This window comes from uncultured Photobacterium sp. (genome assembly GCF_947502415.1).
Taxonomy (GTDB): domain Bacteria; phylum Pseudomonadota; class Gammaproteobacteria; order Enterobacterales; family Vibrionaceae; genus Photobacterium.
In genome coordinates this window covers 1-115,343 of sequence record NZ_CANMZV010000005.1, presented here as the reverse complement: position 1 = coordinate 115,343, position 115,343 = coordinate 1, and the positions used below count along the sequence as shown (strand labels likewise).

Annotated in this window: 95 protein-coding genes, 2 tRNA genes and 2 rRNA genes (1 of these 99 running past the window's edge); 28 read left to right on the top strand and 71 right to left on the bottom strand. The window is 48.2% G+C overall.

Annotated features, from left to right (window positions below; translation table 11 throughout):
- From thiI to pomA, 3 genes are all read right to left on the bottom strand, one after another.
- Positions 1–441 carry the 5' portion of a tRNA uracil 4-sulfurtransferase ThiI gene (gene thiI / locus Q0852_RS07095; RefSeq protein WP_299015885.1) on the bottom strand. Its footprint begins 1,008 nt before the window's first position, so the window shows 441 of its 1,449 coding nt (coding positions 1–441); it begins with the start codon at positions 439–441; the stop codon falls past the left edge of the window.
- Between the two features lie 145 nt (positions 442–586).
- A complete protein-coding gene (locus Q0852_RS07090; protein ID WP_299015882.1) occupies positions 587–1,504 on the bottom strand; it encodes a flagellar motor protein MotB in 918 nt (305 codons plus the stop codon).
- An 11-nt stretch (positions 1,505–1,515) separates the two neighbouring features.
- The gene (gene pomA, locus Q0852_RS07085; protein ID WP_299015880.1) at positions 1,516–2,277 is read right to left on the bottom strand and encodes a flagellar motor protein PomA; all 762 of its coding nucleotides are present in this window, start codon (positions 2,275–2,277) and stop codon (positions 1,516–1,518) included.
- A 268-nt stretch (positions 2,278–2,545) separates the two neighbouring features.
- Here pomA and xseB point away from each other — a divergent pair, with 268 nt between their 5' ends.
- The 3 genes from xseB to dxs are packed head-to-tail and all read left to right on the top strand — an operon-like array spanning position 2,546 to position 5,567.
- Positions 2,546–2,788 (top strand): exodeoxyribonuclease VII small subunit, encoded by a 243-nt coding sequence (xseB, locus tag Q0852_RS07080; protein ID WP_299015877.1) that lies wholly within the window; start codon positions 2,546–2,548, stop codon positions 2,786–2,788.
- A 10-nt stretch (positions 2,789–2,798) separates the two neighbouring features.
- Positions 2,799–3,683: a (2E,6E)-farnesyl diphosphate synthase gene (gene ispA, locus Q0852_RS07075; RefSeq protein WP_299016361.1), complete on the top strand. Its 885-nt coding sequence runs from the start codon at positions 2,799–2,801 to the stop codon at positions 3,681–3,683.
- Between the two features lie 24 nt (positions 3,684–3,707).
- Positions 3,708–5,567, top strand: a complete 1,860-nt coding sequence (gene dxs, locus Q0852_RS07070; RefSeq protein ID WP_299015874.1) for a 1-deoxy-D-xylulose-5-phosphate synthase — start codon at positions 3,708–3,710, stop codon at positions 5,565–5,567.
- A 61-nt stretch (positions 5,568–5,628) separates the two neighbouring features.
- Here the strand turns inward: dxs and Q0852_RS07065 are convergent, their stop codons facing one another.
- From Q0852_RS07065 to glyA, 10 genes are all read right to left on the bottom strand, one after another.
- Positions 5,629–7,683 (bottom strand): hypothetical protein, encoded by a 2,055-nt coding sequence (locus tag Q0852_RS07065; protein ID WP_299015871.1) that lies wholly within the window; start codon positions 7,681–7,683, stop codon positions 5,629–5,631.
- Positions 7,684–7,865: 182 nt separating this feature from the next.
- Positions 7,866–8,351 carry a phosphatidylglycerophosphatase A gene (pgpA, locus tag Q0852_RS07060; RefSeq protein WP_299015868.1) on the bottom strand — a complete coding sequence of 162 codons (486 nt, stop codon included), beginning with the start codon at positions 8,349–8,351 and terminating at the stop codon, positions 7,866–7,868.
- Positions 8,352–8,354: 3 nt separating this feature from the next.
- Positions 8,355–9,329, bottom strand: coding sequence for a thiamine-phosphate kinase (thiL, locus tag Q0852_RS07055; protein WP_299015865.1), 975 nt, complete (start codon positions 9,327–9,329; stop codon positions 8,355–8,357).
- A 57-nt stretch (positions 9,330–9,386) separates the two neighbouring features.
- The gene (gene nusB / locus Q0852_RS07050; protein WP_299015861.1) at positions 9,387–9,854 is read right to left on the bottom strand and encodes a transcription antitermination factor NusB; all 468 of its coding nucleotides are present in this window, start codon (positions 9,852–9,854) and stop codon (positions 9,387–9,389) included.
- Entirely contained in the window at positions 9,854–10,324 is a 471-nt protein-coding gene (gene ribE / locus Q0852_RS07045) for a 6,7-dimethyl-8-ribityllumazine synthase (RefSeq protein WP_075763709.1), read from the bottom strand. The genes nusB and ribE overlap by 1 nt, the downstream gene beginning before the upstream one ends.
- Positions 10,325–10,527: 203 nt before the next feature.
- Positions 10,528–11,631, bottom strand: coding sequence for a bifunctional 3,4-dihydroxy-2-butanone-4-phosphate synthase/GTP cyclohydrolase II (gene ribBA, locus Q0852_RS07040; protein WP_299015854.1), 1,104 nt, complete (start codon positions 11,629–11,631; stop codon positions 10,528–10,530).
- Positions 11,632–11,666: 35 nt separating this feature from the next.
- The gene (locus tag Q0852_RS07035; RefSeq protein WP_299015851.1) at positions 11,667–12,323 is read right to left on the bottom strand and encodes a riboflavin synthase; all 657 of its coding nucleotides are present in this window, start codon (positions 12,321–12,323) and stop codon (positions 11,667–11,669) included.
- 20 nt (positions 12,324–12,343) lie between these two features.
- Complete coding sequence (gene ribD, locus Q0852_RS07030) at positions 12,344–13,471, bottom strand: bifunctional diaminohydroxyphosphoribosylaminopyrimidine deaminase/5-amino-6-(5-phosphoribosylamino)uracil reductase RibD (protein WP_299015848.1); 1,128 nt, start codon at positions 13,469–13,471, stop codon at positions 12,344–12,346.
- 55 nt (positions 13,472–13,526) lie between these two features.
- Complete coding sequence (nrdR, locus tag Q0852_RS07025) at positions 13,527–13,976, bottom strand: transcriptional regulator NrdR (RefSeq protein WP_299016359.1); 450 nt, start codon at positions 13,974–13,976, stop codon at positions 13,527–13,529.
- 214 nt (positions 13,977–14,190) lie between these two features.
- Positions 14,191–15,441 (bottom strand): serine hydroxymethyltransferase, encoded by a 1,251-nt coding sequence (gene glyA / locus Q0852_RS07020; protein WP_299015845.1) that lies wholly within the window; start codon positions 15,439–15,441, stop codon positions 14,191–14,193.
- A gap of 454 nt (positions 15,442–15,895) precedes the next feature.
- Here glyA and Q0852_RS07015 point away from each other — a divergent pair, with 454 nt between their 5' ends.
- Positions 15,896–16,507, top strand: coding sequence for a YitT family protein (locus Q0852_RS07015; RefSeq protein ID WP_299015843.1), 612 nt, complete (start codon positions 15,896–15,898; stop codon positions 16,505–16,507).
- A gap of 162 nt (positions 16,508–16,669) precedes the next feature.
- Here the strand turns inward: Q0852_RS07015 and glnB are convergent, their stop codons facing one another.
- The 5 genes from glnB to purL all read right to left on the bottom strand — a co-directional run bounded on the left by glnB (position 16,670) and on the right by purL (position 26,980).
- On the bottom strand, positions 16,670–17,008 hold the full coding sequence (gene glnB / locus Q0852_RS07010; protein WP_128785788.1) for a nitrogen regulatory protein P-II: 339 nt from the start codon (positions 17,006–17,008) through the stop codon (positions 16,670–16,672).
- A 142-nt stretch (positions 17,009–17,150) separates the two neighbouring features.
- The gene (locus tag Q0852_RS07005) at positions 17,151–17,579 is read right to left on the bottom strand and encodes a hypothetical protein (protein WP_299015832.1); all 429 of its coding nucleotides are present in this window, start codon (positions 17,577–17,579) and stop codon (positions 17,151–17,153) included.
- Between the two features lie 164 nt (positions 17,580–17,743).
- On the bottom strand, positions 17,744–18,433 hold the full coding sequence (locus Q0852_RS07000; RefSeq protein ID WP_299015829.1) for an HAD family hydrolase: 690 nt from the start codon (positions 18,431–18,433) through the stop codon (positions 17,744–17,746).
- 164 nt (positions 18,434–18,597) lie between these two features.
- Complete coding sequence (locus tag Q0852_RS06995; protein WP_299015826.1) at positions 18,598–22,632, bottom strand: hypothetical protein; 4,035 nt, start codon at positions 22,630–22,632, stop codon at positions 18,598–18,600.
- Between the two features lie 442 nt (positions 22,633–23,074).
- A complete protein-coding gene (purL, locus tag Q0852_RS06990) occupies positions 23,075–26,980 on the bottom strand; it encodes a phosphoribosylformylglycinamidine synthase (RefSeq protein WP_299015823.1) in 3,906 nt (1,301 codons plus the stop codon).
- Positions 26,981–27,442: 462 nt separating this feature from the next.
- On the opposite strand from purL, the gene mltF reads away from it, so the two are divergent.
- Together mltF and Q0852_RS06980 are read left to right on the top strand one after the other, a co-directional pair.
- A complete protein-coding gene (mltF, locus tag Q0852_RS06985; protein ID WP_299016356.1) occupies positions 27,443–28,906 on the top strand; it encodes a membrane-bound lytic murein transglycosylase MltF in 1,464 nt (487 codons plus the stop codon).
- 288 nt (positions 28,907–29,194) lie between these two features.
- Entirely contained in the window at positions 29,195–29,320 is a 126-nt protein-coding gene (locus Q0852_RS06980; RefSeq protein ID WP_299015820.1) for a hypothetical protein, read from the top strand.
- Positions 29,321–29,391: 71 nt separating this feature from the next.
- On the opposite strand, the gene tadA is transcribed toward Q0852_RS06980, so the two are convergent.
- Positions 29,392–29,898: a tRNA adenosine(34) deaminase TadA gene (tadA, locus tag Q0852_RS06975; RefSeq protein WP_299015817.1), complete on the bottom strand. Its 507-nt coding sequence runs from the start codon at positions 29,896–29,898 to the stop codon at positions 29,392–29,394.
- 363 nt (positions 29,899–30,261) lie between these two features.
- On the opposite strand from tadA, the gene Q0852_RS06970 reads away from it, so the two are divergent.
- Entirely contained in the window at positions 30,262–31,392 is a 1,131-nt protein-coding gene (locus tag Q0852_RS06970) for an S-(hydroxymethyl)glutathione dehydrogenase/class III alcohol dehydrogenase (protein ID WP_299015814.1), read from the top strand.
- Between the two features lie 63 nt (positions 31,393–31,455).
- Positions 31,456–32,298, top strand: coding sequence for an S-formylglutathione hydrolase (gene fghA / locus Q0852_RS06965; protein WP_299015810.1), 843 nt, complete (start codon positions 31,456–31,458; stop codon positions 32,296–32,298).
- Positions 32,299–32,389: 91 nt separating this feature from the next.
- Here the strand turns inward: fghA and Q0852_RS06960 are convergent, their stop codons facing one another.
- The 3 genes from Q0852_RS06960 to guaB form a co-directional block, all read right to left on the bottom strand.
- Positions 32,390–33,949 carry an AbgT family transporter gene (locus Q0852_RS06960; RefSeq protein ID WP_299015807.1) on the bottom strand — a complete coding sequence of 520 codons (1,560 nt, stop codon included), beginning with the start codon at positions 33,947–33,949 and terminating at the stop codon, positions 32,390–32,392.
- 349 nt (positions 33,950–34,298) lie between these two features.
- A complete protein-coding gene (guaA, locus tag Q0852_RS06955) occupies positions 34,299–35,882 on the bottom strand; it encodes a glutamine-hydrolyzing GMP synthase (protein WP_299015805.1) in 1,584 nt (527 codons plus the stop codon).
- A 113-nt stretch (positions 35,883–35,995) separates the two neighbouring features.
- Entirely contained in the window at positions 35,996–37,459 is a 1,464-nt protein-coding gene (gene guaB, locus Q0852_RS06950) for an IMP dehydrogenase (RefSeq protein WP_299015802.1), read from the bottom strand.
- 265 nt (positions 37,460–37,724) lie between these two features.
- On the opposite strand from guaB, the gene xseA reads away from it, so the two are divergent.
- Positions 37,725–39,068: an exodeoxyribonuclease VII large subunit gene (xseA, locus tag Q0852_RS06945; protein ID WP_299016353.1), complete on the top strand. Its 1,344-nt coding sequence runs from the start codon at positions 37,725–37,727 to the stop codon at positions 39,066–39,068.
- A 132-nt stretch (positions 39,069–39,200) separates the two neighbouring features.
- Here the strand turns inward: xseA and Q0852_RS06940 are convergent, their stop codons facing one another.
- The 23 genes from Q0852_RS06940 to trmJ all read right to left on the bottom strand — a co-directional run bounded on the left by Q0852_RS06940 (position 39,201) and on the right by trmJ (position 61,122).
- Positions 39,201–39,743: a hypothetical protein gene (locus Q0852_RS06940; protein WP_299015799.1), complete on the bottom strand. Its 543-nt coding sequence runs from the start codon at positions 39,741–39,743 to the stop codon at positions 39,201–39,203.
- A 472-nt stretch (positions 39,744–40,215) separates the two neighbouring features.
- Positions 40,216–40,443 (bottom strand): zinc ribbon domain-containing protein, encoded by a 228-nt coding sequence (locus Q0852_RS06935; RefSeq protein ID WP_299015796.1) that lies wholly within the window; start codon positions 40,441–40,443, stop codon positions 40,216–40,218.
- Positions 40,444–40,957: 514 nt separating this feature from the next.
- Positions 40,958–41,833, bottom strand: coding sequence for an alanyl-tRNA editing protein (locus Q0852_RS06930; RefSeq protein ID WP_299015793.1), 876 nt, complete (start codon positions 41,831–41,833; stop codon positions 40,958–40,960).
- A 123-nt stretch (positions 41,834–41,956) separates the two neighbouring features.
- Positions 41,957–43,447 (bottom strand): ribosome biogenesis GTPase Der, encoded by a 1,491-nt coding sequence (gene der, locus Q0852_RS06925; RefSeq protein WP_299015790.1) that lies wholly within the window; start codon positions 43,445–43,447, stop codon positions 41,957–41,959.
- 182 nt (positions 43,448–43,629) lie between these two features.
- Positions 43,630–44,787, bottom strand: coding sequence for an outer membrane protein assembly factor BamB (bamB, locus tag Q0852_RS06920; protein WP_299015787.1), 1,158 nt, complete (start codon positions 44,785–44,787; stop codon positions 43,630–43,632).
- Positions 44,788–44,799: 12 nt separating this feature from the next.
- Positions 44,800–45,411: a YfgM family protein gene (locus Q0852_RS06915; protein ID WP_299015784.1), complete on the bottom strand. Its 612-nt coding sequence runs from the start codon at positions 45,409–45,411 to the stop codon at positions 44,800–44,802.
- Between the two features lie 13 nt (positions 45,412–45,424).
- Positions 45,425–46,693: a histidine--tRNA ligase gene (gene hisS, locus Q0852_RS06910; RefSeq protein WP_299015782.1), complete on the bottom strand. Its 1,269-nt coding sequence runs from the start codon at positions 46,691–46,693 to the stop codon at positions 45,425–45,427.
- A 103-nt stretch (positions 46,694–46,796) separates the two neighbouring features.
- Complete coding sequence (ispG, locus tag Q0852_RS06905) at positions 46,797–47,912, bottom strand: flavodoxin-dependent (E)-4-hydroxy-3-methylbut-2-enyl-diphosphate synthase (RefSeq protein ID WP_299015780.1); 1,116 nt, start codon at positions 47,910–47,912, stop codon at positions 46,797–46,799.
- A gap of 14 nt (positions 47,913–47,926) precedes the next feature.
- Positions 47,927–48,904 (bottom strand): cytoskeleton protein RodZ, encoded by a 978-nt coding sequence (gene rodZ, locus Q0852_RS06900; protein ID WP_299015777.1) that lies wholly within the window; start codon positions 48,902–48,904, stop codon positions 47,927–47,929.
- The gene (gene pilW / locus Q0852_RS06895) at positions 48,894–49,649 is read right to left on the bottom strand and encodes a type IV pilus biogenesis/stability protein PilW (protein ID WP_299015774.1); all 756 of its coding nucleotides are present in this window, start codon (positions 49,647–49,649) and stop codon (positions 48,894–48,896) included. The genes rodZ and pilW overlap by 11 nt, the downstream gene beginning before the upstream one ends.
- Before the next feature lie 67 nt (positions 49,650–49,716).
- Entirely contained in the window at positions 49,717–50,841 is a 1,125-nt protein-coding gene (locus Q0852_RS06890; protein WP_299015772.1) for a bifunctional tRNA (adenosine(37)-C2)-methyltransferase TrmG/ribosomal RNA large subunit methyltransferase RlmN, read from the bottom strand.
- Between the two features lie 234 nt (positions 50,842–51,075).
- Positions 51,076–51,504: a nucleoside-diphosphate kinase gene (gene ndk, locus Q0852_RS06885; RefSeq protein ID WP_299015770.1), complete on the bottom strand. Its 429-nt coding sequence runs from the start codon at positions 51,502–51,504 to the stop codon at positions 51,076–51,078.
- A 66-nt stretch (positions 51,505–51,570) separates the two neighbouring features.
- Complete coding sequence (gene pepB, locus Q0852_RS06880) at positions 51,571–52,848, bottom strand: aminopeptidase PepB (RefSeq protein ID WP_299015767.1); 1,278 nt, start codon at positions 52,846–52,848, stop codon at positions 51,571–51,573.
- Positions 52,849–52,938: 90 nt separating this feature from the next.
- Positions 52,939–54,228 (bottom strand): aminopeptidase PepB, encoded by a 1,290-nt coding sequence (pepB, locus tag Q0852_RS06875; protein WP_299015765.1) that lies wholly within the window; start codon positions 54,226–54,228, stop codon positions 52,939–52,941.
- A gap of 409 nt (positions 54,229–54,637) precedes the next feature.
- Positions 54,638–54,832 carry a Fe-S cluster assembly protein IscX gene (iscX, locus tag Q0852_RS06870; protein WP_299016350.1) on the bottom strand — a complete coding sequence of 65 codons (195 nt, stop codon included), beginning with the start codon at positions 54,830–54,832 and terminating at the stop codon, positions 54,638–54,640.
- A gap of 112 nt (positions 54,833–54,944) precedes the next feature.
- Positions 54,945–55,283: an ISC system 2Fe-2S type ferredoxin gene (gene fdx, locus Q0852_RS06865; protein ID WP_299015763.1), complete on the bottom strand. Its 339-nt coding sequence runs from the start codon at positions 55,281–55,283 to the stop codon at positions 54,945–54,947.
- A gap of 2 nt (positions 55,284–55,285) precedes the next feature.
- Positions 55,286–57,139, bottom strand: coding sequence for a Fe-S protein assembly chaperone HscA (gene hscA / locus Q0852_RS06860; RefSeq protein ID WP_299015761.1), 1,854 nt, complete (start codon positions 57,137–57,139; stop codon positions 55,286–55,288).
- Between the two features lie 31 nt (positions 57,140–57,170).
- Positions 57,171–57,686: a co-chaperone HscB gene (gene hscB / locus Q0852_RS06855; RefSeq protein ID WP_299015758.1), complete on the bottom strand. Its 516-nt coding sequence runs from the start codon at positions 57,684–57,686 to the stop codon at positions 57,171–57,173.
- A gap of 77 nt (positions 57,687–57,763) precedes the next feature.
- Positions 57,764–58,087, bottom strand: coding sequence for an iron-sulfur cluster assembly protein IscA (gene iscA / locus Q0852_RS06850; RefSeq protein WP_299015756.1), 324 nt, complete (start codon positions 58,085–58,087; stop codon positions 57,764–57,766).
- Positions 58,088–58,104: 17 nt separating this feature from the next.
- Positions 58,105–58,491 (bottom strand): Fe-S cluster assembly scaffold IscU, encoded by a 387-nt coding sequence (gene iscU, locus Q0852_RS06845; protein WP_299015753.1) that lies wholly within the window; start codon positions 58,489–58,491, stop codon positions 58,105–58,107.
- 33 nt (positions 58,492–58,524) lie between these two features.
- Positions 58,525–59,739 carry an IscS subfamily cysteine desulfurase gene (locus tag Q0852_RS06840; protein ID WP_299015749.1) on the bottom strand — a complete coding sequence of 405 codons (1,215 nt, stop codon included), beginning with the start codon at positions 59,737–59,739 and terminating at the stop codon, positions 58,525–58,527.
- A 31-nt stretch (positions 59,740–59,770) separates the two neighbouring features.
- A complete protein-coding gene (iscR, locus tag Q0852_RS06835) occupies positions 59,771–60,277 on the bottom strand; it encodes a Fe-S cluster assembly transcriptional regulator IscR (RefSeq protein ID WP_299015743.1) in 507 nt (168 codons plus the stop codon).
- Between the two features lie 113 nt (positions 60,278–60,390).
- Positions 60,391–61,122, bottom strand: a complete 732-nt coding sequence (gene trmJ, locus Q0852_RS06830) for a tRNA (cytosine(32)/uridine(32)-2'-O)-methyltransferase TrmJ (protein ID WP_299015740.1) — start codon at positions 61,120–61,122, stop codon at positions 60,391–60,393.
- A 199-nt stretch (positions 61,123–61,321) separates the two neighbouring features.
- On the opposite strand from trmJ, the gene suhB reads away from it, so the two are divergent.
- On the top strand, positions 61,322–62,122 hold the full coding sequence (gene suhB / locus Q0852_RS06825; RefSeq protein ID WP_299015738.1) for an inositol-1-monophosphatase: 801 nt from the start codon (positions 61,322–61,324) through the stop codon (positions 62,120–62,122).
- 187 nt (positions 62,123–62,309) lie between these two features.
- A complete protein-coding gene (locus tag Q0852_RS06820; RefSeq protein WP_299015735.1) occupies positions 62,310–62,999 on the top strand; it encodes a hypothetical protein in 690 nt (229 codons plus the stop codon).
- Positions 63,000–63,067: 68 nt separating this feature from the next.
- Here Q0852_RS06820 and secF read toward each other — a convergent pair whose 3' ends face one another.
- The 6 genes from secF to Q0852_RS06790 form a co-directional block, all read right to left on the bottom strand.
- Positions 63,068–64,015 carry a protein translocase subunit SecF gene (gene secF, locus Q0852_RS06815; RefSeq protein ID WP_299015732.1) on the bottom strand — a complete coding sequence of 316 codons (948 nt, stop codon included), beginning with the start codon at positions 64,013–64,015 and terminating at the stop codon, positions 63,068–63,070.
- 12 nt (positions 64,016–64,027) lie between these two features.
- Entirely contained in the window at positions 64,028–65,881 is a 1,854-nt protein-coding gene (gene secD / locus Q0852_RS06810) for a protein translocase subunit SecD (protein WP_299015724.1), read from the bottom strand.
- Between the two features lie 25 nt (positions 65,882–65,906).
- Entirely contained in the window at positions 65,907–66,242 is a 336-nt protein-coding gene (yajC, locus tag Q0852_RS06805) for a preprotein translocase subunit YajC (RefSeq protein WP_299015722.1), read from the bottom strand.
- A gap of 22 nt (positions 66,243–66,264) precedes the next feature.
- The gene (tgt, locus tag Q0852_RS06800) at positions 66,265–67,392 is read right to left on the bottom strand and encodes a tRNA guanosine(34) transglycosylase Tgt (RefSeq protein WP_299015720.1); all 1,128 of its coding nucleotides are present in this window, start codon (positions 67,390–67,392) and stop codon (positions 66,265–66,267) included.
- Between the two features lie 229 nt (positions 67,393–67,621).
- On the bottom strand, positions 67,622–68,674 hold the full coding sequence (queA, locus tag Q0852_RS06795; RefSeq protein ID WP_299016347.1) for a tRNA preQ1(34) S-adenosylmethionine ribosyltransferase-isomerase QueA: 1,053 nt from the start codon (positions 68,672–68,674) through the stop codon (positions 67,622–67,624).
- A 96-nt stretch (positions 68,675–68,770) separates the two neighbouring features.
- On the bottom strand, positions 68,771–69,862 hold the full coding sequence (locus Q0852_RS06790) for a serine protease (protein ID WP_299015717.1): 1,092 nt from the start codon (positions 69,860–69,862) through the stop codon (positions 68,771–68,773).
- A gap of 233 nt (positions 69,863–70,095) precedes the next feature.
- Here Q0852_RS06790 and Q0852_RS06785 point away from each other — a divergent pair, with 233 nt between their 5' ends.
- Complete coding sequence (locus Q0852_RS06785) at positions 70,096–70,554, top strand: CBS domain-containing protein (RefSeq protein ID WP_299015714.1); 459 nt, start codon at positions 70,096–70,098, stop codon at positions 70,552–70,554.
- A 63-nt stretch (positions 70,555–70,617) separates the two neighbouring features.
- Positions 70,618–71,202, top strand: coding sequence for an ACP phosphodiesterase (locus Q0852_RS06780; RefSeq protein ID WP_299015711.1), 585 nt, complete (start codon positions 70,618–70,620; stop codon positions 71,200–71,202).
- 135 nt (positions 71,203–71,337) lie between these two features.
- Here the strand turns inward: Q0852_RS06780 and aceA are convergent, their stop codons facing one another.
- The 3 genes from aceA to Q0852_RS06765 all read right to left on the bottom strand — a co-directional run bounded on the left by aceA (position 71,338) and on the right by Q0852_RS06765 (position 75,880).
- The gene (gene aceA, locus Q0852_RS06775; protein WP_299015705.1) at positions 71,338–72,642 is read right to left on the bottom strand and encodes an isocitrate lyase; all 1,305 of its coding nucleotides are present in this window, start codon (positions 72,640–72,642) and stop codon (positions 71,338–71,340) included.
- Positions 72,643–72,769: 127 nt separating this feature from the next.
- Complete coding sequence (aceB, locus tag Q0852_RS06770; protein ID WP_299015702.1) at positions 72,770–74,383, bottom strand: malate synthase A; 1,614 nt, start codon at positions 74,381–74,383, stop codon at positions 72,770–72,772.
- 600 nt (positions 74,384–74,983) lie between these two features.
- A complete protein-coding gene (locus tag Q0852_RS06765) occupies positions 74,984–75,880 on the bottom strand; it encodes a hydrogen peroxide-inducible genes activator (protein ID WP_299015699.1) in 897 nt (298 codons plus the stop codon).
- 132 nt (positions 75,881–76,012) lie between these two features.
- On the opposite strand from Q0852_RS06765, the gene Q0852_RS06760 reads away from it, so the two are divergent.
- Positions 76,013–76,615, top strand: coding sequence for a peroxiredoxin C (locus Q0852_RS06760; protein WP_299015697.1), 603 nt, complete (start codon positions 76,013–76,015; stop codon positions 76,613–76,615).
- 218 nt (positions 76,616–76,833) lie between these two features.
- Positions 76,834–77,571, top strand: coding sequence for a copper homeostasis protein CutC (locus Q0852_RS06755; protein WP_299015694.1), 738 nt, complete (start codon positions 76,834–76,836; stop codon positions 77,569–77,571).
- Positions 77,572–77,629: 58 nt separating this feature from the next.
- Here Q0852_RS06755 and Q0852_RS06750 read toward each other — a convergent pair whose 3' ends face one another.
- Positions 77,630–79,129: an alpha/beta hydrolase gene (locus Q0852_RS06750; RefSeq protein WP_299015692.1), complete on the bottom strand. Its 1,500-nt coding sequence runs from the start codon at positions 79,127–79,129 to the stop codon at positions 77,630–77,632.
- Between the two features lie 218 nt (positions 79,130–79,347).
- Between Q0852_RS06750 and ppk2 the strand changes: the two genes are divergently transcribed.
- The gene (gene ppk2, locus Q0852_RS06745) at positions 79,348–80,142 is read left to right on the top strand and encodes a polyphosphate kinase 2 (RefSeq protein WP_299015690.1); all 795 of its coding nucleotides are present in this window, start codon (positions 79,348–79,350) and stop codon (positions 80,140–80,142) included.
- A gap of 68 nt (positions 80,143–80,210) precedes the next feature.
- On the opposite strand, the gene phoU is transcribed toward ppk2, so the two are convergent.
- The 4 genes from phoU to Q0852_RS06725 are packed head-to-tail and all read right to left on the bottom strand — an operon-like array spanning position 80,211 to position 85,646.
- On the bottom strand, positions 80,211–80,921 hold the full coding sequence (gene phoU / locus Q0852_RS06740; RefSeq protein ID WP_299015687.1) for a phosphate signaling complex protein PhoU: 711 nt from the start codon (positions 80,919–80,921) through the stop codon (positions 80,211–80,213).
- A gap of 12 nt (positions 80,922–80,933) precedes the next feature.
- A complete protein-coding gene (pstB, locus tag Q0852_RS06735) occupies positions 80,934–81,752 on the bottom strand; it encodes a phosphate ABC transporter ATP-binding protein PstB (RefSeq protein WP_299016343.1) in 819 nt (272 codons plus the stop codon).
- Positions 81,753–81,769: 17 nt separating this feature from the next.
- Positions 81,770–83,383, bottom strand: a complete 1,614-nt coding sequence (gene pstA, locus Q0852_RS06730) for a phosphate ABC transporter permease PstA (RefSeq protein WP_299015684.1) — start codon at positions 83,381–83,383, stop codon at positions 81,770–81,772.
- 34 nt (positions 83,384–83,417) lie between these two features.
- Positions 83,418–85,646, bottom strand: coding sequence for an ABC transporter permease subunit (locus Q0852_RS06725; RefSeq protein WP_299015681.1), 2,229 nt, complete (start codon positions 85,644–85,646; stop codon positions 83,418–83,420).
- Between the two features lie 282 nt (positions 85,647–85,928).
- Between Q0852_RS06725 and Q0852_RS06720 the strand changes: the two genes are divergently transcribed.
- Genes Q0852_RS06720 through ppx form a run of 3 tightly spaced genes read left to right on the top strand, consistent with a single transcriptional unit; the run spans position 85,929 to position 90,059 of the window.
- A complete protein-coding gene (locus Q0852_RS06720; RefSeq protein ID WP_299015678.1) occupies positions 85,929–86,432 on the top strand; it encodes an ACT domain-containing protein in 504 nt (167 codons plus the stop codon).
- Between the two features lie 41 nt (positions 86,433–86,473).
- Positions 86,474–88,570 carry a polyphosphate kinase 1 gene (ppk1, locus tag Q0852_RS06715; RefSeq protein WP_299015675.1) on the top strand — a complete coding sequence of 699 codons (2,097 nt, stop codon included), beginning with the start codon at positions 86,474–86,476 and terminating at the stop codon, positions 88,568–88,570.
- Positions 88,563–90,059, top strand: a complete 1,497-nt coding sequence (ppx, locus tag Q0852_RS06710; protein ID WP_299015672.1) for an exopolyphosphatase — start codon at positions 88,563–88,565, stop codon at positions 90,057–90,059. Before ppk1 ends, ppx begins: the two co-directional genes overlap by 8 nt.
- 97 nt (positions 90,060–90,156) lie before the next feature.
- Here ppx and Q0852_RS06705 read toward each other — a convergent pair whose 3' ends face one another.
- The 5 genes from Q0852_RS06705 to Q0852_RS06685 all read right to left on the bottom strand — a co-directional run bounded on the left by Q0852_RS06705 (position 90,157) and on the right by Q0852_RS06685 (position 98,642).
- Entirely contained in the window at positions 90,157–91,116 is a 960-nt protein-coding gene (locus tag Q0852_RS06705; protein ID WP_299015669.1) for a PstS family phosphate ABC transporter substrate-binding protein, read from the bottom strand.
- 109 nt (positions 91,117–91,225) lie between these two features.
- Positions 91,226–92,530 carry a phosphate regulon sensor histidine kinase PhoR gene (gene phoR / locus Q0852_RS06700; protein ID WP_299015666.1) on the bottom strand — a complete coding sequence of 435 codons (1,305 nt, stop codon included), beginning with the start codon at positions 92,528–92,530 and terminating at the stop codon, positions 91,226–91,228.
- 77 nt (positions 92,531–92,607) lie between these two features.
- Positions 92,608–93,297: a phosphate regulon transcriptional regulator PhoB gene (phoB, locus tag Q0852_RS06695; protein ID WP_299015663.1), complete on the bottom strand. Its 690-nt coding sequence runs from the start codon at positions 93,295–93,297 to the stop codon at positions 92,608–92,610.
- A gap of 234 nt (positions 93,298–93,531) precedes the next feature.
- Positions 93,532–97,377, bottom strand: a complete 3,846-nt coding sequence (locus Q0852_RS06690; RefSeq protein WP_299015662.1) for an AAA family ATPase — start codon at positions 97,375–97,377, stop codon at positions 93,532–93,534.
- A 20-nt stretch (positions 97,378–97,397) separates the two neighbouring features.
- Entirely contained in the window at positions 97,398–98,642 is a 1,245-nt protein-coding gene (locus Q0852_RS06685) for an exonuclease SbcCD subunit D C-terminal domain-containing protein (protein ID WP_367278114.1), read from the bottom strand.
- A gap of 155 nt (positions 98,643–98,797) precedes the next feature.
- On the opposite strand from Q0852_RS06685, the gene rdgC reads away from it, so the two are divergent.
- The 3 genes from rdgC (at position 98,798) to Q0852_RS06670 (ending at position 101,591) form a co-directional block, all read left to right on the top strand.
- Positions 98,798–99,709, top strand: a complete 912-nt coding sequence (rdgC, locus tag Q0852_RS06680; protein ID WP_299016340.1) for a recombination-associated protein RdgC — start codon at positions 98,798–98,800, stop codon at positions 99,707–99,709.
- Between the two features lie 230 nt (positions 99,710–99,939).
- The gene (gene yegQ / locus Q0852_RS06675; protein ID WP_299015656.1) at positions 99,940–101,331 is read left to right on the top strand and encodes a tRNA 5-hydroxyuridine modification protein YegQ; all 1,392 of its coding nucleotides are present in this window, start codon (positions 99,940–99,942) and stop codon (positions 101,329–101,331) included.
- A gap of 5 nt (positions 101,332–101,336) precedes the next feature.
- Complete coding sequence (locus Q0852_RS06670) at positions 101,337–101,591, top strand: YfhL family 4Fe-4S dicluster ferredoxin (protein WP_299015653.1); 255 nt, start codon at positions 101,337–101,339, stop codon at positions 101,589–101,591.
- 49 nt (positions 101,592–101,640) lie between these two features.
- Here the strand turns inward: Q0852_RS06670 and mepA are convergent, their stop codons facing one another.
- From mepA to fdhD, 3 genes are all read right to left on the bottom strand, one after another.
- Positions 101,641–102,477 carry a penicillin-insensitive murein endopeptidase gene (gene mepA / locus Q0852_RS06665; protein WP_299015650.1) on the bottom strand — a complete coding sequence of 279 codons (837 nt, stop codon included), beginning with the start codon at positions 102,475–102,477 and terminating at the stop codon, positions 101,641–101,643.
- A 121-nt stretch (positions 102,478–102,598) separates the two neighbouring features.
- Complete coding sequence (locus tag Q0852_RS06660) at positions 102,599–103,579, bottom strand: sugar-binding transcriptional regulator (protein WP_299015646.1); 981 nt, start codon at positions 103,577–103,579, stop codon at positions 102,599–102,601.
- 335 nt (positions 103,580–103,914) lie between these two features.
- Positions 103,915–104,688 carry a formate dehydrogenase accessory sulfurtransferase FdhD gene (fdhD, locus tag Q0852_RS06655; protein WP_299015644.1) on the bottom strand — a complete coding sequence of 258 codons (774 nt, stop codon included), beginning with the start codon at positions 104,686–104,688 and terminating at the stop codon, positions 103,915–103,917.
- A gap of 154 nt (positions 104,689–104,842) precedes the next feature.
- Between fdhD and fdnG the strand changes: the two genes are divergently transcribed.
- From fdnG to selB, 6 genes are all read left to right on the top strand, one after another.
- A complete protein-coding gene (gene fdnG, locus Q0852_RS06650) occupies positions 104,843–107,857 on the top strand; it encodes a formate dehydrogenase-N subunit alpha (protein WP_299015641.1) in 3,015 nt (1,004 codons plus the stop codon).
- 3 nt (positions 107,858–107,860) lie between these two features.
- Complete coding sequence (gene fdxH, locus Q0852_RS06645; RefSeq protein ID WP_299015639.1) at positions 107,861–108,769, top strand: formate dehydrogenase subunit beta; 909 nt, start codon at positions 107,861–107,863, stop codon at positions 108,767–108,769.
- Entirely contained in the window at positions 108,766–109,416 is a 651-nt protein-coding gene (locus Q0852_RS06640; protein ID WP_299015637.1) for a formate dehydrogenase subunit gamma, read from the top strand. The genes fdxH and Q0852_RS06640 overlap by 4 nt, the downstream gene beginning before the upstream one ends.
- Positions 109,417–109,488: 72 nt before the next feature.
- Positions 109,489–110,382, top strand: a complete 894-nt coding sequence (fdhE, locus tag Q0852_RS06635; RefSeq protein ID WP_299015634.1) for a formate dehydrogenase accessory protein FdhE — start codon at positions 109,489–109,491, stop codon at positions 110,380–110,382.
- Between the two features lie 12 nt (positions 110,383–110,394).
- The gene (selA, locus tag Q0852_RS06630) at positions 110,395–111,834 is read left to right on the top strand and encodes an L-seryl-tRNA(Sec) selenium transferase (protein WP_299015631.1); all 1,440 of its coding nucleotides are present in this window, start codon (positions 110,395–110,397) and stop codon (positions 111,832–111,834) included.
- Entirely contained in the window at positions 111,831–113,744 is a 1,914-nt protein-coding gene (selB, locus tag Q0852_RS06625) for a selenocysteine-specific translation elongation factor (protein WP_299015628.1), read from the top strand. The genes selA and selB overlap by 4 nt, the downstream gene beginning before the upstream one ends.
- Before the next feature lie 47 nt (positions 113,745–113,791).
- On the opposite strand, the gene Q0852_RS06620 is transcribed toward selB, so the two are convergent.
- The 4 genes from Q0852_RS06620 to Q0852_RS06605 all read right to left on the bottom strand — a co-directional run.
- Positions 113,792–113,886 (bottom strand) — tRNA-Sec (locus tag Q0852_RS06620).
- Between the two features lie 813 nt (positions 113,887–114,699).
- Positions 114,700–114,776: transfer RNA gene (locus Q0852_RS06615), tRNA-Asp, on the bottom strand.
- A gap of 162 nt (positions 114,777–114,938) precedes the next feature.
- A 5S ribosomal RNA gene (rrf, locus tag Q0852_RS06610) occupies positions 114,939–115,054 on the bottom strand.
- Positions 115,055–115,169: 115 nt separating this feature from the next.
- Positions 115,170–115,343 (bottom strand): 23S ribosomal RNA (locus Q0852_RS06605); the annotation flags it as partial.

The following is a 115,343-nucleotide window of genomic DNA, read 5'->3' as shown; positions in this document are numbered from 1 at the left end:
ATCCGGATTTTTCAGCTTCACTGAAGCCGACTCTATCGCCTGGTTCAGGCCACCGCCGACATAACGCTCCAACTCAATCGAAGTAAAGTCATGCTTACCTACGCGCTTAGCACGTACGCAAAAAGTTTTGCCTTCAAGCTGATCGCGAACACGTTCCAGCGTCTGCTCATAAATATCATGCAGATCTGTAAATTCTGTTTGTTGAACTTCCAGAACATGGTGAATACCTGGCGTTTGTGTTAAAACCGCCAAAACCTCATCACGAATACTCTCATCTTTTGATGACACTTCGATATGACTACGACGGTTTTGCACCGCGATGGAATCAGACAAACGCTGAAGAATAATGCGAATATTACATTCCAGGATTTTGGTAAAGCGTTTTCGAACAGACTCACTCTTTACAAAAATCTCTGGATGGGGTTTAACGATAAATTTCATAACACGCTTCGCTAGACAGGGCCAAACAATACCATAAGGAATTAAAGGCGCGGATTATACAGCAAGCAAGCTGTTGCTGAAACAAAGATATACAAGGTGAGTTGCCTCACCTTGTATATAGTTCACTGTTAGGTTTAGTGTAGGCTTAATTTTGACTGCTAGACATTTCCTCAGAGTAATGCGGTTTACCCTGCATTATCGAGATTTCAACACGACGGTTTTCTTTGCGCTGCGCTTCAGTCTTATTGTCGTTCAGCGGTGCTATATCAGCCAGGCCGACAACCCGCAGTCGTTTATGGTTAAACCCTTCGACTTTTTCCATCTCCTGGGCAACCGATACTGCCCGCTGGGCTGAAAGATCCCAGTTCGAACGATAAAGCTCCGAATCCAGTTTATGATTATCTGTATGGCCGGATACCCTGATCACACCCGGAACATCTTTCACCAAATTCGCGACCTGTCTTACCAACGGGCGGAATTTCGGTTGCAGAAATGCAGAACCGGCAGGGAACGAACCTTTCTCCTTGATCCTTATCACTACTTGCTGACCAAAACTCTCAACTTCAATCATCCCTTCCTTGATTTCACGGTCAAGGGCCTTTTGCAGCACTTCCAGCAACTGCTTTTGCGACTCAGACATTTCTGATTCGCTGCTTTCATTTTGCTCGGTAGATACTTCTGGGCTCTGACCGCCAGTCAGCTGACCAGCTTCGCGCTTGGTCCCCCCAGCCCGCTCGGACTCCCCTTCATGAAAATCCAGTGTCCGCTGGGTCATATCAATCGTCTGCTGCATGATCACTTCAATCGGCGTCGGCTCTGGTCGGCCTGGCCGGAATTCCTGGGCAATCACGCTTGTCCCCTTCGGAATGTCCTTAACTTCAAGCATGTTCTGGACACCAAAAGCAAATTTCATCGAACCTGCGATCTGTTTAAATTTCAGTACATCCATTTCCGAGAACGAAAGTAGCAGTACGAAAAAACACATCAACAAAGACATCAGATCGGCGAAAGTACCCATCCACGCAGGCAGCCCCGGGGGGGGACATTTGCATTCATCTTCCATTGTCCCTCCCGTTATTCGTCGCCGTCGAAGCTACGTTTCTTCTCGTTAAGGTAGTTTTTCAGATAACCGTCAATCACCCTCGGGTTCTGACCATCCTGAATAGCCAGAACACCATCCATAATCAGACGACGGTTCAGCTTCTCTTCGTCTTTACGCAACTTCAGCTTGGCCGCAATCGGCAACATAACCATGTTGGCAAGAACCGCTCCATACAGTGTCGTCAAAAGGGCAACCGCCATCGCCGGGCCAATCGATTTAGGGTCATCCATGTTTGACAGCATGGCTACCAGACCAATCAATGTACCGATCATCCCCATAGCAGGGGCAACATCTCCCAAAGCTTTAAAGATACCGGCACCTTGCTCATGCCGTTCATTAGTCAAAGCTATATCTTTCTGCATTGTTGCACGAACAACATCAGCATCATGACCATCAACCAGAAGATCAATCCCCTTACGAAGGAAAGTGTTTTCTACTTCCATCTCTTCCAGTGCAAGAAAACCGCCCTTACGAGCAGCATCAGCCATCTCAACAACTTTGGCAATCAAATCTACCGGATTATCGGCTTTGAACATGAACGCCTTTACTGCAATTTTTGCTGCGCCGAAGAATTGCCCGATACTGAACTGCATCAAAACGACAAACATCGAACCACAAAACACAATCAGGCTCGACTGAGTATCAACAAACATACTGATACTACCGCCAAGCACCATCGCCATGATGACAAAGACAAAAGACCCAATTAAACCTATAAGGGTAGCCAAATCCACCAGCAACTCTCCAATTTACGACACAACGCCAACTAATTTATCAACGTATATTCTATCGAACTCTATCTCAAATTGAACAACCATCTTCCCATTCAGAGATAATCAATCGTTCAATCTTGCTTTATATCGGCATCAATTAAATTTGGTTTAGTGTTCTCACAGTAAAAAGCGAAAATAATTGTCTGTTACACAGAATCCTGTGACATAATTTGACCCAGATATAGTCTCTACGTTATTTTTCCTGCACTTAACTCATAGTGAACCCTTTATGGCAGCTAAAAAACCAGAAAATATGGCGTTTGAAGCCGCACTGGACGAACTAGACAGCATCGTCAACGAGCTGGAATCCGGTGATATTGCGTTGGAAGATGCGCTGAAAAAATTTGAACGTGGTATTGCACTTGCCCGTTGCAGCCAGCAAAAGCTGACCCAAGCCGAGCAACGTGTAGAAATTCTGCTTCAGGCAGATGATGAATCCCCCCTGACTGAATTTGATGCAAATAATGAATAACACCTCGATTCTGTCACAGTCTTTGCAGTATTACGCAGATCGTAATAACCAGCAGCTTGCCCAGTGGATCGCCGACCAGCCTTTCTCCAATCAGTTCCTGATCAAGGCGATGAAACACGGTACACTGCTCGGAGGCAAGCGCGCCCGTCCTTTTTTGACTTACATTACGGGCCAAATGTTAGGTGCCAGCTGTGATGAGCTTGATACCCCGGCGGCTGCCGTGGAGTGCATTCATGCATATTCCTTAATCCATGATGACCTACCGGCCATGGATGACGACAACCTTCGCCGAGGCCAGCCAACTTGCCATATTGCTTTTGATGAAGCGACAGCCATTCTGGCCGGTGATGCCTTGCAGACGCTGGCATTTGAAATCCTGGCCTCCGGTTCGCTGAGCAAGCTCGGCGAAAAATACCGGGTCAAGATGATCTCGGAACTAGCACAAGCTTCCGGTGCTGGCGGCATGTGTATGGGCCAGGCCCTGGACTTAGAAGCTGAAGGCCAACAGGTTTCGCTGGAACAACTGGAAACCATCCATAAACACAAAACCGGGGCGCTGATCCGCTGTGCCATCCGCCTCGGCGCCCTGGCCGCAGGTGATAAAGGGGTCACAGTTTTACCGCAGCTCAACCAGTATGCTGATGCTATTGGCCTGGCCTTCCAGGTTCAGGATGATATTCTTGATGTTACCAGTGATACTGAAACCCTAGGAAAACCGCAGGGTTCTGATCTTGAACTGGAAAAAAGCACCTATCCGGCACTACTGGGATTAGAGGGAGCGAAAGAAAAAGCGCAACAACTTTATCAAGAAGCGCTACAAGCATTGGATGCAATACCCTACAATACAGACCAATTAGAAGTTTTTGCCCGATACGTCATCGAGCGCAATAACTAAAATCAGTAAAAGCGCCGAACTGTTATGACACTGGATATTTCAAAATACCCTCATCTGGCTCTGGCGAACACCCCAGATGAACTTCGCTTATTGCCGGCCGAAAGCTTACCGGCAGTTTGCGATGAACTACGCACCTACTTACTGAAGTCAGTAAGCCAAAGCAGTGGTCACTTTGCCTCCGGCTTAGGTGCCGTCGAGCTGACTGTTGCCCTGCATTATGTCTACAACACGCCTTTCGATCACTTGATCTGGGATGTAGGCCATCAGGCATACCCGCACAAAATCCTGACAGGCCGACGCGAGGCAATGTCTACTATCCGCCAGAAAGACGGTCTCCACCCATTCCCGTGGCGTGAAGAAAGTGAATATGATGTTCTTTCTGTCGGTCACTCATCGACTTCGATCAGTGCCGGGCTAGGTATGGCCATTGCTGCCGAAAAAGAAGGCTTAGGCCGCAAAGTCGTCAGTGTTATTGGTGATGGAGCAATCACGGCCGGAATGGCATTTGAAGCCATGAACCACGCTGGTGATGTCCATTCAGATATGCTGGTGATCCTGAATGACAATGAGATGTCAATTTCAGAAAACGTCGGCGCATTGAACAACCACTTAGCCCGTTTGCTCTCTGGCAACCTCTATACCACCATCCGTGAAGGTGGAAAGAAAGTGCTATCTGGTGCGCCACCGATTAAAGAGCTGGTCAAGCGAGCAGAAGAACACCTGAAAGGTATGGTTGTTCCGGGCACTATGTTCGAAGAACTAGGGTTCAACTACATCGGCCCGGTTGACGGTCATGATGTCGACGAACTGGTCAAAACACTGAAGAATATGCGTAACCTGAAAGGACCGCAATTCCTTCATATTATGACCAAAAAAGGCAAAGGCTATGCGCCGGCCGAAGCCGATCCGATCAACTACCATGCTGTACCTAAGTTCGATCTGACACAGAATCCGATCCCGAAAGCCCCGAGCAAACCGACATTCTCCAATGTCTTCGGCAACTGGTTATGTGATATGGCCGAGCAAGACAAGAAGCTGATGGCTATCACACCGGCGATGCGCGAAGGCTCAGGTATGGTTCGGTTCTCCAAGGAATACCCGGATCAGTATTTCGATGTCGCCATTGCAGAACAGCATGCAGTGACGCTTGCAACCGGCATGGCTATCGGTGGTTACAACCCGGTAGTTGCGATCTACTCCACCTTCCTGCAACGCGGCTATGACCAGCTGATCCACGATATCGCTATTATGGATCTACCTGTTATGTTTGCCATCGACCGTGGCGGACTGGTTGGATCTGACGGCCAGACTCACCAAGGCTCATTTGACCTGAGCTTTATGCGTTGTATTCCGAACATGGTGATCATGGCGCCAAGCGATGAAAACGAATGCCGCCAGATGCTGTATACCGGCCACAAGCATCAAGGACCAAGCGCAGTTCGTTACCCTCGAGGCAGCGGAACCGGTATAACGCCTGAGCGTGAGATGACAGCACTTGAAATCGGTAAGGGTATCGTACGTCGTAAAGGTGAGCGCATTGCGATCCTGAACTTTGGTACAACCCTGAGCTACGCTTTGGCAGCGGCTGAAAACCTCAACGCAACAGTTGCCGACATGCGCTTTGTCAAACCATTGGATGAAGCCTTGATCCTGGAATTGGCTGCCAACCACGATGTACTGGTGACAGTGGAAGAAAATGCGATTGCCGGCGGTGCAGGTAGTGGTGTTAATGAGTTCCTGATGAAACAGAAAGTACTGAAACCGGTACTAAATATCGGCCTACCAGATCGTTTCATTGAACAAGGTACCCAGGCTGAGCTACACGCTATGCTGGAAATCGATGGTCCGGGGATCGAAAAGCAGATCCGCGAATATATCGCCTAAGCAACAATTAATAAGGTGCAGGAAATTAATAAGGTGCCGGAGTTTTCCGGCACTATTTCCATCACGGCTGTTTGGCCTTCTTCAATACGATCCCTTCATAACCGCCAACTTCGATATAGCGCGCCGGTTCTCCCAGTGAACCATCGTAACTGACCCGCTGATATTCTCCTGGCAGGGAGACCCTGAGTGGTTTAGCCAACAGAAAACCTTTATCATTCCTTTCCCTGACAGCGCGATACAACACCAAACCATCACTATAATTTCTAGCAATCACCCCTTCTTGAGGCTCACCAAACCAGCCGGTACGATACAACCAGAACCAGTTAGCAGGCTTGATCGGAATGTCCGATATCGATGAAGCTGTTGATTTCACCTTATCTCCTTTATTATCCAAGGAGACAACTTTATAACCTTTGGGTATCACTGTTGGCTGCCCGATATCAACTTCAAGCATTGCCGTAGGCTGGTAAACCCAATTTTTCGGCACCCCCTGCCGATACCAGTTTTTCCGTGATGTATTGCCACTGCCATAGGTAAAAGTCTGATTCCAGCTATGGTAGTAGGTATAACCTGGCAAATTGAAGAGGTAATACAGTGCCAGACCTGTTTCGATATCCCGGTGCCAGGTTTCAGCCACAGATGAGTCGAGTTCACTAAGACCGCCTTTAACCGAGGTCATAACAAGGCTTTTATCCCCGGCCTTAGCCAAAGCAAAACTATCCCAGGAACGCTGCAAACGCTGTAATCCCATCGCTGGTGTCAGGTAATGCTCCCTTAACCAAACATCCACCACATCCTGCAATTCCGGAGGCCACGCCGAGTAATGCCAGAGGTTAAGCTCAGAAATGTTGGCGGCCAGCCACTGGGTCTGGGTTTTCTTTTTCACTAACTGCAAAAAAGCCGCTAGCTGAAGTGCATACTCACTTTCAGCAGCTTCACTCCCGGCCAGATCTGCCATCTCACTGATCTTTCCACCCGATACCACCACAAACTGGTTCGAACCCAGTAACTTGGCCATATCGTCGTTATATGCACCACTCAGCCCCTGTTGCAGCCAGTCTTCCCGGTACCAATTAGCGTGCAAGTCATTAAACTCTTTATTAGTAAAATTTACCCGGTACCAGCACGTTCCCGGCCACATATGTCCGGCAGGGATCAAACGAGACTGATGACGAAAACGAGCGCTCGCCCCTGTATTTCTGCGTGTGGCAAATTCTTTATCATTGATATATCCATCACCATCAACATCATTGGCTCCATCCCAACCGGGAATTGCTAACTGTTGTGCACTGAGTGAAAGCCAGGGCTTAATTGCCAACGAAGCCAAGGTTGTTTCCTGCGCCCAGCTCAGTTTCAGCATCCAGGTTTTCAAGCCATTATCCAACCCGGCCTTGCCGCTGTTCAACTTACGATGGCGGTAATACGGCCAAGCACTCTGCCATGGTTTAGTGAGAGTCAATTCACTGGTAAGATTTTGATTTATACCCTCCTTATCAGCACCGATATTCAGCTCCCACTCCACTTTTAACTTTTTCCACCCGGCAATGTTGCCTTCATCATCGGTTATATTTCGCTTCACTAATGGCGTAGCTGTGGCCTGAACGTCAAAAGCATCAAAAGGATAGGAGGAGAAAACAACCAACTCATCTCCGGGTTGTAAGGTAAGCGGCAATCGGGCAGTCGAAAATTGGTTATCACGGATAAGTAAAAGGTGGTAAGGCTTGCCCTTTAGCAAATAATCCAGCCCGGAGCTGGCTTTTACAACAACCAGACGGGTATCTTCAGAAAAGTGCAGGAATCCATCTTCCATATCGATTCCTTCTTCTGCAGCGTGCTTGCTGAGCCAGGCTGACTGCCTGCCCGGACGACAATTCAGCTTTTGGGTATATATGTAACCCATCGCTATCATCTCATTATTAATGTCCACATCCTGCATACTGCCAAATACGACATCGGCATGCGCCGCTTCCCATTCTTTAACCTCGTGGGATGTATCAAAATATGAAGTTGCTAATGGATCTGTCCAACCTCCGGGCAAAACCCAGGCTGTTCCTGTCGACGGATAAACATCTGCATATGCTGGTAACACTGCCAGCAAACCAATTAACCCATTCATCCAATGCCTCGGCATAGCACCCCACTCAATCATCAAATAACACATAGCGGCAACTGCTCCCGCCGGGATAATGATTCTGTAGGTATAAGCCTAGACGAATTATAGTTAGCGTGTTGATTTTAGGAACAAATAAAAAAGCCGCGCATATAGCGCGGCTTGGAGCATCTGAAGCAAGATGTAGGTTACCAACCCATCCAGTAACCAACACCCCACAGAGATATCATGGCCATGAATCCAGCCAGGATATCGTCTACCATGATCCCAAAGCCACCATGAACATGCTTGTCGAGCCAGCTGATTGGCCATGGCTTCACCATGTCAAAGAATCGGAATAGAACAAAACCTGCCAACACCCACTGCCAGGTCACCACTGGAGCAATGGCCATAGTGATCCAAAATCCGACAAACTCGTCCCAAACGATACTACCGTGATCATGAACCCCCATATCATCAGAGGTTTTCTGACAAATCGTAATCCCAATCAAGGCCGAAACTAAGGTAATCACTAAATAAGCCGCAAATGGCAGCTGAGCAAGCAACAAATAAAATGGAATTGCAGCCAGAGTTCCCATAGTGCCCGGCACAACCGGAGACAAACCACTACCGAACCCTGTCGCTAATAAATGCCAGGGATTTTTTAAACTAATTTTATCTTTTGGATTTCCCACAAATTACTCCGCAAAGTGGTCATAGCCATGCAAATGCCAGTCAAGCTCCTGCCCATCCCGGACAAGTTTGATCCCCGATCCTGATCGCAGCTGACCAATACAAGTCGCCTTAACACCGGAATGCGCCAACGTTGTATCTAAAGCGCCTCGATTTTGCTCTGGTACCGTAAAGCACAGCTCATATTCCTCACCGCTACTCAGTGCCATCTGGCGTGCTTGGGTATCGTTAGGTTCAAACTGACATAGCTCTGGCGAAAGCGGTATTCTATCAACCTCAATGTCTGCGCCAAGCCCGGAGCGCTTCAAAATATGGCCGAGATCAGAAATCAGGCCATCAGAAATATCCAACGCGGCTGATGCGACCCCACGCAGGGCCTGGCCTGCCAAGATCCGAGGCTGCGCCCTGTAATGACGTTCAAGCAAAGTAGCTTTTAACTTTTCATCATCAAGGCATTTATCACCCAACAGCAAAGCTAATCCGGCAGCACTATCACCCAGGTTTCCTGTGACATAAACCCAGTCACCGGCCTCTGCGCCACCACGAGTCAGAGCCTTCCCTTGCGGGACAAACCCATGCACGGTGATCGTAATACTCAATGGCCCCTTGGTCGTATCCCCACCAACCAGTTGGACATTATAGTAATCAGCCAAGGCAAAGAACCCCTGGCAAAACGGCTTCAGCCACTGCTCATCCGGACTCGGCATTGTCAGGGCCAGCGAAACCCAGGCCGGCGTTGCTCCCATCGCAGCCAAGTCACTCAAATTAGAAGCCAGTGCTTTATGAGCGACCAGAGCTGGATCAGCATTAGCCAAAAAGTGTGTACCGGCAACCAGTGAATCAGTACTGACAGCCAGCTGACTGCCGGCCGGTACCTCTAACAAGGCACAATCATCACCGATGGACAGCGCGACATCACGACGGTTTACATTCTGGTGCTCAAAATACCGAGCAATGAGGTCAAATTCGTTACGGGCCATATGAATTCTTTAGATATAAAAAAGGCCAGCTTAGCTGGCCTCTGGAATCGTATTTTATTACTTCTTGCGAAGACTTGGTGCGGCTTTATCAAGTACACCATTCACAAACTTGTGACTATCTTCTGCACCGAATATTTTAGCAAGTTCGATAGCTTCGTTGATAACCACTTTGTAAGGAACATCATCACGCTTCACCATCTCGTACATAGCAAGACGAAGTAGCGCAAGTTCCATCTGATCCAGATCCTGAAGAGGACGCGACAGGTACGGACGCATTTTGCTGTCCAGTTCCTGATGGTTCAGTACTACACCAGTGAACAGATCACGGAAGTATGCAACATCTGTTTGTGGTACTGCTAGCACTGGCGCATCAGCCTGGTGCTCTTCTTCTTCAAAGTTATCGCCTGAAAGGAAGTGCTGCTCGATATCGGCAACATTACCTTTTGTGATTTGCCAAGAGTAAATTGCTTGGATTGCAAACTGACGTGCATTTCGACGTGCGGCTGGTTTCACAGTAACCCCCATTAGGATTCGATTTGGGACAGGACATTAACCATTTCAAGCGCGCTTAGTGCAGCCTCTGCCCCTTTATTACCAGCCTTGGTACCGGCACGCTCAATGGCTTGTTCGATAGAATCTACAGTCAGAACACCAAAAGCAACTGGAGTATTAAACTCAAGAGCGATTTGCGCCAGACCTTTATTACACTCACCGGCAACATAATCAAAGTGTGGAGTACCACCACGGATCACAGAGCCTAGCGCAACAATCGCATCATAACGGTCGCTTTTAGCAACCTGCTGAGCAACCAGCGGAAGCTCGTATGCACCTGGGCAACGAACAACAGTGATATTGTCATCGCTTACCTGACCTTGACGTTTCAGTGCGTCCAACGCACCTGAAAGCAGGCTTTCATTGATAAAGCTGTTGAAGCGTGCGATTACGATAGCAACTTTTGCGTTTGGTGCCGCGATGGCGCCTTCAATTACCTTCATGGGCCTTCCTGTGACTATGTCTTTTCCGGTTTGAGAAACCGCGGGAGTCTACCACACTTTAAAAGTTATACCAATTGGCTTCTCGCCCTGCGGAGTATAAACCTCAAAGCCTGTGGCTACCCGTTGTTCGAACCGTTTATTTGTTATCACCCGTACGTAACGGGAATCTGAATTAACAGGCCAGCTCCCCTGGCCTGAATGAATTACTCGCAAATATACTCAACAATTTCGAGGCCAAAACCTGACAACGAGTGGTAACGCTGGGTGCTTGATGAAAGCAGACGCATTTGGGAAACACCAAGATCAGCCAGAATTTGTGAACCAACACCAACCTGGCGTGACTGATCTTTCGGGTTAAGCTTCACCATCGGCTGGCCGCTCGATTTTGCTGCCATATTTTTCACCTTGGTGATCACTGCATCATGACTTTCATGCTTACTCAGTACGACCAACACACCGCCCTCGTCGGCAATACGTTTCATCGCAACCGGCAGTGTCCACTGAGTCGCGCCGGAGTGAAGAATATCTTTGAACGTATCCTGCAAGTGAACACGAACCAACGTTGATTTATCCGCAGACACATCACCTTTACGCAGCGCGTAATGGATTTGGTTATCGATCGTGTCGCAATAGGTGATCATGTCAAACTCACCAAACTCTGTCGGCAAGCTGCACTCGACAATACGCTCGATAGTAGTTTCGTTGCTATTACGGTACTCGATCAAATCAGCAATCGTACCTAACTTCAGGCCATGCTTCTCGGCAAAGACTTCCAAATCCGGGCGGCGAGCCATCGTGCCATCTTCGTTGAGGATTTCAACAATCACACTCGACGGCTCCAGACCTGCCAGGCGAGCAACGTCACAACCAGCTTCGGTATGACCTGCGCGGGCCAACACCCCACCTTCCTGAGCCATTAACGGGAAAATATGCCCCGGCATCACAATATCAGCAGCACCAGCATTCACAGCCACAGCAGCCTGGACTGTACGGGCACGATCTGCAGCAGAAATCCCGGTAGTGACACCTTCCGCAGCTTCGATTGAAATAGTAAAGTTAGTGCTGAACTGTTCAGTATTATCCTGCACCATCAATGGTAGGTTTAGCTGGCGGCAACGCGCCTCTGTCAGGGTCAGGCAGATCAGGCCTCGACCGTTAGTGGCCATAAAGTTAACCGCTTCAGGGGTAATCTTTTCAGAAGCAATGATCAGATCACCTTCATTTTCGCGATCTTCATCATCCATCAAGATAACCATTTTTCCCTGACGAATATCTTCAATGATTTCTTTTGCGCTGCTTAATGCCATAACAATCCCCTTTCTATAACCTTATATCCTGAGTCTTAACCTAAGAAACCGGTTTTAGCCAACAGGTCCATCGTTACTTCTGATTTTTTCTCTGCCGCCTTCTCACCCAGCATCAAGCGCTCCAGGTAACGGGCAATAACATCGACTTCCAAATTGACCTTACGACCAACCTTAAACGACTCCATGGTCGTTTCTGCTGCGGTATGCGGTACGATGGTCAGTTTAAACTCGTCACCGCGAATAGCGTTAACCGTCAGACTAATACCATCAATAGAAACCGAGCCTTTCTCGGAAATATACTTCGCCAGGTGAGCCGGAGCCTTAACCCAGAACTCAATGGCACGACCGGTATGGGTACGCTCGATAATTTCTGCGACATCATCAACATGACCGGAAACCATGTGACCACCAAAACGAGTCGTCGGCAACATGGCTTTTTCCAGATTTACTTTCTGACCCGCTTTATAATCAACAAAAGCCGTACGCTTAAGTGTTTCAAGTGACAAATCAGCAACGTAACCTTTCCCGGTCAACGCAACCACAGTCAGGCATACGCCGTTAGTCGCGATACTGTCACCCAATTTTACATCGGACAAATCGAGCTTGCCTGAATCAACAGTCACGGAAATGTCAGCACCTTTCGGTGTCAGTGCCGAAATCGTGCCAACCGCTTCGATAATGCCTGTAAACATGAATTTAAATTCCTTGATCATTAAACTTGTTTGATTCGGGCGGTGATCCGGATATCCGGACCAACCATACGGACATCAGTGATATCCAACTCGGGAACTTGCGTCATCGCCGTCAGTCCCTGCAAATCGACTAATCCGCGACTATCGCTCCCCATCAGTTTAGGTGCCTGATAGAGGATCAGCTCATCAACAAGTCCAGCCGATAATAATGCTCCGCCTAAACCAGCGCCGGCCTCGACCCAGATATGGTTAATATCTTGCCGTGCCAACTCCTGAAGCATAGCCTGCAGTTCAACTTGCTTACCGTTCTCGTCTGCACATGGCAGCAACAACTGCTCAACCGCTTCCGGCCAATCCTCATTGCCACGCTCAATACGAGCCAGAATAGTTTTGCCTGGTAAGTTAATCAGCTTATGTACTGGTGTTACGCGATTTTGGCTGTCAATAATAACCCGGAGGGGATGGCGAAGTGACTGCTCTGGATAGATTCCCTGGACGGCTTCACCCAGCTCATTCCAACGAATGTTCAGTGAAGGGTCATCAGCCAGCACTGTTGCACTGGTGGAAAGAATAGCGCCGGCCTCAGCACGAAAACGCTGCACATCAGCACGAGCGGCAGGGCCAGTGATCCATTTACTCTCACCGTTAGCCAGTGCCGTCCGGCCATCAAGACTGGCTGCGAGCTTGAGCTGAACAAATGGCATACCGGTTTTCATGCGCTTGATAAAACCGATATTTAACTTCTGAGCCTCAGCCTCAAGCAAACCGGTTTGCACCTCAATACCTGCCACCTGGAGCATTTCGATACCCCGTCCAGCTACGCGCGGATTCGGATCGACCATGGCACAGACAACGCGCGCAACTTTCGCTTTTATTAATGCTTCAGCACAAGGCGGGGTTCGCCCGTAATGGGAACAGGGTTCTAAAGTCACATAAGCGGTTGCCCCACAGGCTTTATCACCTGCGGCGCGCAAGGCAAACACTTCAGCATGCGGCTGCCCGGCCTGATAATGGAAACCTTCGCCCACAATGTCATCACCATGGGCAATGACACAGCCAACATTTGGATTCGGGGCTGTTGTAAATCGGCCACGCTTTGCCAGTTCAATGGCACGTAGCATCATGGCATGATCAATGGGTGAGAACATCTGGCTTTGTATTCACTTCACGGAGTTAATCTGCACAACAGCGGCGCTAACTCACTTACTTTTCCAACTTGGCGATTTCTTCACCAAATTCACGAATATCTTCAAAACTGCGATAAACCGATGCGAAGCGGATATAAGCAACTTTATCCAGCTCTTTCAGTGCTTCCATGACCAGGTTACCGACCATTTCCGACGGAATTTCACGTTCACCCGTAGCACGAAGACGAGACTTGATTGTATTTATCGCACGCTCAATATCGTCGGTACTGACCGGACGTTTTTCCAATGCGCGCTGAATACCGCCACGCAATTTATCTTCATTGAACGGTTCACGGTTGCCGTTGGTTTTAATCATCCTTGGCATCACAAGTTCTGCAGTTTCAAACGTTGTATAACGTTCATTACAAGCCAAACACTGGCGACGACGACGGACTTGATGGCCGTCTGCAACCAGACGGGAATCGATTACTTTGGTGTCATTTGCACCACAAAAAGGACAATGCATCATGCCTCCTAATTTTCGTCGATCCAGTGTAACCCATTTCAGTCATATATTGAGAGTTTTAGCGCGTTTTTTCTGGCTCTTTATGCTGCAAAAAGAAAAAACGAAAGGAAATAGCACGATCAAAAAGGGCCTGCATAGCAGCAAGCCCTTTTAATCAATATGCCAGTACCATTAATCAAGCACTAAGCAACAACTTGGAACAGCACCAAGAAAGTTAGGCATACACAGGCAGACGCTTACAGATTTCCAGTACTTTCGCCTTTGTAGCTTCAATCACTTCAGGATTATCGATGTTATCCAGAACATCACACATCCAGCCAGCTAACTGCTTGGTATCTTCGATAGTAAAGCCACGACGGGTAATAGCCGGCGTACCAATGCGAATGCCAGATGTAACAAACGGGCTACGAGGATCGTTTGGTACGCTGTTCTTATTTACAGTGATATTTGCTGCCCCCAACGCGGCATCAGCTTCTTTGCCTGTAATCCCCTTGTCGATCAGATCAATCAGGAATAGGTGGTTCTCAGTACCGCCAGAGACAATCTTATAGCCACGCCCGATAAACTCACTGACCATAGCTTTAGCATTTTCAACCACGTGAGCCTGATACTCTTTGAATTCAGGCTCCATCGCTTCTTTGAATGCTACCGCTTTTGCTGCGATTACATGCATCAGCGGGCCACCTTGACCGCCAGGGAATACAGCTGAATTCAACTTCTTATAGAACTCTTCGCCGGCACTGGACAAGATCAAACCGCCACGAGGGCCAGCCAAGGTCTTATGAGTTGTCGTGGTTACCACATGGGCATGAGGTACAGGATTTGGGTAAACACCAGCGGCAATCAGGCCCGCTACGTGCGCCATATCCACAAAGAAGTACGCGCCAACTTTGTCTGCGATTTCACGCATGCGTTCCCAGTCAACAATTTGAGAATAAGCAGAAAAACCACCGATAATCATTTTTGGCTTGTGCTCAAGTGCAAGAGCTTCTACTTCTGCGTAGTCAATCTGGCCGTGTTCATCAATACCATAAGGGATCACGTTATACAGCTTACCGGAAAAGTTAACTGGTGAACCGTGAGTCAAGTGACCACCGTGTGCCAGGCTCATACCCAAAACCGTATCACCGGCGTTTAGCAATGCCATGTACACAGCATTGTTTGCCTGTGAACCAGAGTGAGGCTGAACGTTCGCGTATTCAGCACCAAACAACTGGCAAGCACGGTCAATTGCTAACTGCTCTGCCTTGTCAACATACTCACAACCACCATAGTAGCGCTTGCCAGGATACCCTTCGGCATATTTATTTGTTAGCTGAGAACCTTGTGCTTCCATTACACGCGGGCTGGTGTAGTTTTCAGAAGCAATTAACTCGATGTGCTCTTCCTGACGCGCAGTTTCTTCCTGAATGGCTGCAAAAAGCTCTGCGTCATAATCGGCAATATTCATGTCGCGTTTTAGCATCTGTATCTCCTGACTCAGATTGTTCTCATACAATTCACATAATCACCCGATAAACTCGGTTCCGGGAGTGAACTGGTGGTAAACACTATTTTTCAGTAAAAAAGGCAAAACCACAAAGCTAGGCGCCGCCTGGACGCAAACGTTTTCGTTCCACCGATATCTAACGCTGTATATTACAGAATTTGATCTAAATCAGATAGTCCCAAGTTATCTTTTTATTGTTATTTCTATATGTTAATTCTCAACAGCCGCATGATTTGTTTTCATGTTGATGAAACCGTCACCAATAGGAATAGATACTCTTGCACCGAGAATACAAGTAAGCACACAAATTAATTATTTACATCTACGTAAATAATAGCTTACACATCCGTTCGGACTCTTTCTCTCAATGCCTTCATTTTTCAAACCGTTCACAATTATTATTGCACCTCCAAATATAAGGAGAGTTCATTTGAGCGGTTATCACCATTCTCTAAAAGAAAATATTATTGCGATTTTGACCGGCACATTCATCGTCTCCCAAGGCGTTTTCTTTCTGCAACAAGCCGATTTGCTCACTGGCGGAACAACCGGCTTAGCCTTGCTACTTAGCCAGTTTGTCGACCTGACTTTCGGCCAGCTATACTTTCTACTCAATACGCCTTTCTACCTGATGGCATGGTTTAGGATGGGAAAACGCTTTGCCGTCACCAGCATTATCTCCGGCGGTATGGTCTCAATAATTACTGATAACCTTTATCGAGTACTCGAAATCAGCCGACTCGAACCGCTCTATTGTGCAGTAATTGGTGGCCTGTTGATGGGGCTGGGAATGCTTATCCTGTTTCGCCATCAGACCAGCCTCGGCGGCTTTAATGTACTGGTACTGTTCCTTCAGGATAAATTTGGCCTGTCAGCAGGTAAACTCCAAATGGGCATCGATATCAGCATTCTGATCGCTTCTTTCTTCCTGGTCAGCCCTGAGACCCTCGGCCTGTCGATTATCGGCGCTATCATGCTAAACCTGGTACTGGCCATGAACCACAAGCCGGGCCGCTACAGCGGCCAAGCAATCACGAGCTAAACCTAAACAACATAAAAAAGGCTTGCCAAATGGCAAGCCTTTTTTATTTCTAGTTCTGTAATACCAAACTGAGCAGCAGCAACGAAGGGGCGCGGAGTTTATACGCATAAATATGCCCCCTGATGCAGTTATTGAGCGAAATAACGAAGCAATAACGCAATTTTAGATGGCGTCTTCGTCTTCCTCGCCCGTCCGGATGCGAACTACACGCTCAACATCAAACATGAAGATCTTACCGTCACCGATCTTACCCGTTTGTGCCGTTTCGATAATGGTATCGATACATTGTTCAGCCACTTCATCTGCAACCACAATTTCAAGTTTCACTTTCGGCAAGAAGTCCACCATGTATTCTGCACCGCGATATAACTCGGTGTGACCTTTCTGACGGCCGAAACCTTTTACTTCTGAAACAGTCATGCCTGTAATACCGACTTCTGCCAGAGCTTCCCGAACATCATCAAGCTTAAAAGGCTTAATAACAGCTTCAATTTTTTTCATCTTTCATCGTCCTTTACTGAGCAGAGATCCAGTGGTGCGCCAGGCGTCACCAACTACCTGATTAATATTGGCTGTATTATCACAGATCTGAGGCTGTAAGCTCAATCCATTGTCATCGTTGATTTTTATTGAATAAATGATGTCACCAACTTTTTGCCTGAGGTTTTTCGGTATATATAATCACATTGGAATCCATCATTCGAAGCAGCAATAACACAGCATAGACCAAGACACCGCTATTAAGTGCAACAATCGTTATCCGACGATATTCAGGATCAACCAGCGAGGGCAAATACGGAATGAGACTGAATTTAAAAAACATTGTGACGGCGGGAATAAAGAAATAGAGTGGAATAAAGCCCCATTTTCGGCCACGCATCAAACCAGAAATAGCTAACAGGCCTGACAGTAAAACCAACATAGCGATGATACTGGGTACAATCCCAACTTGGTTGAAACCAAAGAGGATCGCAAATGTATCAAAATAGCGGAGCAAGCAAATAATCACCAATGCTGCCAATGCTTTGGCCGCATTTACCATTCCATTGCTATTGGGATATTCCATACCCATCTCTCTTCCATGATAGCGATTAACTGACAAGCCATCTGCTCAAAAAACAAGCCGTGAATTTTATGCGTGATTAGCAAATGACTCAACTGAAATAATTGACAAATACCTCTCTCACATCACAGTCTTTGACCAATCTCTTAATAAGCATTCCTTGTCTAACAAGTTCAACTCAATATTCCCATCGAAGTTTTCACCAAATCGACAAAGCCCGTCAATGAGCGTACGACCCGAGTCCCGACTTTAGCAACACTATCACGACGGTTCAGCCATACCGCTTTCATCCCAAATTGCTGAGCAGCCAGCACATCATTTTCTGGGTGATTACCGATATACCAGCACTCTTCAGCCCTCTCTTTGGCCGAATAAATCGCAGCCTGGAATATTCGCGGGTCCGGTTTAGCCGCCCCTGCCTGCTCTGAGGTCATCACAAAACCAAAGTAATCCAGTATTCCTGTTTCCCGCAGTTTCGCTGTCTGCTTAGAGCTAAACCCATTACTGATCACAGCTAGCGGTGATACAGCCTTGAGCTGCTTCAGTGCCGGTATAACATCCGGAAACAAACGCCAATGCGTTCGATAAATAGCATAATACTCAGCAAATAACTGGTCCGCTTCAGATACGGTTAGAGGTCGTTCAAACAACTCGCTGATCCGGGCCCGGCGCTGCTCCTCAAAATTCAGCTCCCCTGCACGCCAGCGTGCGCGGTATCTATTAGTAATATCACGCCAGATCTGTTCAGGACGATCTGGACTGGAAATAATGCTATCCGGATAACGAAAAACAAAGCTTCGAATGGCATCTTGCTCGGCACCATCATGGTCAAGCAAGGTATTATCCAGATCAAAAAAAATCATAGCCCCTACCCCACAAAGGCGAGAAGATTAAGTGAAAATAGTTAGCTGTTACGAATTTTGCCAATAATTGTGTTTGATTTGTAATCAACATTTTCCCTGCAACAAAAAAACCGCCCCGAGGGGCGGTTTTTTTGAGTCGTCAAAATTGCTTATTCAGGCCATTATTATGGCTGGTAAGTCACTTTGATCGCATCGGCAACCAAGCCACAGTCATAGCTACTAAACCAACCTGAGTGATGATATGCACCACTCACCCGCACCTTGTATTGCACACCTTCAAATAAGTAAACGATGTCAGTCATAGATTCAAATTCATGTGTTTTACCGTAAGTATCAACCGTTTTCTCAACCAACGTTTGCTCACCTTTCAGAACCTGATACAAGGTTTTATCTGAACCATAACCATGCTTACCGTCAAAGTTGCCCGGGCTATTAAACGCTATCTGATAACGGCCACTTTTAGCAACACTGAACGTCCATTCTGCAACGGCATCCTCATCTGTCGAGTAATAATAGTCATCACCATATTGACCGTTATTAGCCGTTTTCAATGTACCTGCCACCGTAACACTGAAGTTCGAAGCCGTGTTATCCATAACCTTGCCTTGAGATTCAGTACTGACACAATCCGGAGTCATACATTTGAAAGCAGTCAGAGACGCTTCAAACTCACGTTTCAAGGTCTGCATCTGAGGCGCCGACATCGTATTATCAACCGCTGCCTGTTTTAGCGCATCCAGCTCATGCTGCAGGTTATTTATCGCAGCTTGCGAATGCTGCCCTTGCTGGCCACCAATTTGAACTGAAGCAAGGAAACTTTCTGTCTGCCCAATCAATTGCTGCAATTCAGCGGCAGCCGACATGTTAGTATTAGGCGATACATATTCGATCTTGATAGCATCGGCAATCAACGGTCCTGTGTACTTATATTCGGTACTGCGGTTATGCAACGTTACTTTATAGTCACGATTTACATCTGCAAAAACAAACTCACCCAACTCGACATATTTTCCGTTTGGTGCCAGCGTATAATCAAACGGTGCCGCAAGATTCGTGCCCCCCACAAGATTAAAGAGTTTATTACCCGATTCACCAGACGAAGAGAACACGTTATACAACGCACCAGTCGTCGCACCATGGGTTACCAGCCCAGTAGAAAAATCAGATGGTGTACGCATTGACACACGGTATGTACCCGGCCTCGCTACACGGAACCACCATGCGGCATGGTCAGCGTAATTAGACGCATAGGCATAGGTCTCTCCCTGAGTATCACCAGCACGATCACGATAGACAGTCCAACTACTACCGATCTTTTCAAACGCAGGCTCATCGTTATCAATGATACATTCCTTGCCAATCTCACAATGTTTCGGCTGCTTATTCGCTAACTTAATCGGCGGTAGTGGGATATCTCCTGCATGCGGATCAATCCGGCTCAGGAAATCTGCATCGTTCACCGCAACTTTAGTACCGTTGTGGGTAAAGAAGTCACTGACATGGCCAGTCATTTCCAGGAACAAGCCCCCAGAGCGTTTGATCGAGTCCGCAATTAAATGAACAATTGGTTGATTGGAGATCAATCCACTAAATGACATTGATACTTTAGACAAATCTTTATTATCAACCATTAATCGCTGGATGTTTTCCAGAGCCATCACCGGCGTGACATGCGTACCGCGGTTAAAGCGTGCAACCACCTTCAACGGTTCACCATGTTCAGAAGTAACAGAAAAACTCTGATTAACTGCCGCAGCATTAGGTTTAAGCGACTGAAGCCCCATCAATTTAATCATCGGCTCAGTACCGGCCAGTGGGGCTGCAATGCTACCTTTATACGGCTCAACCGGCTTACCATCAGCACTATTAGGAATCGTTTGATCCGGCAATGTGAACATTGGTTCACCTTCCGCCGTATATTGCTGGTAACCATAACCGTCAAGAACCGGCGCACCACCAACCACTTCGGCCATATAAATACCGGTATCGCTCGCTTTTAGCTTAGCGGCATAGTTCAGCGGATCTATACCGTCAATCATGCTCTGCAGAGTATAGAAATAGTGCTCAAACGCTTTTGTACCCAACTCAAGCGACTGCTCAGAACCAAGATGCTTCAGAGCACCCAGGATTTCAGGCCTGAAACCCGGTGAATGCTCAAGCAGTTTCGGCACACCGCCGCCGGTTGTCAGTAGCGCTGTCGCCTGAATTTTCGGTAAACCAGGGTTATTTTTTTGTACCGTTGGATCATTGTTCACCGCTACAAACGGCATACCCAATACACCACCTAGTGAGTGGCCGACAAAGTAAACGCGGCTAATATCAAAATCACCGATGTTACCGTCACCATCAACATCAAGTTCATTCAAACTGGCCAGGCTGGCATTCAGGTTCAGCAAGTCAGAAATCGCCTGACGCATACGATCACGCTGGCTCAGCACATTACTGAAATTCATAAAGGTAGAACCTGAGCTGCCCTTAAGCGACGTCGGATCCCAACTCATCGTCTCCATCTGGCCTGTTGGGGTACGAGTCGCGCTGAAGTGGCGCTCGACGATACCCTGCATTTCTTGCTGGCGTAGATTAAGTTTGGCCTTTTCTTCTTGTTCAGAGTCAGACAGAGTTACCTTACTTTCCAGCTCATCTAACTTTTTAGCTGTTTCGGAACGTAATGAATCCATACCAAAGCCGATAAATGGCGAAGGTACCGCAGCATTACCCACCAGCAACTGTGGCGAAATACCATGTAGCGGCAGATCCATTGCAATCGTCGCAAAGCAGTCATTTTCCGGGCGCTCTTTATCACACATTGACGCCAGTGCCATACCCGCCGGGAAGCTATTACTGCGGTCCCCCAAAATGCCGTGCTGGAAAATCACTACCGGCCAGCCCTGCGCAGGCTTATGCTGAGCCTCGGGCAATGTCACCAAAAACGGCACCTTATAATCAGCCGTCTTTTTAGGCGACATCACAGCGGCTGGTGAATCATCGCCTGAAGCATCAGTTATCCATTCATCCTTAGCAAACTGAGATAGAGAAGCTGGCTTGATATGGCCGGATTCTTCGTCAAGATCAGGTTTGGCCAGATAATATGGCAACGTAATGTGACCCTGTACGAACTTTATACTTGGGTAATCAAGTCCCATTGACCCTAACAGCAGATCAACATTAGATCCGGTCAGGCTGGACAAATCAGTCTGCTTAAGCTGCTCGATATTTTCGACTGTTGTGCTAAACTGAGCAGCCAGAGCCTCGCTATCCAACGAGGTGAATATCACACCTAGCTTTTTCAGGAAAGGATCCAGCAACTTACCAACGGTCAAATCACGGCGAATAATACCGACCGGACGCGCTTTCGCCATCTCTGGACTTGCCAGCACTTCCAGCATCTCAGTGCCAGTTGTAGTAGTAAAAGTAAAGGCATGAGCAACCTGCTCGCCTGCTTTCTGGCGGTCAGCAGACAGGTAACTCGATTTACCGTTCTCGGCAAAACCACCGGCAATCGCAACAAGGGCATCACTTGCCATGCTGTGCCAGCGGGAGACCACCTCCGCCAATGGCGAATCAGCTTCTGGCTGCGCCGAATTGCTGAAGTGGGAATAATCATCGGCAGCAACAACTGGCTGGCCGTTGGTATCGCGCAGGGTATTGGTCAGGATCACCAGATACTTGGTTTTCGATGCAAGCGGTGCCAGCGGGCTGATACGAAGTACACTGTTTTTTCCGTCCAACGTCACAACATTAGCACGGAACTGCTGTTGATCTAATTTCAACTGATCAATCAGTGCACTGCCGTTACCCGGATAGCTCGCCAAAGAGACATACTCATCGCTGTTAGATTTCAGCGGTAACAGAAATACATTCTGAGTCGGCCCCGTAAATGACACGCTGTCAGGATCCAGCGGCTGACTGAATGTCACATCAAACTGCGCACTGGTCGAGAAGCCATCGCTATCCGCCAGCGTCAGACCGCGACGGCCATTGATGCTTACCACACCATCATCAGCAGTATAGTAGTCCACACCCGCGGCAAAGCGAGCACCAAAGCGTAAGTCATTCACCAAATCCATTTGCTGACTGTGCGGCGAAAAGATCACATGCGGCCGGTCTCCGGCACTATAAGACGTCATATCTGTCGTCTTAGTCTTAGATGATGAGCCGTCCAAACAGCCTGTAACAGACGCACTCAAAGCCAGAATCACTAAACTGCCTTTCAACGAAAGGCGGTGAGGTCGGTTTATAGATTGAGATGAATTACCAAACACTAGACACCAATTAATCAATAACAGTGCCACAGCCAAATTCATAACATACCCAATTAAAGCCAGAAGGGTGCTCGGCTACAAAGATCAGAATTTGGTTGTGAAACTGTGTAATGGACTTACAGAAGCAAAAATAAAGACTGACTAAATTAAGGACTCTAAGATTCAATCAGTTAATATGACTAAAATTGAATAGTCATACAAATATACTTCCCGTGAAAGAGGCGGGATTATACAGAGCCTGCCCCCCAGAGAGGTCGGATGTGCTTATTGAATTGGTGAATAAAAAAGCGGTTGAGCATACATAAAAAGGCGCTGAGCAAAAAATGAGCTCAACGCCTTTTCTTATTGTTCTTTTTGGGTCAAAAGCAACCCAAAATGGTTATCCTATATTTACACGTGCATTTCGGAACATTCGTATCCACGGGCTGTTCTCATTCCAATCATCCGGATGCCAGGAATTCGCCACAGTTCGGAAAACTCGCTCAGGATGAGGCATCATGATCGTTACTCGGCCATCTTTTGTGGTCAGGCCGGTAATACCATTTGGTGAGCCATTCGGGTTAGCAGGGTAATTCTGCGTTACGTTGCCGTAGTTATCCAGGTAGCGCAGTGCGACCGTACCGGACTGCTCAATTGCAGCCAGATGTTCACTACTACGCACTTCCACACGTCCTTCACCATGGGACACTGCAATTGGCATACGCGATCCATCCATACCATTAAGGAACAGCGAATCACTCTGCTGCACTTCGACTAAGCTAAAGCGTGCTTCAAAACGCTCTGACTCGTTACGGACAAAGCGCGGCCACAAATCAGCACCCGGAATCAGATCACGCAAGTTGGACATCATCTGGCAACCATTACAAACCCCTAAGGCAAAAGTATCATTACGATTGAAGAAGGCCTCAAACTGATCCCGTGCCATATTGTTGAACAGAACCGACTTAGCCCAGCCTTCACCAGCCCCCAAAACGTCACCATACGAGAAACCACCACAGGCAACCAGGCCGTTAAATCCATCCAGCGCCACCTTACCCGACAGGATATCGCTCATGTGAACATCCTTGGCATCAAAACCGGCACGGTCAAATGCAGCCGCCATCTCGACATGCGAGTTAACACCCTGTTCACGCAGGATAGCCATCTGGGGTTTTACGCCGGTAGCAATAAATGGTGCAGCTACATCTTCGTTAACATCAAAACTCAGCTTTACATTCAGGCCTGGATCCTGGCTATCTTTCTTAGCTTCAAATTCCTGAAGGGCCCCTGCTGGGTTATCACGCATCGCCTGCATCTGGTATGTGGTTTCCGCCCAGGTAGAACGCAGCTCGGTACGGCTCTGCTCCAGCACGCGATCATTCCCGTTCCAGAACCGCACGACATCTTCATCAACCACTGTACCAATGACATGGCTGCACGCTTCCAGGTTATGAGCGGCCAGAACCGATTGCACCCCATCCAGCTCGTCAGTACGTACCTGAATCACCGCCCCCAGCTCTTCGTTAAACAGAGCAGCCAGCACATCATCACATTCATCAGCCTCGGTAGTATTGAGATCCACCTCAACCCCGGTATGCCCGGCAAAAGCCATTTCCGCCAGAGTGACATACAGCCCTCCATCACCACGGTCATGGTAAGCCTGCAATTTTTCATCGCGGATCAGCGCCTGAATAGCATTAAAGAAACCTTTCACCAATTCAGGATTATCCACATCAGCCGGCTTGTCACCCAGTTGCTTGTAAACCTGAGCCAGTGCTGTCGCACCAAGACGGTTCTGGCCACAGCCCAAATCAATCAACAGCAGGCTCGAAGCCCCCTTGTCGGTTCGCAGCTGAGGTGTCACCGTCTTGCGGATATCTTCAACACGGCCAAACGCGGTAATGACCAATGACAGCGGTGATATCACTTCTTTCTCTTCACCGTTCTCTTCCCACTTGGTTTTCATCGACATTGAGTCTTTACCGACAGGGATAGTCAAGCCAAGCGCCGGACACAGCTCTTCGCCTACCGCTTTTACCGCTTCATACAAACCGGCATCTTCGCCCGGATGGCCAGCCGGCGACATCCAGTTAGCAGAGAGGTTAATACGCTTCAAATCGCCAATATCAGCACTGGCTATGTTAGTAATAGCTTCACCTACCGCCAAACGGGCAGAAGCAGCAAAGTCGAGCAATGCAACCGGAGTTCGCTCCCCCATCGACATCGCTTCACCATGGTAGGTATCGTAACTGGCCGCTGTTACGGCACAGTTCGCCACGGGCACCTGCCATGGGCCAACCATCTGATCACGGGCAACCAGGCCGGTTACTGTACGGTCACCAATAGTGATAAGGAAAGTCTTCTCAGCGACAGCCGGAAGGCGAAGCACACGGTGAGTGGCTTCTTCCAATTCAATATCAGCACGCTCAATCGCCTTACCCTCTGCCTTCTGTGATTTCACATCACGATGCATCTTAGGCGGCTTACCAAGCAGGATATCCATCGGCATATCAATTGGTGAGTTGTCGAAATGGCTGTCTTCCAGCGTCAGATGACGCTCTTCGATCGCTTCACCTACCACCGCATACGGTGCACGCTCACGTTGGCAAATAGCATCAAAAATATCCATGTTCTCTGATGCAACGGCCATCACATAACGCTCCTGCGACTCATTACACCAGATTTCCAGCGGGCTCATTCCCGGTTCATCATTCGGAACATCACGCAGCTGGAACCTACCGCCACGTTCACCGTCATCCACCAGCTCAGGCAACGCGTTAGAGATACCACCCGCCCCGACATCATGGATAAAGGCGATAGGGTTTGCCTCACCCATCTGCCAGCAGCGATCTATCACTTCCTGGCAGCGACGTTCCATTTCCGGGTTTTCTCGCTGAACCGATGCAAAATCAAGATCCTCGGCTGACTGACCGGATGCCATAGATGAAGCGGCGCCACCGCCAAGGCCAATATTCATTGCCGGGCCTCCCAGCACAATCAGCTTCGCGCCAACCGGAATTTCTTTCTTCTGAACATGCTCGGCACGAATGTTACCCATACCACCGGCAATCATGATCGGCTTGTGGTAACCACGGACTTCTTCGCCGTTATGGGAACTGACTTTTTCTTCATAAGTACGGAAGTAACCCAACAGGTTCGGGCGACCAAACTCGTTGTTAAATGCAGCGCCACCCAGCGGGCCTTCCAGCATAATCTCCAGCGCGTTGACAATACGTCCCGGCTTACCGAAGTCGGTTTCCCATGGCTGTTCGAAGTCCGGGATTCGCAGGTTAGAAACGGTAAAACCAACCAAACCGGCTTTAGGTTTACCACCGATCCCCGTTGCGCCTTCATCGCGGATTTCACCACCGGAACCAGTCGATGCACCCGGCCATGGTGAAATTGCTGTCGGGTGGTTATGAGTTTCCACCTTCATCAGTATATGGGCATCTTCCTGGTGGTAGTTATACTGGCGGGAGTCTGGATTAGGAAAGAAGCGACCAACATTTGAGCCTTCCATCACGGCCGCGTTATCTTTGTAAGCCGATAGTACATAATCATGATTCTGCTCAAAGGTGTTCTTGATCATCTTGAACAAGGATTTTTCCTGATCAACACCATCGATAGTCCAGTCAGCATTAAAAATCTTGTGACGACAGTGCTCTGAGTTTGCCTGGGCAAACATCATCAGCTCAATATCATTCGGATTACGACCCAGCTTAGTGAAGTTTTCAACCAGATAATCAATCTCATCCTCTGCCAGAGCCAGACCAAGGGTAACGTTTGCGACCTCAAGCGCTTTACGGCCACCGGCAAGGATATCAACACTTTTCACCGGCGCAGGCTCTGCATGGCTGAACAGCGCAGCTGGTGCTTCCATGTCGGTGAACACCACTTCCATCATGCGGTCATGAAGCAATCCCTTCAGGGATTCAAACTGGGATTCACTCAGCTCAGCGGTGATTTCTATGTAATATGCCGTACCTCGCTCAAGGCGTTTAATTTGGCTCAGAGAACAATTGTGGGCTATATCGGTTGATTTGGATGACCATGGGGAGATAGTACCCGGACGAGGGGTAACCAGCAGCAGCAAACCGGTTGGCTCATGCTCTGCAATCGTCGGACCGTAGGTTAGCAGGCTGGTAAGCTTGCTTTGCTCATCAGCATTCAGCGGCGCTGATAGCTCAGCAAAGTGCATGAACTCAGCGTAAATGCCTGACACAGGCAGCTCTAATTCGCGGCAACGCTCCAGTAGCTTATTAACACGAAACTCAGACAGTGCGGGTGAACCACGCAAAATTTCCATGTGCGTACGTCTCTCGATTGGCAGTTGATTGAAGGTGATATTGACCTAATCCCCAGCATAAAGTGGATGAATTACGTCAATGCCACCTCGTTTCGGCATGTCATAACGACAACAATCAGAGGCGAATCACTTATTATGGGGCGTAGTATAAGGGAAATTTTTTTGTGACGTAACACCTGACGCAACCGTTTGCGTATTTTTTTTCATTCCTGTTCAAAACAGTAAGAAAAAAGGGAATCCACCTCACCGATTGTAATTTTGAACTAGTATTTAGATGCCGAGTTTCTCACGCTCAGCGTTCATCTTATTGTTCATATTGTGTATTCAGCCGGGAGATCCATCACTTGGAAGGGCTGTACGACTTTGCTGAGATGTCGAGCTTTGGTATAAAGAACACCAAATTATAATGATGAGCATACCTTGTTGAGCAATCTTCGATTAACTTCTAACCTCCGGTATACCATAGCAATATTACTAAGCCTGTTACTGCTTAGTGGTTGCAACTGGCAACAGGACACCCGCAGCGATCTGGAAAAGATCCGTGAAAGTGGCGTCCTGCGAGTCGGCACGCTGAATAATCAGTTGTCATATTATATCGGCAGCGATGGTCCAACTGGCCTCGACTATGAACTTGCCCAGCGCTTTGCCGCCAAACTGGGTGTCAAACTGGAAATGCAGCCAATGTTTACGCTGGCAGGGCTTTTCCCTACCCTAAAGCGCAAAGATGTCGATATCATTGCCGCCGGACTAACCATGACCGATGACCGTCTGGCTGAATTCCGGGCTGCTCCGGCCTACTACTATGCCAGCCAGATCGTCGTCTACAAAAAAGGCCAATGGCGTCCCCGCAATACTGAGGACCTTGCCAAGAACAAAGGCTCTCTAACTGTCGTCAAAGGCTCCAGCCACGAAAAGAGCCTGGACACACTGCAAATCCTTTATCCGCATCTGAAATGGCAGGCGATTGAAGAAACCGACAGCGACGAGCTACTACGAATGGTGGCCAAAGGCGATCTGGACTATACCATCGCCGACTCTGTCGATGTTGCCCTGAGCCAACGGATCCATCCCGATATTGCCATTGCCCTGGAGCTGACAGAAGACGAGCCGATCGCCTGGTTCCTGAACCAAACCACCAATGATAGCCTCTATGCCCTGCTGATCGAATTTTTCGGTGAAATGAAGCAGAGCGGCGAGCTGGGCAAGCTGGAAGAGAAGTATTTTGGCCATGTCGATAGCTTCGACTACGTCGATACCCGCGCCTTCCTACGTGCGATTGAGAAAAAGCTGCCTCGCTGGGAACCCCTCTTCAAGAAGTATTCAAAAGAGTTTGACTGGCGTCTGCTTGCCGCCCTGTCCTACCAGGAGTCCCACTGGAACCCCCGCGCTGTTTCACCAACCGGGGTTCGCGGCATGATGATGCTTACCCTACCGACGGCCAAATCTGTCGGGGTCAAGAACCGTCTTGATCCGGAAGAAAGTATCCGGGGCGGAACCCAGTACTTACGCAAGATGATCGCCAGGATCCCCGACAGTATCGAAGAACATGAAAAAGTCTGGTTTGCACTGGCTTCCTATAACGTCGGCTTCGGTCATATGATGGACGCCCGTCGCCTGACCAAAAAACAAGGGGGCAACCCGGATGCATGGAGCGACGTCAAACAACGCCTTCCGCTGCTTCGCCAACGCAAATATTACAAACAAACCCGTTATGGCTATGCTCGAGGTGATGAAGCGCTAAATTATGTCGAAAACATTCGTCGCTACTATCAAAGCATCATCGGTTATGAACAAGCCCACAATACCCAACCTCAGCAAGCTGATGATGAAAATATCACGGTGATTGACAACCTGCTGACGATCACGCCGCCAGTACAATCTGAAGGCGACAATCAAGCTCAAGCCAACGCCAAAAATACGATATGAGCAAACCAGCCAAACTTGCAACCAAGTAAGCCCCCTGCTCTTCAGTATCAAGCAGCCCTACTCGCCTAGGGCTGCTTTTTTATTGGATATATACTCACAAGAGTTACTAACCTTTTTGCAATGAAAGCTGCAATTCTGGGATCAGGTTCATTCTCAACCAGTGAAAATTAGGTAACAATCGGTTCCATTACCTTGGCTGGTCCAAGACAAGTTATTACAGTTTACCGGCACTCCGATGCCATTGCTTTACGGGAAAAACCTATTCGATTTTCAAAACAGAAAAAAGCGATGAAAAACTTGAAAAAGCGCATGACATCAATCGCAACACGACGTAAGCGCTTGCATAACAATATCCGAAAGAAAATCCTGTGGCGCCAACGCAGCTACATAGTAGCCGCCAGTATCGCCAATTAACGGCTTCGCTTGTCCAATAAAAAACCCGACTCATCTGGTCGGGTTTTTGGTCACTCAATATAGCGATTCTTTCATTCAGCCTGTGCGGCCTGACGGGCTTTTTTCGCCGCCTTTTTCTCGGCGCGACGACGCTTGAAAAAGGCTTGCAACTGGGCTCGGCATTCCTCCGCCAGCATCCCGGATTCATAAGCCACATGGTGATTCACCTGCTCGTAACTCAGCAAGTTCATGATGCTCCCGGCCGCTCCCGTTTTCAAATCATGGGCACCAAATACGACCTTACCGATCCGGCTATGCACCATAGCACCAGCACACATAGGACAAGGTTCAAGAGTGACATACATTGTCGCATCCAGCAGACGGTAGTTCTGAATCACTGTACCAGCCTGGCGCAGCGCCATAATCTCGGCATGTGCCGTCGCATCATGCTGGCCTATAGAACGGTTCCAACCTTCGCCAATCACTTGCCCCTCATAAACCACAACTGCACCGACCGGCACCTCACCCTCTTCTTCGGCTTTGGCTGCCAACTCAATAGCTCGGCGCATAAATAGTTCATCTTGGCTCAGATCAGTCACAGGCTTTCTCAAATCTTACTTTCAATCACGGGAAGCGCATTATAATGCCAACCAAGGCCAGTACCAACCACTTCCCTGGCCAAACTATTGCGGAGCCAGCCAACCGGCCATCTCTATTCTAGTGGTACGATTATTACCAGCAGGTAAAAGTGATTTGCGCACCAAGGCAATTATCAACCCAACAGAAATAAATATAATACTCGCCATCACAACGAATTATGTAACAAACACATACCGTCATCGATTTAACGATTTATCTTCTACAGTGTAGTCATACCGATGCGCAAATTATCCGGCGCAGCGGGCAACACCGAAATAAACCGTACTTAGTCGAGACAAAATCACAGAATAAGCGAGAACAGAATGTCTGAACAATTTATCAAATCCAAAGCAGCTATTGCCTGGGGACCAAATCAGCCACTGTCAGTTGAAGAAGTGGATGTCATGCTACCGAAAGCCGGTGAAGTACTGGTGCGTATCGTTGCTACGGGTGTTTGTCACACAGACGCATTCACTCTGTCCGGTGACGATCCAGAAGGGATTTTCCCTGCAATCCTAGGTCATGAAGGCGGTGGTATTGTCGAGCAGGTCGGCGAAGGCGTTACCAGCGTTCAGGTTGGCGACCACGTCATCCCGCTATACACCCCGGAGTGCGGCGAGTGTAAATTCTGCAAATCAGGCAAAACTAACCTGTGCCAGAAAATCAGGGAAACTCAGGGCAAAGGCCTGATGCCGGACGGGACGACCCGCTTCTACAAAGATGGGCAGCCAATCTATCACTACATGGGTTGCTCAACTTTCTCTGAATACACAGTATTACCAGAAATTTCACTGGCGAAAGTTAACAAGGATGCACCTCTGGAAGAGGTCTGCCTGCTTGGCTGCGGTGTAACCACTGGTATGGGCGCCGTTCTGAAAACCGCCAAGGTACAAAAAGGTGATACCGTTGCGATCTTTGGCTTAGGTGGTATCGGCCTGTCTGCAATCATCGGTGCAACAATGGCTGGCGCCAGCCGTATCATCGGTGTTGATATCAACGAGAGTAAATTCCAGCTAGCTAAAGAGCTAGGTGCAACCGAGTGTATCAACCCGAATGACTACGAAAAACCAATCCAGGAAGTGATTGTCGATATGACGGATGGCGGTGTCGACTTTTCTTTCGAATGTATTGGTAACGTCAATGTCATGCGCTCAGCCCTGGAATGCTGCCACAAAGGCTGGGGGGAATCTGTCATTATCGGTGTTGCCGGAGCCGGACAGGAAATATCAACCCGTCCGTTCCAGTTGGTAACAGGTCGAGTATGGCGCGGCTCTGCATTCGGTGGCGTGAAAGGCCGCTCTGAGCTGCCTGAAATTGTCGAGCGTTACATGGCAGGCGAATTCAAACTGGATGATTTCATTACCCATACAATGGGCCTAGATAGCATCAACGAAGCCTTTGACCTGATGCACGAAGGCAAGAGTATCCGTAGTGTGATCCACTACAACAAATAACCTAAGCCTCCCAAATAAGCGCTGCTCCGGCAGCGCTTTCTGACCATTGAGACGATCCAAGCAATGACTTTAGAGAACATCAGCACCAACAAAAGCTTTGGCGGCTGGCACAAACAATATCGCCACCGTTCGGCCGTACTCAATTGCGAGATGCGCTTTGCCGTTTACCTACCGCCACAAATTGCCAGCGGCACTAAGGTTCCTGTACTTTACTGGCTGTCAGGCCTGACCTGCACCGACGAAAACTTTATGCAAAAAGCCGGCGCACAACGTATTGCCGCTGAGCTAGGTATTGCCATTGTCGCACCGGATACCAGCCCGCGCGGTGAAGGTGTTGCCGACGACCCGGAAGGCAGCTATGACTTCGGGCTGGGAGCCGGTTTCTACGTCAACGCTACCAACGAGCCATGGAACCGTCATTACCAAATGTATGATTACGTGGTCAACGAACTACCGACTCTGATCGAAAGCCACTTTCCGGTAACCGAGCAGCGTGCGATCAGCGGCCACTCTATGGGTGGGCATGGTGCGCTAATGATTGCCCTTCGCAATCCACAGCGCTTCAGTTCGGTATCGGCCTTCAGCCCGATAGTCCACCCGATGAACTGTCCGTGGGGTAAGAAAGCGTTATCCGGCTACCTGGGAACTGATACCGAAAGCTGGAAACAATACGACAGCTGCGAACTGATGAAGCAAGCGACCGAAAAGCTTCCGGCTCTGGTCGACCAAGGAACCGAAGATGAATTCCTTGCCGAGCAGCTCAAACCAGAACTAATCCGGGCCGCAGCACAGCAAAGTAACTACCCGCTAGAATTACGGATGCAGGAAGGCTATGACCATAGTTATTACTTCATCGCCAGCTTTATTGAAGATCACCTGCGTTTTCATGCTGGCTACCTAAAGTAAAACCAGTTAAATAAGCAAAAAAATAAAATCAGCCTTCATAAAAAAGCCCCGCAATGCGGGGCTTCAGTCTGAAAACAATTATCAGGCAAAATTACATACTGTATGAATACGGAGCCTGAATACCCAGAGGAATTCCAAACGCCCAGTAAGCCAGCAGGAACAGGGTCCAGCCAATCAGCATCGCAATCGAGTATGGCATCATTAGTGACGCCAGCGTGCCGATACCGGAACTCTTCATATAACGCTGGGTATAAACAACAACCAGCGGGAAGAACACCATCAGCGGCGAAATGATATTAGATACAGAGTCACCCACACGGTAAGCAGCCTGAGTCAGCTCAGGAGAGATACCGACTGCCATCAGCATTGGTACCAGAATAGGACCAATCAGTGCCCATTTCGCAGACGCCGAACCCACTAATAGATTCACAAACGCCGTCAGCAAGATCATACCAACAATGGTGATCTGACCCGGTAGGTTCATCGCTTTCAGCAAATCCGCACCAGACAGCGCCAACAGCGTCCCAAGATTAGACTGACTGAATGCAGCAAGGAACTGAGCACAGAAGAATGCCATCACAATATAGCCACCCATGGTGCCCATCGTGGCTGACATTGCCTTAATAATGTCATCGCTTGACTTGAAAGTGCCCGCAACACGGCCATAAACCACACCCGGAATAATGAACAGGATGAAGATCAACGGAACAATCGACTGCATTATCGGAGCAGAAAAGGCTGTGATTTGCCCTTCAGGAGAGCGCAACGGAGACGTTTCCGGATATACCGCAGCAACCAGAGCCGCAATACCCAATACCATCGCCCAGCCAGCACGGTTAAATGCCTTAGACTCAATTTCACTAAACGAGCCCAGATCCGGTGCTTCTTCAGCATCGTCATCAATCGGTGTATTGCTCAAGCGAGGTTCAATAATCTTCTCAGTAACATACCAGCCAATAGCTACAACGATAATAGAAGAAAGCCCTGTAAACATCAGGTTAGATAGCGGGTTAACCACATAATCCGGGTCCAGGATCTGCGCAGCAGACTGGGTGAAGCCAGCCAATAGCGGATCGATACCGGATGGAATGAAGTTAGCTGAGAAGCCACCAGATACACCGGCAAAGGCTGCCGCAATACCAGCAAGCGGGTGACGGCCAGCTGCATGGAAAATAATGCCGCCAAGCGGAATAACCAGTACATAACCGGCATCGGCTGCAGTGTGAGATACAATCGCCACCAGGATAAGCATCGGAGTCAATAGCTTCGCTGGTGTGAAGTTCAGCATCTTTTTCAGGCCAGTATTGATAAAGCCTGATGCTTCAGCAACACCAACACCCAGCATCGCAACCAATACGATACCCAGCGGTGCAAAGCCAGTGAAAGTTTTCACCATCCCGGATAAAAATCCAGCCAGAGACTGGCCGGTCAGAAGGTTATTAATTTCGATGGCCTGCCCTGTAACAGGGTGGATCAATCCGAACTCGAACTGAGAAAGTAGTGCAGACAGGGTCCAAACGATGACAAGCCCCCAGAAAAAAAGAAGGGCCGGATCTGGGATCTTATTACCAGCCCGTTCGATGAAGTTTAAAAACTTATCCATTGCTCCCGACGAAGCAACAGGTGCTTTATTCACTGCTTGATTGCTCATGGGTACTCCATGCTCGTTAATGATGTTGTTTATTTGCGGCGGTGTGTTTAATGATTCTATCGCCAGTCAATCCATACTTCCCGCAAAGGGATATACAGAAGATTGTAATAAATCACTCAATACAAAGCGTATATCGAACCACTCATTAACAAAAAAGCATCAGGATATATTGTAAGAAGATATTAACCAGAAACAAGAACCCAACAACACCAGATCATATATGCAACACAGATATAAACAACGCGAATAAAAGCACAGTATTTATTCAGAGAAAAACACCCATAACAAAAAAGGCACCCGAAGGTGCCTTTTTCATAATCATGGCCCAAGCCAGATATCTAACGGGATATTATTCCCACTCGATAGTTGCCGGCGGCTTACCAGATACGTCATAAACCACGCGGGAAATACCGTCAACTTCGTTAATGATACGGTTAGAAACCTTACCCAGGAAGTCGTATGGCAGGTGCGCCCAGTGCGCAGTCATAAAGTCGATAGTTTCAACGGCACGCAGAGAAACCACCCAGTCGTATTTACGACCGTCGCCCATTACGCCTACAGAGCGTACTGGCAAGAACACGGTAAATGCCTGAGACACTTTATGGTACAGATCAGCGTTGTGCAGCTCTTCAATGAAAATAGCATCAGCACGACGCAGCAGATCACAGTACTCTTTCTTCACTTCGCCCAGAACACGTACACCTAAACCTGGACCCGGGAACGGGTGACGGTAAAGCATGTTATAAGGCAGGCCAAGCTCGAGGCCAATCTTACGAACCTCATCTTTGAACAGCTCTTTCAGCGGTTCAACAAGGCCCATTTCCATATCATCCGGCAGACCACCTACGTTGTGGTGTGACTTGATAACGTGTGCTTTACCTGTTTTTGAAGCAGCAGATTCAATCACATCCGGGTAAATCGTACCCTGTGCCAGCCACTTCGCATTATCTAGCTTCTTCGATTCTTCATCGAAAACGTCAACGAATACGTGGCCAATAATCTTACGCTTCGCTTCCGGCTCAGACTCACCTTCCAACGCACTCAGGAAGCGCTGCTCTGCTTTCACGTGAACAATGTTCAGGCCAAAGTGGTCGCCGAACATTTCCATTACCTGCTCACCTTCGTTCAGACGAAGCAGACCGTTATCAACAAACACACAAGTCAGCTTGTCACCAATCGCACGGTGGATCAGCATCGCCACAACGGATGAATCCACACCACCAGACAGGCCAAGAATTACTTCGTCATCACCCACCTGCTCTTTGATGCGCTCAACAGCGTCTTCAATGATGTTGGCAGATGTCCATAGCTTCTCACAGCCACAAATATTCATAACGAAGTTCTCGATAATACGCATACCCTGGCGAGTGTGCGTCACTTCCGGGTGGAACTGAACACCATAGAAGTGCTTCTCTTCGTTAGCCATTGCTGCATACGGGCAAGTCTCCGTTTCTGCAACTTTGACGAAATCAGACGGGATCTCAACCACTTTATCACCGTGGCTCATCCATACATCCAGCAATGCCGTGCCATCTTCAGACACAGCATCTTCAATGTTCTTAAAGAAATCAGTTGGCTCAACCACTTTCACCTGAGCATAGCCAAATTCACGTTCAGTCGAACCGGCTACCTTACCGCCCAGCTGCTCAGCCATCGTCTGCATGCCATAACACACACCAAATACAGGAACACCGGCTTCAAACACATACTGTGGAGCTCGAGGTGAACCCTCTTCCGTTACGCTCTCCGGACCACCAGAAAGAATGATACCGTTTGGATTAAAATCGCGGATGTCGGCTTCATCAACATCCCAGCTCCATAGCTCACAGTAAACACCAATTTCACGAATACGGCGTGCGATTAGCTGCGTGTACTGAGATCCAAAGTCCAGGATCAGGATACGTTGGTCATGAATATTTGTGGTCGTGGTCATTATCGAGCTGTCTCAAAATTATTGAAGTGAGGGGGCTAAAATCGCCCCCGATCTTATACAGTTTTTTTCTTTAGGCAAACGTTTTCGCCGTTCGCTTATCCGGCTGCTGAAATTTAGCCCAGACGGTAGTTTGGCGCTTCTTTTGTGATAGTTACATCGTGAACGTGTGACTCTTGCATACCAGCACCAGAGATACGAACAAATTCAGCTTTAGTACGCAGCTCTTCAATCGTCGCCGAGCCAGTCAGCCCCATGCTTGAACGCAAGCCGCCCATTTGCTGGTGAACAATTTCTTTCATGTGGCCTTTATAAGCAACACGGCCTTCGATACCTTCAGGTACCAGCTTGTCAGCAGCGTTATCAGACTGGAAGTAACGGTCAGAAGAGCCTTTTGACATCGCGCCCAGTGAGCCCATACCACGGTAAGATTTATAAGCACGACCCTGGTAAAGCTCAACTTCACCCGGTGCTTCTTCGGTACCGGCAAACATAGAGCCAACCATTACACACGAAGCACCAGCCGCAATTGCTTTACACATATCGCCAGAGAAACGGATACCACCATCAGCAATAACAGGAATGTCGTATTCGTTAGCAACCGCAGCAGCTTCTGCGATAGCGGTGATCTGAGGAACACCAACACCAGTTACGATACGGGTTGTACAGATAGAACCTGGGCCGATACCCACTTTAACAGCGCTTACACCGGCTTCAATCAGGGCACGAGCACCTTCAGCTGTGGCCACGTTACCACCAACGATTGGCAGTTCAGGGTGTGCCTCACGGGTTTCACGGATGCGCTGTAGCACACCTTCAGAGTGGCCGTGAGAAGAGTCGATAAGCAGAACGTCAACACCAGCTTCAACCAGCGCCTTCACACGCTCTTCATTACCGGCACCGGCACCAACCGCAGCACCAACACGCAAGCGACCAAATTCATCTTTACATGCATTTGGCTTACGCTCTGCTTTCTGGAAATCTTTGGCTGTAATCATGCCACGTAGCTGGAAGTCACCATTCACAAGCAGCACTTTTTCAACACGGTGCTGTTGCATGATCGCTTCCACTTCTTCGCGTGAGGCACCCTCTTTCGCTGAAGCCAGCTTGTCTTTAGGTGTCATCACTTCTTCTACTTTCAAAGAAAGGTCAGTAACAAAGCGGACGTCACGACCAGTAATGATACCCACTAGCTCGTTGTTATCAGAAACAACCGGGTAGCCAGCGAAACCATTTTCAGCAGTCAGACGTTTCACATCTTCGATGGTGTTGTACGGTTTAACCGTAACAGGTTCAGAAACCACGCCGGCTTCGAACTTTTTCACCATACGAACTTCATTGGCCTGCTTCTCAATCGACATATTCTTGTGAATAAAGCCGATACCGCCTTCTTGAGCAAGGGCGATAGCCAGGCGACCTTCTGTGACGGTATCCATTGACGCTGAAACCATTGGGATATTCAGCGAAATATCTTTCGTCAGGCGGGTGCGCAGATCGGCAGTGTTAGGCAGTACAGTTGAGTGGGCTGGAACCAGCAGGACATCATCGAAAGTCAAAGCTTCTTGTTTGATTCGTAACATTGCAATATCTCACACCAAGTAGAGGTTTAAAGAAGGATAAAATATTGCGGACAAATTATACGTAGGGTGCAATCGTTTGGCTAGTAATTTTTAAAATTTTTTTATTGACATTTTTTTGTTGATCTGTAATATATTTCGGTTAAGTTTCCGGTGTTGCGGTCTTTCAATTACGGTCAAGATCTGTCCATAGATCTGCCTGGTGATTTTTCGTTACATTTCCGTACACTACTTAACCTCTCTACAGCAGGTGTCCAGCCTCGTGACCATGTTTGCCCAACAAACTCAATCTAACGATCGCATCTATACAGTTTCCAGCCTTAATGCCCAAGTTCGCCTTATCCTTGAAAACGAAATGGGTGTCGTCTGGCTGGTCGGTGAACTGTCTAATCTATCGATGCCGGTGTCCGGCCACTGGTACTTCACCCTTAAAGATTCTCGGGCTCAGGTTAAGTGTGCCATGTTCCGCGGTAACAATCGTCGGGTAACATTCAAGCCGAGTAACGGTACTCAGGTTCTGGTCAAAGCCCGCCTATCGCTGTATGAACCGCGCGGTGACTACCAGCTGATCATCGAGAGCATGCAGCCGGAAGGCGACGGCCGACTCCAGCAACAATTTGAACAGCTAAAAATGTCGCTGGCAGCCGAAGGGCTGTTTGCTCAGTCGCTGAAAAAACCGTTGCCGGAACAGCCTAACTGTGTCGGTATCATTACCTCAAAAACCGGTGCTGCCCTGCACGATATTCTGAACGTACTTCAACGCCGAGACCCCGGCCTGCCTGTCGTTATCTATCCGACTATGGTGCAGGGAGAAGGCGCTGCGATCTCGATTGCTCAGGCTATCGGCCGGGCTAATGCCCGCCAGGAATGTGATGTCCTGATTGTCGGCCGTGGCGGTGGCTCGCTGGAAGATTTGTGGGCCTTCAACGAAGAAATTGTGGCCCGCACTATTACTGCCAGCCAGATCCCAATTGTCAGTGCCGTCGGCCATGAGGTTGATGTCACCATTGCCGATTTTGTTGCTGATGTTCGGGCCCCGACACCGTCTGCAGCTGCGGAGCTGATCAGCCGGGACATGACGCACCAGACCCAGAAAATCAACCAGAAGACCCAGCAGCTTCGCCATGCGATACGCCACTATCTCTCCGGACAGCAGGCAAGAATCATCAACCTCCAGCACAGGTTGGATCGTCAGCATCCGCAGGTTCGGCTTAATCAGCAACAACAGCTGCTGGATGAGCTTTCGAGCCGGATGGAACGGGCAATGCGCCAACTGATAAGTGGCCACCAGCAACATATCAGCCATGCCGAATACAAACTGGCTTTGCACTCTCCGGTACACCTGCTCCAGCAACAAAGTAGCTGTCTGGAACAAACCAAACACCGCCTGCTGGATGCCATGGATCGCCGCCTGCTTAATGCAAACCATAAACTGGCATTGGCTGCAGAAAAGCTGGAGACTGTCAGCCCGTTGGCTACCTTGGGACGCGGCTACTCCATCACCCAAGATGCCAAAGGCAAGGTCATCCGCAAAGCCGCGCAGGTAAAGTCTGGCGACACCCTGCACACCACGGTTGCAGACGGAGAAATTCGTTCAGTAGTCCAAGAATAAACGCAGGAATAAGATTCAGGGACAGGCACAAAATATCCTTGGAGACATTAAAAACGCCACATCGAAATGTGGCGTTTTTTATTGTCTTTTTTTGTCCTTAACACGCAACAATATCTATAATCATGATTGCTATCACGCTACCTCATCTACCAGCATACAGGCGTCAATCAAACGCCGAGTATAAGCTTGCTGTGGCGCTTCGAAAATCTGATCTGCGGTGCCCCGCTCCACCACTTCCCCTTTTTGCATCACGATAACTTCATCTGAAATAGCCCGGATAACCGAGAGATCATGGCTGATAAAGAGGTAAGCAATATTGTGCCACTGCTGAATATCTTTCAGAAGCTCAAGCACAGTCTGCTGCACTGAACGGCCGAGCGCTGATGTCTCGTCCATTACCGCTTTACGAGTAACCTTACGGTGACACATTACGGCTTCGGCAACCTGCTCCCCCACCGGAATATACGGATTAAACGATGTCATCGGCTCTTGAAGGATCATCGCTATCCAATCACCGCGAACACTTCGGAGCGCTTTTTCCGCCATACTGAGCAATTCCTGCTGTTGGGACTGAATGGAGCTTGACGGATCGACAATCGCATTCGAGGGCAGCAGCCCCATAATGCTACTAGATGATACCGACTTACCAGAACCGGATTCCCCGACCAAAGCCAATGTCTTTCTTTTTCAAGATAAAAAGAAATCCCTTTCACCGCATAAACGGTTTCATCTTCCATCCGGAAAGAAACGGAGAGGTTATCTACTTGCAACAATAGTGATCTTGATGTCATGCCAATATCCCTATTAGTCATCGAACAATATTATGATAATCATTATCAATGAAATACCGTGATTACTTTCGATTTACCACTTTTAATACCAAACTGAACAATAATCTGATCCAATCAGAACGTTTTCAGACGCTTGAGAACAACCTAAATTGATGAAGATATAGTGGCCTCTACATCAAAGCAATTTTGGGCCATTATCGAGCGACTGAAACGCTCCCGAAGGGGGAGTTTAAAAGCAGGAATAAAGGCTGGTGTGGGAACAAAACAGAGAACAAAAAAGAAATGAGTTAATAGAAAAGGAATTTGCTAATTGAAAGCGGAAAGCTGAGCTTTCCGCAAAATGAGATAAAAGACAGTTACTTCACCGCTTCAAAAGTAATTTTGACCCGAGACTTGGATTTCAGCTCATTACAGCTATTACAAAAATAGCTCGCCGCTCCACAGGCCTGCAGCTTTTCCAGTTCACTGTCGCACTCCGGACAAAACGCCCGTTTCTTCACCGGGTGCTGGCAAGTCTCACAATAATACTGACCATCTTTCCAATCCAGGTCATTCTGACAATCCGGGCAAATATTATCGCTCATGTTTATCCCTTAAAACTTATTTAATACCTACAGGGAACAGTATAAACCCGATACTCTTTCCTATAACCATTACGGATGATCATCGATCATTCACAGTACTAAAGCAACAAAATACACAGATCGCAAAAAGATCAATTCTATCCATTAATTCTTAGGACGCTTGATCGTTCGTAAATCTGTTGATCAACTTTAAAAGCCATCGTGATCAGCGATCAGGTACCAAAAGAATATTTATCAATACACATCCCGAAAGCATAAGTTACATATTCTGCATTTGGATTTTAAATAGAGTTTTATTCTTACACTTCCCTTGGAAACCCAAAGATCAAGTACAAAACAAATCAAATCAAATCAAATCAAATCAAACAGAATAGCATTCCAAAGTGATATTTTTTATAATTGTTACTGATAACAAAGCTTATAACACCGAACTGACAGAGATAAATTACAGAAACCAGCTTTTTGAAAGATATAAAAAAATCGCCATATCGGGCGATTTTTTCTCAAAAGCGAATTAAGCACTGGTCTTCGTCAGCATAATGAGTTCCTGATCACTCACTAACTGAAATTCCACTTCGAGCTTACCGTATTCTGCTAAAGAATTGATATGTGTGCCACCACAAGGGATCTCCACCAGGCAATCCTCCAATTCACATTGCCAGTAACGGCTGTCAGTCAGCGCCTTGCCTTCGCGATGCATGGTCACAACAGTCCCCTGTTGTCGCCAGATTTCCAACTGCTGATTCACCCTATGTGCCACCACTGCATCAAGCTGTTCAATAAGATCGGCGCTGTTCAGCCCACGTTTGCGCAGCGTCTTACCCAGACGATACGTATCGGTGCTGCAATCTTCACTCACCCGGCTTTCTGTCTGGGCATAACTGTGGAAATCATAATGCCCCATTTCATCTTTACGCGAGGCATCCTTACGCCAAAAGTCATGGTGCAAGACCTTATTCAGCGCCAGAGAAGACAAATGACCGCCACTATGTGCACGGCTCAATGCCTGCTGATAAGCTTGATCCACCTTAAGCTCTACTTCAGTACCAGCCGATAATGCCAATTCATGCTCAATATGATGAACAACAACAAACACCCAGCCCGGTTCATTGCGTTTAACCGGAATATAAGCATCAACATACAATGCTTTCGTTTCCAGCTCTACAGCACCGGTATAACAACCGACTACCTTATAGCTGGTTCCGTCAACCATAACCTCGCCACGATCCGCTGGATGATCCGGCCAGATATGGCTGACCGGATGAAACGGCGTCTGAGTGGTGACTAACCAGCTTCCGCCAGAGGCTGCCGGAACGCACAACTGGATCTCGGCTACTGTCTGCCATTGTGGCTCGGTAAATAATACGTCGGTTGGAGTTACTGCAGACATGGACTTTCCTTTGACTATAGATAATTACGACATTTTATACTGTCTGTAAGAGATAAAAAAACCCAGCCTTTTAGGCTGGGTTTTTTCGATAAAAGCCAGTGACATCATCACCTGATGCTTATCTTATTTATCTCGGTTCTTCAGTGCACTTGTCAGACGCTTGCGTTGACGCTCCTGAGAGATAGTCAGCTTCTGCTTCTTACTTTCAAATGGGTTCTCGCTGCTCTGGAACTGAATACGGATCGGTGTCCCCATCATTTCCAGTGACTTGCGGTAATAATTCATCAAGTAACGCTTGTACGAACCAGGTAGCTCATTAACCAAGTTACCGTGAACCACGATAATCGGCGGGTTATAACCACCGGCGTGCGCATACTTCAGTTTCACACGGCGACCACGAACCATTGGCGGCTGGTGGTCATCTTGTGCCATCTGCATAATACGAGTCAGCATTGAAGTACTGATACGCTTGGTCGCCGATTGGTAAGCTTCCTGTACAGACTCATAAAGGTGACCAACACCGGTACCGTGCAGTGCCGAAATAAAGTGGATACGGGCAAAATCAACAAAACCAAGACGACGGTCAAGTTCAGACTTAACACGCTCTTTCACTTCGTTATCCAGACCATCCCACTTGTTAACCGCAATAACCAGTGAACGACCGGCATTCAAGGCAAAGCCCAGCAGACTCAAATCCTGATCCGAAATATTTTCACGAGCATCGATAACCAGCAGAACTACGTTAGCATCTTCAACAGCTTTCAGCGTCTGGATCACCGAGAACTTCTCGACAGCTTCGTGCATGTTCTTACGACGACGGATACCCGCGGTGTCAATCAGAACATACTCCTGGCCATCACGCTCCATCGGAATATAGATAGAGTCACGAGTTGTACCCGGCATATCGTAAACCACAACCCGTTCTTCACCGAGGATACGGTTAGTCAGAGTCGATTTACCCACATTCGGGCGGCCAATGATCGCCAACTTGATCGGCTGCTCTTGCAAGCGCTTATACGCAGCTTCAGCATCCGCCTCAGACAAGTTCGCATTTTCAATATCTTCAACCGAAGTCAGATCTTCAATGCTTGGCTCTTCACCTTCTTCCGTGCCTTTCAAAGACTCAGCAAAAGGAGCCAGCGCACGTTCCATCAGGGCCGTCACACCACGGTTCTGCGCCGCTGCAATTTGGTACATCGCATCAACACCTAACTGCCAGAACTCGGCACAGGCACTGTCGGCATCAATACCATCGATCTTGTTCACAACCAGGAATGTCGGCTTTTCACGGCTTCGAAGATGCTTAGCAATCGCTTCATCTGCTACAGTCAGGCCTGCACGGCCATCAACCAGGAACAGTACAACATCAGCTTCTTCAATAGCAGCCAATGACTGTTCGGCCATCTTGGTTTCAACACCATCTTCGGTACCGTCGATACCACCGGTATCGATAACAATAAATTCGTGCTCTTCAAGCTCAGCTTTACCGTACTTACGATCCCTTGTTAGGCCAGGAAAATCAGCAACCAGCGCATCCCTTGTACGGGTAAGACGGTTGAATAACGTCGATTTACCCACGTTCGGGCGCCCGACAAGGGCAACAACAGGAATCATAACTACCTCTTACTTTTCATAGTCTTAATGACATACTCTTCCATTCATTCTTGCCTCCAGCAGCCATTTTGCTCCCTTCATCCGACAATAATATAAGGAATGGATATAACAATAACGGCTCCTGACTGTATAACACAGCAGGAGCCGACAAAATTTTATACGGCGGGCATTATACCGACAATTTACGGCATTTGCATTTTGTTAATACGTCCATCACGTGTCACGACCAGATAACCGTCGTTTAGCGGCAGCGGAGAAATAGAAATGCCACTATCATCTATTGCCTGCTGGGCTACAAAATCACCGGTAGCCGAATCAAGCCAGTGAAGGTAACCTTCACTGTCACCAACCACCACATAACCGTTCAGCACAGAAGGTGCGCTTAGCAGACGGTATTCCAGACTCCGATTCTGCCAGAGCTCAGTACCGCTACGGATATCAACCGCAACCACATGGTCTTTATCTGTGATCAAATATAGCTGACTGCCGTCAATCACAAAGTCTGACGCCGACGAATAACTGCGTTTCCAGGCTGCTTGACCAGTACGTAGCTCGATTGATACCAGGTTACCGTTATAACTAATAGCATACAAACGCTCGCCGGCAATCACCGGTGTAGCATCAACATCAACCAGCCGATCAATTTCTGTTGCCCCTTTCGGCGTACCGATAGGCTGCTGCCATAGCATCTGACCATTATTCATCAGAGCGCCGGCGAGACGGCCGTTGGCCTGTCCCCAGAAAATACCACCGGAAATCGAGACCGGAGAGCTGTCTCCACGTAGAGTCAACGTCGGCACTTCACTGCTCAGCTGCCACTTAGGCTCACCACTGTCAGCATCTAGCGCCTGCAAGATTCCACGGCTGGTATTAACTACTACCAGCCCTTCATCAACTAACGGCTTGGAAAGAACTTCACCTTCCACTTTCGTCCGCCAGGCAACCTCACCGGTTTCTTCATCCAAAGCAATTACTTCAGCATTTTCTGAACCAATAAACACCTTGCCGTAAGACAGTGAAATCCCACCAGCCAGCTTAGCGCTAACCTCGCCTTCCAGATCCTGCTCCCAGATCGCCTTACCGTTTTCCGGATCCAGCGCCTTAACAAGACCATTTCGATCAGCAGCAAAAATCTTTCCATAGCCCACAGCCGGAGAAAGCTTGGAGAAATAGTGCCCGACGCCGTCACCAATACTTTGGGACCAACTCTTTGCCGGAACAAAAGAACTCTCAACCTTCGGCAGCGGTGCCATCTGGATGGTATCTTCTTCGCCTGCACAGCCGGCTAAAATGCCGACTGCCAGTGCTACGGATACGGCCTGCTTTAACACCTTCTGCATACGTATCAACCTTTACTGCGCCAGATCATCAAGTTTGATCTGCAGTGCAGGCGATGCGCCCAACTGCTGAGCTTTCACGTAAGATTCACGTGCCGCAATACTATCGCCTTTTTGCAACAATACATCACCACGCAGCTCAGCAACCTTGGCCTGCCAACTCTCAGCTGCCACCTTATCCAGTTCAGCCAGAGCTTCATCAAACTTCTGCTGCTCAGCATAGATACGCGCCAGGCGTGTCTGCGCAATAGGTAGAATTGCAACGTCCTGGGTATTACCGATTGCCCAGCTCAGCTGCTCAACAGCTGCATCCAGATCACCGGCCTGCACCTGTACTTTTGCCAGCTGAAGGGCTGCCAGTACTGAATATTGGCTGCTTTCATGAGCAGTAATGAAAGCCTGAACATCAGCCACTGCATCAACGTTGCCACTTTCCAGGCTGTTAATTACCTGAGTGTAGGCATCAGATGCCTGCTCCTTGGCTGCCTGTACTTCCGACTGGTAATAACGCCAGCCATACAGACTGCCCAGACCAATCACAGCGCCCAGAACAACGGCCTTACCGTTTTCTTTCCACCAAGCTTTAATCTGTTCAACCTGTTGCTCTTCTGTGATGTTGCCGTCCACGTCCTGTCCTCTCTTAAATCAATTCTGCAAGCTTCGCTGCTACGTCTTCCTGTGCCATGGTAGTTTGCTCACCACCACGTAGATCTTTTACAACCACAGTGTTTTCAGCGATTTCATTTTCACCAAGAACTAGCGCAATTGCAGCGCCAACGTTGTCGGCACGTTTAAACTGTTTCTTGAAGTTACCACCACCGAAGTGGCTCATTACGCGCAAGCCAGCAACTTCTTCACGAAGTTTTTCTGCCAACTTCATACCGGCCATCATGGTACCTTCACCGGCTGTAACCATGTAAACATCAACCGGACGACGTACTTCTGTCAGCTCCAGGGTTTCCATCATCAGAACTAAACGTTCAAGACCCATTGCGAAACCAACTGCAGGTGTCGCCTTGCCACCTAGCTGCTCAACCAGACCGTCATAACGGCCACCGCCACACACGGTACCCTGGGCACCCAGGCTTTCAGTAATCCACTCAAAAACAGTACGGTTATAATAATCTAAACCACGCACAAGACGTTCATTTACCTGGTATTCGATACCAGCAGCGTCTAATAGTTCACATAAACCGGCAAAATGTTGCTTGGATTCTTCGTCCAGGTACTCAGACAACTTAGGTGCATCAACCAAAATTTCTTGCACTGCCGCATTTTTAGTATCCAGAACGCGAAGCGGGTTGGTGTGCATACGGCGCTTGCAATCTTCATCAAGAATATCGATATGCTGCTCTAAGAAGGCAATCAGCGCTTCACGGTAGTTTGCGCGTGCTTCCAGTGAACCGATAGAGTTCAGCTCCAAGCGTACATGCTTATCGATTCCCAACTTACGCCACATACGAGCAGTCATCATGATCAACTCAGCATCAACATCCGGACCATTCAGACCAAAAACTTCAACACCAAACTGGTGAAACTGACGGTAACGGCCTTTCTGAGGGCGTTCGTGACGGAACATAGGGCCGGTATACCACAGGCGCTGCTCCTGGTTGTAAAGAAGACCGTTCTGGATACCAGCACGCACACAGCCAGCCGTACCTTCCGGACGCAAAGTCAGGCTGTCACCGTTACGGTCATCAAATGTATACATTTCCTTTTCAACGACATCCGTCACTTCACCGATCGCACGACTAAACAAATGCGTCGACTCGACGATCGGCATACGGACTTCACTGTAGCCGTAAGCGCTAACTACTTGTTTAATGGTACCTTCCACTTTTTGCCAAAGAGGAGATTGCGATGGTAGGCAGTCGTTCATGCCTCGAATTGCTTGAATTTGTTTCGCCACGTTTGTTCTCGTTAACCGATGGGGGAATTGAGTCGAATATATAGGTTATAAAGGAAATAGTGAACCGCGCCCCAATTTTCAGGGCGTGATTCAGAATATTTCGCTATTTTTCCGTTACATCAATGCGGTTATTGGCATCCAGCATTGATGCTTTTGCACGGATTTTGGTTTCTAGCTGCTCGATCACGTTATCGTTGTCGAAGCGCTCTTTCTGACGAACACCGTCTTCATAAAAAGCACTTTTACGATTACCGCCAGCTATACCAAGATGAGATACTTCTGCTTCACCCGGGCCGTTAACCACACAACCAATCACAGAAACATCCATAGGGATCGTAATATCTTCCAGACGCTGCTCCAGCTCATTGACTGTACCAATCACATCAAACTCCTGACGTGAACAAGTTGGGCAAGCAATGAAGTTGATACCACGGGAGCGGATACGCAGAGATTTCAGGATATCAAAACCCACTTTGATCTCTTCAATCGGATCTGCCGCCAATGAAACACGCAAAGTATCACCGATACCTTCAGCCAGTAGCATACCAAGGCCAACGGCTGATTTCACCGCACCGGCACGGGCTCCGCCCGCTTCAGTAATACCCAAATGTAGCGGCTGTTTGATCTGTTGAGCCAGCTTACGATAAGAATCTACCGCCAGGAACACATCAGAAGCCTTCACGCTCACCTTGAACTGGTCAAAATTCATACGATCCAGAATATCGACATGACGCATAGCCGATTCAACCAGAGCGTCCGGCGTTGGCTCACCATATTTCTGCTGGATATCTTTCTCCAGCGATCCGCCGTTCACACCAATACGAATTGGAATGTTTTTGTCGCGGGCACAATCAACAACGGCACGAATACGATCTTCACGCCCAATATTGCCCGGGTTGATACGCAGACAGTCAACACCGTACTCGGCCACTTTCAGTGCGATACGGTAGTCAAAGTGAATATCCGCCACCAGCGGTACACTCACCTGCTGCTTGATTTGCTTGAATGCTTCGGCAGCATCCATTGTCGGTACCGATACACGAACGATATCAGCTCCAACATTTTCCAATGATTTAATCTGCGCAACAGTCGCTTCGACATCAGTCGTACGCGTATTGGTCATCGACTGAACAGCAATCGGCGCGCCATCACCAATCGGTACATTACCGACATAGATACGTGTAGACTGGCGACGTTTAATTGGAGACTCGTTATGCATTACACTTTCTCTGTTTACTGCGGCAGCTTCAACCGTGCTACTTTACCAACCGGATACCCGCTGAGATCAACCGGTTCACCTTTATAGCTAATTTTAACAACACCAGGTGCACCTAGCACGACTTTAAACGGTGCCGCTCCATCTAAATTCAGCACATCACCAGGCTTTTTGATCCCGGACTCCAATCGCTTACCATTGGCATCGCGGATATCCACCCAGCAATCTCCGCTGAAAGTCAGCTGTAGGGCTGTCTCAACCGTTGCTGGTACCACCGGCTCACTCACCGCTGGTTGGTCTAAAGTTTCAGTATTGTCTGTCACCTCTAGCGCGGGTTGCTCTGCTTCAGGTGAACGGCTAAAACTATTATCAAAGTTGATAGTCGATTCAGCTGACTCCGGTACAGGTAGTTTCGGCTCTACAGAGCCTTCTGTCGACTCTTCAGCAATCGAAACCGATCCCTCCGCAGCTGCGCTAATATCAGCCGCAGTTAACTCGCTGTCGTCAGTACCTGCCAGCGACTCATCCAATGGTTGAATCTGCTGCTCACCGGTTGTAAGTGAATCAGTCTCCGGCTCCATTTGCAGGCTTTGCCACCACCAGACACCAGTCAGGCCTACAAAGATTATCGCCAGAACCCAAGTCAGGCTCATAATCCGGCTATCATGAGCCTCACGCTTAGTGCGGCGCGAAAAGCTCTGCATCTCTTGTGCCTGGGGCTGGGCCTGACCCAGCAGATCCAGCTTCGCCAGTACAACGGCTGCATCCAGGCCGACAAATTTGGCATATGAACGCACATAGCCACGTGTAAACGTGGCCAGTTGTGCTTCTTCGAATTTATTTTCTTCGATGTCATTTATCACCGTGAGGCGGAGCCTCAAACGGCTGGCAATATCCTTTTGTGAATAACCAAGCTCTTCACGTGCCTGGCGAAGCATATCCCCCGGACGAATGACTTCTTCTGTTGATCGCTCTTCGTTCTGTTCAGTATTCATTGGCTAGATATTTTTTATATAGCTGCGATTCCGGAAACTGCTCCTTTAACAGGGCTGCATACTTCTCAACCTGTGTAGGACGTCCGGCTTGATTTTCAAGTCGGATAAGCAGCCAAAGGCTATCAGCCTTATATCCGTAACGCTTATTAAACTTAGATAGCATGACGCGCGCATCTTTCAAGTTCTGAGAATCGATTTCCAGCTGCGCCAACTGTAACATTGATTTCGGCCGGTAAGGGTCATAGGCCAAGGCTTTCTCAAAATATCCCAGTGCTTTCTCCGTATCACCACTTTTCAGGCTACAAAGCCCGGCATTTTCATAACTGGCCGAAGTCAGGTAATAATAGGGTTGCTTTATGGCTTTCTCGAAGGAGGCGATGGCTTCATTGTAGCGCTCCTGCCTACACAAGAATACACCATAGTTATTCCGAACATCGCCATTTTTTGGCGAATCACGCAAAGCCTGCTTGTACATGGCTTCAGCCTGTTTTGGTTCATCAACCCGTTGATAATAATACGCCATCGCGTTCTGTGCACGATAATAATCCGGCGCGTACTTGAGCGCTAGCTCTAGGTTATCACGGGCTCGCTGCCATTGCCCGGATTCTAGGTAATTAAGGCCAAGAGAAATCCTGGCCTCAGAAGCTTCAATATTATCAAATTCTTTTTTATTGCCCGCTTCATCAACAGTTACACAACCAATCAATAAGCTACACAATAATGGGTACACCGTCCACCGCACCATACTTACCCCACATCCATGCACGATTAAATAACTGGTGACAAGTTACCCTAGTTAGGTTATCCCACTGTTATGAGACAGCTTTTACTGGAATTTGTTCTGCATTTTCACGCTTAGCTTGTGTTCGTTTCGTGCGGTCAATCACATCACCGACCAACTGACCACAGGCCGCATCGATATCGTCGCCACGGGTCTTACGTAGCGTTACAGTAAAATCATACTCCATCAGCGTCTTCATGAAGCGATCAACACGCGAGTTACTTGGCTTTTTGTACGGCGAACCCGGGTATGGATTGAACGGGATCAAGTTAACCTTCGCTGGAGTATCTTTCAGCGTCTCAGCCAGCTGGCGTGCATGATCCATATCGTCATTGACATGATCCAGCAGTACATACTCAACCGTCACTCGACCACGATTTGCATTTGACGAAGCGATATAACGACGAACCGACTCAAGGAATGTATCGATGTTCCAGCGATCATTGATTGGCATGATCTCAGAACGAAGCTCATCAGTTGGCGCATGCAGTGAAATAGCCAGTGCAACGTCAATATTATCAGTCATCTGATCCAAACCAGAAACAACACCAGAAGTTGAAACAGTTACACGGCGCTTAGACAGGCCAAAACCCAGATCATCCAGCATAATTTCCAGTGCAGGGATCAGGTTTTTCATGTTCAGCAACGGCTCACCCATGCCCATCATCACCACGTTGGTGATCGGGCGGCGACCCGTCTCTTTCTCGACACCAATCTCTTTGGCTGCACGCCAAACCTGACCAATAATTTCCGATACACGCAAGTTACGGTTAAAGCCCTGCTGTGCCGTCGAGCAGAACTTACACTCCAAGGCACAACCAACCTGGGAAGACACACACAAAGTTGCGCGATCTTCATCCGGGATATAAACCGTTTCTACATCCTGATCACCAACACGCATCGCCCACTTAATCGTACCATCACTGGAATGCTGGGCTTCAGACACGTAAGGCGCACGAATTTCAGCAACTTGCTTAAGTTTTTCGCGCAACTTCTTGTTGATGTTGGTCATTTGATCGAAATCATCACAACCGAAATGATAAATCCACTTCATTATTTGATCGGCACGGAATGCTTTTTCACCAAGCTCTTCAGCGAAATACTTACGCAGACCTTTGCGATCGAAATCCAGCAGATTAGTTTTGACTGTTGTCATCGGTTGTTGCCTCACTAAAAAATGACTGATTCTGCGCCTTGGCAACCTTAAGTAGGGGGGTTGCTTGTAACAGGACAATTCAAGGCGCGAAATTGTACAGCCTTTACCACTGAGTTTCCACTTGTAACCCATAAGGATATATTAGCAGTTAGGTATTTAAGGCAATGAAAAACAAAACGGGAAGCCAAAGGCTTCCCGTCAATCATCTGTTTTGTTTAAACTTTAGCCAACCACTTAATCACGCGGACAAATCTCATCATCGGCAAAGAAATAAGCAATTTCACGTGCCGCTGATTCCGAGCTGTCTGAACCATGTACCGAATTATGACGCAGGCTCAAGGCAAAATCTGCGCGTATGGTACCGCAAGCTGCATCTTCCGGATTAGTTTTACCCATCAGCTCGCGGTAACGGCTGATTGCACTTTCCCCTTCCAGCACCTGCACCATAACCGGGCCTGACGTCATAAATGCCACTAAATCTCCAAAAAACGGCTTTCCCTCATGCTCGGCATAAAATCCCTGTGCCTTTTCGGTATTCATGTTCACCATCTTCGCCGCAACAATCTTCAGGCCGGCATTTTCGAAACGCTGGTAAATAGCACCAATCAGATTACGATTTACTGCATCAGGCTTAACGATTGAGAAAGTTCTTTCAATTGTCATTATTATTCTTCCTTTTGAATTCGCTTATCTAATTTAAACCGGCCGATAACGGCCGGATATCACAAACTACAACAGCAAGGCTGCGATATTGGCCACCCCCTGGCCTGTCGCTCCTGCTGCCCAGCGGCTATCAGCACTATCCTGAAAACAAGCCGCCAAATCAAAATGAATCCAGCTGCTCACTTCAACATCAACGAAACGGGACAAAAATGCCGCAGCATTCGAGGCTCCCCCCATTCCACCGCCCTTCTGCGCCCGGCTATTAGCCGTATCTGCGTAATAGGAAGGACAGTTTCCCTGATGCCATTTTTCCAGTGGTAACGGCCAGGCTGGCTCATGGACCAACTCGGACAACTCCTGCGCTTTCAGCAACAGTGACTTATCAAGACTGAACAATGCATTGTATTCCGTTCCTAGGGCCATCATCGCCGCTCCAGTCAGAGTCGCTGCATCGATAATCAGCGGAGCCTTGGTCTCACTGGCAGCAATCAAGCCATCGGCCAGCACCAGACGCCCCTCTGCGTCCGTATTGACCACTTCGACTGTCGCTCCATTCTTGTACGTTAGCACATCACCTAGCTTATAGGCGTTACCAGCCACCATATTTTCTGCGCAACATAAGATCAACGTCACACGTTGGCGTAAACCTTGCTCAATCGCATAGCCCAGCGCCGCCGTCACTGTAGCAGCTCCGCCCATGTCACACTTCATGGTTACCATACCGGCACTGGATTTGAGGCTATAACCACCTGAATCAAAAGTTATCCCCTTACCAACCAGACAAGCAGCAACGGGCGCATCAGCATCACCTGTCGGATTATAATCCAATGTCAGCATCACCGGCTTACGGCTGCTGGCACGACCGACACTGTGCGTGCCTACCCAACCATGCTCTAAAAGTTGATCGCCGACTAGCAGCTCATGACTAATATGATCGCCGGCAATAACGGCTAAAAACTCTATTGCCTCATTGGCTAATTTTTCCGGATACATTTCTTCCGGAGTCGCATTAACCACGCGTCGTACCCAGTCAGTACTGCGACGACGAGCACTGAGCAATTCCACTTCATCTTCATCAATCGGCGCCCATTCAAGCTCCACCGGGTTCATAGAGGCCGCAAAACCGCAATAGAACGCCCATTGACGCTCATAATTCCAGTCATTTCCTTCTAGGCTAACCTGCTCAGCGCCCTGCGATTGCAAGCGACGAGCCGCCTGCTGAATTCGACGCAGCGGATACTCTCCCTGAAAGTGGATCGCTGCGCCATCTTCCCGATAGGACAGCAATGCATTTTCACCCCATGCCCCTGCACAAGGCTCCGCTGATAATGTAATCCTTAACATGAACACCCTTTTTCATTTTCCAGTAACAAATCACCGCCGCTGGCTCTGCGACGGTGATCCGGTATTAATCAAGCATGCAATGGTTGTCGTTTATTCTTCATCACATAAAATATTGGCTAGGGTTCGTACCCCCATACCCGTTGCGCCGGCGCCCCATTTATCATTGGCCGACTTACGGTATGTCCCGCTGGCATCAATGTGCATCCACCCGGCCTTGTAATCATCAACAAAGTAAGACAAGAAGGCCGCAGCCGTACTCGCGCCAGGTAAGAACTCACCCTGGGAAATATTTGATAAATCAGCAAAGTTAGAAGGCATCATCGCGCGGTGATGTTCAGCCAACGGTAGCGGCCACAGGCCCTCATGCTCTTCGCTTGCCGCCATCAGTGCTTTCTGCGCCAGATCATGATCAAAACTAAACAGGGCATGGTAGTCATTACCCAACGCATTCTTAGCCGAGCCGGTCAACGTTGCACAGTCAATGATCATTTCTGGCTGCTGGGAGCTGGCGTAGATCAAGCCATCAGCCAGTACCAGACGCCCTTCAGCATCAGTGTTGAGCACTTCAACAGTTTTACCATTCTTATAAGTGATAATATCACCTACCTTAATGGCACGGCCCGACACCATATTTTCGGCACAGCAAAGTACCAGCTTGATCCGCTTGTTCGTTCCACGGGCAATAGCCAATGCCAGAGCTCCGGTTACCATGGCCGAGCCGCCCATATCGGCCTTCATCGCTGCCATACCTGCAGATGGTTTTAGGCTGTAACCACCAGAATCAAAAGTGATCCCCTTACCAACCAGACAAGTGTGCACTGGTGCATCAGCATCTCCTGTCGGGTTATAGTCCAGGCGTAACATTGCAGCAGAGCGCTCTGAACCACGGCCTACCGTATGAGTACCGGTCCAGCCTTCATCCAGCAGGTCGTTACCTTTAACAATTTTATAGGTGACATGATCCGGTGCCAGTGACTTAATAAATTCACCAGCACGGGCAGCCAGCTGAGATGGCCGTACAATATCTGCTGGCTGATTGATAATTTCACGTACCCAATTTGTCGCCATCAGGCGTGCCTGAAGCTCAGCCTCATCGCCTTCATTCAACCCAGTCCAAAGCACTTCATTGCCAGTCTTAGCATTTCGATGGCCTTGAATGAAAGCCCAAATCCCTTCCAGATCCCAGCCTTCACCAGTCAGCTCAACCTGCTTGATACCTTGTCCATCCAGCTTTCGTCCTGCTCGCTGGATAGCCGCGAGTGGATTTTCATCCGTCAGGTGGATCACGGCACCTTCTGCCTCAAAGGTCACCAGCGCATTATTACCCCATTTCTCATCGGCTGCTTGCTGGGATAGAAAAACAAACATATTGGCAGACATGAATTACTCCTTGGGTTCTGCGATCCATACCAACGCTTAACTCACAGCCGTATGGATACAAATAAATAGGTTCAGCCACTACAGAAAGCCAGCTCCCAGAAAAAACATATTCGGGTAACAAAGACATGACACCACAGTTACCACACATACCTGACGTTATGGGGGCATTGTTAGGCATTACAAGAGAAAAGCAGCTTTATCAACAACAAAGCTAACTGCAAGGGCTACAATTGGTGAGTTAATCCTGTTGGTAATAACTCAATATTTAGCAATATTCACTACTTTGCACTGAGACCTACAAACAAACAAGCTGTTTACATCAAGACTAAGAGCAAGATCGAATTGAAGGCAATATAAAGGGCACACTAGTCCCATAGAAAAAAGAAAAGAAGAAGGGGGAAGGCAGTAACTATTCTGTTTCTTCGATCCAATACATTTGCACGGCCTCAAGGATACGCTCGTTGCAATGGTTAGGATCATCATCAAAGTCATCCAGATCCAGAATCCATTCCCGGAGATCAGTAAATAGAATGGTCTTAGGGTCAATGTCAGGAAACTGCTCAGACAGCACAATTGCTAATTCGCGTGAGTCAATCCATTTCAAGCTCATATTAACTCTGCTCCGTTCATTACGATGACAGGAAAGTAATGGGATAGGTATTAGTGTAGCCGACCTACTGCCAGCCTCCAGGCTAACAGCAGATCGACTGATCCCATTAGTGGTTTTCTGAAGCCAGGTTGATGGTATATTTCGGAATTTCTACCACCAAATCTTCATCAGCCACTTTCGCCTGGCAACCCAGACGTGATTCAGGCTCAAGGCCCCATGCCTTATCCAGCATGTCGTCTTCAAGCTCACTGCTCTCATCCAGCGAGTCAAACCCTTCACGAATAATCACATGACATGTTGTGCAAGCACACGACTTCTCACAAGCATGTTCAATACCGATGCCATTTTTCAGGGCAACATCCAGGACACTTTCGCCACTCTCAGCTTCCAGGACTGCACCCTCTGGACATAGTTCTTCGTGGGGTAATACAACAATTTTAGGCATGCCTAAACCTCATCAATAGACTGACCAGCCAATGCCTGACGAATGGATTGATCCATCCGGCGTGAAGCAAATTCCTGACTGGCTTTATCTGTTTTCTTAATACCTTCTTCAATCGCACGCGGGTCATTACCCTGCCGTAACTGAACAAGTTCCATCATGACTGCTTCCAGCTCGTCACGCTCTTCTTTTGTCAGCAGCGTATCACCGTCTGCTGCCAGCGCTGTTATCAAGCCTTCCAAGACGCGATCCGCTTCTACCTGTTGCTCAGCCAGGGTACGGGCATCTTTGTCTTCCTGCGCATGGGTCATCGACTCTCGGATCATCGTCGCGATTTCATCATCGGTCAAACCATAAGACGGTTTCACCTGAATCGAAGACTGGACACCGCTACTCTTCTCCATCGCGGTTACCGACAGTAAACCATCAGCATCAACCTGATAGGTCACGCGAATATGAGCAGCACCGGCAGCCATCGCCGGAATACCGCGCAGGGTAAAGCGAGCCAATGAACGACAGTCGCTCACCATTTCACGTTCACCTTGCACAATATGGACAGACATCGCCGTCTGACCATCTTTAAACGTGGTAAATTCCTGAGCTCTGGCAACCGGAATCGTAGTATTACGCGGAATGATTTTCTCGATCATGCCACCCATAGTTTCAATACCCAGCGACAACGGGATTACATCCAGCAGCAGCATGTCAGAGTCCGGCTTATTGCCAGCCAGGATGTCAGCCTGAATTGCCGCACCAATAGCAACTACCTGATCCGGATCAATCGAAGTCAGCGGCTCTTTGCCGAAATAGTTACCAACCAATTCACGTACCAGCGGCACACGGGTAGAACCACCCACCATGACAGTCTCAATGACTTCGTCGATCTCAATGCCGGCATCCTTGATCGCACGACGGCATGCCATCAGGGTTTTCTTCACCAATGGCTGAATTAAACTGTCAAACTGCTCACGGCTAATCGCGCCCTGCCAACCCAGCACGTCAAGCTGAGCTTCATCAGCATCACTTAAGGCTATCTTCGCTGCAGTTGCGACATCTTGCAGCACACGTCGCTGCTGTGCAGACAGCTCACCGTCAACATCGGCCTGCTCGGCAATCCATTCAGCCAACAGGTGGTCAAAATCATCGCCACCCAGCGCAGAATCACCACCAGTCGCCAGTACCTCAAAAACACCTTTCGACAAACGCAGGATAGAAATATCAAACGTACCACCACCCAGATCATAAACGGCAATCACGCCTTCCTGTCCGGAATCCAGCCCATAAGCAATTGCTGCAGCCGTTGGTTCGTTAAGCAAACGTAGTACGTTCAGGTTAGCCAGCTTCGCCGCATCTTTGGTTCCGGCACGCTGAGCATCATCAAAATAGGCCGGAACAGTAATAACCACGCCTTCCAGCTCACCACCCAAGGTATCAATCGCACGTTCATTTAGCGATTTAAGGATTTCCGCCGAAACCTGAACCGGGTTAACCAAACCACCATGAGTTACCAACTGCGGCAAGCCATTGTCAGTTGCCTGATACTGGTAAGGTAGCTTGGGATAACGTTGCTGGATATCAGCTAGCGAGCGACCCATCATACGCTTCACGGAAAAAATCGTATTTTCCGGATCCTGCTGGGCAAGATCCCTGGCATTGTGACCAGTTAGCACGGCTTCTTCGCCAAAATGCACAACCGACGGCAAAATCGCCCGGCCCTGCGCATCTTTTAACGTTTCCGGAACGCCGCTGCGAACCGCAGCCACGAGAGAGTTGGTAGTACCCAGATCAATGCCCACCGCCAGTTTATGTTGGTGCGGTGCAGCACTTAGACCTGGTTCAGCAATCTGTAACAGTGCCATTATCGTTCCTGTGGAGTTAGTGCTGGAGTGATTAGTCGAGTAAGGTCTCTTCTAGACGCTCAACCTCGTAGCGCAGCTTATCAATAAACTTTAGCTTACGCACGGCATCTGCCGCTTGCTCCCAGCTTTCTTGGTTTAACAATTGCTCGAGGTCCGCGAGCTGTGCCTTGTAAAGCGCTGATGCCTGCTGTTCAAAGTCAAACAACGCACTTTCAGGATCACTGGCACTAGGAATATCTTCTAGCGCTTCCCGCAGTTCCATCTGCTGCATTAAAAACTCAGGGTCCTGTAACGTCTTATGCTCACCACGGATATCTATCCCTTTCTCGGACAGCATATACTCGGATCGAGAAATCGGTTTTTTTAGTGTTTGGAAGGCATCGTTAATCTGCGCGGCTTTCTGGACAGCCATCAGGCGATCTCGCTCAGAAGCTGTCGCAAAATTATCAGGGTGGAAACGACGTTGCAGTTCCCGGAACTGAGTTGAAAGAAGGCTACCATCCAGTTTGAATTGGAAAGGTAGCCCAAATAATTCGAAATGATTCATAGCGCGTCTGGTATCTATAAAGATCAAACCTGACTACTCCAGAGTAGTGAAGTAACCAGGCTCGATTGAAACAGCGATTAGACGTTGAAGCTCTCACCACAACCGCATTCGCTTGATACGTTCGGGTTGTTGAACTTAAAGCCTTCATTCAACCCTTCTTTGGCGAAATCCAGCTCGGTACCGTCAAGATACACCAGGCTTTTCGGATCAATAATGATCTTCACACCCTTCTCTTCGAATACCTGATCCCCTTCATCGAGCTCATCGACAAACTCAAGGACATAAGCCATACCTGAACATCCTGAAGTGCGGACACCTAAACGCAGGCCAATGCCTTTGCCGCGGTTCTCAAGGAAAGTAGCTACGCGACTTGCCGCCGCTTCAGTAATAGTAATGGCCATACAACAACCCTCAGGAATTAATTATTTTCGTGTTTCTTTTTGTAATCGCTAACTGCAGCTTTAATTGCATCTTCTGCAAGAATCGAGCAGTGAACTTTTACAGGTGGAAGCTCAAGTTCTTCGGCAATAGCCGAGTTCTTGATAGCTGCCGCTTCATCCAGGCTCTTACCTTTCACCCATTCGGTGATCAGTGAGCTTGATGCGATAGCAGAACCACAACCATACGTTTTGAACTTAGCATCTTCGATAATGCCTTCTTCAGTTACTTTGATCTGAAGTTTCATAACGTCACCACATGCTGGAGCACCCACCATGCCGCTACCTACACTCTTGTCGTTTTTATCAAATGAGCCCACATTACGCGGGTTCTCATAATGATCGATGACTTTTTCACTATATGCCATGATAATTTCCTCGAATACTTTAAGACCGCTAGATTAGTGGTGTGCCCACTCGACTGTGTTCAGGTCTACACCTTCTTTGAACATATCCCACAGTGGAGACATTTCTCGCAATTTCTCTACCGCTGTGCTGATTTGAGCAATTGCGTAGTCTACTTCTTCTTCCGTCGTGAAGCGACCGAAAGAGAAACGAATTGAGCTATGTGCCAGTTCATCATCCAGACCCAGCGCACGCAGTACGTACGAAGGCTCCAGACTTGCAGAAGTACAAGCAGAACCAGAAGACACCGCAAGATCTTTCAGTGCCATCAGCAATGATTCACCTTCTACAAAAGCGAAGCTGATGTTTAGGTTGTTCGGTAGGCGCTGCTCCAAGTCACCATTGATGGTCATCTCTTCGATACCCTCAAGGCCTTTAAGCAGGCGGTTACGTAGTGCAAGGGCGTGCTGATAATCTTTTTCCATATCTTCTTTGGCAATACGGAAAGCTTCACCCATACCTACGATTTGATGTGTTGCCAGAGTGCCCGAGCGGAAACCGCGCTCATGGCCGCCACCGTGCATCTGTGCTTCCAGGCGAATACGTGGTTTACGACGAACATAAAGGGCACCAATACCCTTAGGGCCGTATATTTTGTGCGCCGACAGGGAAATCAGGTCAACTTTCATTTCCTGTACGTCAATTGGCAATTTACCTGCCGACTGAGCAGCATCAACATGGAAGATGACTTTCTTCTCACGGCACATTTCGCCAATTGCCGCGATGTCCTGAATCACACCAATCTCGTTATTCACGTGCATGATTGAAACAAGAACAGTATCTTCACGAATAGCATCGCGCAGCTTAGCCAGATCGATCAGGCCGTTTGATTCCGGCTCCATGTAGGTCACTTCGTAACCTTCACGCTCTAGCTGACGGCATGGGTCCAGAACCGCTTTATGTTCTGTTTTACAGGTAATAACGTGTTTACCTTTCTTGCCGTAGAAGTGCGCAGCACCTTTGATCGCCAGGTTATCAGATTCCGTTGCGCCTGACGTAAAGACGATTTCACGCGGATCGGCATTAAGCAGATCTGCAATATTTTCACGTGCCGTATCGACTGCTTCCTCTGCCTGCCAACCATAACGGTGAGAACGCGAAGCCGGGTTACCGAAATTACCATCCATTGTCAGGCATTGCATCATCTTCTCGGCAACACGGGGATCTACTGGGCAAGTAGCGGAATAATCAAAATATATTGGCAGTTTCATCTTCATCTCCGAAAACACGGACGTCTAGTCTCTAGGAGCGAACATCGACACCTATAGTGGCGTTGTCGTGTGTTGTTTTATTTCCAAATGACGTTTTATGTAGTACCTGATCCTGACGATCAGAAATTTCTTGCACGTCATTATCATGCATCAACTCACCAAGAGTGATGTTGTTTAAAAAGCCGCTAATACGGGAGCTAAGATCGCGCCACAGGGTATGTGTCAGGCAGCGCACACCGCCCTGACAATCACCTTTTCCATGACACTTGGTAGCATCGACCGACTCATCAACAGCCGCAATAACCATCCCTACAGCAATATTGTTCGCATCGTCACCCAAGCGGTAACCACCACCCGGACCACGAACACTAGCCACCAGGCCAGCCTTGCGCAAGCGAGAGAAAAGCTGTTCCAAATAAGACAGTGAAATCCCCTGTCGCTCTGAAATATCAGCCAGAGGAACAGGACCATCTTGAGAATGCAGTGCCACGTCCAGCATGGCTGTCACTGCGTATCTTCCTTTTGATGTCAATCTCATAACACACCGCTACCCACTTACAATGTATGGGGGGAGTGTCGCATACCCGACTAAAACGGTCAAGTATTTACCTGACTGTTTCAGTCAGGTTTTTAACCATATGGGTTATGTGTCTATTTATCGTGGTTTTCTAACGATTTTTCGACAGAGGATAAGATACCACGCAGGATATTCAACTCTTGCTGCTCTGGGCGTGCACGAGTAAATAGTCGGCGAAGCTTCGCCATCACCATTCCCGGGTGGTTCTTATTTATAAATCGGGTCTGCCTGGCCACTTTTTCAAGGTGCTCGTAGAACATTTCCAGCTCTTTAGCGCGTGGGTATTCTTCCACCTTGTTGTTACCGGCATGCTTTTGCTGCTCCAGGAAAGCCATGCGGATCTCATAGCTGACGGTCTGAACAGCCATTGCCAGATTCAATGAGCTGTAATCCGGGTTGGCAGGAATATACACATGGCAGTGACACTTCTGTAGCTCTTCGTTGGTGAGGCCTGTACGCTCACGACCAAACAAAATCGCGACGTTATGCGTACTTGCTTCAGCAATCGCCTTAATCCCGCACTCGCGCGGGTCAAGCTGCGGCCACTCCAAGGTACGGGAGCGTGCACTGGATCCTACGACCAGACCACAATCAGCAATCGCTTCGTCCAGTGTTGCGACAATTTTAGCGTTTTCAACTATGTCAGCAGCACCTGCTGCTAAGGCATAGGACTTCTCATCAATTTCACAGGCAGGCTCGACCAATACCAGATTGGTTAAGCCCATTACCTTCATTGCACGGGCCGCCGAGCCGATATTACCCGGGTGAGACGTTCCTACTAGGACAACACTGATTTTATCTAACATGGAGTAGCAATTTTCCGATGAATTCTTAAAGCGCTAGGATTTTATCACAGTCATCTCAAAAAGGTAGAAAACATGTAAAAACATTATAACTATGACCATAAAACCAGCCTCGCCGAAAAAATAACCACTTCCTTTTTGCCCAAGCTCTGATATACTCGCCGCCGCTTTTTAGTTCTTTAACATCCGTTGGGAAGATCCTATGCATCCGATGCTAAATATCGCCATTCGTGCTGTACGAAAGGCTGGTGACCATGTCATTAAATCTCTAGAAAAACCTCAATCAATTGAAGTTGCTAACAAAGGTAATGATGTTGTTACCAACATCGATAAAGAAGCTGAAGCTATCATTATCGATACTATCCTTAAGTCTTACCCTGATCACTGCATCATTGCAGCTGAAAGCGGTAACAAAGAAGGTAAAGACAAAGAGTGTCAATGGATCATCGACCCACTGGATGGCACCAAAAACTTCGTTCGAGGTCTACCTCACTTTGCTATTTCTGTTGCTCTACGCATGCGTGGCCGCACTGAAATCGCAGCAGTTTACGACCCAGCTCGCAACGAACTGTTCACAGCAACACGCGGCTCAGGCGCTCAGCTAAACAGCCAGCGTGTCCGTGCATCTCAGCCTCGTGACCTAACAGGTACGACTCTGGCAACAGCACTACCATTTGCTGCTAAGCAACACTCTGAAAGCTACATGAAGATCCAGAGCGCTCTATTTGTTGAGTGTGACGACATGCGTCAGTCTGGTTCTACTGCCCTTGATCTTTGCTACCTAGCAGCTGGCCGCGTAGACGGTGTATTCAAACTAGGGCAGAAGCCATGGGAAATTGCTGCAGGTGAGCTAATTGCACGTGAAGCAGGTGCTATCTGTGCTGACTTTACTGGTAACACTAACTACCTAGCATCTGGCAACATCGTTGCTGGTAACGCTCGCGTAGTGAAGCCAATGCTAGCTAAAATCCGTGAAAACGGTAGCGACGCACTGACTAAGTAATCACTGATTACCCTTTGATATAAAAAGCCCCGCCGGCAATGCCTGCGGGGCTTTTTGTTACCGCAGCCCCAATCAATTCACCGTCAGTATGATTTAAGCAAAACCGCAAGGCTGACGCCCTATGACACTGTATGTCTATTCAATAGAACCGCTTCTATTTTTCCAACCTCATTAATAGGTAACAACAATGCTTTCAATCAAAAGGTACGTCTTCCATTACTATGCCCTTATTGCCCTCTCCGCCGTTCTGATAGGCGGATGCAGCAAGCACTATGAAACGATCAAAGAAATCCCGTTTGCCGATGAAAACTTCCGCGCCTGTGTTCTGAAAACCGGCGAAGTCTACCCAGAAGATATCGTCGAACTGGACTGCTCTGACAGCAATATCCATTCAGCCAATGAAATTGCGTATTTCGAAAACCTTCGCAAACTAACACTAAGTGGTAATAACTTGGAGGAATTGGATCTGTCTGACAACCCGGAACTTAGGGTGCTGAACCTAAACAATAATGAATTACACACTCTGAATTTATCGGAAAACGAAATCATTCGAGAAGTACAGTTAAACAACAACGAGCTGAACAACATTGTATTGGGCGAGCTGCCTAAACTGGAAATGCTGGATCTGAACTCCAACAACCTTGAAGAAGTGAATGTAACTGAATTGGCAAACCTGAAAGGTTTGTTTGTCTCATTTAATAATCTATCTCAACTAGATACCTCTAAAAACCCTAAATTAAAAGGGCTCGGTGCAATAAACAACAAGCTGGAAAGCCTGGATCTATCGCACAACAAAAAACTAACCTTGCTTCAGGAACAAGGCAATAAAATGAACGATGGTAAACAGCGCCTTGCCAGTGAGTGGTCATATCGCTAAATCACATTGTACAGAACAAAAAAACGGAGCCATGCGGCTCCGTTTTTTATTAAAGTTCTGATGCCGACTTAAGGCATTGCATCGAACTCTTCACCTTCTTTGTCTACCTGCGGCGGCATCAGGTGCTCACGGGTAATACCCAATTTCAGCGCCAGTGCAGAAGCCACATAAATCGATGAGTAAGTACCCACAGTAATACCGATCAGCAAGGCTGCCGCAAAACCGTGGATCATGCTACCGCCCTTCAGGAACAAGGCAATAACCACAAACAAGGTGGTTGCAGAAGTGATCAGGGTACGGCTCAGTGTCTGGGTGATAGAGCTGTTCATCACCTCGATTGGCTCACCCTTGCGCATCTTGCGGAAGTTTTCACGAATACGGTCAAATACAACGATGGTATCGTTAAGCGAGTAACCAACAACGGTCAGCAACGCCGCCACAATCGTCAGGTCAATCTCAATCTGGGTAAACGAAAAAATACCGATAGTAATGATAACATCGTGTGTCAGTGCCAATACCGCACCGGCAGCCAGACGCCACTCAAATCGCAGTGATACGTACAGCAGGATACAGATCAGCGATACCAAGATCGCCAAACCACCCGCTTCCGCCAGTTCATCACCCACGTTCGGGCCAACAAACTCAATACGACGCATTTCTACGTTCTGGCCTGTACCCACTTTCAGTGCATCGATGATCTGGTTACCCAGTTTCTCACCCTTCACATTTTCACGTGGCTGCAGACGAACCATTACATCTCGTGCTGTACCGAAGTTCTGGACAATGGCATCGCCAAAGCCAGCTGCTTCCAATGATTCACGGATCTGGCCAAGGTCAGCAGGCTGCTCGAAGCCAACTTCGATCAGCGTACCGCCGGTAAAGTCCAGTCCCCAGTTCAGTTTCTGGGTTGATACTGTAGCAATCGCCGCAACAATCATAAGTGCCGAAAGCAGGAATGCCCCTTTCGACCAACGCATAAAGTCGATCACTTTATTCGCTTTCAGTATTTGAAACATGCCAGCGTCTCCTTAGATCGACAGTTTATCTACGCGCTTACCGCCGTAGATAAAGTTAACAACAGCGCGGGTACCGACAATTGCCGTAAACATTGATGTCAGAATACCGATAGACAGCGTAACCGCGAAGCCTTTGATTGCACCTGTACCCACTGCAAACAGGATGATAGCAGTGATCAACGTTGTGATGTTGGCATCGGCAATAGTACTGAATGCGTTCGCATAACCTTGCTGAATCGCATGCTGAGGACTACGGCCTTCACGCAGCTCTTCACGGATGCGTTCAAAAATCAGTACGTTGGCATCCACCGCCATACCAACGGTCAAAACGATACCGGCGATACCAGGCAGGGTCATGGTTGCACCCGGGATCATCGACATCACACCGATAATCAGAACCAGGTTCATAGCCAGGGCCATATTGGCAATCAGACCGAACTTGCGGTAGTAAACCAGTGTGAACAGCATTACCGCGATCATGCCCCAGATACAGGCCTGAATACCCATGTCGATATTCTGCTGACCCATAGATGGACCAATGGTACGTTCTTCTACAATCGAAATCGGCGCAATCAACGCACCAGCACGCAGTAGCAATGCCAGGTTATGAGCTTCAGACTGCGAATCAATACCGGTAATACGGAAGTTACGACCAAGTGCAGTTTGAATTGTTGCCTGGTTAATCACTTCTTCGTGTTTTTCCAGGATCACTTTACCGTTCGGATCGCGTTCGCCGCTGTCCTTATACTCGGTAAAGATTGTCGCCATCAGCTTACCCACGTTGTTACGTGAGAAGGCAGTCATCTTGCTGCCACCTTCGCTGTCCAGCGAGATGTTTACCTGTGGGCGACCGTATTCATCGGCACTCGAACTTGCATCGGTAATGTGTGCGCCAGATAGGATCACACGTTTTTTCAGAACAACCGGACGTTGGTCACGGGTGTATTTCACCTCGCTACCCGGTGGTACACGGCCAGAAGCCGCTGCCGCCAAGTCCGCTGTGCTGTCCACTTCACGGAATTCCAGCGTTGCTGTCGCACCCAGAATTTCTTTCGCACGCGCAGTGTCCTGAACACCCGGCAGCTCAACCACAATACGGTTAGCGCCCTGGCGCTGAACCAGTGGCTCGGCAACACCCAGCTCATTCACACGGTTACGTAGAATGGTGATGTTCTGGTCAACCGCGTAGTTGCGAATTTCTTTCAGACGAGCATCGGTAAACTGTGCAGATAGAACAAAACGGCCGTTGCTGTCGTTGTCGGTAAACAACATATCCGGGTGAAGCTTAGCGAGCTCAGCCTTGGCCTGGTCCAGCTGTTCAGCATTACGCAGACGCACATCAACCGTTGTATCTGTTTTGCTGATTGCACGGTAACGGATCTTCGCTTCACGCAGCTCTGTACGGAAGGTTTCTTCCTGCTGGCCCAACAACTTGTCCATTGCCGCATCCATATCAACTTCCATCAGGAAGTGCACACCGCCACGCAGGTCAAGACCCAGCTTCATTGGGGTTGCGCCGATGGATTCAAGCCAATCAGGAGTCGATGCAGCCAGGTTTAGTGCAACAACATAATCGTTGCCAAGCTGTTCGTTAAGAATATCGCGAGCACTGATTTGAGTATCAGTATCGTTAAAGCGGACCAGTACAGTACCGTTTTCGAAAGCGACAGATTTGTATGAGATGTGATTTTGTTTTAAATCTTCGGTGACTGCATCCAGCGCAGACATATCTACCGAGGCGCCACGCGCCCCGGAGATTTGTATTGCCGGATCTTCACCGTAAACATTGGGAAGTGCATAAAGCAAACCGATGATCAGTGTAAACACCACCATCAGGTTCTTCCACAAGGGATAACGGTTTAACACTGCTGTGATCCTTCAGAGCAAAAAATTACAGAGATTTCATTGTGCCTTTAGGCAGAACGGCAGAAACGAAATCTTTCTTGATAGTAACTTCAGTCGTGTCGTTCAGAGCGATCACGATGTAGTCATTCTCATCAGAAACCTTAGTGATTTTGCCTACCAGACCACCGTTGGTTAGCACTTCATCACCTTTGCCCATGGAAGACATCAGGCTCTTGTGATCCTTGACGCGCTTCGCCTGTGGACGGTAGATCATGAAATAAAAGATAACTGCGAACAAACCCAGCATGATGAAAAGCTGCATACCGCCGCCCTGTGGTGCACCTTCTGCTGCAGCATGTGCCTGAGAAATGAAAAGACTCATTTAATAACGTCCTCGTTTATTGTTAAGCGTTTTTTAACGGTGGAACTTCACGGTCTCGACGCGCGTAGAATTCTTCTACAAAGGCATCGAAACGATCTTCTTCAATCGCCTTACGGATACTTGCCATCAAGCGCTGGTAGTAACGTAAGTTGTGGATTGTATTAAGGCGCGCACCCAGAATTTCATTACATTTATCCAGGTGATACAGATACGCCTTACTGTAGTTGCGACAAGTGTAACAGTCACAGTGCGGATCAAGAGGGGTTGTATCTGTTTTATGTTTCGCATTACGGATCTTGATCACACCACCAGTCACAAATAGGTGACCATTGCGGGCATTTCGGGTCGGCATTACGCAGTCGAACATATCGATACCGCGACGAACACCTTCCACCAAGTCCTCAGGTTTACCAACGCCCATCAGGTAACGTGGCTTATCTTCCGGTAACTGTGGGCAAGTATGCTCAAGGATACGATGCATATCTTCCTTTGGCTCACCAACAGCAAGGCCACCAACGGCGTAGCCGTCGAAACCAATGTTAGTCAAACCTTCAACAGACACATCACGAAGATCTTCATAAACACCGCCCTGAACGATACCGAACAGTGCATTTGGGTTTTCTTGCTTGTCAAAATGGTTGCGGCTACGCTGAGCCCAGCGCAGTGACATTTCCATCGACTTCTTCGCTTCGTCGTGCGTTGCCGGGTATGGCGTACACTCATCAAAGATCATCACGATATCTGAACCCAGGTCTTTCTGGATTTCCATCGACTTCTCTGCGTCCATGAAAATCTTGTCACCATTCACTGGGTTACGGAAATGTACACCTTCTTCGGTGATCTTACGAATATCACCCAAGCTAAATACCTGGAAGCCACCTGAATCAGTCAGGATAGGGCCCTGCCACTGCATAAAGTCATGCAGGTCGCCGTGCATTTTCATTACTTCCTGACCCGGGCGCAACCACAAGTGGAAAGTATTGCCTAGCAGGATTTGGGCACCGGTATCTTTCACTTCTTCCGGTGTCATACCCTTAACAGTACCGTAGGTACCTACAGGCATGAATGCTGGCGTTTCAACAGTACCACGTTCAAACTGCAGGCGACCGCGACGAGCACGCCCCTGAGTTTTATCTAATTCAAATTTCACAAAGCCTCCAAAAGCCAGAGAAACAATCTGACATCAAAATCAGTACAAAAGGCCATTTGCCTGATGTACGTTTTTCTCGCCACGCATAAAGCCTAGCGGAAGAAACTCAATAATCTTGGCAAATCCGCAATCGAATTTGCCGTCATTCTTTTGCCAATAAAGCCGACAAAGGCTGCAATTTTAACAAAAGCAGCCTTTAGAGACACTGACTTAGCAACCTAAGTTCAGTTTATTTATTCTTACGAGTCACAAACATCGAGTCACCGTAGCTGAAGAAACGGTATTTGTTCTCCACTGCCTGACGATAAGCATTCATGGTGTGCTCGTAACCGGCAAACGCACTAACCAACATAATCAGAGTTGATTCTGGCAGGTGAAAGTTCGTTACCAGTACGTCCACCAGCTGGAATTCGTAACCTGGGAAAATAAAGATATCAGTATCACCAAAGAAAGGTTTCAGCTCAGTATCCTTCTTCACGGCATCCTGAGCAGCACTTTCCAGTGAACGAACCGAAGTCGTACCCACAGCAATCACACGACCGCCATCAGCTTTCGTTTCGTTGATAGCCGCAACCACTTCTTCCGGCACTTCAACGTATTCGGCATGCATATGGTGATCATCAATATTATCAACACGCACAGGCTGGAACGTACCGGCACCAACATGCAAGGTCACAAATGCAAACTTGGCACCTTTAGCTTTAATCGCTTCAAGGATTTCATCATCGAAGTGCAAGCCTGCTGTCGGTGCGGCAACTGCACCAGGCTTAGCGTTATAAACAGTCTGATAACGCTCTTTATCAGCATCTTCATCCGGACGGTCAATGTATGGCGGCAATGGCATATGACCGACGTCTTCCAGGATCTCCAGTACCGTCTTGTCACTGTTAAAACGAATTTCAAACAATGCATCATGACGCGCAACCATTTCAGCCTGGTACTCGTCATTTTCACCCAGCAGCAACTCATTGCCCGGTTTAGGTGATTTAGAACACCGAACATGCGCAAGGATACTCTTGTCATCCAGCATGCGTTCAACAAGTACTTCTAATTTTCCGCCTGACGCCTTACGGCCAAAAATTCGCGCAGGAATAACTCGGGTATTGTTAAACACCAGCAGGTCGCCTGGCTGAACCAAATCAAGAATATCCTTGAAACCTTTGTGCTGCACCTCACCGGTATCACCGGTCAACTGAAGCAAACGGCTAGCAGTACGCTCTGGTTGTGGATAACGAGCAATCAGCTCATCAGGAAGGTCAAAGTGGAAATCAGAAACTTGCATCATTCGGGCCCTAAATTACAGCAGGCAGCTAGTATAGGCTGCCTTACTGCAATATCAAGCAAAGATGGCTTATGATTCACGAAGAAGCGATAAGCGTCAGGCTACTGATATAATTCGCCGACGCCAATAGCCGACAACAAGCAGCCCGAGCATACCACCGCCACCGATATACCCCCCGCCACCACCAGTAGAAGATAAATCAACCGCAATACCGGCATTACTGTAATCTCGGATAAAAGGGTTCGTAGCAAAAACCGATGTCGGCTGAGTACTGACCGCCGAACCAACTTCCTGTTCAATCCAAGCCTGATAGCTTGCCACTTCGGTATACACCCCCGGCAAGCCGCCGGCGCATCCCTGACCAAAACTGACCAGACCAACCAAACGTAAGCCAAAATCGCTATCACTTACATTCAATGGATCCTGCCAGACCAACGGGCCTCCGGAGTCGCCAAAACAACTATCTCGGCCCAACGAGGGAGAGACAGAACCGGCACAAAGAAAAATCGGATAATCTGATGGGCTAATATTACTTCCCCACTGAGCATCGCAAATTGTGTCAGGCACCCCTGATAATACAGTTTGTCTCAAAGTGGTACTGCCAGAACTTGAATCATTAGGATCGGTAGCCCCCCACCCGGAAACCAACAAATTAGGGTCACGTTCGGAATTAGCTACCCAACCATTGGCAAAAGCGTTATTCGCCCGATCCTGAGTAACGCTATCGGCCATCTTGATAGGAATAGCCGCACTTGGCAAAGAGGTTGCCAATTTTAGAATTGCGATGTCATTGGAAAAACGGGAAGAATTGTAAGATGGATGGATCACAAACTCACTGACAGCAACATCATTGAAGCTATTAGCATTGAATAGGCTGACTATTCCGCCCCAGACTTTGATATTTTGGGCAGCAACAGTATTCGATCCTTTGCGCAGACAATGCGCCGCAGTCAACACAACATCTGGGCTGATCACCACACCGCCGCACACAAAAGTGCTTCGATTTCCATTACCATCAATAAACGTCATATTCAGATAGGCTTGCCAGGGTATTTCACTTGCCGATGACTCAATTCCACCAACAATTTTGGCAGTCACTCCATTCTGAACACTAACCAGGCCAGATCCGGAGCCTTCCTCGACATCAGCTTGAGCTACAGCCTGATAAGGAAGCCATATTGACAACAATAACAACAACCTAAACAATAACTTACACATCAAGTCATACCCATATGGAATGTTGTACATTGATTATATGACACATTCTCAAAATTAACTAAAAATAAACAAACCCGAAACATGAGTACAACTAGTGAAATATTTGACGCGGGTCATAGGTACTCAGCACAGGATTGGCTACATTCAAAAGGCAAGCAAAATGAAACTAATAAATGGATTTAGCAGTCGTTACGGAGGTTTATATGTTTACTGTCGCCGATATGATGACACCACACCCACACGCTTTAACCTCGACACATACTTTGGCTGACGCAAAAAAGCTCATGGAAGACAAGGCAGTCCACCATGTTCCCGTCACAGATAAAGACAACCACCTAGTCGGGCTGGTCAGCCAGCGAGATATCCTGTCAGCCCAGGAATCAAGCCTTGAACAGATACACAAAAGCAGCTTTATCTCTGCACTCGATATCCCGCTTGATAAATGCATGCACCGCAGCCTGTTCAGCGTAGAACCGCAAGCAGGCCTGAAAGAAGCCGCACTTTACATGCAAAAACATAAAATCGGCTGTTTACCCGTACTCCACAACGCTAAGCTGGTAGGGATCATCACCGATTCTGACTTTGTGTCTATTGCCATTAATTTGCTTGAAATTCAGGAAGAAGTGGAACCAACGGAAGACAGTGATACAAATTTCTATTAGTACGCCGTCTATTAGGAAGTTATGTGTTAAAAAGCTATATATTTGGGAGCTAGGTATGAAGCTATGAATTTTCTTGCTCACCTGCATTTAGCCGATCGCTGCCATAGCCATCTGGCGGGAAACCTGCTGGCCGATTTTGTCCGCGGTGATCCATACACCCAATATGCCCGTTCAGTTGCTGACGGGATAAAACTTCACCGCTTTATCGATAGTTATATTGATGCTATGCCTGAAGTACTGCACTGCCGACAACTATTCAGCGCTGATACAAGACGGGTTAGTGGGATTGCCCTGGATATCACCTGGGATCACTATCTCGCCAAACACTGGCAGCACTACCACCACCAGCCGTTAACTGAATTTGTAGAACAAGCACAAAAGCAAGTAGAGCTATATCAGGAAAACCTGCCCGAGAGCTATCGACAAACCATGGCAAGAATGTGGCAGCAACAATGGCTATTGCAATACCGGAAACGAGGCACCATTTCCACTGCACTCGAACGGATGGCGCTACGCCGCCCCAAACTCCATCAACTCGCGAACTGCCCGGCTCTGATAGAGCAGCATTACGATTTATTCGAACAACAGTTTGCGGCGATTTACCCGCAAATCATTCAAGTAGCAAAAATCTATCGGTCACAGCAATAAAAATGGGAGCGCTAAGCGCTCCCAAAGACATAACATAGGAAATAATCTCTCTTGTGTTATGCATCACATCATACCCTGTAGAAAACCCACAGATAACCCAAGATATAACAACAAATTGCTAGGAATAAACTCCTATTAGAACTGGTCTTCTTCTGTTGAACCGGTCAGCGCCGTGACAGAAGACTGACCACCCTGAATCGTATTGGTCATCTTATCGAAGTATCCGGTACCCACTTCCTGTTGATGGGCAACAAAGGTATAACCTTTCTCGGCGGACTCGAACTCTGGACGCTGCACTTTTTCAACATAGTGGCGCATGCCTTCGCCCTGTGCATAAGCATGAGCCAATTCGAACATGTTGAACCACATATTGTGAATACCCGCCAAGGTAATAAACTGATACTTATAACCCATATCAGACAGTTCCTGCTGGAACTTGGCGATTGTCTCGGCATCCAGGTTCTTCTCCCAGTTGAATGATGGCGAGCAGTTATAAGCCAGCAACTGATCCGGATACTGAGCATGGATAGCTTCGGCAAACTTACGAGCCTCTTCCAAACAAGGCGTTGCCGTTTCACACCAAATCAAATCAGCGTAAGGTGCATAGGCTAAACCGCGGGCAATAGCCTGGTCGATACCAGCACGCACGCGATAGAAACCTTCAGCAGTACGCTCACCGACGATAAAATCTTTATCGTACGGATCACAATCAGATGTCAGCAAGTCTGCGGCGTTAGCATCCGTACGGGCAATCACTAATGTCGTTGTATCGGCCACATCAGCAGCCAAACGGGCTGCAACCAACTTCTGAACCGCTTCCTGAGTCGGTACCAGCACCTTGCCGCCCATGTGACCGCATTTTTTCACCGATGCCAGCTGGTCTTCAAAATGCACCCCGCCTGCGCCGGCATCAATCATATTGCGCATCAGCTCATAAGCATTCAAAACGCCACCGAAACCCGCTTCGGCATCAGCAACAATCGGCAAGAAGTAATCAATCCCCTCTTCAGGGCTGACACCGTTAGACCACTGGATCTGATCAGCACGGCGGAAGGAGTTATTAATTCGTTTAACGACAGCTGGCACTGAATCCACCGGATAAAGAGACTGATCCGGATACATGCTCGATGCCGTGTTGTTATCAGCGGCTACCTGCCAGCCTGATAGATAAATCGCCTCAATTCCGGCCTTAGCCTGCTGGACTGCCTGACCACCGGTCAACGCACCTAAGCAATTAACGTATCCTTTTTTCGCCGAACCATTGACCAAATCCCACAGCTTCTCGGCACCGCGCTGGGCGATTGTGTTTGCCGGTGCAAACGAGCCACGCAGGTTAATCACTTCTTCTGCGGTATAAGTACGCTTTACATTTTTCCAACGTGGGTTTTCAGCCCAATCCTTTTCAAGCGCTTCAATTTGTTGCTGGCGAGTCAATGTCATAATGATGTCCCTCGTTTCATTTGGCGATAATCCGCTTAACGTACCGTTACCACGGTAGACTTTCTCTTCAGGCTTCCCCTTGCACTGCCAACAACCAAGCAGCAGCCCGCCTCTCTATCATCTTCTGTTATTGCAAGTACTCATATCCCGGCAGCGTCAGGAAATTAACCAGCTCATCACTGGTTGTAAGCCGCGACATCAGCACAGCCGCTTCCTTATAACGTCCCCGACTAAACACATCGCTTCCAAGTTCTTGCTCAAGCACGGCCATTTCTTCTTCCAGCATTTGTTCAAACAGTGCCTTGGTTACAACCTTGCCATTGCTCAGTGCCTTCCCATGCTTGATCCACTGCCAGATTGATGCCCGGGATATTTCCGCCGTGGCCGCATCTTCCATCAAACCGTAAATCGGTACACAGCCATTGCCGGAAACCCAAGCCTCTATATACTGAACCGCCACACGAATGTTATGGCGCATCCCCTCTTCTGTTCGCTCACCCTCACAAGGCTGAAGCAACTCAGCAGCCGTGATCGGCGTATCCTCTTGGCGACTGATATCAAGCTGATTTTTCCGCTCTCCCAGCGCTTCATCAAACACCGTCTTTGCCGTATCAGCTAACCCTGGATGAGCCACCCAAGTTCCATCATGCCCGTTGTTTGCTTCCAGCGACTTATCCGTTTGTATCTTATTGAGCACCCAAGCATTACGCTCCGGATCTTTGGACGGAATGAAAGCAGCCATTCCCCCCATCGCAAAGGCACCACGGCTATGGCAAGTCTTCACCAACAACCGAGAATAAGCATTCAGAAACGGCTTTTCCATGGTGACAACCTGACGATCCGGCAAAATCCGATCCGGATGATTTCTCAACGTCTTGATATAGCTAAAGATATAATCCCAACGTCCACAATTGAGGCCGACAATATGATCTTTCAGGTGATAAAGGATCTCATCCATCTCAAACACTGCCGGCAACGTCTCTATCAGTACCGTCGCCTTAATTGTGCCTCGCGGAAGTCCAAACTCATCTTCAGTAAAACTAAACACATCGTTCCACCAAGCGGCTTCCTGGTAAGCCTGTAATTTAGGAATGTAAAAATAAGGGCCACTACCTTTTGCAAGTAACTGCTTGTAGTTATGGTAAAAGTACAATGCAAAATCAAATAAAGATCCGGGAATCGGCTCCCCTTGCCACAAAACGTGTTTTTCAGGCAGGTGCAGGCCGCGAACACGGCAGATAAGTACCGCCGGATCATCCTTGAGTTGATACTGCTTGCCAGTATCCGAATTGGTGTAGGAAATTGTGCCATTGACGGCATCACGCAGATTACGTTGCCCGTCCAGCACGGCATCCCAGGCAGGAGCGAAGGAATCTTCAAAATCAGCCATAAAAACTTTAACGTTGGCGTTAAGGGCGTTGATCACCATTTTGCGTTCCACCGGACCGGTTATTTCTACCCGACGATCCTGCAGATCCTCAGGAATATTACGAATAGTCCAGTTACCTTCACGGATATCTGCCGTTTCAACGAGAAAATCCGGCAATGCCCCAGCATCAATTGCTAATTGGCGACGTTCTCTGGCAGCCAGAAGTTCAGGAACTCGTGAAGCAAAACGCTGTACTAGTTGCTCAACAAACTGAAGTGCATCATCGTTAACAATCTCTTTTTGCAGATCCGTTAATGGTGCTTGCAGAGCCAGTCTCGCTTCTTGAGTTGGTGGAGAATTTTTATCCGTCATCTTACGCTCCCTTCGGCTTGTAACTTAATCACCACTTTTATCAGTAGCCATCGTATTGGCACATCGCCCACTAATAACCTTAACGTCTTATTCACATTGCCGAAACAAATAAAGAAATGCAACTTACCCTGCTCAGGCACACCGATAACACCCCTCCTCAAACAACTAAAAATCAAACACTTAAATAATATAGAGCAATAACTCAAAACACTGAATTAAAACAATTTTCAGGAAAAAGCTCGGTTTTTGCCGATCCAGAATATTCAAGAGAAAAATGTAACTAGTTACGTAATTAAATTACACAAAAAGGGAATGCAAACACACGGCATGAAAGACGTTTGAAACACTTGAAAGGTTTTCAACTGAGCTTGGCTGAATAAAAAACAATAAGTTACAAGGTGAGTATAAACAACACTCATACAAACCAGATGCAAACATCTACTCAATTGATTTCATTTATTCGCTATGCGAAACAAAATAAACCTACAAATAGGTACGGTTTTTACCGTCGCTGTGGAGTTAAAATATATCGGAAAGATATTAAAGAATGGAATAAAGTGCTGGCAGCATAAGATTACTGCCAACACCATATCGAAGAGACTATAAAAGTCCCTGAACAATCTCGGCAAGACGATTGAAAGTACGAATGCGACTGGACGTCGGACGCCAAACTAAGCCAATTTCTCGGTAAGCTTCCTGGCCAGGTGGCTCAACCACAACCAAATTCTGGTTATCCAGCAGCCCATGGTCAATCGCCATCTGCGGGATAAAAGTAGTTCCTAACCCATTAGCCACCATCTGAACAAGGGTATGTAAGCTGGTTGCAGTAAATGGGTTAATCTTCTCTTTAGTCGTCAGCTTACAGGCCGAAACCGCGTGATCAGTTAGACAGTGCTCTTTCTCCAATAAGAAAACAGACTCATCCGGCAAATCAGCATAACGCAATGGCACGCTGACATATTCTGCCTGGTGTTTGCTAATCACCATTTTAAATGCATCACGACCAACTACCTGGCTATGCATTCCATTGACTTCCATTGGCAGCGCAAGAATAAGCACATCCATCTCACCATTACGCAACGCCGCCAGCAAATTACTGGTGGTATCTTCTCGTAACAGTAAATTCAGGCTCGGATGCAGGCGGTTAACCTCCTGGACCAAATCACACAAAAGGAAAGGTGCAATAGTCGGGATACAACCAACCCTTAACTGGCCATCCATACCGTCTCCGGTACAATTAGATAGCTCCATCAGGTCCTGGCTGCGGGCCAAAAGCTCGCGGCTGCGAACCACCACGTCCTCACCGGTAGAAGTAAAGACCAGTGATTTGTTATCTCTTTCAATAAGCTGGCAACCGATCAGCTCTTCCAGATTCTGGACACCAGAACTCAGTGTCGACTGACTGACAAAGCACTTTTTGGCGGCTTCACCAAAATGCCGAGTCTCAAATAAAGTTACCAAATAATGTAGTTGTTTAAGGGATGGAAATTTGTTCATCGTATTTTTCGATTACATCAATCTATTTATTCCGCTTTTTCCAATCTAACAGTTTAGCTATAGTTTGTCTCGTCCAAACACGGAGGCTAACCAAAGGGTTAGCAATAAACCGAATTTTTCAGGAGCACCAACATGGTACTAGTAGGTCGTCAAGCACCAGACTTTACTGCTGCAGCTGTTCTGAGTAACGGCGAAATCGTTGAGAACTTCAACTTTGCAGAATTTACTAAAGGTAAAAAAGCGGTAGTTTTCTTCTACCCACTAGACTTCACTTTCGTATGCCCATCTGAGCTAATCGCTTTTGACAAGCGTTTCGAAGATTTCCAGGCGAAAGGTGTTGAAGTAATCGGTGTTTCTATCGACTCTCAGTTCTCTCACAACGCATGGCGTAACACTGCTGTTGAAGACGGCGGTATCGGTCAGGTTAAGTACCCACTAATTGCTGATGTTAAGCACGAAATCTGCAAAGCTTACGATGTTGAGCACCCAGAAGCAGGCGTTGCTTTCCGTGGTTCTTTCCTAATCGACGAAGATGGTGTTGTTCGTCACCAGGTAGTTAACGACCTACCTCTAGGCCGTAACATCGACGAAATGCTGCGTATGGTTGACGCTCTAAACTTCCACCAGAAGAACGGTGAAGTTTGCCCAGCACAGTGGGAAGAAGGCAAAGCAGGTATGGACGCCTCACCAAAAGGTGTTGCAGCTTACCTATCTGAGCACACTGAAGACCTATAATTCTTCATCTGAAGAATTAACAACACCCAGCTCACGGTGTTGAGGTAAAAGAACGCAATAGCGTAAAGCCAAAGTCAGCCAATTGGCAAAAAATAATGAGGCCCGGACACACCGGGCCCTTTTTATATCTATAGAAAAACATCCCCTTACCGACGCTATCGCCACTCTCTGCTCAATTGTTTACACTACCGTTACGTTTCCGGCAATGACCCGTTCCCATGCTTGATCATCTCGAAGTTTGTATCGACAACATTGAATCACTCCACTTCGCCCAACAAAGCGGGGCAACCCGTATTGAGCTATGCTCATCCCTCGCCCTTGGTGGCCTGACCCCGAGCTTTGGCTTTATGAAACAGGCAGCCCGTCGCGCCAACGTTCCTGTCTATGCCATGATACGTCCCCGTCAGGGTGATTTTCTGTTTAGCGACGAAGACATTGAAATCATGCTGGCCGATATTCACGCAGCCCGAAATGCAGGCTTACAGGGCGTCGTCATTGGTGTATTGAATGCTCAAGGGGAAGTTGATAACGATATCTTGCGCAGCCTGATGAAAGAGGCCCAAAGGTTAGGAGTCACTTTTCACCGTGCCATAGATCAATGTGTAAACCCGTTTGCAGCACTAGATAATATTATTAGCGCAGGCTGTGAGCGCGTACTTACTTCAGGCCTTGAGGCCAATGCGCTAGCTGGTATCGATACTATTGCCGAAATGGTTAAATTCAGCGGCGAGCGCCTGAGTATCATGGCTGGGGCCGGCGTCACATCAGACAATGTCGCAAAAATTATCCGTAAAACCGGAGTGAAAGAAGTCCACCTTTCAGGCAAAACTACCCGCCCAAGCAAGATGGTTAACTATTCGAAACAGGCTTATATGGGCAATGCCGATGTTGATGACTTCAGTGTTCCTGTTACTTCGGTAGAGAAAGTGTCGGCAGTCTTACGAGCTTTGAAGTAATAGTATTCAGTAATACGAAAAGAGCCGGCATCGCAGGCTCTTTTCTCTCTGTCTATTATTACCAGCCAATCACATTATCTGTAGGATGTGGAAGCCTTTGCGGTTTAGTAAAATCGTTCCCCAAACGGTAGGCTGCTTTATCACAAGTTTTCTCTGCAACTTTTTTATCCGGGTTCAATAAATATGCGGTGGTACTCTGATCAATACAATCAAGGCCAGTATAACTAAATGTATGATCGACATAATTATTAATTGTAACCAACGAACCAACATCACCAAAATTTTCCTTCATTTCTTCAGCCCAGGCGTAAGGTGTTGCCGGATCATACTGACCACCGATAATTAAAATTTGCTTACCCCTAAGTGAAACATCCATGTCTACTACAGGAGCAATAGGATCGCGTTGAGCAGTCCAACCTTTACACAAATCAGCGTTTTGGTGGTAAGCCAATGTACCGTATAGTGATGAAGCATTAACGAAGCGATCGAGTGATGCTTCAATATCTGCATCACTTAACGGCGTTCTTTCATCAGTGCACACAACAGCTTTAAATAATGCATTGCCCCTTAGCATATCCTCGTAATTTGAGTATGAGTTATAACTGTAACCATTAGACAAAACACTCAAAAGCCACTTCAAGCTATTTACGCGATCATAATCCAATAAATTAGTCACACCTGATTCCACATAAGACCAATCACCTGAAGACTCTCTTGCAACAGTCAAGTTCATAGCCCGTGCACCTTCTTTTAAAGTCAAAACTCCATCAGATGCTTGATAATTATATTCAGGAGCCGTAAACAGCTGATCAACTATATTTTGATAACGATTATTCCGTGTTTCATTATGCCCTAGTCGATACTTGGCGATTTTTTCGTAACCAGCCGCATTACCGGTACGTATTTCAATATTATTTGCTGCTATAGGTGACATTGGAGCATCAAGAACTATAGCACGCACTCTGTCAGGGAACGTATGCGCATATAATGAACCAAGACGGGTGCCGTATGAATAGCCGAGGAAGGTCAGTTTCTCATCACCAAGATGTTCTCGAAGCCTATCAATGTCCTTAACTACACTATTACTCCCCAAATAAGGCGCGACTTGCTGATACGTTGCATCACAATTTCCCCGGCCTTCATATTCAGCAACCGCACACTCCGTTAGCTCTTTTGCAAAAGCACTTTGACCAGCTCCCCTAGGGTCAATACCAACAATATCAAAATGGTTCAGTATTTCTGGTGGTAGATTATTAGCAGCCATACCTGCGGCTCCATTAACCGCTGCTGCGCTTGGTCCACCAAAATTAAAAATCAAAGCACCAATCCGGTTGGCTGAATCCTGAGCTTTATGTACACCATAGAAAATATCAACCATTTCCCCATTAGGCTCTTCGTAATCCTTTGGTGCAGCCATAAAACCGCACGACATATTCGGCGGACAGGATTTAGCGATAATTTCAGCTCGATTAGCTGCAAATTGATTATTGCTACTGTCGCCACCATTACAGCCAGCTAAGAAAACACATGCGATTAGCCCTGACATTAATTTATACATTATTTGTCCTTAAATATTTTTGATAATTACTCTCAAAACCAAACAATAAAAACACCATATGAAACAATAATTAATGCAGCCATAACCATATGGTTATCAACTTAACAGTATTCATGCTGATGCATTAGATAATGTCCGATTATTCGTCATTCCTCCGATAACGCATTATTATTAAAAGGTTATGAACGTACGTAGCAGCCAAGGAAATGGAGTGAAGTATGGGCAGTAAAAAACTTAAGAAGAAAGACTACGAAAATGAACTGCAACGGTTGCAGGTAGAACTGGTCAAACTCCAGGAATGGATCAAATCTTCAGGAATGAAGGTGTTAGTCATCTTTGAAGGGCGGGACGCCGCAGGAAAGGGCGGTGTCATCAAACGGATCATCGAAAAACTGAATCCTCGAGTCTGCCGAATTGCCGCCTTACCCAAACCAACCGAAAAAGAAAAGACACAATGGTACTTCCAGCGTTATGTCGCCCACCTGCCTTCTGCCGGCGAAATGGTGCTGTTTGACCGTAGTTGGTATAACCGGGCCGGAGTGGAAAAAGTCATGGGTTTTTGTACTGATAAAGAATACGATGAGTTTCTCCGCTCTTGCCCTGAATTCGAGCGCATGTTGCAACGTTCCGGCATTATCATCTTAAAGTACTGGTTCTCAGTATCCGATGAAGTGCAAGAGCAACGCTTTCTTGAACGTATCCACACCCCGATCAAACGCTGGAAATTCAGCCCGATGGATCTAGAATCCCGGGATCGCTGGGCAGAATACTCGGCCGCTAAAGATAAAATGTTTGCCTATACCGATACTAAACAATGTCCATGGTGGGTCGTAAATGCCGATGAAAAGAAAAAAGCCCGGATCAACTGCATCGCCCATTTGCTGTCCCATATTCCTTATGAAGAAATTCACTATCCGCATCTCGAGCTGCCTGAAATCAATAAAAGTGGCTATATGCGCCCCCCATTAGACAGCCAAACCTTCGTCCCGGATCTGTTTGCCAAGGAAGAATAAGCTACCGCAATAAAAAATCCCGGCGCACTCACTGCTGCCGGGATTTTTAAAATAATTGGTATAAAAGATTACTTAAGAAACTTCGCGAGTTCTTCATGACTGGTGTGGCGAATATCTTTGCCTTTCACGAAATAGATAATGTATTCGCAAATATTCTGACAACGATCACCAACCCGCTCGATAGATCGGGCTGACCACATCACTTGCAGCACATTAGGGATCGAACGTGGATCTTCCATCATATAAGTCATCAACTGACGGATAATCGCTTCATATTCACGATCAATACGATCATCTTCCTGATACACCTCAATCGCTGCTTTTACATCCATCCGGGCAAAGGCATCAAGAACCTCATGCAGCATCCTGACGGCATGCTGACCCAACGCCTCCAGAGATACCAGCAGGTTGTACTGCTTGTTGGTAAAATTCTCCAGCGCTACCTTAGCGATACTCTCAGCAACATCACCAATCCGCTCCAAGTCAGTAATGGTTTTAATAATCGCTATTACCAACCGCAAATCACTCGCTGTTGGCTGGCGTTTGGCAATGATCCGGGTGCAAGCCTCATCAATCGCCACTTCCATTGCATTGACCTTGTGATCATCTTTAATCACTCGTTTAGCGAGCTCTGCATCTTGCTTATGCATCGCTTTAAGCGAATCCGCCAGCTGTTGCTCCACCAATCCGCCCATTGCCAAAACATGGGTACGAATACTCTCAAGTTCGGCATGAAACTGGCCGGAAATATGGCGGCCCAGACTTAAATTATCCAACATGCTCTCTGTTCCTTAACCGTATCGACCAGTAATGTAATCTTCCGTACGCTTTTCTTTTGGAGTGGTGAAAATATCATTGGTATTGGCATATTCCACCAGCTCTCCCATATGCATAAATGCCGTGTTATCCGACACCCTTGCTGCCTGCTGCATATTATGGGTAACGATAATAACAGTATATTTGGTTTTTAAATCGTTGATCAGCTCTTCAATAGTCAGAGTTGATATCGGGTCCAATGCCGATGTCGGCTCATCGAGCAACAGTACTTCGGGCTCAATTGCAATCGCACGGGCAATCACCAGGCGCTGTTGCTGCCCTCCCGACAAACCAAAAGCATTTTCATGCAGGCGGTCTTTCACCTCATCCCACAGTGCCGCCCCTCGCAACGAATTTTCTACCGCATCATCCAAAACCCGGAGATCTTTTATCCCTTGCAAGCGCAAGCCATAAATTACATTTTCATAAATAGACTTCGGAAACGGGTTTGGACGCTGGAAAACCATACCCACCCGGCGACGCAAGGAAGCCACATCAACCTTACTGTCATAGATATTCTGCTCATGCAGCATGATCTTGCCTTCAACTTGGCATCCTTCGATCAAATCGTTCATCCTGTTGATGCATCGCAACAGTGTCGATTTACCACACCCCGACGGACCGATAAACGATGTCACCTGGCCTTTGGCAATCCGCATATTGATATTAAACAGGGCCTGGTGATTACCATAACGCAAATCCAGCCCCTCTATCGACATCGCGGTTTTTTCTTCGGGTAACGAGGTCAAATCTTCCGGCTGCAATAAGCCCATTGTCGAATTAATTGAAAACATATCAGTCATGAATCTCGCTAGTGTTCCAAAGAGCGGTATTTTTCGCGCAGATGGTTTCGAATACCGATTGCGGTCAGGTTCAACCCCACAATCACCGTGACCAGCAAAAACGAAATGGCATAAACCAAGGGCCTTGCTGCCTCAACATTCGGGCTCTGAAAGCCGACATCATAAATATGATAGCCAAGGTGCATGAACTTACGATCCAAATGCAAATAAGGGAAATGACTATCTACTGGTAAGGTCGGTGCCATTTTTACCACCCCTACTAACATCAGCGGTGCCACTTCTCCAGCTGCCCGGGCCACCGCCAAAATTAAACCGGTCATAATTGCCGGGCTGGCCATCGGCAACACAATCCGCCAAAGCGTCTCAGCCTGCGTAGCTCCTAGCGCCAGCGAGCCGTGGCGAATCGAATTCGGGATCCGGGCAAGCCCCTCCTCGGTCGAAACAATCACCACCGGAAGTGTCAGAATCGCCAGTGTCAGTGCCGACCATAAAATCCCCGGGGTACCAAAGGTAGGGGCAGGAAGCTGGTCGGAGAAAAAGATCTCATCAACGCTTCCCCCCACCATATAAACAAAAAAGCCAAGGCCAAAAACGCCGTAAACAATCGATGGCACACCCGCCAAGTTGATTACCGCCACCCGGATCAACTTAGTAAACGTATTCTTCCCGGCATATTCATGAAGGTAAACAGCAGCCATAACCCCCAACGGAGTAACCATCACACTCATCAACAGCACCATAAAAACTGTGCCGAAAATAGCAGGGAAAACGCCGCCTTCAGTATTGGCTTCCCGAGGGTCCTCGATAACAAATTTTCCTAATTGCCGCCCCCAATGAACCAATTTATCGGCAAAGCCCATATTGTTCGGGTACCAGATATCTAAAATCTGCTCAAGCGGCAATCTGACAGTCGTCCCAGCCATATCGCGAACCAGTAACGCATCTTTTTCCAGCACCAGTCTCAGATCGAACAGGCGTTGTTCCAACACGCTATATGTCTGCTCTAACTGACGGCGCTTCTGCTCCAGTTCCGACTGTTTACCGAATTTACGCTCTTGACGCCGAAGTTGTTCAAGCTGAAGGTTAATTGCTGCGATATCTTTCTGCTGCAGTTGCCTGATCTCATCACGAACCTGGGCAGCCGCCAAAAGCCCATGGGAAAGCTCTGTCAGTCCTTTGCTGGCTCCATCATCAATATAGCTAATCGGGTAACCGTAAAACTTCCCGTTCTTCACCCGATCAATCACCGCAATATCATGAGCCAAAGAGCGGCTTTCAATCTGGGGGTCAAGCACAGTGATAAAGTCCAGCTCCACCCGCTCACGGTTTCCCGTTTTAATAAGGTAACGAAGAACCCGCTCCCCTTTGATATCAGAGATATCGATGCCCGCTTCAGCCAACTGTCGAATCGGAATCGATTTTTGCTCATAAAGCTCGCCAATAACTGTCTGCTTATTACCGTTGATATCAAGCTCAAACTGGTACACAGGTGCCGGCCAGAAGTAACTCAACCCCTTCCAGCCAATCAACAGTAGCAAGCCTAACACTGCCGCCAGGCTCAGGCTCACCGCTCCAGCTGTCATCCATATCCAAAGAGCACCGGACTTAAACCAATTTCCCATCACTTAATAAAATTCATATTGATAATTCACAGCCTTATAGCGAGCTATATTTCTCTCTCAAACGCTGGCGGACAAGCTCAGCGATTGTATTGAATACAAAAGTAAAAACGAATAAAACAAAAGCGGCAAGGAACAAAATCCGATAATGCGAGCTTCCCACTTCGGTCTCGGGCATCTCGATAGCGATCGTCGCTGACAAAGTCCGTAACCCTTCCAGTATATTCCAGTCCATAATCGGAGTGTTGCCGGTTGCCATCAGAACTATCATCGTCTCGCCCACTGCACGCCCCAATCCCATCATAATTGCAGAAAAAATGCCGGGACTTGCTGTGAGCAATACCACGCGAGTCAATGTCTGCCAGTGAGTAGCTCCAAGCGCCAGTGAACCGCTAGTCAAATGACCAGGAACTGAGAAGATGGCATCTTCAGCTATCGTGAAAATCGTCGGGATCACAGCAAAGCCCATCGCGATCCCCACTACCAGAGCGTTGCGCTGATCGTAGCCAATTCCCCATTCACTAACGAGGTACATTCGCAAATCACCGGAAAAAAACCACTGCTCGAATTGCGGCCCAGCCTCAAAACAGACATAAAATAGACATACAATAACCGGGATCAACAAAATAATGTGTAATCCACCCGGCGGCATGCGATGGTGCCACCGCCCAGGTAACACCGACCAACCAAACCCGACCAACAGCATAACCAGTGGAAACACCACTACCAGCAAAGTGATTCCGGTCAGGTTTTCCTCAACAATCGGTGCCAGCCAGATTCCGGCCAGAAAGCCCAAAATCACTGTCGGCAATGCTTCCATGATCTCCACTGTCGGCTTAATCACCCGCCGCATTTTCGATGACATGAAATAAGCCGTATACACCGCTCCGGCCAATGCCATGGGTATTGCAAAAAACATCGCATACAACGCTGCCTTGAGCGTACCGAAAACGATGGGCACAAGACTCAACTTAGGTTCAAACTCATCACTGGCCGAAGTCGACTGCCAAACATAATCCGGCTCAGGGTAGCCTTCATACCAAATCTTTTGCCAAAGTGAAGCAAAACCAATTTCCGGATGGCGGTTAGTAACCTGATAGATTTGCCATTGCGCCCCGTTTACCGTTACCAAACGATCCGCACGAGGAGATATCGCAACAAGATCTGGCAGCGTCTCAAATAATTGCTCGCTATAGATATCTCCTTTAACAGAAGTGTAATAAGCCGACAATCTGCCATCTTGCTGGATAGCAAAAAAACCTTTACGGGCATACTCAGGAACCAAGCGAACAAGCGGGCTCTCACCAAGAGAAAAATCACGGGCATTAATCAGCGTTCGCTTGCCATCACGCAGCACTTCAAACCACTGCGACACACCATTATCACTAGTCGTTATCAACAGCGAGTTAGCCCCCGATAGCAATGTCAGCTGCAACGGTTTTCCCTCTGCGGTACTAACATCGACAACTTCACGAACCGCTGCTCGCTCACCTTCCAAACCAACCACATAGAGGTTATCTCCGGAAAGGGCATACAAGGTCCTGCCATCCGGAGTCACCGCCAGTGTACTAATAAACTCAGGCAGCTCATCCACCTCAAATGAGTGAACCTGCCAAGCAGTCTCCTTCCCCAGCAGGTTTTCCTGATGGCGAAATGTCATTCCCCTAACACGATGGTCAGCCGTTACCCCTGCCACAACAGCATGCTCATCACGAACCGAAACGGCTAACTGAATAATCGGTTGTAAATCAGGGTCTAGCTGAAACACACGCTGATCCAGCGGATAAACCAGCTCCGGTGTTGTCTGTTTCTCACCATTGGAAAAATCAGTCCGGAAAGCAGGTTTAAACACGACAACCTGTCCGGATTGTCCTCCGTAGGCATACACTTCTTCTTTTGGCAAAGTCCGGGAAAAACTCGCAGGGCTTGCCATCACCGAATACTGGCTTAAGAGCTCGCCGGCTTTAGGGGGATTCAAGTCAACGAAGCTCAGACGGCCCTGCTGCGACATGCGGTAGGCAATATTATTCTGCTCATTAATACGGATAGCCGCAGGCTGATCGGAAAAGGTTACAGAAAAGGCTTGCTGGGGTTTGACCTTTACCGTTTCAAAAATGGGCAAAATGACGAACAGCAGATAAAAGAAGATAAGTACCAAGGTAATAAGAACGAAAATACCGCCAGCTGTTACCCCATAGCGCGCAAGCGTATCTTTTACCCGGCGCCCAGGGCTATCCCCCCTCAAAAATGCACTGGCGTCTGCCATTATTACCTCAAAAGTTTTATAGGTTTACGAATAATATTTCTTTTTAATGACAATTATATGACAGCCAAAGCTTGTGGGGCTATTACTGCTTTCTGTTCTTGGGTGCTACATACTGTTCTTGGCTGTCATATATCAAAGCAGTATGGGCTTACAGCAAAACGTCATTAATATGAATAATTTATGATCTTATAGACATTTCCGGAATAGTGCGAACGCAGTGTCTGGACAGATAATATACAGGTACACATAATGAATTAGCATACCAAGAAAAAGGAAGTCGTCATGAAGCATCTGATCATTACTGTTATCGGTAAAGATCGTCCAGGCCTGGTTGAAATGCTCTCCGACATCGTTTACCAGAATAACGGTAACTGGCTATCGAGTAGCCTGAACAAACTAGCCGGACAATTTGCAGGCATATTACAAATTGAAGTCGCCTCCCAATATATCCCGATACTAAGCAACGCCCTCTCGCAAATAGATGAGCTGCAAATCCATATTGTCGAAGAAGACACTGCAGATGCTCCCGCTATCGCCCTCCACAACCTTACTATCACGGGCAATGACCGTCCGGGCATCGTCAAAGACGTAACGACCAAACTCAATCAACTTGGGATCAATATAAACAGAATCAAAACAGATACCCAAAGCGCACCTAACTGGGGTTACCCAATTTTCACCGCACGCTTCCAGCTCGAACTACCGGACGATATCGAGCTCGAAGTGGTTCAGGATTCCCTCGAAAAACTCGCAGATGATTTGACAGTTGATATCGATGATAACTAAGAACATTACACTTTAGCCCATAGCTTATTAGTAGGTTCACAATGAGTAAGGAAACTCTATATATAGAAAAAGAACTAAGTTGGCTATCTTTCAACGAACGCGTTTTACAAGAAGCCGCGGACAAATCCGTTCCGCTGATTGAACGCGTTCGCTTTCTCGGGATCTTCTCCAACAATACTGACGAGTTTTACCAAGTTCGCTTTGCTGACGTAAAACGCCAAATTATGATTAGCCAGGAACAAGGCGGAGATGACAGTGCCAAACAGCTACTAAGTAAAATCCAGAGCCGGGTACTGAAGCTCAACCAGGATTTCGATAGCCTGTACAACGAAATCTTACTGGAAATGGCTCGACGCCATATTTTCCTTGTCAATGAACAGCAGCTCGATGACTATCAGAAAATATGGCTGAGGAAATACTTTCGTACTACCATCCTCCCCCACATCACCCCAATTCTGCTTGCCAAAAACATCGACCTTCTGGACTTCCTTAAAGACGAATACTCTTACCTGACGGTCGAGATGCAAAAAGAACAGAAAAAGAATTACGCGCTAATCGAAATCCCCACCGATCAGCTCCCCCGTTTCATCCAATTACCTGAAGCAAAAGGAAAAAGGCGCAAAACACTGATCTTGCTTGATAATATTATCCGTTTCTGCCTTGATGATATTTTCAGCGGCTTTTTCGAATACGACAGCCTGGCAGCCTATTCAATGAAGATGACCCGGGATGCCGAATATGATCTCGGCCTGGAAGTCGAACACAGCCTGCTCGAACAAATGTCCGAAGGCCTCAAGCAGCGCCTGACGGCCATGCCTGTCCGCTTTGTCTACCAGCGGGATATGCCAAACGATATGATCAAAGTGCTCTGCCGGCTTCTGAAAGTCTCGAGCTACGACAGTATTATTCCCGGCGGACGTTACCATAACTTCAAAGATTTTATCGGCTTCCCTAATGTAGGCCGCAAGTATTTGGAAAATAGCCCGCTACCGCCAATAGAAAGCTATCACTTCAGCTGCGCCAGTAATGCCTTTGACGCTATCAAAGCCCAGGATATTTTGCTGTACTACCCGTACCATACCTTCAATCATATGTCTGAACTAGTGCGCCAGGCTGCCTATGATCCCAAGGTTCGCAGCATCAAAATCAATATCTACCGGGTCGCCAAAGACTCGCGGATCATCGAATCGATGATCGATGCGGCCAACAATGGCAAACGAGTTACCGTCGTGGTAGAGCTGCAGGCTCGATTCGATGAAGAAGCCAACATTATCTGGGCTCGCCGCCTGACCGAAGCCGGTGTCCATGTACTATTCGGCGTACCAGGCCTTAAAATCCACTCAAAATTGTGCCTCATTACCCGCAGGGAAGGCGACCGCTTCGTGCGCTATGCCCACCTGGGAACAGGGAACTTCCACGAAAAAACCGCAAGGATCTATACCGACTTTGCATTTTTCACCTGTGACGAAGATATCACCAACGAAGTACGCCAGGTTTTCGGCTATATCGAGAATCCTTATCGCCCGATTAAATTCAATCACTTAGTCGTATCTCCGCGTAACTCACGCTCACGCCTGTACGATCTGATTGACCGGGAAATTGCCCATGCCAAGCAAAACCTACCAGCGGGTATTACACTTAAGGTAAATAATCTGGTTGATAAAGGGTTGATTAACATGCTTTATCAGGCCAGCTGTGCCGGTGTCGAGATCAAACTGATCATTCGCGGCATGTGCTCACTGATCCCAAGGATCAAAGGGATCAGCGATAATATCACTGCGATCAGTATCGTCGACCGCTTTCTTGAACACCCGCGAGTCGTGGTATTTGAGAATAACGGGGATCCTGAAGTTATGATCTCATCTGCCGACTGGATGACCCGTAACATCGACAACCGTATTGAAGTCGGCTGTCCAATCAGGGATCCGGTACTGAAAAAGAAAATTATCGATATCCTCAATATTCAGCTTACCGATACGGTCAAAGCCCGGGTCATCGATAAAGATATGAGCAACCAATACGTGCCTCGGGGAAACCGTCGTAAGATACGTTCACAAATTGCGACCTATGATTACCTGAAAAACACGGAAAAACAGCTCCGTAAAAAAGCCGAAAAAGCGGTAAATAAAAATGATTGAGAATCCACGCCCACGCGAAGTTGCAGCGATCGATATTGGCTCAAACAGTTTTCATATGGTCGTTGCCCGGATAGTCGGACAAAGCTTGCAAATAATCAGTCGGCACAAACAGCGTGTTCATCTGGCTTCCGGGCTGGATATTCACCAAAACCTCGATCAGGCCGCTATCCAGCGTGGATTGAATTGTTTGGCGATGTTTGCTGAGCGTCTACAGGGCTTCGAACCCGAGAATGTCCGAATTGCCGCTACCTACACGCTGCGTCAGGCGCAAAATGCCCACGTTTTTCTCAAGCGCGCAGAATGCCTTCTTCCCTATCCGATAGAAATAATTCCAGGCACCGAAGAAGCTCGTTTAATTTACCTCGGCGTTGCTCACACCCAACCGGAAAATGACCGAAAACTGGTTGTCGACATCGGTGGTGGTAGTACCGAACTTGTCATCGGAGAAAAATTTGATACCCATCTGGCCTACAGCAAGCACATGGGCTGTGTCAGTTATAACCAATACTACTTCGTCAAAGACAAAATCAACGCAAAAAATATGGCTGCAGCCACACTGGCAGCCGAGCAAAAAATGGAAAGCATTGCCAGCCAATACCGCAAAAAAGGCTGGAAATACGCAGTCGGCTCATCTGGCACCATAAAGGCTATTCGCGAAGTACTGATTGGTATGGGGCACTCCGACGGCATCATTACCAGCAAGCGGCTCAACCAGCTAACAGACAAAATCCTAAGCTACAAAACAGCAAAAGACCTTGAGTTCCAAGGGTTGAGCGATGATCGCAAGCCCGTGTTTGCGGCCGGAGTCGCTATCCTCAGCGCCGTTTTCAGTTCACTCAAGATCGAGCAAATGAGCTATTCAGATGGCGCCTTGCGGGAAGGACTCCTCTATGAAATGGAAGATCGCTTCCGCCACAGTGATATCCGAACCCGTACCGCCGACGCCATGGCGGCTCAATATCATGTTGATATGGAGCAGGCCAAACGGGTAAAAGATACAGCTGAAATGCTCTACAGCCAGATCGAACCGCAACCTGGGCTGGCTAAATCGGAATTATCCACCCTGCTCGGATGGGGCGCACTGCTCCATGAAGTCGGGTTGAGTATCACCTATCCGGGCTTTCATCGCCATTCGGCCTACTTGCTACGCTACAGCACCATGCCGGGGTTTAACCTGGAGCAACAAACCGTGCTGGCAACTTTGGTTCGTTTTCAACGCAAGAGCCTGAAACTCGATGAAATGCCGGAACTGAACATCTACAAACGCAAACACCTTTACCCACTGATCCGTACCCTGCGATTAGCTGTCGCCCTCAACGGCCAGCGAACAGAAGAGCCACTCCCAACAATCAAAATTAAAGCTGATAAAGAAGACTGGCAGTTGACCCTGCCAAAAGATTGGGAAACCAACAACAAGTTATTGGCCGCCGATTTACAACAAGAACAAGAATATTGGGCGAAAGCCGGATGGCAGCTGGCTATCACGTGACAGCCCCTTGCTTAATATTTGCTGTTTGCTGTAACGTGTCTCAGTCCTTACGAAAGAAGCAAACAAAGCCGGGAAAGTAACCCCGGTTTTGTTTTGCCTACAGCCCTAGCTTTTCCAAGTCCGCAGCAACAATTGTGGCCGGTAGTGGCACATAGCCATCTTTTTCAACGATATCCTGCCCGCTGCGGGAGAGAATAAACCGGATAAACTCGGCATCCAGCGGTGGTATCGGCATGCTAGGATGCTTGTTGACATAGATATACAGATAACGAGCTAACGGGTAACGACCATTAATCGAATTCTCAATCGTCGCTTCAACGTAATCATCCCCTTCACGAGCAACAGGAATAGCCCGGATCCCTGTCGTCTTGTAGCCAATCCCCGAATACCCAATCGAATTGAGCGAACTCGACACCGACTGCACGACAGAAGCCGAGCCCGGCTGCTCATTCACATTATTACGGAAGTCCCCCTGACATAGCGCCCGTTGCTTAAAGTAACCATAGGTTCCGGATACCGAATTTCGACCAAATAGCTGAATACCGCGATCCTCCCAGCTGCCCGTCAGACCTAGCTGACCCCAGCGGGTAATTGACTCCGTACCGCCACAGCGCAATGTCCGGGAATAAATGGCATCTAGCTCAGCAAAATTAATCCCCTTTAGCGGATTATCCTCATGAATAAACACCGCCAAAGCATCAATCGCGACCCGCACAGCCGTCGGCCGATAGCCATGCTCCTGCTCAAAAGCTTCGATTTCCCGCGCTTTCATTGCCCGGCTCATCGGCCCCAACTGAGCGGTTGCTTCCGTCAAGGCCGTCGGAGCTGTTGATGAACCCGCAGCCTGCACCTGGACATTAACACTCGGGTATATCCGTTTAAATTCTTCGGACCAATAGGTCATCAGATTAGCAAACGTATCAGAGCCAACCGAAGACAAATTACCGGAAATACCGCTCACCTTATTGTATTCAGGCAGATCATGATCAGCCGCCAGAGCTCCCCAGCTAGCAAGCAGCACCAACAAGCATCCCAGTTTTCTCAGCGTCGCTACCATCAGCTACATTCATTCCTTTTGGTTTCAAACAGCAAAAGCGGCCAGAGGGCCGCTTGCTTTTATCTCACTCTTACTTTTTGTCCCGATAGTTTCACACCCAACTTGGTGACTAAGCAGCTTGAGCAACTAACCGCTGCGGCAAAGTGAAGGAAAAAGTACTGCCTTCGCCTACCACACTTTCAATCTCCAAATGAGAGTCATGATGACTCAAGGCATGCTTCACAATAGCCAAACCCAAGCCACTTCCACCGGTTTCCCGCGATCGGGCCTTATCAACCCGATAGAACCTCTCCGTCAGACGGTGAATATGCTGAGGCTCAATCCCCTCTCCACTGTCTTTCACTTCCAACCTCGGTCCAGTTGGTGACAAATACCATCGAACTGAAACTTCGGCATTCTTCGGGGTGTGTTTCACAGCATTGTAAACAAGATTGGAGATCGCACTGCGCAGCTGATCCTCATCCCCCAGCACCTTAAGTGATGTATCAATCTCGAAAGTAAAAAGATGCTTATCACCACCACTAAGGGAAACCGCCTCTTTTTCCAGAATATCAAGCATTGCCGGCACATCAACGGTTTCATCCAGCTCGATATTCGGTGCAGCCTCAATTTTGGACAACGTCAGCAATTGCTCGACCAGAGAATTCATCCGCAACAACTGCTCAGTCATCACCCCATGCGCTCTATCCCACATAGGGCCGACCAACATTTCAGGGTCCTTGGACATCTCGAGGTATCCCTGCAATACCGTCATTGGGGTTCGCAGCTCATGAGAAACATTGGCGAAGAAATTTCTGCGCATCCCCTCAAGCTGCTTAACCTGGGATACATCCCGCACCACCATCAGGTATTCACCCTCGGTGTAATGCATAATCCTCAGCTCTAATGTCCGGTCGTAATTAAGCGGGGAAGTGATTTCCAGCGGAGTATCAAAAGACTGTTTAGCTAAATAACGAACAAAATCCGGGCTGCGCAGAAGGTTACTTATTGGCTGACCGGCATCATCTGGCCAACGGAACCCCAACAGATGCTGAGCCAGCTTATTGCACCAGACAATATTTCCTTCGCTACGAAAAACAACAACAGCATCAGGAAGAGATTCCGCACCATTACGGAAACGTCGGATCAGGGTCGCCAGCTCTTTTCGGCGACGACGGTTACGCTGTTGCAGGCGGTAAAGCCCGTTAAACAATGGCTCCCAACTGCCGGAGCCCGATGGCGGAGTCAGGCTGCGATCCTTCCACAGCCAATTGGACATTTTCAATTGATTATGAAAATGCCAGATTAGCTGGATCCAGGTGGCAACCAAGAGGAACCAAGGCATATAGCCAAAAATCAGTCCCAGTACGATCCAAGGCAAGTAGAAAAAGGCCAGCTCCAATACCAGCTTTTTCCACGATAGCCGTTCAACCATTTATCACTCCATCACAACGAAAGCGCACACCATCTTCCGTTCTTAATTTCAGCTTTTAGCGAGCTCCCGTATTTCAGTTAAATACGGGTCGAGAATCGATAGCCAGCACCTCGAACCGTTTGGACCAGCTTATCGTGTCCTCCCGTCTCAAGTGCCTTACGCAAGCGACGAATATGAACATCAACAGTACGGTCTTCAACGTAGACATTGGTTCCCCAAACATTGTTCAGCAACTGCTCACGGCTATACACACGCTCTTGGTGTGTCATAAAGAAATGCAGCATTTTGAACTCTGTCGGCCCCATATCCAGCGGTTCCTCGTTCGAGGTAACACGGTGAGAAACCGGATCCAATTTCAGGCCCTGAACATCAATCACATCTTCCAGCGATGTCGGTGACACCCGACGCATAACCGCCTTCAAACGAGCCATCAACTCCTTGGGTGAAAAAGGCTTCGTAATATAGTCATCCGCACCGGCTTCAAGACCGCGTACCTTATCTTCCTCTTCACCACGGGCTGTCAGCATAACGACCGGGATCTTACGAGTCATCTCATCACGCTTAAGATGTTTGAGCAGGTTGATCCCCGAACCACCAGGAAGCATCCAGTCCAATAAAATCAGCTCAGGATAAGGCTCTACAATTTTTTCCAGCGCAGAATCAAAATCTTCGGCTTCAACCGCCTCATACCCTTTCTGTTCAAGAACAAAACACAACATCTCGCGGATTGGTGCTTCGTCTTCTACAACAAGAATCCGTCTTACCATAGTGATTTATACCTAGTAATAGTTGTTGTCTGTCGAGCGCCATTATGTGTTTTAATTATGACACTTTTGTGACCTGACGCGATAAAAACAAAACCATATGTATTGGATTACATTATCAAAGCAATAGCTTATCTAGTTGAGCTCGCCCGACGGAACCAGCAAACCCACCATTCTGCTTTTTCTAAGCTCAGAATGCTCTAACACTCGAAGTGTTCTAGCCTAGGAATATTTGTTCTAACCTCGTATCGCAATCTGGCTACGGCCACCACCCTGAGCTTCCACGGCAACCTGCACGCCGATCCGTTCGACCATTGTACCAACATGTGAAATCACACCGATCTGGCGACCGTCCGCCTGCAAGGCATCCAGACAGGCCAGCGCCATTTCCAGGCTATCGGGATCAAGCGTGCCGAAACCCTCATCAATAAACAGCGAACCCAGCTGACGGGTATCCGCCGCCAGAGAAGCCAGTGCCAATGCCAGCGCCAGGGAAACCAGGAAGCTTTCGCCACCGGACAGTGACTCGACGCTGCGGACTTCGTCACCCATATCATGGTCGATCACCTGTAGTGCCAGCGGGCTTCCCGGCACTGGTTGAAGCGCATAACGAGGCGCCAGATCCTGCAAGTGCTCGTTAGCCAGCACCACCAACTGCTGCAAAGTCAGCCCTTGTGCCAAGGTACGGAACTTATTACCGGTTGCCGAACCGATCAGCTCACTCATCTGTAGCCATAGTTCCGTCTGCTCCTGCTGAGTCATCAATTTCTGGGTCAGCTCACCCGATAGCTGCTCGGCTTTTAGGCTTTGATCCAAACGCTGGCGCTGCTGATAGAATTGCTCATCAAGAACCGCTCTCTGCTGATTCCAATCCGCGAGCAACTGAGCTTGCAGTTCCTCAAATTGCTGCGCACTATCTGCTAATCCATCATGTTCATTGAGCTCGTTATTCTTGACCCCATCTTCCTTAAGCCCATGTTCCTGAAACCCATGTTCCTGAAACCAAAGATGTGAAATTGCAGCTAATTCCTGATGTTCAATAACCGCTTGCTCTCGCTCCACTAGCACCGTTTGTGCTGACGATAGCGTCTGCTCTATCGCTTTTAACGTTTCACGCTCATTGGTTAGCCAAGCATCATCTTTACTCAAGCACTCAGTCAGTTGTTGTTCGCTCAAATCCAGTTTGTTTTGCCAATCCAACCAGCGCTGAGCCAGTACTTGATGCTCACTCTGTGCATCAATTTGCTGTTGCCTTGCACTGTTGAGCGCCGCCTCAGCCGCAGCTTGTGCCTCACCGGATTTGCGCTGAACCACTTGTATTTCAGCCAGTGTATCTTGCTGAGCATTTAGTGTCTGCTTATGTTGAAGCTCTAACTGTTGTAAATTCTGCTCGCCGACCAGTGCCACCCGCTGCTGCCAAATTTCCTGAATATCTTGCTTCATCTTCTCGGCTTTCTCACCAATATCCGCACATTGCTTTTGCGCGTTTTGCAGCGACGTGTCTATCTCGGCAATTTTGGGAGCTAAGTCCGCCAACAGCTTATCGGTTTCCAACAATTCCTGCTGATTAGCCGCAAACTGCCTAACGTCAATTTCCAGTTGCGAGAAAAATTGCTCTGAGCCAAGTTGCTTTAGCTGTTCAAGCCAGACATCACTGCCATATTGCTCATTCAAGGCACTTGAACGCGCGGTTAGAATATCTTGCTGAACCGTACTCTGAGCATCCAATGATTGCAGCCGTTCTTGCCATTGCGTCGAGGCCTGAGCCAAAGCATGTTGTTGATCTTTCAGGCCAGCTTCCTGCTGTTGAATTTTCTGCAACAAATCCTGCAATTGACGACCATGCAGAATTTGCTGCTGACGCTGTTCACCGCTTTGTTGCAAGGCGGTTAATTCATTATCTGTTCGCTCGACATCCTGTTGCCATTGCCCTAATTGCCGCTCCAACGTTTGAGTGTCAGTATGTACATTCAAGACATCAGACACATTTAATGAGCTCAACACCGCTTCGTCTTGGTGATAAAGATCCTCAATAGCGGAATTACGTTGCTGCAACTCATTATTTAAGCCAACAATTCGTTGCTGCTCTTTAGGGATAACCTGCTGCAAATGACGTCGCTCGGCTTCGCCATCTTGAAGCTGCTTGGTCAATGCGTCCAAACGCTGCTGCTGAGTGTGTAATAATTCATCAACAATAGGATTTTCACTGGCATAAGGATGGTCGAGAGAACCACACAGCGGACACGCTTCATCAGGTTGCAACTCATTCCGGTAATCACCCAGATTCATTACTGCGCGGCTTTGCTGCAGCATGCGTTCAACTTCTTTATGTTGAATCGTCAACGTATCCAGTTCAGGGATAAGTGTTGTCAGACGTAACTCTGATTGTGCAACAGCCCCTTGTAATTCTTGCTGTTCAAGCCGTAGCTTTTCAGCCTGCTGCAGCAATGACATCCACTCCTTTGTGCCCGACATCGCTTGTCGAAATGCATCACGAAGTTGCTGCTTTTCCGCATACTGATTACGTTCTTGAGTTTGCAATTGCTCCAGCGCTACAAGATCGAACTGTTGGCTTTGCTCTTCACATTCAGATTTCTTAGCCAGCAGTGCTTTTAACTGCTCATCAATACCGGCTTGCTGACGTTCGTGGTTTTGTTGTTCAATTTCGATCTGCTGCTTTTCTTTGCTCAGTTTAGAACGGGAACGGTGCGCAGAAAGATATTGCTCAAGATTATCTTTCACCGAGGCGTACTGTTCAGCCACGGGTTTAAATGTTTGGTTTTGCTCTAGAATAATCGACAGCTGCTGCTGACGTTGCTGTTGTGTCAACTGCTGCTGTTGGATCTGCTGAAGTTGCTGCTTCTGTGTCGCTGCAAAATCATTCAGTTCCCGCAGTTCTTTTTCTCGCTCCCTCAACTGAAGGCGCAAATCGTCGGCTTGCTGATCCCACTTAGTTGCCTCTTTAATTTTTGGCTCTAACTGATGCCACTGCTGCTGGAGCTGGTTTAAGGCTTCTTGGGCTGTTGTTGCTCGTGAATCAGCCTCGGCTAAGTGTTGCATCCCCGTTACCAGAGCAGCTTCAGCCTGAACCAACGTCTGAGCCAGTTTCGCCAACTGTACTTGTATTTGTTGCAGCAATGAAAAATCACGGTTTGCCAGCTGCGCTTTTTCTATCTGTGCCAGATACTCGTAGCGAGGTTGAGCGGCCACTTTTTGCTGCTTGGCTTGCGCACATGTCGCTTGGGTTTCGGTAACTCGTTCAATGAGTACTTTTTCGGTTTTTAGCGTTTGCTGATGCTGTTTGAATTCATTCAGCTGTGACTCTAATTGCAACACCTGTTTCTTCAGTTGCTCGATCTGTTCAACCAACTGCTGCTTATCATCGTCAGACAACAGTTCAATATCACCCAGCTTATCTTGCAGCTGAGTCAGCTTCTGTTTTTCTTCACGAGCTCGTTCATAGGCTGCAACCGACAGGCGACCATAGATCTCACCTCCGGTCATCCGCTCAAGCAAGGCCGCGCGTTCATCTGCACCGGCTTTCAGGAAAGCGGCAAACTCCCCCTGTGGCAACATGACCGCACGGCGGAACTGATCAAACGACAACCCGATCAGGCGCTCCATTTCCGTCTGCAATTCCTGCTTTTTCCCGGCAAAGCGCTGTCCGGTTTCTAAGCTTTCCAGCCATTGCTCTGATGCCTGAATGCGCCCTTCGGCCCGACCGCGAGCACGGCGGACATGCCAGTGGGCTCGCCAGTGGCTGCCGTCGTTGGCGACAAAATCTACCTCAGCAAAGCCCTCGGCTTTGCCGCGGGAAAGAATACTGCGGACATCATTAGCTTTTATCCGGCTGGTATCGTCATCACGGCCGATTTCAGCATCATTTTTCTTGTTCGATTGCAGGCGGGGAATACGGTCATACAGTGCCAGACAAATCGCATCAAGCAGGGTCGACTTGCCAGCTCCGGTTTTCCCGGTAATCGCAAACAGGCCGGCTTCGCCAAGACGTCCTTGGGCAAAATCAATTTCAAATTTCTGTTGTAAGCTGGCAAGGTTCTCGCCACGTAGCGCTAGAATTTTCATCGTTGTTATTATCTCACTACTTATGAATTAACCGCTTCGCTGTCTTCAAGCTGCACCAGCAAGCTTTCAAACGCTGCCGCCATCGTCTCGTCCGGCTCACCGTTATATTTTTTCGACCAACTCAGATTAAATACCTGCTGCGGGGAGACTTCTGACAAGCGGCGATAGCCCAGCCCCTCCTGTTGTTCCTTCTGCTGGTAATGAGGGGTAATTTTAGCCAACCTGACAGCTTTACCTTCCAGAGCCCCCAGCACTTTCTCTCGCAACAGAGCCTGCGGCTTATCAAGCAGAATATGAACTTCCAGGAACGGCTGCTGTTCACGCGGCACATCCTCAACCTCCAAAGCTTCCAGCTCATCCAATACCTGCTCCAGTGGAGCTGGAGATGCCGGAACCTTCAGCATATCCACCACCCGCGGGATCGGCAGCGGCTCAATCTCAGCGACTTGTTCACCGTCCAACTCAACCAGCACCACCTGGTGCTTATACCCCCGTTCCGACATCGACAGCGGCAATGGCGAACCGCTATAACGGATATGCTCCTGCTTGGCGACACGCTGGGCCAGATGCAAGTGACCCAGGGCAACATAGCTAATGTCATCGGCAAAAATCGAGGCCGGCAGCGCATGCTGGTTCCCACCGAGTACCCGGCGCTCAGACATTTCTGAAAGCTTACCCGAGGCCATATAGGCATGACCCATACCTATCAACGCCTGGTAAGACGTTTTTTGCTCCCGGGCAACCTGAGTCATTTCGGCATACAGGGTTTCGACCCCTTTGATCAGGCGATCATCGTCCTCACCAAGATCCTCGGTCCGAAGATCAGCACTGCGCAGAAAAGGAACCGCCAGAACCCAAGCCGCCTGCTCACCCAACTTATCCGTCAACGGGACCAACATCCGATGATGATCAAGCCTGCCAGTCTCGTCACGATGAATCCCACCGACCATGTGCAAATCAAACGCTTTCAGCAACTCGTGCGGAGCATCGAGCTTGCTCGGCGAATCATGGTTGCCACCGATCATTACCACATTCAGCTGCGGCATACTCTTGGCCAAACGCGCCATAAAGCGGTACAGCATTCGCCATGCACTTGCCGGCGGGTTAGCGGTGTCAAAAATATCGCCTGCTACCAGCAAGGCATCAACCTGCTGCTGCTCCAGCGTATCTGCCAGCCAGTCGAGAAATGCCTGATGTTCGTAGTCGCGGTTATAGCCATGCAGTTGATGGCCAAGATGCCAGTCGGAGGTATGGAGGATTTTCATTGCGGTATGTATATGCCAGTCAGGAAAACTATCTCGATTGTACCCCACAAATCGAATTTCCCAAGCCGGTTAGCCAGAGAAAAATTGCGACAAAACCAAAGCAATGCAATAAGATTGTCAGCCTGATGCACAACCTAGGATTTGTAACTGCCATGATGTGGTTTAAAAACGTACTGACCTATCGCTTTAGCCGTGAAATTGAACTCAATCCGGATCAGCTTGAAAAACAACTGGAAGAGTTTCGCTTTACCCCTTGTGGTAGCCAAGACATACAAAAGTTTGGCTGGGTTCATGCCCTAGGCAAGCACGGTGATATGTTCACCCATGTAAGTGGCGACAATATTCTGATCTGTGCCCGTAAAGAAGAAAAGATGCTACCGGCCTCGGTGATCAAAGAGTCGATGAACGCCAAGGTAGAAGCGCAGGAGCAAGAGCTTGGCCGTAAGCTGAAGAAAAGCGAAAAAGACACCATCAAAGATGAAATTGTGATGGATCTGCTACCTCGCGCATTCAGCCGCCACCAGCAAACCTACGCGCTGATCATGCCAAAGCAAGGCTATGTCGTGGTTGATGCAGGCAGCTTCAAAAAAGCCGAAGATCTGCTGGCACTACTGCGTAAATCCATCGGCAGCCTACCAGTTATTCCTGTTACCCCTGAAAAACCGGCTGAACTGACTATGACTGAGTGGGTTCGCTCAAACACCTCACCAAACGGCTTTACCGTTGGCGAAGAAGCCGAGCTAAAAGCGGTTCTGGAAGATGGTGGGGTGATCCGCTGCAAACAGCAGGATTTGAGCAGCGATGAAATCATGGCCCACATTGAAGCAGACAAGCTGGTAACCAAGCTGGCTCTGAACTGGCAGGACCGTATCGACTTTGTTCTTGGTGAAGACCTGACCGTCAAGCGCCTGAAGTTCTCTGACGAGCTGAAAGATCAGAACGAAGATATCGATCGCGAAGATATCGCTCAGCGCATCGACGCCGACCTGTCCCTGATGTGCGGTGAATTCTCTGCCTTCCTGCCAAACCTGTTCGAGGTACTTGGCGGCCTGGAAGCGAAAGAGTAAAAATCCCGAAAGCGAGGTACAACTTTCAAATTGTTGTGCCTCACTCTCCTAGCCCCTATACCCTCTATTGATTCTTCTCTCTTTTTTCTTGCCTCCCGGCACTCAAAACTCATTGCTTTGACCCATTTTCGTTGCCTTTGTGGTGCGGATCACAGTAAAATCCCGCCTCACACCCGTATCCCCCTGTGATACGGCCTGATTTGCAATCAGACACTGGAATTATAAGAGCTATGTTTAAACCTGAATTGTTATCGCCTGCGGGCAGTCTGAAAAACATGCGTTACGCATTCGCCTATGGTGCCGATGCTGTCTACGCTGGCCAACCTCGTTACAGCCTTCGCGTACGTAACAACGAGTTCAACCACGAGAACCTGAAAATCGGTATCGATGAAGCACACGCCCAAGGCAAGAAGCTTTACGTGGTATGTAACATTCAGCCGCATAACTCTAAGCTAAAAACGTTTATCCGCGACCTTAAGCCAATCGTCGACATGGGCCCTGATGCCCTGATCATGTCTGACCCTGGCCTTATCATGCTGGTTCGCGAGAACTTCCCTGAAATGCCTATTCACCTGTCTGTACAGGCGAACGCCGTTAACTGGGCGACCGTAAAATTCTGGGAAACCCAGGGCGTTGAGCGTGTGATCCTATCGCGCGAGCTGTCACTGGAAGAAATCGAAGAAATCCGTGAGAAATGCCCTAACACCGAGCTGGAAATTTTCGTCCACGGTGCACTGTGCATGGCTTATTCTGGCCGCTGCCTGCTTTCTGGCTACATCAACAAGCGTGACCCGAACCAGGGTACTTGCACCAATGCATGTCGCTGGGAATACAAAACTGAAAAAGCGACAGAAAACGACGCTGGCCAGATTGTTGAAATTCAAAATGCATCAGCCGTTCAGATGCAAGAAGCCGAGCGTCCGGATAATACTATCGGCCTGGGTAAACCAACCGATGAAGTTGTACTGCTGAGCGAAAGCCACCGCCCGGAAGAAAAAATGGCGGCATTCGAAGATGAGCACGGCACTTACATCATGAACTCAAAAGATCTGCGCGCTATCCAGCACGTTGAGCGTTTGACTAAGATGGGCGTGCACTCACTGAAAATCGAAGGCCGTACCAAATCATTCTACTACTGTGCCCGTACCGCGCAGGTTTACCGTAAAGCAATTGATGACGCAGTTGCCGGTAAGCCATTTGACGAAAGCCTGATGGGTACGCTGGAAAGCCTGGCGCACCGTGGCTACACCGAAGGCTTCCTTCGCCGTCACACCCACGATTCTTACCAGAACTATGACTACGGTTATTCGATCTCTGACTCGCAGCAGTTTGTTGGTGAGTTCACCGGCAAACGCCGCGGCGATCTGGCTGAAGTTGAAGTGAAGAACAAATTCGTTGTTGGTGACAGCCTAGAAATGATGACACCGCAAGGCAACGTGATCTTCAACCTTGAGATGATGGAAAACCGCAAGTCAGAGTCTATCGATGATGCAAAAGGCAACGGTCACTTCGTATTTATCCCGGTTCCTCAAGATATGAATCTGGAATATGGCCTGCTGATGCGTAACCTGAACACAGGTGAGAACACTCGTAACCCTCACGCACCAAAAGACAGCAAGTAATCACTATGGCACTGCTAATTACCAAAAAGTGCATTAACTGCGACATGTGTGATCCGGAGTGTCCAAACGAAGCGATCATCATGGGTGATGAGATCTACGAGATCGACCCAGATAAATGCACCGAGTGTAAAGGTCATTATGACAAACCAACCTGCCAGTCGGTTTGCCCTATTACCAACTGCATTATCACCGACCCGAATCATGTCGAGACTGACGACGAGCTGCTCGAAAAGTTCGTTACCCTACAAGGTCTTGCTTAATCATCCGAGCAACCCAATACAAAAAGCGCCGCAAGGCGCTTTTTTCATATCAGTTGCGAAGCAATGCCAGGCACTGCTCTGGCGGCTTAGATAGCTTCTTCCTCGCCTTCTTCACCACTTTCTTTTTCTGCGGTTGTGGTTGCGGCTTCACCTTGGGCTTCCACGACGCCAGCTCCGCACCGCACCCGTCTCCTGATGGCGGAGCATTTTGTGGCCTGCAGCTACTATCTCCTTCCGGGCAGTGAAGCCGGACATGGAAATGGTAATAATGCCCCCACCAAGGCCGGACTTTACGCAACCACCCCCGAGCAGCCCAATCACGCTTACACAGCTGTTCTTTTATCACCGGGTGGACAAAAATACGGGCCACACGCTCATCAATAGCCGCGAGCTGTACCAGCTTCGCTTGCTCCTTGCCCCAGTTTTCCTGGTTAATTTTGTAATCCTTGAGATGAACCATCGGCAACGGCTCAACGTCAATCAGCTCCTCTTGCGATAACGGCTTGTCGGTCAACTTCAGCCAGATATCGGCATCAAGGCCGGTCTGGTGGCTGGCATGACCGGAAGAAAAACGTCCACCACGCGGCATAGCAATATCACCGACCAACAGCTGCCCAAGCTCCAGTTTTTGCACCCGCTGCGACAAATCACGCAGAAATGCGATCGTATCCGGATGACCATAATAACGCCCGCGATGAGAGCGCATCACCTGATACCCGTCACCTTGTAAGGGCAAATCTTCTCCCCCCGCCAGGCAACCATTATTGTAAGCACCAATGGACTCCGACTCTCCTTTGGTGGGAGCATCAACTTTCTCCCACGGACTGGCTGTAACAGGCTGAACGACCACCAGCCACAACAGCGATAACAATACTGTTCTCAACACCTTGTTCCTTCTCCAATCCTTGAAATATTCCCCTCAGTATCTAAAAAGCATAGCAACCTGTGGCAAAGCACAAGTACAAAAAAGGCTGCAAATATGCAGCCCTATCCATCCGTAATGCCTGTTACTTCATCTGCTGATCCAGATTCAGTATCGTCAGCGCGTTACTCACGCTGGTTGCCAGTACATCCACCACCCCCGAACGCAACGCCCCCAACAGAGCCAGAGCCTTACTGTTTTCGGCAGCGGTTACCACGACAGTCGGAATATGGCGAAGCTCGTCCATACTAAGGCCAATCACCCGGTCACTCATCCTGGTATCGGCTTTCTGCCCTTGGCTATCGAAAAAGTCATAGCCGGCAATATCACCCACTACACCTTTGCGAATACGGGCTTCAACAATCTCCTGCGGCGAAAACCAGCCCAGCTTAACCATATGGCTGTTCTCATCCATATCGCCCACCCCGACCAACGCCACATCAGCACGGCGGGCACGGTCCAGCGTCTCTTTCACCGTACCGTTTTGCATGAAGGCTTCTTTGACCTTGATATCTTCTACATAGGCAGGTGCATACAAGGTTTCACTGATCCCGTCATATTTCTTCGCCAACTGACGGCAAATATGGTCAGCATTAATCGCATTACCCGAACGGTGAGTACCGCCGATCCCACAGACAAAACGACACTTACGATGAGGAACAACACCCACATGGCTGGCAATTGAGGCGATGTTTCGCCCCTGACCGACAGTAACCACCATATCATCGGTCAAAGTCGATGCCAGATAGCTCGATACCAGACTAGCCACCTGCTGACGCTGAGTTTCATCATCCGGTTGATCCAATGCAATCAGTGCCCGCTTCAAATTGAATCGCTCTATCAGTTGCTGCTCCAACTTTTCACTGAATACCGGGTGATATTTGACGGTGATCTCAACAACCCCTTCATCACGAGCCCGTCGCAGCAAGCGACCGACTTTAGCTCGCGACATACCAAATTTTTTCGAGATCTCTTCCTGCGTTGCCCCATCCTGATAATACGCAATCGCAATTTCTGTCAGCAGATCACTGTCTACTTGTTGAGGGTCACTCATCACCTGGCTCATCTTGCCTTCCTATTCCTCTAGCGCGCTCGTGTGTTTACGGCTCTCAGCACAATAGAGCAATGGTACATGATCTGCATTGGGCTTAAAACGCAAGACTTCCGCCAAAGGTCAAACAACGCCCAGATAATATTAGGGTAGTATTGGTAATAATTACGTACTTAGTGTTATTTCTTGGTATTTAAAAGCCATGATTATGATTTATTAGCAATCACTACCAACAACCTTAACCATATAATTACGACAAATAGTTTCAGCCCTACATAATAAATCATTCATGTAGGGTATATTTAAAGACTAGTATCTGCTTTAGTAATTATTAGGTATTAATTAGTATTCTAAGTCATTATTCGGTGCTTATGGGTATAAATAACAGCACGTCCCTCACGACAAAAACCAACCAACGTTAAACCAGAATCATTAGCCAGCTTTATGGCTAATGCTGTTGGCGCAGAAACAGCTAATAATATTTCCACACCTACCGAGGTTGCTTTCTGCACTATTTCATAACTCGCCCGGCTAGTAATTAGAATAGCGCCTTGCTGTAAACCTTCGCTTTGGGCCCTGGCACCAATGAGCTTATCCATTGCAATATGACGGCCTACATCCTCATAAATCGCCTTTACTTCCCCGGTAGGATCCAACCAAACAGCTGCATGAGTACAACCTGTAGTCCTGGCTAGCAACTGACTCTGACGCAACACATCAATAGATTGATTTATAACAGATAAGCTAATTGTGTTTGCATTAGATACCTGTGACACAGGTTTTATTGCCTGCTTTAAATGCTCAACACCGCACAAACCACAACCCGTTCTGCCAACCATACTTCGGCGTCTCTCCTTTAACGCCATAAAACGCCGCATTTGCAACTCAATATGAACTTCAACGCCTTCTATATTATTTTTTATTTCAATATGTTTTATTTCTTTAATATCTTTAATAATTCTTTCTGATAAAGAAAAACCTATCGCGAAGCTCTTTAATTCCGAGGGAGTTGCCATCATTACCGCATGGGAAATACCATTATAAATAAGTGCAACTGGCACTTCCTCAGCAATAAAATCGACACATTCTGTTTTTATTCCATTCTCATATTTAATTATTTCCATCTCTGAATATTCTACATAATCAATAGATTTACTTCGGGTTAAATTACAAAGCATAAACTTAATATACTAATTATTGACGACATTGAAATTGCCGTTAGAATAACGAACTTCCTTTGTAATACAATTATTATTTAATAAACTAAGCGAGTTGACTTTGAATATAAGTAGACGTCAATTATTTAAATTATGCGCTGGAAGTGTTGTGAGCACTTCAATTGCATCGCTGGCAGCGATCCCGAAAAAAGCCTGGGCTCAGGCACGGGATTTTAAATTAACTGCCGCGAAAGAAACACGAAATACATGTTCATACTGCTCTGTTGGTTGTGGCCTGCTAATTTACAGCATGGGTGATGGTGCGGGTGATATCAAACAGAAAGTCTTCCATGTCGAAGGTGATCCGGATCATCCGGTAAGCCGTGGCGCACTGTGCCCTAAAGGTGCCGGCCTGGCTGACTTCATCAATAGCGAACAACGCCTTAAATACCCTGAATACCGCGCTCCGGGTTCAGACAAGTGGCAGCGTATCTCATGGGATGAAGCCTTCACCCGCATTGCTAAGCTAATGAAGCAAGACCGCGATGCCAACCTGATCCAAACCAACGAGCAAGGTACTACCGTTAACCGCTGGCTATCCACCGGGATGCTTTGTGCTTCAGCTGAAAGCAATGAAAACGGCTGGTTAACCCAGAAGTTTGCCCGCGGTATTGGAATGGTTTCAGTCGATACCCAAGCACGCGTTTGACACGGCCCTACGGTAGCAAGTCTTGCTCCAACATTTGGCCGCGGCGCGATGACCAATCACTGGGTAGATATTAAAAACGCTGATCTGATCCTGGTTATGGGCGGTAACGCCGCTGAAGCTCACCCTGTCGGTTTCCGCTGGGTAGTGGAAGCACAAAAGCACAACAACGCTGAACTCATCGTTGTCGATCCTCGCTTTACCCGTACAGCCGCTTTAGCTGAACACTATTCGCCGATCCGTTCCGGTAGCGATATTGCGTTCCTGCTTGGCGTGATCCGTTACCTGCTCGAAACCGACCAGGTGAATCACGAGTATGTAAAAGCGTATACCAACGCGAGCTTTATCGTGCGCGACGATTATGCGTTCCACGATGGTTTGTTCTCTGGCTACGATGCAGAGAATCGTCAATATGACCGTAGCACCTGGTTCTATCAGCTTGATGACAACGGCCATGCACTAACGGATGAAACCCTACAGCATCCGCGTTGTGTATGGAACTTGTTAAAAGAGCACGTGGCCCGCTATACCCCGGAAGTTGTCACCAACATCTGCGGTACGCCAATCGACGACTACAAGAAAATTTGTAAATTACTTGCCGCGACAGCAGCCGACAATAAGACGGCGACAATCCTGTACGCGACAGGCTGGACTCAGCACTCAAAAGGCGCTGAAAACATCCGTTCGATGGCAATGGTTCAGTTGCTGCTGGGTAATATGGGCATGGCTGGCGGCGGTGTTAACGCCCTGCGTGGTCACTCAAATATTCAGGGGATCACCGACCTTGGCCTGCTGGCACAAAGCCTGCCGGGATACCTGAAACTGCCGTCGGATAAAGACATCAACTTTGATACTTACATTCAGCATCATACACCTATGCCACTGCGACCAGATCAGACCAATTACTGGCAGCACTACCCGGCATTTTTCGTCTCCCTGATGAAATCATTCTGGGGCGACAAAGCGACCGCCGAAAACGGCTGGGGCTTTGAGATGATGCCGAAGTGGGATCAGATGTACGACATGATGAAGTACTTCGAGATGATGAACAAAGGGGAAGTGAACGGCTATATCTGCCAGGGCTTCAACCCGCTTGCGTCCATGTCGAACAAAAACAAGATCATCAACAGCCTGTCTAAGCTGAAGTACCTGATCGTTATCGATCCGCTGGTAACCGAAACCTCCACCTTCTGGCAGCACAAGCCAAATGTGAACGAGGTTGATACCGCAAGCATCGATACCGAGGTATTCCGCCTGCCGACAGCCTGCTTTGCTGAAGAAGACGGCACTATCGTCAACTCTTCACGCTGGCTGCAGTGGCACTGGAAAGCGGCTGATAAACCAGCCGAGGCGAAGGGCGATGCAGAGATCCTTGCCGGTATATTCCTGAAGATGCGTGAAATGTATCAGCACGAAGGCGGTACTTATCCAGATCCGATCCTGTCGCTCAACTGGGATTATGCCAACCCTGAAGAGCCACAAACGATTGAGCTGGCTAAAGAACTTAACGGTAAAAATACTCAGGGCAAGCAGCTATCAGGCTTCTCAGAAATGAAAGCCGACGGCTCAACCAACGCAGCCTGCTGGCTTTATGCCGGTAGCTGGACCGAAGATGGCAACCTCACGGCACGCCGTGACAACAGCGACCCATCCGGTTTAGGCCTGACGCCGAACTGGGCATGGTCGTGGCCGGCAAACCGCCGGGTACTGTATAACCGTGCTTCAACCAAGCCGGATGGTACACCGTGGGATAAACGCCGCACCCTAGTGGAATGGAAAAACAACCGCTGGATTGGCCCGGATGTACCGGACTTCAATGCCAAGCTGCCGCCATCGAGCAATGCCGGTCCGTTCATCATGCAACCGGAAGGCGTCGGTCGCCTGTTTGCTCTGGACAAAATGGCCGAAGGCCCGTTCCCGGAACACTATGAACCATTCGAAACGCCGCTGGGTACTAACCCGCTGCATAAGAATGTAGTGTCGAATCCGGCAGCACGGATCTTCAAAGATGATTTGGCCCAACTTGGTGACAAAGAAGCTTTCCCGTACATCGGTACCACGTACCGCCTGACGGAGCACTTCCACACCTGGACCAGCCATGCACGCCTGAATGCGATTGTTCAGCCGGAGCAGTTCATCGAAATCGGTGTTGAGCTGGCGAACGAGAAAGGGATCAAGAATGCCGACATGATCCGAGTTTCGTCCAAGCGAGGCTTTATTGAGGCCAAGGCGTATGTAACGAAGCGTATTGCACCGCTGCACGTCAATGGCCAGACCGTTCATACCGTGGGGATCCCGATCCACTGGGGCTATGAGGGGCATACCAAGCCTAGCTATCTGGCGAACACCCTGACGCCGAGCGTCGGTGATGCCAACTCGCAAACATCCGAGTACAAGGCATTTCTGGTTAATGTGGAAAAGGTGAAGTAAGCCATGACTATGCAATCTCAGAATATTATTCGCAGCTCTGCAACTTCGTCGCTTACGCCACCGGCACAGGGCCGACACCATCAGGTTGAAGTAACCAAACTGATCGATGTCACCTGCTGTAGCGGCTGTAAGGGCTGTATGGTGGCCTGCTCAGAATGGAATGATCTGCGCGAAGACATTGGCAACTTTGAAGGCTCATACCAGAACCCGGCAGATACCACAGCCCATACATGGACGACTATCCACTTCAAAGAGGTGGAAGAAGATAACCGCTTCAAGTGGCTGTTCAGCAAGCATAGCTGTATGCATTGCTCGGATCCGGGCTGTCTGAAGGCCTGCCCGCAACCTGGGGCTATCGTGCAGTACGAAAACGGTGTGGTGGATTTCAATTCGGAAAAATGTGTCGGCTGTGGCTACTGCATCGCTGGCTGTCCGTTTGATATTCCACGTATGAACCCGGTCGACAACCGGGTTTACAAGTGCACCCTGTGCCTTGACCGTTTACAGGCTGGCCAAGCGCCATCGTGTGTTAAAACCTGTCCGACAGGAGCACTGCGCTTCGGCTCGCGGGAAGAAATCCTGCATGATGCCGAGCAACGTGTCGCTCAGCTGAAGGCCAAAGGTTACAGCAAGGCCGGGATCTATAACCCTCAAGGTGTCAACGGCACCCATGTGGTTTATGTCCTGCACGATATTACGAAGCCTGAGCACTACGATTTGCCGAAAGAACCGAAAATCGGTACGTCTGTCACATTGTGGAAAGATGCCCTCAAGCCACTGTCTGCAGCAGGTTTTGTCGGCACACTGGCCTTAGCGGCAATCCACCGGATCACTGTCGGCCGTAACCGGGTCAGGGCCGAGGAAGAAGCTGAATCGCACCAGAAAAGCAAGGAAAAAGGAGATAACCAATGAATGTAGAAAAAACCATTTTACGTCATAAGCCGTTAGATCGCCTTGCCCACTGGACAGTGGCATTTACCGGAGTGATGAGCCTGCTTTCAGGCCTGTCATTTATGTTTGCGCCATTGCATTGGCTGAGCTTCATTTTTGGTACGCCGCAGCTTGCACGCATTCTGCACCCCTTCTTCGGGATTACGATGTGCCTCGGACTGTTCTTTCTGGCCTTCCGTTACTGGCATCACAACCATTTTGAACAAGGCGACCTGCAATGGATGCTGCGTATCAAAGATGTGTTGCTGGAAAACGAAGAAAGGATCCCTGAAGTTGGCCAGTACAACCCGGGACAAAAAATGATCCTCCGTCAGTTTCTGGCTTCAGCAGTCCTGCTGCTGGTATCGGGGATAGTGGCATGGCGAGCCTATTTTTCTGCCTACTTTGATATCGAGTATGTCCGTATTGCCCTACTGACACACTCAGCCATTGCCGCGCTCTTTGGTATCAGCCTGCTGATCCACGCCTACATGGCGTACTGGGTCGAAGGCTCTATCGACGGCATGCTTGATGGCAAGGTCTCGCCTGCGTGGGCCAAGCAACATCATCCGCGCTGGTATCGCGAACTGTTTGCTAAAAAAGCTGCAAATAAAGAAACACAAAAATAAGTCGATCATAACTTCAACAGAAGCTGTAGGCGAAAGCTTACGGCTTCTTTATTTTTTCAATAAGGTGATTCCATGAGTGTTCGAATTCTTGACAAAGACACCATCATCCAACAATCCAGCGATGGTTTTAAACCGCTGATCATCGGCCAGCCACACACCCTTTTTGAATCTCGGGCAGCTCGCTTGCGCCAGCTCGCTAAAGCATCCTTCATGGAAGACTACCTGTTTCTGATCGGCCAAATCGTCCAGGTTCAGGCAAACCTTACCCTTGAATACCAGAGCAAAATCAAGACACAAACTCATACAAGCGAACATGCCCCGCTAAGCGCACCGCACTTTGCTCCTGATGCCATCTGGACAGAGATTCTTGGTGATCTCATCACGCAACTGACACCACTAGTCAGTGATGACATCAAAGCAACGCTAGATGATCTTACCCAACTTAATACCAATACGCTTACAGGCTACGGTAAAGCACTACGTCAGGGTAACTTCGATCAGATCCCGGCAGATCAGGCTATTTTCGTATGGGCCGCTCTGAATACTTACTTTAGCCTGGTCGTTGCCAACACCCGCTTCGACTGGCAGCCAGAAGGCGGCGAAGCCCTGCAGCATTGTCCGCTTTGCCATAGCGCACCGGTTGCCAGCATGGTTAACGGTTCCGGACACCGCTACCTGCATTGCAGCCTGTGCGAAACTCAGTGGAACAGCCTGCGCGCCCAGTGCACCCACTGTGGTGACAGCCGCCAAATTAAACTTGCAAGTCTAGATGACAATAACGCTCCGATCCGCGCAGAAACCTGTGATGAATGCCAGAGCTATCTCAAAATTATGTTCACCGAAAAAGATCTTCAGATTGACCCGGTTGCCGATGATCTTTCCTCGCTGATCCTCGACATCAAACTCAACGAAACAGCCCTGCTACGCAGCGGCTTCAACCCGTTTCTGCTTCCCGTTTTACAGTAATTAGAGATAGCAATGACCGCGAATAACTTATATGGCCGACTTCCGAGCGTAGATAAGCTCCTTCAGGTAGCTGAACAGAATAATCTGCTCCAGCATCATGGCCGAACCAACACCCTTGCATGGATCCGTCAGCTTCTTGATGAAGCCCGTCAGGTTATTCGCCAGCAACAACAACTGCCTGCATGGCTTAACGACCAGGGAATTGATGAGAAACGGCTCTGCCACCAACTTACCGAGAAACTGAAGCAACAGTCCCAACCGGGCCAGCGCCGGGTATTCAATCTTACCGGCACTATACTCCATACTAATCTGGGCCGGGCCCAGCAGGCAGAAGCAGCGATTGCAGCTGTGACTCAGGTGATGCGCCATCCGGCCACACTTGAGTACTCGCTGGCCAATGCACAACGAGGTCACCGTGACCAAGCAATCAGTCAGCTTCTACAAGAGCTAACCGGTTGTGAGGATGCCTGTCTCGTCAATAACAATGCAGCTGCCGTACTCATCATGCTGGCAACCCTTGCTGCAGGAAAAGAGGTAATAGTATCCCGCGGGGAACTAGTGGAAATCGGCGGCTCGTTTCGGATCCCAGATGTCATGCGACAGGCAGGCTGCCGACTGGTCGAAGTCGGAGCAACCAACCGTACCCACTTACGTGACTACCAGGAAGCCATTACCGACCAGACAGCCCTGTTGATGAAGGTACACACCAGTAACTACATGATCCAAGGCTTTACCAGTGCAGTCAGCGAATCGGAACTGTGTCAGCTTGGAAAAGAACAGCAGATACCTGTTGTGAGCGATCTGGGCAGTGGCTCACTCATCAATCTGGCCGAATACGATTTACCGGCTGAACCAATGCCACAAACTATGATTGCCGACGGCATCAATCTGGTCAGCTTCTCCGGAGATAAATTACTTGGAGGCCCACAGGCTGGCATCATTGCCGGTGACAAGGCATTGATAGAGCAAATCCAGCACCACCCACTCAAGCGGGCACTGCGTTGTGACAAGATGACGCTGGCAGCCCTTGAGGCGACCCTAAATCTGTATCGCTACCCAGAACGACTTCCATGTGAACTGCCGACACTGGCCAAGCTTACCCGCCCGCTTGCCGAACTTGAATTACAAGCGCAACGACTTCTGCCTCAGCTCAAACAATTTGCCGGCGAGAATTTCCACATTCAGATTGAATCAAGTATGGGGCAAATAGGTAGCGGAGCACTGCCTACAGAGCAACTCATGTCCATAGCCATTACCTTTAGTGAAAAAGCAGGCTCAAACCAAAATCTAAATTCGCTGGCTGAGCGACTGGCGGGCGGTGATATCCCAATCATTGGCCGGATCCATCACGATAAGCTCTGGCTCTGTATGCGCGGCCTAAGCCATGAAACGGACTTTTCAAACCAAATAAACGCACTGACCAACAATCAGCGACATGAGGCACTTGCATGATTATTGTTACCGCCGGACACGTCGACCACGGCAAAACCCATTTGCTGCAAGCACTGACCGATACAAATACCGACCGTTTGCCAGAAGAGCAAAAACGCGGCCTGACAATCGATCTAGGCTATGCCTTCATGCCTTTACCTGCAAACGAGGAACAACAAACTTCACCAGAGCAAATTATTGGCTTTATTGATGTTCCAGGGCATGAGAAGTTTCTCAGCAATATGCTGGCAGGTGTCGGCACTGCCCGCCACGCTCTTTTTGTCGTTGCAAGCGATGAAGGCCTAATGCCGCAAAGCTATGAGCACCTGACTATCCTGCGTCTGCTGGCAATTGAAAGCCTCACCGTTGTGCTTACCAAATCAGACAAAACTACCGCAGAACAACAGCTGGCCCGAGCCACCGAGGTGGAAAATGCACTTATCCAATATGGATTCACGCAATGGGATTTATTTACCTGTTCAGCCTATACCGGCCAGGGAATTGCAGAGCTAAAACAGCATCTATGCACCCTTGCGACCAGATACCATCAGCAACTACCAGACACAAATAGTTTTCGCCTTGCCATCGACCGTGCTTTTACAGTTAAAGGCGCAGGGCTGGTTGTCACCGGCACGGCATTAAATGGAAAGGTTGAGGCCGGAGATCAGTTGTACCTCGCCTGCCGCGACTCTCACAAGCCAATCAAGGTAAGAATAAGAAGCCTGCATAGTCAGGGGAAAAAAGCAGACCATGCCAGTGCCGATCAGCGCGTCGCACTCAACTTAGTTGGTGATATCAATAAAGAGAAGCTATCACGTGGTGACTGGCTGTTTTCCCTTGAACCGCAAGTAAGCAGCCCGCGTATCACCGTAAAGCTCACAGCAGAACAAACCATCAAGCACTGGCAGCAAGTACAGGTATTTCATGTTGCTTCCCACACAACAGCTCGCATCGCCTTACTTGAGCAACAATCTCAAGAGCCGGGACAAACAGGATTAGCCGAGCTGATATTTGACACCCCATTACATATTGCCGAACAGGACAAACTACTGATCCGCGATCCCGCCGCCAAAATCAGTCTCGGCTCGGCAACAGCTATTGATCTACTGCCACCCAACCGCGGAAAACGTAAACCAGAGCGACTAGAACAACTTAATCAACGAGCAGCACTCACTCACCCCAAAGAGATATTATTGCAAGCCCTGCATAATGCTCCGGTAAATATTGCTCAGTTCTGCTGGCAACACCAGCTATCGCCAGAACACCTATCCAGCTTAGAGGAAACGTACTACCAGACAATCCAGAACTGGCTCTGTATCCCAAGTTATTTAGAGAAACTTGAACTGGTCATCACTAATTGTCTGGAACAATATCACCAAACCTCTTGTGACCATATTGGAGTCGGCCGGGATCGCCTGCATAGAATGGCGGCTCTCACCCACCCCAAAGTTATCGTCGATCACCTGCTGCAAACGCTGATTGCCGAAAATAAACTTTGTAATACCAGAGGCTGGCTTCACCTACCTCAGCACCAGTTACAGTTAACACAAGAAGAGCAAACACTGTGGCGGCTTATAGAACAGCAATTTAGGCAGGTTCAAGGGCCTTTATGGATAAGAGATCTAGCACTAGCCTGCCAGCACGATGAACAACACCTGCGCCAGTTCAGCTATAAATTAGCGCAACTTGGCTTTATCACTGCAATTGTAAAAGATCGCTATTGTACCAATCAGACATTGGTTGCGATTGCTGACGTTATACGACTAAAAATCAACGAAGAAGAAAAATTAGAAACAGCAGAGTTTCGGAATATCACGGGACTAGGGCGCAAAGTCGCAATACAGCTATTGGAATATTTCGATCAGGTCGGTTTTACCAAGCGTCACAAAAATTATCGACTGCTTAGAGATGAGGGATTATTCAAAGATTAAAATGATGAGTGGACTAAAGAAAAGACCAAGAGAAATATAGAGGAAAGTGGCGGAAGAACATAGGAGTCGAACCTACCCAGGACTGCTGGCAGCCCTACCCGGATTTGAAATCCGGACGCATCACCGGATACGCCGTTCTTCCGTCTCATTTGTGTGACATATTCTATGTGCAAGTGATGTTATTTTCAATAGCTATTCCATAAAAGAATGGAATTATTCATTAAATAAATCAGTTAATTAACCAACTTATCATCTCTTTAAGATTAGTCACTTACCAAGCTTATATCTGCTTTAAAAATTAGCTTTCCCACCCAAAACCAGTCAACAAGTAAACTCAGCCTGTCTATTTTTAAATCATATAGCGTACAACTTTATGCCCCATGACAAGCGAAAAGCTGAACGTTTTTATTCCTCTCTATCCAACATTAAAACCCTCACATTAAATCATTGAATATTAACGATTAATATTTTGTGCAGCTTTTGGGGTACTACAACCCAAAAGCTAAAAGCTAAAAGCTAAAAGCTAAAAGCTAAAAGCTAAAAGCTAAAAGCTAAAAGCTAAAAGAGCTGTACATCTCTCGAATAGTTCAATCTAGAGGGCAACCAACTGGACTTCCGCTCTTCTCTGGATACAAAAAATCCCCAACATTTCTGCTTGGGACTTGATGATTGGTAGAGAGGCTGAGTCGGCACTCCGGCGGGACTCATTCGACCGCAGGGCAAACAAGACCTTCAGATGTAAAAAAGCCCGAGTCTTCCTGTTCGACCTTAGAGAGGGGGCTTAATATAAGTGCCGGAGCGAACGGGACTTCCATACCGAACATCAGCGCATCCCCCGGCGTGACAGGCCATCAAGCTTTCAAGGTACAACTGAACTACCGCTCCACGCAGAACCAATACCCAAATTTCAGACGTAAAAAAGCCCCGTCATTTCTGACGAGGCTTCTTTAATAAGTGGCGGAGCGGACGGGACTCGAACCCGCGACCCCCGGCGTGACAGGCCGGTATTCTAACCAACTGAACTACCGCTCCACACTATTCTGTGTGCCAAACAAAGTCTTACTTTTAAATGCTTTGTTTAGAATATCTTGTGTTATGTGATGCAGATTTTGAACTGAGAAGCGCAGTGTGCGTTAGCACATGAGCATCGCAAGTATCAAAAGATGCAAGCAATAACCAAGATAGGCAAATAAAGCCTGGCGATGTCCTACTCTCACATGGGGAGGCCCCACACTACCATCGGCGCTACTGCGTTTCACTTCTGAGTTCGGCATGGGATCAGGTGGGGCCACAGCGCTATGGTCGCCAAGCAAATTCTGTTTTATTACCCGCTGCGCGGATAATAGCAATCTGGGAAAATCTAACTAGTGTTCTCGCGCTTACATTCAAGCGTATGTGGAGTCCAAAAAACCCCTTGGGTGTTGTATGGTTAAGCCTCACGGGCAATTAGTACAGGTTAGCTCAATGCCTCGCAGCACTTACACACCCTGCCTATCTACGTCGTAGTCTCCAACAACCCTTCAGGATACTTAAAGTATCAGGGATGACTCATCTCAGGGCTCGCTTCCCGCTTAGATGCTTTCAGCGGTTATCGATTCC

Excerpts from the sequence above, each read along its gene's own strand:
- Q0852_RS07090 (WP_299015882.1), bottom strand. The coding sequence starts at position 1,504 with ATGGAAGATGAATGCAAATGTCCCCCCCCGGGGCTGCCTGCGTGGATG.
- xseB (WP_299015877.1), top strand. The coding sequence starts at position 2,546 with ATGGCAGCTAAAAAACCAGAAAATATGGCGTTTGAAGCCGCACTGGAC.
- dxs (WP_299015874.1), top strand. The coding sequence starts at position 3,708 with ATGACACTGGATATTTCAAAATACCCTCATCTGGCTCTGGCGAACACC.
- Q0852_RS07065 (WP_299015871.1), bottom strand. The coding sequence starts at position 7,683 with ATGAATGGGTTAATTGGTTTGCTGGCAGTGTTACCAGCATATGCAGAT.
- thiL (WP_299015865.1), bottom strand. The coding sequence starts at position 9,329 with ATGGCCCGTAACGAATTTGACCTCATTGCTCGGTATTTTGAGCACCAG.
- nusB (WP_299015861.1), bottom strand. The coding sequence starts at position 9,854 with ATGGGGGTTACTGTGAAACCAGCCGCACGTCGAAATGCACGTCAGTTT.
- ribE (WP_075763709.1), bottom strand. The coding sequence starts at position 10,324 with ATGAAGGTAATTGAAGGCGCCATCGCGGCACCAAACGCAAAAGTTGCT.
- ribBA (WP_299015854.1), bottom strand. The coding sequence starts at position 11,631 with ATGGCATTAAGCAGCGCAAAAGAAATCATTGAAGATATTCGTCAGGGA.
- Q0852_RS07035 (WP_299015851.1), bottom strand. The coding sequence starts at position 12,323 with ATGTTTACAGGCATTATCGAAGCGGTTGGCACGATTTCGGCACTGACA.
- ribD (WP_299015848.1), bottom strand. The coding sequence starts at position 13,471 with ATGTTCTCACCCATTGATCATGCCATGATGCTACGTGCCATTGAACTG.
- nrdR (WP_299016359.1), bottom strand. The coding sequence starts at position 13,976 with ATGCATTGTCCTTTTTGTGGTGCAAATGACACCAAAGTAATCGATTCC.
- glyA (WP_299015845.1), bottom strand. The coding sequence starts at position 15,441 with ATGCTAAAACGCGACATGAATATTGCCGATTATGACGCAGAGCTTTTT.
- glnB (WP_128785788.1), bottom strand. The coding sequence starts at position 17,008 with ATGAAAAAAATTGAAGCTGTTATTAAGCCTTTTAAGCTTGATGATGTT.
- Q0852_RS07005 (WP_299015832.1), bottom strand. The coding sequence starts at position 17,579 with ATGGGTATGGAATATCCCAATAGCAATGGAATGGTAAATGCGGCCAAA.
- Q0852_RS07000 (WP_299015829.1), bottom strand. The coding sequence starts at position 18,433 with ATGATTTTTTTTGATCTGGATAATACCTTGCTTGACCATGATGGTGCC.
- purL (WP_299015823.1), bottom strand. The coding sequence starts at position 26,980 with ATGGAAATTTTGCGTGGTTCACCCGCACTGTCTGAGTTTCGTGTTAAT.
- Q0852_RS06980 (WP_299015820.1), top strand. The coding sequence starts at position 29,195 with ATGAAAAACTTGAAAAAGCGCATGACATCAATCGCAACACGACGTAAG.
- Q0852_RS06970 (WP_299015814.1), top strand. The coding sequence starts at position 30,262 with ATGTCTGAACAATTTATCAAATCCAAAGCAGCTATTGCCTGGGGACCA.
- fghA (WP_299015810.1), top strand. The coding sequence starts at position 31,456 with ATGACTTTAGAGAACATCAGCACCAACAAAAGCTTTGGCGGCTGGCAC.
- Q0852_RS06960 (WP_299015807.1), bottom strand. The coding sequence starts at position 33,949 with ATGAGCAATCAAGCAGTGAATAAAGCACCTGTTGCTTCGTCGGGAGCA.
- guaA (WP_299015805.1), bottom strand. The coding sequence starts at position 35,882 with ATGACCACGACCACAAATATTCATGACCAACGTATCCTGATCCTGGAC.
- guaB (WP_299015802.1), bottom strand. The coding sequence starts at position 37,459 with ATGTTACGAATCAAACAAGAAGCTTTGACTTTCGATGATGTCCTGCTG.
- xseA (WP_299016353.1), top strand. The coding sequence starts at position 37,725 with ATGTTTGCCCAACAAACTCAATCTAACGATCGCATCTATACAGTTTCC.
- Q0852_RS06935 (WP_299015796.1), bottom strand. The coding sequence starts at position 40,443 with ATGAGCGATAATATTTGCCCGGATTGTCAGAATGACCTGGATTGGAAA.
- Q0852_RS06930 (WP_299015793.1), bottom strand. The coding sequence starts at position 41,833 with ATGTCTGCAGTAACTCCAACCGACGTATTATTTACCGAGCCACAATGG.
- der (WP_299015790.1), bottom strand. The coding sequence starts at position 43,447 with ATGATTCCTGTTGTTGCCCTTGTCGGGCGCCCGAACGTGGGTAAATCG.
- bamB (WP_299015787.1), bottom strand. The coding sequence starts at position 44,787 with ATGCAGAAGGTGTTAAAGCAGGCCGTATCCGTAGCACTGGCAGTCGGC.
- ispG (WP_299015780.1), bottom strand. The coding sequence starts at position 47,912 with ATGCATAACGAGTCTCCAATTAAACGTCGCCAGTCTACACGTATCTAT.
- rodZ (WP_299015777.1), bottom strand. The coding sequence starts at position 48,904 with ATGAATACTGAACAGAACGAAGAGCGATCAACAGAAGAAGTCATTCGT.
- pilW (WP_299015774.1), bottom strand. The coding sequence starts at position 49,649 with ATGGTGCGGTGGACGGTGTACCCATTATTGTGTAGCTTATTGATTGGT.
- Q0852_RS06890 (WP_299015772.1), bottom strand. The coding sequence starts at position 50,841 with ATGACAACAGTCAAAACTAATCTGCTGGATTTCGATCGCAAAGGTCTG.
- ndk (WP_299015770.1), bottom strand. The coding sequence starts at position 51,504 with ATGACAATTGAAAGAACTTTCTCAATCGTTAAGCCTGATGCAGTAAAT.
- pepB (WP_299015767.1), bottom strand. The coding sequence starts at position 52,848 with ATGTTAAGGATTACATTATCAGCGGAGCCTTGTGCAGGGGCATGGGGT.
- pepB (WP_299015765.1), bottom strand. The coding sequence starts at position 54,228 with ATGTCTGCCAATATGTTTGTTTTTCTATCCCAGCAAGCAGCCGATGAG.
- fdx (WP_299015763.1), bottom strand. The coding sequence starts at position 55,283 with ATGCCTAAAATTGTTGTATTACCCCACGAAGAACTATGTCCAGAGGGT.
- hscA (WP_299015761.1), bottom strand. The coding sequence starts at position 57,139 with ATGGCACTGTTACAGATTGCTGAACCAGGTCTAAGTGCTGCACCGCAC.
- hscB (WP_299015758.1), bottom strand. The coding sequence starts at position 57,686 with ATGAATCATTTCGAATTATTTGGGCTACCTTTCCAATTCAAACTGGAT.
- iscA (WP_299015756.1), bottom strand. The coding sequence starts at position 58,087 with ATGGCCATTACTATTACTGAAGCGGCGGCAAGTCGCGTAGCTACTTTC.
- iscU (WP_299015753.1), bottom strand. The coding sequence starts at position 58,491 with ATGGCATATAGTGAAAAAGTCATCGATCATTATGAGAACCCGCGTAAT.
- Q0852_RS06840 (WP_299015749.1), bottom strand. The coding sequence starts at position 59,739 with ATGAAACTGCCAATATATTTTGATTATTCCGCTACTTGCCCAGTAGAT.
- iscR (WP_299015743.1), bottom strand. The coding sequence starts at position 60,277 with ATGAGATTGACATCAAAAGGAAGATACGCAGTGACAGCCATGCTGGAC.
- trmJ (WP_299015740.1), bottom strand. The coding sequence starts at position 61,122 with ATGTTAGATAAAATCAGTGTTGTCCTAGTAGGAACGTCTCACCCGGGT.
- suhB (WP_299015738.1), top strand. The coding sequence starts at position 61,322 with ATGCATCCGATGCTAAATATCGCCATTCGTGCTGTACGAAAGGCTGGT.
- Q0852_RS06820 (WP_299015735.1), top strand. The coding sequence starts at position 62,310 with ATGCTTTCAATCAAAAGGTACGTCTTCCATTACTATGCCCTTATTGCC.
- secF (WP_299015732.1), bottom strand. The coding sequence starts at position 64,015 with ATGTTTCAAATACTGAAAGCGAATAAAGTGATCGACTTTATGCGTTGG.
- yajC (WP_299015722.1), bottom strand. The coding sequence starts at position 66,242 with ATGAGTCTTTTCATTTCTCAGGCACATGCTGCAGCAGAAGGTGCACCA.
- queA (WP_299016347.1), bottom strand. The coding sequence starts at position 68,674 with ATGCAAGTTTCTGATTTCCACTTTGACCTTCCTGATGAGCTGATTGCT.
- Q0852_RS06785 (WP_299015714.1), top strand. The coding sequence starts at position 70,096 with ATGTTTACTGTCGCCGATATGATGACACCACACCCACACGCTTTAACC.
- Q0852_RS06780 (WP_299015711.1), top strand. The coding sequence starts at position 70,618 with ATGAATTTTCTTGCTCACCTGCATTTAGCCGATCGCTGCCATAGCCAT.
- aceA (WP_299015705.1), bottom strand. The coding sequence starts at position 72,642 with ATGACATTGACTCGCCAGCAACAAATTGAAGCGCTTGAAAAGGATTGG.
- aceB (WP_299015702.1), bottom strand. The coding sequence starts at position 74,383 with ATGACGGATAAAAATTCTCCACCAACTCAAGAAGCGAGACTGGCTCTG.
- Q0852_RS06765 (WP_299015699.1), bottom strand. The coding sequence starts at position 75,880 with ATGAACAAATTTCCATCCCTTAAACAACTACATTATTTGGTAACTTTA.
- Q0852_RS06760 (WP_299015697.1), top strand. The coding sequence starts at position 76,013 with ATGGTACTAGTAGGTCGTCAAGCACCAGACTTTACTGCTGCAGCTGTT.
- Q0852_RS06755 (WP_299015694.1), top strand. The coding sequence starts at position 76,834 with ATGCTTGATCATCTCGAAGTTTGTATCGACAACATTGAATCACTCCAC.
- Q0852_RS06750 (WP_299015692.1), bottom strand. The coding sequence starts at position 79,129 with ATGTATAAATTAATGTCAGGGCTAATCGCATGTGTTTTCTTAGCTGGC.
- ppk2 (WP_299015690.1), top strand. The coding sequence starts at position 79,348 with ATGGGCAGTAAAAAACTTAAGAAGAAAGACTACGAAAATGAACTGCAA.
- phoU (WP_299015687.1), bottom strand. The coding sequence starts at position 80,921 with ATGTTGGATAATTTAAGTCTGGGCCGCCATATTTCCGGCCAGTTTCAT.
- pstB (WP_299016343.1), bottom strand. The coding sequence starts at position 81,752 with ATGTTTTCAATTAATTCGACAATGGGCTTATTGCAGCCGGAAGATTTG.
- pstA (WP_299015684.1), bottom strand. The coding sequence starts at position 83,383 with ATGGGAAATTGGTTTAAGTCCGGTGCTCTTTGGATATGGATGACAGCT.
- Q0852_RS06725 (WP_299015681.1), bottom strand. The coding sequence starts at position 85,646 with ATGGCAGACGCCAGTGCATTTTTGAGGGGGGATAGCCCTGGGCGCCGG.
- Q0852_RS06720 (WP_299015678.1), top strand. The coding sequence starts at position 85,929 with ATGAAGCATCTGATCATTACTGTTATCGGTAAAGATCGTCCAGGCCTG.
- ppk1 (WP_299015675.1), top strand. The coding sequence starts at position 86,474 with ATGAGTAAGGAAACTCTATATATAGAAAAAGAACTAAGTTGGCTATCT.
- ppx (WP_299015672.1), top strand. The coding sequence starts at position 88,563 with ATGATTGAGAATCCACGCCCACGCGAAGTTGCAGCGATCGATATTGGC.
- Q0852_RS06705 (WP_299015669.1), bottom strand. The coding sequence starts at position 91,116 with ATGGTAGCGACGCTGAGAAAACTGGGATGCTTGTTGGTGCTGCTTGCT.
- phoR (WP_299015666.1), bottom strand. The coding sequence starts at position 92,530 with ATGGTTGAACGGCTATCGTGGAAAAAGCTGGTATTGGAGCTGGCCTTT.
- phoB (WP_299015663.1), bottom strand. The coding sequence starts at position 93,297 with ATGGTAAGACGGATTCTTGTTGTAGAAGACGAAGCACCAATCCGCGAG.
- Q0852_RS06690 (WP_299015662.1), bottom strand. The coding sequence starts at position 97,377 with ATGAAAATTCTAGCGCTACGTGGCGAGAACCTTGCCAGCTTACAACAG.
- Q0852_RS06685 (WP_367278114.1), bottom strand. The coding sequence starts at position 98,642 with ATGAAAATCCTCCATACCTCCGACTGGCATCTTGGCCATCAACTGCAT.
- rdgC (WP_299016340.1), top strand. The coding sequence starts at position 98,798 with ATGTGGTTTAAAAACGTACTGACCTATCGCTTTAGCCGTGAAATTGAA.
- yegQ (WP_299015656.1), top strand. The coding sequence starts at position 99,940 with ATGTTTAAACCTGAATTGTTATCGCCTGCGGGCAGTCTGAAAAACATG.
- Q0852_RS06670 (WP_299015653.1), top strand. The coding sequence starts at position 101,337 with ATGGCACTGCTAATTACCAAAAAGTGCATTAACTGCGACATGTGTGAT.
- Q0852_RS06660 (WP_299015646.1), bottom strand. The coding sequence starts at position 103,579 with ATGAGCCAGGTGATGAGTGACCCTCAACAAGTAGACAGTGATCTGCTG.
- fdhD (WP_299015644.1), bottom strand. The coding sequence starts at position 104,688 with ATGGAAATAATTAAATATGAGAATGGAATAAAAACAGAATGTGTCGAT.
- fdxH (WP_299015639.1), top strand. The coding sequence starts at position 107,861 with ATGACTATGCAATCTCAGAATATTATTCGCAGCTCTGCAACTTCGTCG.
- Q0852_RS06640 (WP_299015637.1), top strand. The coding sequence starts at position 108,766 with ATGAATGTAGAAAAAACCATTTTACGTCATAAGCCGTTAGATCGCCTT.
- fdhE (WP_299015634.1), top strand. The coding sequence starts at position 109,489 with ATGAGTGTTCGAATTCTTGACAAAGACACCATCATCCAACAATCCAGC.
- selA (WP_299015631.1), top strand. The coding sequence starts at position 110,395 with ATGACCGCGAATAACTTATATGGCCGACTTCCGAGCGTAGATAAGCTC.
- selB (WP_299015628.1), top strand. The coding sequence starts at position 111,831 with ATGATTATTGTTACCGCCGGACACGTCGACCACGGCAAAACCCATTTG.